Annotated in this window: 105 protein-coding genes and 1 pseudogene (1 of these 106 cut by a window edge); 41 read left to right on the forward strand and 65 right to left on the reverse strand. The window is 73.0% G+C overall.

Annotation, left to right across the window (positions count from 1 at the left end):
* Nucleotides 1–96: 96 nt before the first annotated feature.
* The 3 genes from DT076_RS03365 to rimP are packed head-to-tail and all read right to left on the reverse strand — an operon-like array spanning nt 97 to nt 1,999.
* The gene (locus DT076_RS03365) at nt 97–402 is read right to left on the reverse strand and encodes a YlxR family protein (protein ID WP_114125267.1); all 306 of its coding nucleotides are present in this window, start codon (nt 400–402) and stop codon (nt 97–99) included.
* Nucleotides 403–456: 54 nt separating this feature from the next.
* Entirely contained in the window at nt 457–1,431 is a 975-nt protein-coding gene (gene nusA / locus DT076_RS03370; RefSeq protein WP_114125268.1) for a transcription termination factor NusA, read from the reverse strand.
* 1 nt (nt 1,432) lies between these two features.
* Nucleotides 1,433–1,999, reverse strand: coding sequence for a ribosome maturation factor RimP (rimP, locus tag DT076_RS03375; RefSeq protein WP_114125269.1), 567 nt, complete (start codon nt 1,997–1,999; stop codon nt 1,433–1,435).
* Nucleotides 2,000–2,117: 118 nt separating this feature from the next.
* Between rimP and DT076_RS03380 the strand changes: the two genes are divergently transcribed.
* Entirely contained in the window at nt 2,118–3,050 is a 933-nt protein-coding gene (locus DT076_RS03380) for a DUF4439 domain-containing protein (RefSeq protein WP_114125270.1), read from the forward strand.
* Nucleotides 3,051–3,114: 64 nt separating this feature from the next.
* Here DT076_RS03380 and DT076_RS03385 read toward each other — a convergent pair whose 3' ends face one another.
* The 11 genes from DT076_RS03385 to DT076_RS03435 all read right to left on the reverse strand — a co-directional run bounded on the left by DT076_RS03385 (nt 3,115) and on the right by DT076_RS03435 (nt 15,571).
* Nucleotides 3,115–3,915: a sulfite exporter TauE/SafE family protein gene (locus DT076_RS03385; protein ID WP_199538936.1), complete on the reverse strand. Its 801-nt coding sequence runs from the start codon at nt 3,913–3,915 to the stop codon at nt 3,115–3,117.
* A gap of 42 nt (nt 3,916–3,957) precedes the next feature.
* A complete protein-coding gene (locus tag DT076_RS03390) occupies nt 3,958–5,703 on the reverse strand; it encodes a proline--tRNA ligase (RefSeq protein ID WP_114125272.1) in 1,746 nt (581 codons plus the stop codon).
* Between the two features lie 175 nt (nt 5,704–5,878).
* Nucleotides 5,879–7,054 (reverse strand): Gfo/Idh/MocA family protein, encoded by a 1,176-nt coding sequence (locus tag DT076_RS03395; RefSeq protein ID WP_199538937.1) that lies wholly within the window; start codon nt 7,052–7,054, stop codon nt 5,879–5,881.
* A gap of 28 nt (nt 7,055–7,082) precedes the next feature.
* Nucleotides 7,083–8,186, reverse strand: a complete 1,104-nt coding sequence (locus DT076_RS03400) for a Gfo/Idh/MocA family protein (protein ID WP_114125273.1) — start codon at nt 8,184–8,186, stop codon at nt 7,083–7,085.
* Complete coding sequence (locus DT076_RS03405; protein ID WP_114125274.1) at nt 8,171–8,911, reverse strand: ThuA domain-containing protein; 741 nt, start codon at nt 8,909–8,911, stop codon at nt 8,171–8,173. The genes DT076_RS03400 and DT076_RS03405 overlap by 16 nt, the downstream gene beginning before the upstream one ends.
* Nucleotides 8,912–9,031: 120 nt before the next feature.
* Complete coding sequence (locus DT076_RS03410) at nt 9,032–9,871, reverse strand: GNAT family N-acetyltransferase (RefSeq protein WP_114125619.1); 840 nt, start codon at nt 9,869–9,871, stop codon at nt 9,032–9,034.
* 43 nt (nt 9,872–9,914) lie between these two features.
* Nucleotides 9,915–11,066, reverse strand: a complete 1,152-nt coding sequence (ispG, locus tag DT076_RS03415) for a flavodoxin-dependent (E)-4-hydroxy-3-methylbut-2-enyl-diphosphate synthase (protein ID WP_114125275.1) — start codon at nt 11,064–11,066, stop codon at nt 9,915–9,917.
* Between the two features lie 42 nt (nt 11,067–11,108).
* Nucleotides 11,109–12,407, reverse strand: coding sequence for a M50 family metallopeptidase (locus DT076_RS03420; protein WP_114125276.1), 1,299 nt, complete (start codon nt 12,405–12,407; stop codon nt 11,109–11,111).
* Between the two features lie 4 nt (nt 12,408–12,411).
* On the reverse strand, nt 12,412–13,692 hold the full coding sequence (dxr, locus tag DT076_RS03425; RefSeq protein ID WP_199538938.1) for a 1-deoxy-D-xylulose-5-phosphate reductoisomerase: 1,281 nt from the start codon (nt 13,690–13,692) through the stop codon (nt 12,412–12,414).
* A 239-nt stretch (nt 13,693–13,931) separates the two neighbouring features.
* Nucleotides 13,932–14,912: a TerC/Alx family metal homeostasis membrane protein gene (locus DT076_RS03430; protein WP_114125278.1), complete on the reverse strand. Its 981-nt coding sequence runs from the start codon at nt 14,910–14,912 to the stop codon at nt 13,932–13,934.
* 221 nt (nt 14,913–15,133) lie between these two features.
* The gene (locus tag DT076_RS03435) at nt 15,134–15,571 is read right to left on the reverse strand and encodes an ester cyclase (RefSeq protein WP_114125279.1); all 438 of its coding nucleotides are present in this window, start codon (nt 15,569–15,571) and stop codon (nt 15,134–15,136) included.
* A gap of 69 nt (nt 15,572–15,640) precedes the next feature.
* On the opposite strand from DT076_RS03435, the gene DT076_RS03440 reads away from it, so the two are divergent.
* The gene (locus DT076_RS03440) at nt 15,641–16,279 is read left to right on the forward strand and encodes a TetR/AcrR family transcriptional regulator (RefSeq protein ID WP_114125280.1); all 639 of its coding nucleotides are present in this window, start codon (nt 15,641–15,643) and stop codon (nt 16,277–16,279) included.
* Between the two features lie 29 nt (nt 16,280–16,308).
* Here DT076_RS03440 and rlmN read toward each other — a convergent pair whose 3' ends face one another.
* The 6 genes from rlmN to rpsB form a co-directional block, all read right to left on the reverse strand.
* Nucleotides 16,309–17,478, reverse strand: a complete 1,170-nt coding sequence (gene rlmN / locus DT076_RS03445; protein WP_114125281.1) for a 23S rRNA (adenine(2503)-C(2))-methyltransferase RlmN — start codon at nt 17,476–17,478, stop codon at nt 16,309–16,311.
* Nucleotides 17,479–17,541: 63 nt separating this feature from the next.
* Nucleotides 17,542–18,357 (reverse strand): phosphatidate cytidylyltransferase, encoded by an 816-nt coding sequence (locus tag DT076_RS03450; protein WP_233493664.1) that lies wholly within the window; start codon nt 18,355–18,357, stop codon nt 17,542–17,544.
* A gap of 84 nt (nt 18,358–18,441) precedes the next feature.
* Complete coding sequence (frr, locus tag DT076_RS03455; protein ID WP_199538973.1) at nt 18,442–18,996, reverse strand: ribosome recycling factor; 555 nt, start codon at nt 18,994–18,996, stop codon at nt 18,442–18,444.
* An 85-nt stretch (nt 18,997–19,081) separates the two neighbouring features.
* On the reverse strand, nt 19,082–19,792 hold the full coding sequence (gene pyrH, locus DT076_RS03460) for a UMP kinase (RefSeq protein WP_114125284.1): 711 nt from the start codon (nt 19,790–19,792) through the stop codon (nt 19,082–19,084).
* Nucleotides 19,793–19,905: 113 nt separating this feature from the next.
* Entirely contained in the window at nt 19,906–20,724 is an 819-nt protein-coding gene (gene tsf / locus DT076_RS03465) for a translation elongation factor Ts (RefSeq protein ID WP_114125285.1), read from the reverse strand.
* A gap of 84 nt (nt 20,725–20,808) precedes the next feature.
* Nucleotides 20,809–21,825: a 30S ribosomal protein S2 gene (gene rpsB, locus DT076_RS03470; protein WP_114125286.1), complete on the reverse strand. Its 1,017-nt coding sequence runs from the start codon at nt 21,823–21,825 to the stop codon at nt 20,809–20,811.
* A gap of 340 nt (nt 21,826–22,165) precedes the next feature.
* On the opposite strand from rpsB, the gene DT076_RS19295 reads away from it, so the two are divergent.
* Nucleotides 22,166–23,164, forward strand: a complete 999-nt coding sequence (locus tag DT076_RS19295) for a M23 family metallopeptidase (RefSeq protein ID WP_158548029.1) — start codon at nt 22,166–22,168, stop codon at nt 23,162–23,164.
* Nucleotides 23,165–23,193: 29 nt separating this feature from the next.
* Here the strand turns inward: DT076_RS19295 and DT076_RS03480 are convergent, their stop codons facing one another.
* Nucleotides 23,194–23,718: an SRPBCC domain-containing protein gene (locus tag DT076_RS03480; RefSeq protein WP_199538939.1), complete on the reverse strand. Its 525-nt coding sequence runs from the start codon at nt 23,716–23,718 to the stop codon at nt 23,194–23,196.
* Nucleotides 23,719–23,808: 90 nt separating this feature from the next.
* Entirely contained in the window at nt 23,809–24,432 is a 624-nt protein-coding gene (locus DT076_RS03485; RefSeq protein ID WP_114125287.1) for a TetR/AcrR family transcriptional regulator, read from the reverse strand.
* A gap of 130 nt (nt 24,433–24,562) precedes the next feature.
* On the opposite strand from DT076_RS03485, the gene DT076_RS03490 reads away from it, so the two are divergent.
* Nucleotides 24,563–25,312, forward strand: a complete 750-nt coding sequence (locus tag DT076_RS03490) for a DUF899 domain-containing protein (protein WP_114125288.1) — start codon at nt 24,563–24,565, stop codon at nt 25,310–25,312.
* Between the two features lie 20 nt (nt 25,313–25,332).
* Here DT076_RS03490 and DT076_RS03495 read toward each other — a convergent pair whose 3' ends face one another.
* The gene (locus tag DT076_RS03495) at nt 25,333–26,277 is read right to left on the reverse strand and encodes a tyrosine recombinase XerC (RefSeq protein WP_114125289.1); all 945 of its coding nucleotides are present in this window, start codon (nt 26,275–26,277) and stop codon (nt 25,333–25,335) included.
* A 51-nt stretch (nt 26,278–26,328) separates the two neighbouring features.
* Between DT076_RS03495 and DT076_RS03500 the strand changes: the two genes are divergently transcribed.
* Both DT076_RS03500 and def read left to right on the forward strand, forming a co-directional pair.
* Nucleotides 26,329–27,411: a lactonase family protein gene (locus DT076_RS03500; RefSeq protein ID WP_114125290.1), complete on the forward strand. Its 1,083-nt coding sequence runs from the start codon at nt 26,329–26,331 to the stop codon at nt 27,409–27,411.
* A gap of 57 nt (nt 27,412–27,468) precedes the next feature.
* Nucleotides 27,469–28,074 (forward strand): peptide deformylase, encoded by a 606-nt coding sequence (def, locus tag DT076_RS03505; RefSeq protein ID WP_114125291.1) that lies wholly within the window; start codon nt 27,469–27,471, stop codon nt 28,072–28,074.
* 13 nt (nt 28,075–28,087) lie between these two features.
* Here def and DT076_RS03510 read toward each other — a convergent pair whose 3' ends face one another.
* The 8 genes from DT076_RS03510 to DT076_RS03545 form a co-directional block, all read right to left on the reverse strand.
* On the reverse strand, nt 28,088–29,005 hold the full coding sequence (locus tag DT076_RS03510) for a metallophosphoesterase (RefSeq protein ID WP_114125292.1): 918 nt from the start codon (nt 29,003–29,005) through the stop codon (nt 28,088–28,090).
* The gene (locus tag DT076_RS03515) at nt 29,002–30,006 is read right to left on the reverse strand and encodes a LacI family DNA-binding transcriptional regulator (RefSeq protein WP_114125293.1); all 1,005 of its coding nucleotides are present in this window, start codon (nt 30,004–30,006) and stop codon (nt 29,002–29,004) included. The genes DT076_RS03510 and DT076_RS03515 overlap by 4 nt, the downstream gene beginning before the upstream one ends.
* On the reverse strand, nt 29,999–31,768 hold the full coding sequence (locus tag DT076_RS03520) for an ABC transporter permease (RefSeq protein ID WP_199538940.1): 1,770 nt from the start codon (nt 31,766–31,768) through the stop codon (nt 29,999–30,001). The genes DT076_RS03515 and DT076_RS03520 overlap by 8 nt, the downstream gene beginning before the upstream one ends.
* Nucleotides 31,765–32,757 (reverse strand): ABC transporter ATP-binding protein, encoded by a 993-nt coding sequence (locus DT076_RS03525; protein WP_114125294.1) that lies wholly within the window; start codon nt 32,755–32,757, stop codon nt 31,765–31,767. Before DT076_RS03525 ends, DT076_RS03520 begins: the two co-directional genes overlap by 4 nt.
* 61 nt (nt 32,758–32,818) lie before the next feature.
* Complete coding sequence (locus DT076_RS03530) at nt 32,819–33,898, reverse strand: extracellular solute-binding protein (protein WP_114125295.1); 1,080 nt, start codon at nt 33,896–33,898, stop codon at nt 32,819–32,821.
* A 179-nt stretch (nt 33,899–34,077) separates the two neighbouring features.
* Nucleotides 34,078–34,899: a TrmH family RNA methyltransferase gene (locus DT076_RS03535; protein WP_114125296.1), complete on the reverse strand. Its 822-nt coding sequence runs from the start codon at nt 34,897–34,899 to the stop codon at nt 34,078–34,080.
* A 7-nt stretch (nt 34,900–34,906) separates the two neighbouring features.
* Nucleotides 34,907–35,152: a hypothetical protein gene (locus tag DT076_RS03540; protein ID WP_158548030.1), complete on the reverse strand. Its 246-nt coding sequence runs from the start codon at nt 35,150–35,152 to the stop codon at nt 34,907–34,909.
* Between the two features lie 5 nt (nt 35,153–35,157).
* Nucleotides 35,158–35,940, reverse strand: a complete 783-nt coding sequence (locus tag DT076_RS03545; protein ID WP_114125298.1) for an ABC transporter ATP-binding protein — start codon at nt 35,938–35,940, stop codon at nt 35,158–35,160.
* A gap of 62 nt (nt 35,941–36,002) precedes the next feature.
* On the opposite strand from DT076_RS03545, the gene DT076_RS03550 reads away from it, so the two are divergent.
* Entirely contained in the window at nt 36,003–36,722 is a 720-nt protein-coding gene (locus tag DT076_RS03550) for a hypothetical protein (protein WP_114125299.1), read from the forward strand.
* Between the two features lie 61 nt (nt 36,723–36,783).
* On the opposite strand, the gene DT076_RS03555 is transcribed toward DT076_RS03550, so the two are convergent.
* Genes DT076_RS03555 through fabG form a run of 3 tightly spaced genes read right to left on the reverse strand, consistent with a single transcriptional unit; the run spans nt 36,784 to nt 38,971 of the window.
* Nucleotides 36,784–37,422 carry a DNA-3-methyladenine glycosylase gene (locus DT076_RS03555; protein WP_114125300.1) on the reverse strand — a complete coding sequence of 213 codons (639 nt, stop codon included), beginning with the start codon at nt 37,420–37,422 and terminating at the stop codon, nt 36,784–36,786.
* The gene (gene fabI / locus DT076_RS03560; RefSeq protein WP_114125301.1) at nt 37,419–38,189 is read right to left on the reverse strand and encodes an enoyl-ACP reductase FabI; all 771 of its coding nucleotides are present in this window, start codon (nt 38,187–38,189) and stop codon (nt 37,419–37,421) included. Before fabI ends, DT076_RS03555 begins: the two co-directional genes overlap by 4 nt.
* A gap of 59 nt (nt 38,190–38,248) precedes the next feature.
* Nucleotides 38,249–38,971 (reverse strand): 3-oxoacyl-ACP reductase FabG, encoded by a 723-nt coding sequence (fabG, locus tag DT076_RS03565; protein ID WP_114125302.1) that lies wholly within the window; start codon nt 38,969–38,971, stop codon nt 38,249–38,251.
* Between the two features lie 22 nt (nt 38,972–38,993).
* Here fabG and DT076_RS03570 point away from each other — a divergent pair, with 22 nt between their 5' ends.
* The gene (locus DT076_RS03570; RefSeq protein ID WP_114125303.1) at nt 38,994–39,821 is read left to right on the forward strand and encodes a TerC family protein; all 828 of its coding nucleotides are present in this window, start codon (nt 38,994–38,996) and stop codon (nt 39,819–39,821) included.
* Between the two features lie 19 nt (nt 39,822–39,840).
* Here DT076_RS03570 and DT076_RS03575 read toward each other — a convergent pair whose 3' ends face one another.
* Complete coding sequence (locus DT076_RS03575; RefSeq protein ID WP_199538941.1) at nt 39,841–41,793, reverse strand: ABC transporter ATP-binding protein; 1,953 nt, start codon at nt 41,791–41,793, stop codon at nt 39,841–39,843.
* Between the two features lie 116 nt (nt 41,794–41,909).
* On the opposite strand from DT076_RS03575, the gene DT076_RS03580 reads away from it, so the two are divergent.
* Nucleotides 41,910–42,320, forward strand: coding sequence for a DUF3099 domain-containing protein (locus tag DT076_RS03580; protein ID WP_114125304.1), 411 nt, complete (start codon nt 41,910–41,912; stop codon nt 42,318–42,320).
* A complete protein-coding gene (locus DT076_RS03585) occupies nt 42,317–42,520 on the forward strand; it encodes a hypothetical protein (protein ID WP_114125305.1) in 204 nt (67 codons plus the stop codon). The genes DT076_RS03580 and DT076_RS03585 overlap by 4 nt, the downstream gene beginning before the upstream one ends.
* Before the next feature lie 4 nt (nt 42,521–42,524).
* Here the strand turns inward: DT076_RS03585 and DT076_RS03590 are convergent, their stop codons facing one another.
* Nucleotides 42,525–43,076: a hypothetical protein gene (locus DT076_RS03590; RefSeq protein WP_147264043.1), complete on the reverse strand. Its 552-nt coding sequence runs from the start codon at nt 43,074–43,076 to the stop codon at nt 42,525–42,527.
* A gap of 37 nt (nt 43,077–43,113) precedes the next feature.
* Nucleotides 43,114–44,133 (reverse strand): GTP 3',8-cyclase MoaA, encoded by a 1,020-nt coding sequence (moaA, locus tag DT076_RS03595; RefSeq protein ID WP_114125307.1) that lies wholly within the window; start codon nt 44,131–44,133, stop codon nt 43,114–43,116.
* A gap of 106 nt (nt 44,134–44,239) precedes the next feature.
* Here moaA and DT076_RS03600 point away from each other — a divergent pair, with 106 nt between their 5' ends.
* From DT076_RS03600 to DT076_RS03625, 6 genes are all read left to right on the forward strand, one after another.
* Nucleotides 44,240–44,503, forward strand: a complete 264-nt coding sequence (locus tag DT076_RS03600) for a DUF6457 domain-containing protein (RefSeq protein ID WP_233493617.1) — start codon at nt 44,240–44,242, stop codon at nt 44,501–44,503.
* Between the two features lie 63 nt (nt 44,504–44,566).
* The gene (locus DT076_RS03605; RefSeq protein WP_158548031.1) at nt 44,567–45,316 is read left to right on the forward strand and encodes an SURF1 family cytochrome oxidase biogenesis protein; all 750 of its coding nucleotides are present in this window, start codon (nt 44,567–44,569) and stop codon (nt 45,314–45,316) included.
* Nucleotides 45,317–45,320: 4 nt separating this feature from the next.
* A complete protein-coding gene (locus DT076_RS03610) occupies nt 45,321–46,082 on the forward strand; it encodes an SDR family oxidoreductase (protein WP_114125309.1) in 762 nt (253 codons plus the stop codon).
* A gap of 13 nt (nt 46,083–46,095) precedes the next feature.
* Nucleotides 46,096–46,953 (forward strand): putative RNA methyltransferase, encoded by an 858-nt coding sequence (locus tag DT076_RS03615; RefSeq protein ID WP_114125310.1) that lies wholly within the window; start codon nt 46,096–46,098, stop codon nt 46,951–46,953.
* A 223-nt stretch (nt 46,954–47,176) separates the two neighbouring features.
* Nucleotides 47,177–50,200 (forward strand): ribonucleoside-diphosphate reductase subunit alpha, encoded by a 3,024-nt coding sequence (locus tag DT076_RS03620; RefSeq protein ID WP_325048350.1) that lies wholly within the window; start codon nt 47,177–47,179, stop codon nt 50,198–50,200.
* 40 nt (nt 50,201–50,240) lie between these two features.
* Nucleotides 50,241–51,281 (forward strand): ribonucleotide-diphosphate reductase subunit beta, encoded by a 1,041-nt coding sequence (locus DT076_RS03625; RefSeq protein WP_114125311.1) that lies wholly within the window; start codon nt 50,241–50,243, stop codon nt 51,279–51,281.
* 63 nt (nt 51,282–51,344) lie between these two features.
* Here the strand turns inward: DT076_RS03625 and DT076_RS19810 are convergent, their stop codons facing one another.
* Both DT076_RS19810 and DT076_RS03635 read right to left on the reverse strand, forming a co-directional pair.
* Complete coding sequence (locus tag DT076_RS19810; protein WP_233493618.1) at nt 51,345–51,986, reverse strand: helix-turn-helix domain-containing protein; 642 nt, start codon at nt 51,984–51,986, stop codon at nt 51,345–51,347.
* A 70-nt stretch (nt 51,987–52,056) separates the two neighbouring features.
* A complete protein-coding gene (locus tag DT076_RS03635; protein ID WP_114125624.1) occupies nt 52,057–53,655 on the reverse strand; it encodes an ABC-F family ATP-binding cassette domain-containing protein in 1,599 nt (532 codons plus the stop codon).
* Between the two features lie 203 nt (nt 53,656–53,858).
* On the opposite strand from DT076_RS03635, the gene DT076_RS03640 reads away from it, so the two are divergent.
* Nucleotides 53,859–54,428 carry an SH3 domain-containing protein gene (locus DT076_RS03640; protein WP_114125312.1) on the forward strand — a complete coding sequence of 190 codons (570 nt, stop codon included), beginning with the start codon at nt 53,859–53,861 and terminating at the stop codon, nt 54,426–54,428.
* A 61-nt stretch (nt 54,429–54,489) separates the two neighbouring features.
* Here DT076_RS03640 and DT076_RS03645 read toward each other — a convergent pair whose 3' ends face one another.
* From DT076_RS03645 to DT076_RS03685, 9 genes are all read right to left on the reverse strand, one after another.
* Nucleotides 54,490–54,918: a metal-sulfur cluster assembly factor gene (locus DT076_RS03645; RefSeq protein WP_267896800.1), complete on the reverse strand. Its 429-nt coding sequence runs from the start codon at nt 54,916–54,918 to the stop codon at nt 54,490–54,492.
* 1 nt (nt 54,919) lies between these two features.
* A complete protein-coding gene (sufU, locus tag DT076_RS03650; RefSeq protein ID WP_114125313.1) occupies nt 54,920–55,384 on the reverse strand; it encodes a Fe-S cluster assembly sulfur transfer protein SufU in 465 nt (154 codons plus the stop codon).
* A complete protein-coding gene (locus tag DT076_RS03655) occupies nt 55,381–56,676 on the reverse strand; it encodes a cysteine desulfurase (protein WP_114125314.1) in 1,296 nt (431 codons plus the stop codon). The genes sufU and DT076_RS03655 overlap by 4 nt, the downstream gene beginning before the upstream one ends.
* Nucleotides 56,677–56,738: 62 nt before the next feature.
* The gene (sufC, locus tag DT076_RS03660; protein WP_114125315.1) at nt 56,739–57,503 is read right to left on the reverse strand and encodes a Fe-S cluster assembly ATPase SufC; all 765 of its coding nucleotides are present in this window, start codon (nt 57,501–57,503) and stop codon (nt 56,739–56,741) included.
* A 29-nt stretch (nt 57,504–57,532) separates the two neighbouring features.
* Nucleotides 57,533–58,822, reverse strand: coding sequence for a Fe-S cluster assembly protein SufD (gene sufD / locus DT076_RS03665; protein ID WP_325048351.1), 1,290 nt, complete (start codon nt 58,820–58,822; stop codon nt 57,533–57,535).
* A 120-nt stretch (nt 58,823–58,942) separates the two neighbouring features.
* Nucleotides 58,943–60,385 (reverse strand): Fe-S cluster assembly protein SufB, encoded by a 1,443-nt coding sequence (sufB, locus tag DT076_RS03670; RefSeq protein WP_114125316.1) that lies wholly within the window; start codon nt 60,383–60,385, stop codon nt 58,943–58,945.
* 2 nt (nt 60,386–60,387) lie between these two features.
* Nucleotides 60,388–61,155: a helix-turn-helix transcriptional regulator gene (locus DT076_RS03675; protein WP_114125317.1), complete on the reverse strand. Its 768-nt coding sequence runs from the start codon at nt 61,153–61,155 to the stop codon at nt 60,388–60,390.
* A 75-nt stretch (nt 61,156–61,230) separates the two neighbouring features.
* A complete protein-coding gene (locus tag DT076_RS03680) occupies nt 61,231–62,037 on the reverse strand; it encodes a glucosaminidase domain-containing protein (RefSeq protein WP_114125318.1) in 807 nt (268 codons plus the stop codon).
* A gap of 4 nt (nt 62,038–62,041) precedes the next feature.
* The gene (locus DT076_RS03685) at nt 62,042–62,845 is read right to left on the reverse strand and encodes a peptidoglycan-binding protein (RefSeq protein WP_114125319.1); all 804 of its coding nucleotides are present in this window, start codon (nt 62,843–62,845) and stop codon (nt 62,042–62,044) included.
* A 159-nt stretch (nt 62,846–63,004) separates the two neighbouring features.
* Here DT076_RS03685 and DT076_RS03690 point away from each other — a divergent pair, with 159 nt between their 5' ends.
* The 4 genes from DT076_RS03690 to DT076_RS03705 all read left to right on the forward strand — a co-directional run bounded on the left by DT076_RS03690 (nt 63,005) and on the right by DT076_RS03705 (nt 66,238).
* A complete protein-coding gene (locus DT076_RS03690; RefSeq protein WP_407642705.1) occupies nt 63,005–63,748 on the forward strand; it encodes an ABC transporter ATP-binding protein in 744 nt (247 codons plus the stop codon).
* Nucleotides 63,745–64,524 carry an ABC transporter permease gene (locus tag DT076_RS03695; protein WP_114125320.1) on the forward strand — a complete coding sequence of 260 codons (780 nt, stop codon included), beginning with the start codon at nt 63,745–63,747 and terminating at the stop codon, nt 64,522–64,524. Before DT076_RS03690 ends, DT076_RS03695 begins: the two co-directional genes overlap by 4 nt.
* On the forward strand, nt 64,512–65,447 hold the full coding sequence (locus DT076_RS03700) for a COX15/CtaA family protein (RefSeq protein WP_114125321.1): 936 nt from the start codon (nt 64,512–64,514) through the stop codon (nt 65,445–65,447). Before DT076_RS03695 ends, DT076_RS03700 begins: the two co-directional genes overlap by 13 nt.
* A gap of 98 nt (nt 65,448–65,545) precedes the next feature.
* On the forward strand, nt 65,546–66,238 hold the full coding sequence (locus DT076_RS03705; protein ID WP_114125322.1) for a hypothetical protein: 693 nt from the start codon (nt 65,546–65,548) through the stop codon (nt 66,236–66,238).
* A 7-nt stretch (nt 66,239–66,245) separates the two neighbouring features.
* Here DT076_RS03705 and DT076_RS03710 read toward each other — a convergent pair whose 3' ends face one another.
* On the reverse strand, nt 66,246–67,559 hold the full coding sequence (locus DT076_RS03710) for a right-handed parallel beta-helix repeat-containing protein (protein ID WP_199538942.1): 1,314 nt from the start codon (nt 67,557–67,559) through the stop codon (nt 66,246–66,248).
* A gap of 83 nt (nt 67,560–67,642) precedes the next feature.
* Between DT076_RS03710 and DT076_RS03715 the strand changes: the two genes are divergently transcribed.
* A complete protein-coding gene (locus DT076_RS03715) occupies nt 67,643–68,824 on the forward strand; it encodes a Dyp-type peroxidase (RefSeq protein ID WP_114125323.1) in 1,182 nt (393 codons plus the stop codon).
* 134 nt (nt 68,825–68,958) lie between these two features.
* Here the strand turns inward: DT076_RS03715 and DT076_RS03720 are convergent, their stop codons facing one another.
* The 3 genes from DT076_RS03720 to DT076_RS03730 form a co-directional block, all read right to left on the reverse strand.
* The gene (locus DT076_RS03720) at nt 68,959–75,345 is read right to left on the reverse strand and encodes an SdrD B-like domain-containing protein (RefSeq protein WP_158548032.1); all 6,387 of its coding nucleotides are present in this window, start codon (nt 75,343–75,345) and stop codon (nt 68,959–68,961) included.
* Between the two features lie 276 nt (nt 75,346–75,621).
* Nucleotides 75,622–76,509 (reverse strand): alpha/beta fold hydrolase, encoded by an 888-nt coding sequence (locus DT076_RS03725; protein WP_199538943.1) that lies wholly within the window; start codon nt 76,507–76,509, stop codon nt 75,622–75,624.
* Nucleotides 76,510–76,524: 15 nt separating this feature from the next.
* Entirely contained in the window at nt 76,525–77,463 is a 939-nt protein-coding gene (locus DT076_RS03730) for a heme o synthase (protein WP_114125325.1), read from the reverse strand.
* A 252-nt stretch (nt 77,464–77,715) separates the two neighbouring features.
* On the opposite strand from DT076_RS03730, the gene tkt reads away from it, so the two are divergent.
* From tkt to pgl, 5 genes are read left to right on the forward strand one after another with little or no spacing between them, the layout of a single operon-like run.
* Entirely contained in the window at nt 77,716–79,941 is a 2,226-nt protein-coding gene (tkt, locus tag DT076_RS03735) for a transketolase (protein WP_114125326.1), read from the forward strand.
* Nucleotides 79,942–79,968: 27 nt separating this feature from the next.
* A complete protein-coding gene (gene tal / locus DT076_RS03740; protein ID WP_114125327.1) occupies nt 79,969–81,078 on the forward strand; it encodes a transaldolase in 1,110 nt (369 codons plus the stop codon).
* A 34-nt stretch (nt 81,079–81,112) separates the two neighbouring features.
* On the forward strand, nt 81,113–82,648 hold the full coding sequence (zwf, locus tag DT076_RS03745; RefSeq protein ID WP_114125328.1) for a glucose-6-phosphate dehydrogenase: 1,536 nt from the start codon (nt 81,113–81,115) through the stop codon (nt 82,646–82,648).
* Between the two features lie 10 nt (nt 82,649–82,658).
* Entirely contained in the window at nt 82,659–83,789 is a 1,131-nt protein-coding gene (locus tag DT076_RS03750; protein ID WP_114125329.1) for a glucose-6-phosphate dehydrogenase assembly protein OpcA, read from the forward strand.
* A gap of 10 nt (nt 83,790–83,799) precedes the next feature.
* Nucleotides 83,800–84,507, forward strand: coding sequence for a 6-phosphogluconolactonase (gene pgl / locus DT076_RS03755; RefSeq protein WP_114125330.1), 708 nt, complete (start codon nt 83,800–83,802; stop codon nt 84,505–84,507).
* 386 nt (nt 84,508–84,893) lie between these two features.
* Here pgl and DT076_RS03760 read toward each other — a convergent pair whose 3' ends face one another.
* From DT076_RS03760 to DT076_RS03785, 6 genes are all read right to left on the reverse strand, one after another.
* Nucleotides 84,894–85,250 (reverse strand): RNA polymerase-binding protein RbpA, encoded by a 357-nt coding sequence (locus DT076_RS03760; RefSeq protein WP_114125331.1) that lies wholly within the window; start codon nt 85,248–85,250, stop codon nt 84,894–84,896.
* A 45-nt stretch (nt 85,251–85,295) separates the two neighbouring features.
* A complete protein-coding gene (secG, locus tag DT076_RS03765) occupies nt 85,296–85,541 on the reverse strand; it encodes a preprotein translocase subunit SecG (protein WP_114125332.1) in 246 nt (81 codons plus the stop codon).
* Nucleotides 85,542–85,595: 54 nt separating this feature from the next.
* The gene (gene tpiA, locus DT076_RS03770; protein ID WP_114125333.1) at nt 85,596–86,384 is read right to left on the reverse strand and encodes a triose-phosphate isomerase; all 789 of its coding nucleotides are present in this window, start codon (nt 86,382–86,384) and stop codon (nt 85,596–85,598) included.
* 52 nt (nt 86,385–86,436) lie between these two features.
* Entirely contained in the window at nt 86,437–87,627 is a 1,191-nt protein-coding gene (locus DT076_RS03775; protein WP_114125334.1) for a phosphoglycerate kinase, read from the reverse strand.
* Nucleotides 87,628–87,824: 197 nt separating this feature from the next.
* Nucleotides 87,825–88,829: a type I glyceraldehyde-3-phosphate dehydrogenase gene (gene gap / locus DT076_RS03780; protein ID WP_114125335.1), complete on the reverse strand. Its 1,005-nt coding sequence runs from the start codon at nt 88,827–88,829 to the stop codon at nt 87,825–87,827.
* 355 nt (nt 88,830–89,184) lie between these two features.
* Entirely contained in the window at nt 89,185–89,910 is a 726-nt protein-coding gene (locus DT076_RS03785; protein ID WP_233493671.1) for a metal-dependent hydrolase, read from the reverse strand.
* 163 nt (nt 89,911–90,073) lie between these two features.
* Between DT076_RS03785 and DT076_RS03790 the strand changes: the two are divergent.
* Nucleotides 90,074–90,252: pseudogene (locus tag DT076_RS03790) on the forward strand (DDE-type integrase/transposase/recombinase); the annotation flags it as partial.
* A 121-nt stretch (nt 90,253–90,373) separates the two neighbouring features.
* Nucleotides 90,374–91,360, forward strand: coding sequence for an IS481 family transposase (locus tag DT076_RS03795; protein ID WP_114125337.1), 987 nt, complete (start codon nt 90,374–90,376; stop codon nt 91,358–91,360).
* An 80-nt stretch (nt 91,361–91,440) separates the two neighbouring features.
* Here the strand turns inward: DT076_RS03795 and DT076_RS03800 are convergent, their stop codons facing one another.
* Nucleotides 91,441–91,995 (reverse strand): TetR/AcrR family transcriptional regulator, encoded by a 555-nt coding sequence (locus DT076_RS03800; RefSeq protein ID WP_114125338.1) that lies wholly within the window; start codon nt 91,993–91,995, stop codon nt 91,441–91,443.
* A gap of 122 nt (nt 91,996–92,117) precedes the next feature.
* Between DT076_RS03800 and DT076_RS03805 the strand changes: the two genes are divergently transcribed.
* Nucleotides 92,118–92,930, forward strand: a complete 813-nt coding sequence (locus DT076_RS03805) for an SDR family NAD(P)-dependent oxidoreductase (protein ID WP_158548033.1) — start codon at nt 92,118–92,120, stop codon at nt 92,928–92,930.
* A gap of 337 nt (nt 92,931–93,267) precedes the next feature.
* Here DT076_RS03805 and DT076_RS03810 read toward each other — a convergent pair whose 3' ends face one another.
* The 5 genes from DT076_RS03810 to rapZ all read right to left on the reverse strand — a co-directional run bounded on the left by DT076_RS03810 (nt 93,268) and on the right by rapZ (nt 97,461).
* Nucleotides 93,268–93,639 carry a DNA cytosine methyltransferase gene (locus tag DT076_RS03810; protein WP_158548034.1) on the reverse strand — a complete coding sequence of 124 codons (372 nt, stop codon included), beginning with the start codon at nt 93,637–93,639 and terminating at the stop codon, nt 93,268–93,270.
* A 327-nt stretch (nt 93,640–93,966) separates the two neighbouring features.
* Nucleotides 93,967–94,341, reverse strand: a complete 375-nt coding sequence (locus DT076_RS19300; RefSeq protein ID WP_158548035.1) for a hypothetical protein — start codon at nt 94,339–94,341, stop codon at nt 93,967–93,969.
* Between the two features lie 207 nt (nt 94,342–94,548).
* Nucleotides 94,549–95,535, reverse strand: coding sequence for a DNA-binding protein WhiA (gene whiA / locus DT076_RS03820; protein ID WP_114125340.1), 987 nt, complete (start codon nt 95,533–95,535; stop codon nt 94,549–94,551).
* A gap of 76 nt (nt 95,536–95,611) precedes the next feature.
* Nucleotides 95,612–96,568 carry a gluconeogenesis factor YvcK family protein gene (locus DT076_RS03825; RefSeq protein WP_267896802.1) on the reverse strand — a complete coding sequence of 319 codons (957 nt, stop codon included), beginning with the start codon at nt 96,566–96,568 and terminating at the stop codon, nt 95,612–95,614.
* Entirely contained in the window at nt 96,565–97,461 is an 897-nt protein-coding gene (gene rapZ, locus DT076_RS03830; RefSeq protein WP_267896805.1) for an RNase adapter RapZ, read from the reverse strand. The genes DT076_RS03825 and rapZ overlap by 4 nt, the downstream gene beginning before the upstream one ends.
* Before the next feature lie 184 nt (nt 97,462–97,645).
* Here rapZ and DT076_RS03835 point away from each other — a divergent pair, with 184 nt between their 5' ends.
* Genes DT076_RS03835 through DT076_RS03865 form a run of 7 tightly spaced genes read left to right on the forward strand, consistent with a single transcriptional unit; the run spans nt 97,646 to nt 107,967 of the window.
* Nucleotides 97,646–98,989 carry an MFS transporter gene (locus DT076_RS03835; protein ID WP_114125342.1) on the forward strand — a complete coding sequence of 448 codons (1,344 nt, stop codon included), beginning with the start codon at nt 97,646–97,648 and terminating at the stop codon, nt 98,987–98,989.
* Nucleotides 98,989–101,172, forward strand: a complete 2,184-nt coding sequence (locus tag DT076_RS03840) for a molybdopterin oxidoreductase family protein (protein WP_114125343.1) — start codon at nt 98,989–98,991, stop codon at nt 101,170–101,172. The genes DT076_RS03835 and DT076_RS03840 overlap by 1 nt, the downstream gene beginning before the upstream one ends.
* On the forward strand, nt 101,169–102,689 hold the full coding sequence (locus DT076_RS03845; protein WP_114125344.1) for an FAD-dependent oxidoreductase: 1,521 nt from the start codon (nt 101,169–101,171) through the stop codon (nt 102,687–102,689). The genes DT076_RS03840 and DT076_RS03845 overlap by 4 nt, the downstream gene beginning before the upstream one ends.
* Before the next feature lie 10 nt (nt 102,690–102,699).
* Nucleotides 102,700–105,372, forward strand: coding sequence for a nitrite reductase large subunit NirB (nirB, locus tag DT076_RS03850; RefSeq protein ID WP_114125345.1), 2,673 nt, complete (start codon nt 102,700–102,702; stop codon nt 105,370–105,372).
* Nucleotides 105,369–105,779, forward strand: a complete 411-nt coding sequence (nirD, locus tag DT076_RS03855) for a nitrite reductase small subunit NirD (RefSeq protein WP_114125346.1) — start codon at nt 105,369–105,371, stop codon at nt 105,777–105,779. Before nirB ends, nirD begins: the two co-directional genes overlap by 4 nt.
* 2 nt (nt 105,780–105,781) lie before the next feature.
* Nucleotides 105,782–106,858 carry a uroporphyrinogen-III C-methyltransferase gene (gene cobA / locus DT076_RS03860; RefSeq protein ID WP_199538944.1) on the forward strand — a complete coding sequence of 359 codons (1,077 nt, stop codon included), beginning with the start codon at nt 105,782–105,784 and terminating at the stop codon, nt 106,856–106,858.
* On the forward strand, nt 106,855–107,967 hold the full coding sequence (locus DT076_RS03865; protein WP_233493620.1) for a uroporphyrinogen-III synthase: 1,113 nt from the start codon (nt 106,855–106,857) through the stop codon (nt 107,965–107,967). Before cobA ends, DT076_RS03865 begins: the two co-directional genes overlap by 4 nt.
* A 24-nt stretch (nt 107,968–107,991) precedes the next feature.
* On the opposite strand, the gene uvrC is transcribed toward DT076_RS03865, so the two are convergent.
* Nucleotides 107,992–109,959: an excinuclease ABC subunit UvrC gene (gene uvrC / locus DT076_RS03870; protein ID WP_114125348.1), complete on the reverse strand. Its 1,968-nt coding sequence runs from the start codon at nt 109,957–109,959 to the stop codon at nt 107,992–107,994.
* Nucleotides 109,960–110,049: 90 nt separating this feature from the next.
* On the opposite strand from uvrC, the gene DT076_RS03875 reads away from it, so the two are divergent.
* From DT076_RS03875 to DT076_RS03890, 4 genes are all read left to right on the forward strand, one after another.
* Nucleotides 110,050–110,481, forward strand: coding sequence for a QcrA and Rieske domain-containing protein (locus tag DT076_RS03875; protein ID WP_114125349.1), 432 nt, complete (start codon nt 110,050–110,052; stop codon nt 110,479–110,481).
* An 87-nt stretch (nt 110,482–110,568) separates the two neighbouring features.
* Nucleotides 110,569–111,735 carry an L-rhamnose isomerase gene (gene rhaI, locus DT076_RS03880; RefSeq protein ID WP_199538945.1) on the forward strand — a complete coding sequence of 389 codons (1,167 nt, stop codon included), beginning with the start codon at nt 110,569–110,571 and terminating at the stop codon, nt 111,733–111,735.
* A 31-nt stretch (nt 111,736–111,766) separates the two neighbouring features.
* Entirely contained in the window at nt 111,767–113,809 is a 2,043-nt protein-coding gene (locus DT076_RS03885; protein WP_114125350.1) for a bifunctional aldolase/short-chain dehydrogenase, read from the forward strand.
* On the forward strand, nt 113,806–114,298 hold the 5' end (the start) of the coding sequence (locus tag DT076_RS03890; protein WP_233493621.1) for a rhamnulokinase. Its footprint extends 974 nt past the window's final position; the window shows 493 of its 1,467 coding nt (coding positions 1–493); the start codon lies at nt 113,806–113,808; its stop codon lies beyond the right edge, outside the window. The genes DT076_RS03885 and DT076_RS03890 overlap by 4 nt, the downstream gene beginning before the upstream one ends.

Below are 114,298 nucleotides of genomic sequence, written 5' to 3' on the forward strand. Positions count from 1 at the left end.
GAGCGTCAGCTCACTTCCTGGTCTGACCCCCACCGGGTGGTGCGGGTCGGTTCGGACGGTCCCCGTCCTCCGGGGACCGCGGAATGCGTCGCCACTCTACGCCGTGCCCCCCGACCCCGACCAAGTCGGGGACGCCTGCTGCGGGTCGGTCAGGGAGGCGAGCAGGTCGGAGACCTGGGTGGGGTCGACCCCCTCCAGGCGCAGCGCCCGCCCGATCGCCCTGCGTCGGACCGCGAGCTCGGTGCAGGCCGGGTCGGGGTGCACGTAGGCGCCCCGGCCCGGGAGCGACCGACGGCGGTCGACCAGCACCTCGACGGTGCCGGGCCGGGCCACCAGCCGGATCAGCTCGGACTGGCTGGACCGTCGCCGGCACCCCACGCACGTGCGTACCGGCTGATCCACCGCGACAGCCTACCCGATCGCCCCCGGCGGGTCAGCACCGTCCTGCGGGCGGGTTCAGGCCTGCGTCTCGGCGTCGGAGCGGATGTCGATCCGCCAGCCGGTGAGCCGGGCGGCCAGCCGGGCGTTCTGGCCCTCGCGGCCGATCGCCAGCGACAGCTGGTAGTCGGGCACGACCACCCGGGCGGCCTTGGCCGCGGAGTCCACCACGGTCACCGAGGAGACCTTGGCCGGCGAGAGCGCCTGGGCCACGAAGGTGGCCGGGTCCTCCGACCAGTCGACGATGTCGATCTTCTCCTCGTCGAGCTCGTGCATGACCGCGCGCACCCGCTGGCCCATCGGTCCGATGCAGGCGCCCTTGGCGCTGACGTCGGGGTTGTGGCTGACCACCGCGATCTTGGTGCGGTGCCCGGCCTCACGGGCCACCGCCTTGATCTCGACCAGCCCGCTGGCGATCTCGGGCACCTCGAGGCGGAAGAGGTTGCGCACGAGGTCGGGATGGGTGCGCGAGACCACGACCTGCGGCCCGCGCAGCTCCTTGCGGACCGCGACCACCTGCACCCGCAGGCGGCGCCCGTGGGTGTAGCGCTCCCCCGGCACCTGCTCGGCCAGCGGCATGATCGCCTCGATCTTGCCCAGGTCGACCAGCACCGTGCGCGACTTCGCGTCCTGCTGCACGACGCCGGAGAGGATGTCGCCCTCGACCCCGGAGAAGTGGCCGTACTTCTGCTCGTCCTCGGCCTCGCGGATCCGCTGCAGGATGACCTGGCGGGCGGTGGTGGCGGCCACCCGGCCGAAGCCGGCGGGGGTGTCGTCGTACTCCCCGATCCGCTCGCCGTCCTCGTCGAGCTCGGGCACCATCACCTGCACCTTGCCGCTCTTGCGGTCGAGGTTGACCCGGGCGCCGGAGTGGGCGCCCTCGGTCTTCTCGTACGCCTGGAGCATCGCCTCCTCCAGGGCCCGCACGAGGACGTCCAGGGGGATCTCGCGGTCACGCTCCAGCGACTTCAGCGCGGCCATGTCGATGTCCATCTCAGCGTCCTCCCTCGTCCTCGTCCTCGCCGGAGGCGTCCTCGTCGAGCTCGTCGTCGAGCCCCTCCTCGTCGTCCTCATCGGCCAGCGGCTCGTCGGCCAGCGGCTCCGCGGGCCGGTTGAACTCGACCTGCACCAGCGCCCGGCGCACCTCCGCGAGCTCCAGCGTGCGTCGCCCGCCGCCGACCTGGAGGGTGACCGTGGTGTCGTCGGAGGCCACCACGCGGCCGGTCAGCTGCTCCTCCCCGACCTCCAGCCGGACCAGGCGGCCGCGGTTGCGGCGCCAGTGCTGCGGCTTGGTGAGGGGACGGCTCAGCCCCCGCGAGGAGACCTCGATGGTGTAGGGCGACACCCCGCTGGGGTCGTGCTCGTCGACCAGGTCGTTGAGCTGCTTGGCGGCGGCGGCGATGTCGTCGAGCAGCGGTCCGCGTCCCTGCGGCCCGTCCCCGTCGACCACCACCTTGACCACGCGACGGCGCCCGGCGGCCTGCACCGAGAGGTGCTCCAGCTCGAGCCCGTGCGCGGTGAGGACGGGGGTGAACAGGTCGTCCAGGTCGGAGTCCTTCACGTGCCCGTCCCTCCATCCGGTTGTGCCTGGCAGTTGTCCCCGGCGCGAGGCCGGGACAGTCGAGCATATACGTCCGCCCCCGCCCTCGCGCCCGGCTCGCTGCGGTAGCGTCCCCGGGGTGTCCACGCTGAGCCGCCGTCGTCTGCTCGCGGCCGCCGCCCTGGGCACGCTGCCGCTCACCGGCTGCACCTGGTCGAGCCCGGTGGTCCGAGGCGGACCACCCACCCCGCCGCCGCAGCCTCCGCCGCCGCCGGAGGTGCAGGACGCGCTGCGCACCGAGCAGGCCCTGGCCGCGGTGGCCCGGGCGCTGGCCGACGGGCCGGACGGCGCGCGCTGGACCGCGCTCGCCGACGCGCACGCCGCCCACGTCGCCGGCCTGGCGCAGCCCGACCGCACCGGGCCGCTCCCCGCCGGGCCCGGGCCCACCCCGGAGGCCCCCGCCGACGCCCTGGCCGACGAGGAGGCCTGGCGGAGCACGCTCGGAGGCGCCCGGGGCCGCTACCGGGACGCCGCGCTGGCGGTCTCCGGCCCGCCGGCCCTGCTGTGGGCCTCGCTGTCGGCCTTCGCCGCCGCGGCACCGCAGGCCCGTGCGCTGCAGGCCGTCACCGACCGCCCGGGGCTGGGCACCGCGGTGACCGACGTCGAGGCCGCGACCGCGCTGCTGACCGCGCTGCACATGGTCGTGCACGGCTACCAGCTCGCCCTGGTGCCGCTGGCCCTCGGGTCGTCGGCCGACGAGGCCGCCCGGGCCCGGCTGGACCGGCTGCTGGGGCTGCGTGACGCGGTCACGGCGGTGCTGAGCGGGCGGGGGCTGGCCGTGCCGGCCGCCGCCGCCGACTACGACGTCGAGCTGGACCCCGGCGACCAGGCCGGCTCGGCCACGCTGCGCCGCGACCTCGAGCTGGCGCTGGTGCCGTGGGTCGGCCGGTGGGTCGCCGCCGCCCCCGACGGGGACCGCGCCGTGGCGGTCGACGCCCTGGTGGAGAGCACCACCGTCGCCGTCGGGCTGGGCGGGGCGCTCGCGGTCTGGCCGGGGTGGGAGGTCGGGTGAGGGTCCTGGTGACGGTGGCCGGTCTCGACCAGCCGGCCGCGTCCGGGCAGCGTGCCGGGGGTGCTCAGGCGAGGACGCGGAGGGCGATCTGGACGGTGTCCCAGCCGAGGCGGAGGATCATCGCGCCGACCACCACGAGGAAGACGCGGCGGACGAAGCCGCTGCCGTGGCGCAGGGCCATCCGGGCGCCGAGGTAGGCGCCGGTGAGGTTGGCCGCGGCCATCAGCACCCCGAGCAGCCAGAGCACCTGGCCGTGCCAGGCCAGCACGCCGATGGCGGCCACGTTGGTGGTGAGGTTGGCCAGCTTCGCCTTGGCGGTGGCCTGGAGGAACCCGTAGCCGAGGACGGCGACGACGAGGATGACGAAGAAGGAGCCGGTGCCGGGGCCGAGGAACCCGTCGTAGACGCCCACCCCGCCGCCGATCGCCGCGCTCCGCCAGACCGAGGCGAAGCCGGAGTGGCGGACGTCGTGCTCCAGACCCAGCTGGGGCCGTCGCACGGTGTAGGTGCCGACGGCGACCAGGGCCACCAGCACGATCGGGGTGAAGGCGTCGCGGGGCAGCAGCCGGACCAGCTGGGCGCCCAGCGCCGACCCGGCGAAGGCGGAGGCGACCAGCGGGACGACCACCGCCCAGTCCGGGCGGACCTTGCGCAGGTAGGTCAGCGTGGCCACCGCGGTCCCGGCCACCGAGCTCACCTTGTTGGTGCCCGAGATCTCCGGCACCGAGGTGTCGCTGGGCAGGGCCAGCAGCAGGGCAGGCAGCTGGATCAGCCCGCCACCCCCCACCACGGCGTCCACCCAGCCGGCCAGGAAGGCCACCCCGACCAGGAGCAGCACGACGTGCAGGGCGATGTCAGCCGGCACGGCCGCCTCCTGCACCGCGGAGCTGGCGCAGGCGGGTCCGGCTCACCCGAGCAGCTCGAGCAGGTGCGGCACCGCCTGGTCGACGGCCACCTCGGTGCTCTGCCCGCTGCGGCGGTCACGCACCTCGACCACCCCGTCGGCCAGCCCGCGGCCGACCACCACGACGGTCGGCATGCCGAGCAGCTCGGAGTCGGCGAACTTCACCCCCGGTGAGACCTTGCGGTCGTCCAGCAGCACCTCGACCCCGCGCTCGGCGAGCGCCCCGGCGATCTCGGCGGCCTTCGCGGCGACGTCCTCGCCCTTGCCGGTGGCGAGCACGGTGAGTGCGAACGGGGCCAGCTCGCGCGGCCAGCACAGCCCCTTCTCGTCGCACGTGTTCTCCGCGACCGTCGCCACCGCGCGCGTGATCCCGATGCCGTAGGAGCCCATGTGCACCGGCACCAGCTTGCCGTTGGGGTCGAGCACCTTGAGCCCCAGCGCCTCGGAGTACTTGGTGCCGAGGGCGAAGACGTGGCCCATCTCGATGCCACGCTCCAGCTCCAGCGGACCCGAGCCGTCCGGGGACGGGTCGCCGGCGCGGACGTCGGCCACCTGGATGGTGCCGTCGGCGTCGAAGTCGCGGCCCTTGACCAGGTCGAGGACGTGGGAGTCGGGCTGGTCGGCCCCGGTCACCCAGCGGGTGCCGTCGACCACCCGCGGGTCGAGCAGGTAGCGGATCCCGGTGGCCGACTCCTCTCCCAGCACGCCCGGGCCGATGTAGCCCTTGGCGAGCTGCGGGTGGCGGGCGAAGTCCTCGTCGGTGAACGGGGCGAAGGTCGCGCCCTCACCCAGCTCGGCCTCCATCCGCTTGCCGTCGACGTCGCGGTCACCCGGCAGCCCGACGGCCAGGTCCCAGCGGCGGCCGTCCGGCTCGGTGACGGTGAACAGCACGTTCTTCAGCGTGTCGGACGCCGTCCAGGCGCGGTCGGCGCGCGGGTGGTCGGCGTTGAGGGCGTCCACCAGTGTCTGGATGGTCGGCGTGCCCGGGGTCGGCTCGACGTGCGCGGGCGGGGCGTCGGTGGCGTCGGCCGCCTCCGGGACGGCGACGTCGACCGCCTCGACGTTCGCGGCGTAGCCGCTGGGCGCGCGGACGAAGGTGTCCTCCCCGATCGGGGAGCGGACCAGGAACTCCTCGCTCATCGAGCCGCCCATCGCCCCGGAGTGGGCCTTGACGATGACGTAGTCGAACCCGAGCCGGTCGAAGATGCGCTGGTAGGCCTCCCGCTGCCGGGCGTAGGAGCGCTCCAGCCCGGCCTCGTCCACGTCGAAGCTGTAGGCGTCCTTCATGACGAACTCACGCCCGCGCAGGATGCCGGCCCGGGGCCGGGCCTCGTCGCGGTACTTGGTCTGGATCTGGTAGATCGTCAGCGGCAGGTCCTTGTAGGAGGAGTACAGGTCCTTCACCGTCAGCGTGAACAGCTCCTCGTGGGTCGGGCCCAGCAGGTAGTCCCCGCCCTTGCGGTCCTTGAGCCGGAAGATGCCGTCGCCGTACTCGGTCCAGCGCCCGGTCGCCTCGTACGGCTCGCGCGGCAGCAGCGCCGGGAACCGCAGCTCCTGGGCGCCGGCCGCGGCCATCTCCTCGCGGACCACCTGCTCGATCCGGGCCATCACGCGCAGCCCCAGCGGCAGCCAGGAGTAGATGCCCGGGGCGACCCGGCGGATGTAGCCGGCACGGACCAGCCAGCGGTGGCTGTCGACCTCGGCGTCGGCCGGGTCCTCGCGCAGGGTGCGCACGAACAGCTCGGACATCCTCGTGATCACAGGGGGTTCCTTCCGGGTCGACAGGCGGGCCGAGCCTATCGGCGTGGTGTGATCGCAGCCCAACGAGAATGTGCGGCGGACGGCCCTTCGACAGGCTCAGGGCGCTGGGATCCGGCTCAGGGCGCTGGGATCCGGCTCAGGGCGCTGGGGTCGGGCGAGCGGGTCAGACCTGCTGCCAGGCCGCCTGCGCGCCCGCGCTCTCCTCCACCGCGGCCAGCAGCCGCTGGATCCGCAGGCCGTCGGCGAACGACGGGGTCGGGTCCTCCTCCGCGGCGATCGCGGCGAGGAAGTCGCGGGCCTGGTGGACGAAGGTGTGCTCGTAGCCCAGCCCGTGCCCGGCGGGCCACCACGCCTCCAGGTAGGGGTGCGTCGGCTCGGTCACCGAGATCTTGGTGAACCCGGCCCGGTCACCGGCGGCGAGGTCGTAGTGCTCGAGGCTGTTCATGTCCTCGAAGTTGAACGCCAGCGACCCCTTCGAGCCGTTGACCTCCAGCACGATCCGGTTCTTGCGGCCGGTGGCGAAGCGGGTGGCCTCGAAGGTGGCCAGCGCGCCGGCGTCGGTGCGGGCCAGCACCACCGCGGCGTCGTCCACGGTGACCGGGCCGGTGCCGGTACCGCCGGTCGCACTGAGCCCGCCGGTGCCGGACTCCCCCGGCAACGGGCGCTCCTTGACGAAGGTCTCGGTCTGCGCGGCCACCCCGGTGATCCGGTGGCCGGTGACGAACTCGGCGGCGTCGAGGATGTGGGCGCCGATGTCGCCCAGCGCGCCCGAACCGGCCTTGTCCTTCTGCAGCCGCCACACCAGCGGGAACTCCGGGTCGACGATCCAGTCCTGCAGGTACAGCCCGCGGATGTGGCGGATGTCGCCCACCACGCCCTCGGCCACCAGCTGGCGCATCAGCGCCAGCGCCGGCACCCGGCGGTAGCTGAACCCGACCATCGAGCGGACGCCGCGGGCCCGGGCCTGCTCGGCCGCAGCAGTCATCTCCTCCGCCTCGGCCACCGTGTTGGCCAGCGGCTTCTCGCACAGCACGTGCTTGCCAGCGGCCAGCGCGGCCAGCGCGATCTCGGCGTGGGTGTCGCCGGGGGTGCAGATGTCGACCACGTCGACGTCCTCGCGCTCCACCACCGCCCGCCAGTCGGTCGCGGTCTCGGCCCAGCCGAAGGTGGCGGCCGCCTGCTGCACGGCCTCGGCGTTCCGCCCCACCAGCACCGCCATCTCCGGGGTCAGCTCCAGCGGGAAGAACCGGTGCACGTTGCGCCAGGCCTGGGAGTGGGCCGCGCCCATGAAGGCGTAGCCGATCATGGCGACCCGCAGCGGGCGTCCGGTGGTGGTCATGCTCGTCCTCCTCGGTGTGGCTGGGTGGTCAGGCGACGTCGGGGGTGGCGTCCAGCGGCACCACGGCCGGGCGCTCGCAGCGGCTCACCACGGCGGTCTGGCGCTGCTCGCGGATCGACTCCAGCACCCGCTCCATCACCTCGTTGACGTGGTAGCCGAGCTCGGTGCTCTGCCGGTGCGGCCCGCCGTCGGCGATCGCGCGGGCCATGTCGGCCAGCCCGTAGCCGCGTCCGGCGTCGCGGTAGCCCGCGGTCGGCTCGACCTCGGTGAAGTCCCGGCCTCGCGGGGTGGCGCAGAACCGCACCGGGTCGTCGAAGCGGTTGGGGTCGGGGACGTCGAGGGTGGCCTCGCTGCCGTAGACCTCGATCCGCGGCAGCTGGCTGGCGACGGCGTCGAAGCTGACGACCAGGGTGCTGGTGACCCCGCTGGTGTGGCGCAGCACCGCGCTGACGTGGGTGTCGACCTCCACCGTCAGCACCTCCCCGGCCCGCGGCGCGCCGGCCGGCACCGGGCGCTCGGTGCGGATCCGCGAGCCCATCGCGGTGACCGCCTCGACCGGGCCGAGCAGGGTGACCAGCGCGGTCAGGTAGTAGACGCCCATGTCGAGCAGGGGCCCGCCGCCGTGCTGGTAGTAGAACGCCGGGTTGGGGTGCCAGGACTCGTGGCCGGGGTTCATCATGAACGCCGTGGCGGCCACCGCGGTGCCGATCCGGCCGGAGTCGACCAGCTGGCGGGCCGTCTGGATGCCGGTGCCGAGCGCGGTGTCGGGGGCCGAGCCGATCCGGCGTCCGGCCTTCTCGGCGGCGGCGACCATGGCGTCGGCGTCGGCCAGCGAGGTGGCGAACGGCTTCTCCAGGTAGACGTGCTTGCCGGCCTCGAGGGCGGCGATCGTCACCGGCGCGTGGGCGGCCGGGATGGTCAGGTTGAGCACGGCGTCGACCGCCGGGTCGGCGAGCACCTCCTCGACCGACCGGGCCGGGACGCCGGTCTCGGCCGAGACCCGCTCCGCGGCGGCGGGGACGGCGTCGCAGACCGCCACCAGCCGCAGTCCGGGCAGCCGCTCCAGGCTGGCCAGGTACTGCGCGGCGATGTTGCCGCAGCCGATCATGGCCAGGTTCATCGGCTCGCCCACAGCAGCCCCCGCTTGACGATGGTGTTGACCGACGGGTCGCGCAGCACGTCCACCTGGTGGCCGGGGGTGGCGACGAAGATGCGGCCCCGCCCCCACTGGCGGGTCCAGATCGCCGGCGAGGTGACCTCGCGGTGCCACGGGTCCCACTCGCGGACCTTCTGGGTGGTGGTGGCCAGCACGTCGCAGTACTCGTCGGCCAGCACCCAGTACTGCTCGGTGACGAGGTCGAAGTCGCCGATCCCGGCGGTGACCGGGTGCTCGGCGGCCTCGGGGAGCATGTTCACGGTGTAGGGCACGTAGTTGTCCGACATGTCACCGACCCGCTCGTCGGGGTGCTTGCCCGGGTGGCAGGCGAACTGCCCGCCGACCAGGTGCAGGTAGTCGGAGGTGTTGCGGTAGGAGTCGGCGATGCCGCCGTGCCAGCCGGCGAACCCGGTGCCGGCCTCGATCGCGGCCCGCAGCCCCCAGAACTGGTCCTTCTCGATCGACGACATCGTCATGCACTGCATGACCAGGTCGACCTCGGCCATCAGGTCGGCGTCGGCGTAGGGCGCCGGGGAGTCGTGCACGTCGACGGTGAAGCCGTGCTGCTCCAGGTGCGGGATGAACAGGTCGGTGGCCTCGACCGGCTGGTGGCCCTCCCAGCCGCCCCGGACGACCAGGGCCCTCCGGCGTCGGCTGGTGTCGAACCCGGGCAGCGTGGCCTCGGCCTGGTCCTGGGGCATCGTCGACCTCTCTGGTTGCGCGTGCGGCGCGACCGGTGCCGCGTCGCCGACCCGCATGCTAGTGAATTGTTGCGGGGGCCAACAAGAGCGGTCTCGCCGTGGGCGCGTCCGGGCTGCCGATCAGTACAGGACGGTCGCGAAGGTGCCCACCTGGCGGAAGCCGACCCGCTGGTAGGTGCGCCGGGCCCGCTCGTTGAAGTCGTTGACGTAGAGCGAGACGGTCGGCGTCTCCTCCCGGGCGAGCCGGACCGTCCGCGCCATCGCCGGCGCCGCCAGACCGCGTCCGCGCAGCTCGGGGTCGACCCACACGCCCTGCACCTGGCTGACCCCGCCGGCGACCGAGCCGAGGTCGGCCTTGTAGAGCACCCGGCCGTCCTCCACGATGCCGAAGGCGCGGCCGGCCTTGATCAGGCCGAGCACGTGCATCCGGTAGCTCAGCGGATTCTGCGGGGCGGGCGGAACCCCGACCTCCTCGGTGTACATCCGGGCCGAGGCGTCGCTGTAGGCCTCCCAGTGCTCCTCGGTGATCCGCTGGACCCGCTCGTCCTCCGCACCGGTCGGGTCGGTGTCCATCACCAGCAGCGGCTGGTCGGCCCGCAGCTCGCGCACCTGCGACCAGGCGTCGCCCCAGCGCTGGGAGAGGCCCTGCCACAGCGCGAGCACCACCTCGGCCGGGCCGACGATGGAGGAGCACCGCCGCGTCCGGCCCAGGTGCTCGACGAAGCCGTCGACGGCCTGCGGGTCGGCCTGCACCGGCACCAGGTTCGACCCGACGTGCAGCAGCGCGCGGAGCCGCTCGCCCACCTCCCAGCCCCACATCGGGCAGCCCAGGGTGAACTCGTCCACCCCGCCGCTGCGGACCCGGGCGGCGACGAAGACGTTGACCACCGGGTCCTCGGTGAGCAGCCGGATGACGTCGGGGACGTCGGAGTCGGTGAGCACCCGCACGTGCCCGGCCAGCCGGGTGGGGGCGGTCATGAGGCCGGCGTCCGCACGGGACCGCTCACCGGACCGAGACCTCCGGCGCACCCTCGCCGGCCGGCATCTCCTCGGCCAGCCGCATGGCCTCCTCGATCAGGGTCTCGACGATGTCGGACTCCTTCACCGTCTTGATCACCTCGCCCTTGACGAAGATCTGGCCCTTGCCGTTGCCCGAGGCGACCCCGAGGTCGGCCTCGCGGGCCTCGCCGGGCCCGTTGACGACGCAGCCCATCACCGCGACCCGCAGCGGCACCTCCAGCCCGTCCAGCCCGGCGGTGACCTCGTCGGCCAGCTTGTAGACGTCGACCTGGGCACGGCCGCAGGAGGGGCAGGAGACGATCTCGAGCCGGCGCGGCTTGAGGTTGAGCGACTCCAGGATCTGGATGCCGACCTTGACCTCCTCCACCGGCGGCGCGGACAGCGAGACCCGGATGGTGTCGCCGATGCCCTGGCTGAGCAGGGCGCCGAACGCGGTGGCGGACTTGATCGTGCCCTGGAACGCCGGCCCGGCCTCGGTGACCCCGAGGTGGAGCGGCCAGTCGCCCCGCTCGGCCAGCATCTCGTAGGCACGCACCATGACCACCGGGTCGTTGTGCTTGACCGAGATCTTGAAGTCGTGGAAGTCGTGCTCCTCGAACAGGGAGGCCTCCCAGACCGCCGACTCGACCAGCGCCTCCGGGGTGGCCTTGCCGTACTTCTGCAGCAGCCGCGGGTCGAGCGAGCCGGCGTTGACGCCGATCCGGATGGAGGTGCCGTGGTCCTTGGCGGCCTGGGCGATCTCCTTGACCTGGTCGTCGAACTTGCGGATGTTGCCCGGGTTGACCCGGACCGCCGCGCAGCCGGCCTCGATCGCGGCGAAGACGTACTTGGGCTGGAAGTGGATGTCGGCGATCACCGGGATCTGCGACTTCTGCGCGATCGCGGGCAGCGCCTCGGCGTCGTCGGAGCTCGGGCAGGCCACCCGGACGATGTCGCAGCCGGCGGCGGTGAGCTCGGCGATCTGCTGCAGGGTGGCGTTGATGTCGGTGGTCATCGTGGTGGTCATCGACTGCACCGACACCGGGTGGTCGCTGCCGACGCCCACCTTGCCCACCTTGATCTGGCGGGTCTTGCGCCGGGGCGCGAGCACGGGCGGCGCCTCGCGGACCTCCGGCAGGGGCAGGTCGATGGTCATGGTCTCACTCTCGCACTCGGGGACGGGGGTCGCTGACGCAGGTCAGCCGAACAGGCGGATGGGGTCGATGAGGTCGGCGATGATCAGCACCACGCCGGAGACGGCGATGAACCCGCCGACGACGTAGGCCACCGGGAGCAGCCGGGCCGTGTCGACGAAGCCGGGGTCGCCGCGGCCGCGCAGCCGGGCCAGCACGCGGCGCAGCCCCTCCCAGAGCGCGCCGGCGATGTGCCCGCCGTCCAGCGGCAGCAGGGGCACGAAGTTGAACAGCGCCACGAAGAGGTTGACCGAGCCCAGCAGCAGGAACCAGGTCGACACCTTGTCAGCGGTGACCAGCTGGTCGGTGACGGCGATGTCGCCGGCGGTCCGGCTGGCCCCGACGATGCTGATCGGGCCGTTGGGGTCGCGTTCGTTGCCCAGCACCAGGTCGGCGGCGGTGTGGTACACGTTCACCGGGAAGCGCGCGATGGCGTGCACGCTGCGCACCGTCATGTCGGCCATGTCGTGCAGCACGGTGACCGGTCCCCCGGTGACGCGCTGGTAGACCGGGCTGACGCCGAGGAAGCCGGCCTCCACCGTCTCCGACGGGTTCCACTCATCGGCCACCCCGGTGACCACCGTGGGTGTGGGGGGCAGGGAGAGCTCGGTGCCGTCGCGCCGGACCACCACGGTGGCGGGCTGGTCGCGGTTGGCCCGGATCAGCGCCGAGAGCTGCTCCCAGCTCTGCAGCGTGACGCCGTTGAACGAGACCAGGGTGTCGCCGGGGCGCAGGCCCATCGTGGCGGCCGGCGTCCGTGGGTCGGCCTCGGTGCAGGTGCGCGGCGGCTCCGCGGCGGCCACCACGCACTCCTCGACGGTGGCCACGATCAGCTGCGGGCGGACGATGCCGTGGAGCCCCGTCACGCCGAGCAGGATGAGGAAGGCCAGCAGCAGGTTCATCACCGGCCCGCCGGCCATGATGATCAGCTTCTGCCAGACCGGCTTCTGGTAGAACAGCCGTCCCTCGTCGGCCGGGGTGATGTGCTCGTGCTCGGCCGCGCGGGCGTCGTCGGCCAGCGACTGGAAGATGCCGCTGGAGCTGGCCCGCACCTGCCCGTCGCGGGCCGGCGGGAACATCCCGACCATCCGGACGAACCCCCCCAGCGGGACGGCCTTCACCCCGTACTCGGTCTCCCCCCGCCACCGCGACCACAGGGTGGGCCCGAAGCCGGTGAAGTACTGGGTGACCTTGACGTCGAAGAGCTTGGCCGGGACGAGGTGGCCGATCTCGTGCAGCGCGATCGAGACCATGATCAGGGCGAAGAACCCGACGGCGGCGACGACGAAGAGCACCACGTCCATCGGCTCAGCTCACTCCCCGACTCGTGCGGTCGACGTCCTCGACCAGGGTTGCGGTCCGGCGGCGGGCCCACCCGTCGGCGGCCAGCACGGCCTCGACGCCCAGCTCCGGGTCCGGCACCAGCGTGCATCCTACGTCCGCCGCCGAAGCGGCCGGGGCGTCCGCGCCGGCCCCGCCGTCGGCGTCCCCGAGATGCTCCCCGAGCACCCGCTCCACCAGCGCCCAGATGTCGGGGAAGGCGATCCGGCCGGCGTGGAAGGCCTCCACGCACTCCTCGTTGGTCGCGTTGAGCACCGCCGGCGCCGTGCCCGCCGCCCGGCCCGCCCGCCGGCACAGCTCCACGGCGGGGAAGGCGGCCTCGTCCAGCGGTTCGAAGGTCCAGGTGGCGGGCGTGCTCCAGTCGACCGGACGGGTCGCGCCGGGCAGCCGGTCGGGCCAGACCAGGCCGAGCGCGATCGGCAGCCGCATGTCCGGCGGGGAGCACTGGGCCAGGGTGGAGCCGTCGGTGAACTGGACCATCGAGTGCACCACCGACTGCGGGTGCACGACGACGTCGATGCGGTCCAGCCCGATGCCGAAGAGCAGGTGCGCCTCCAGCACCTCCAGGCCCTTGTTGAACAGGGTCGCGGAGTTGGTGGTGATGACCTTGCCCATGTCCCAGGTGGGGTGGGCCAGGGCCTGGGCCGGGGTGACGTCGCGCAGCCGCTGGGCGTCCCAGCCGCGGAACGGGCCACCGCTGGCGGTGACCAGCAGCCGGTCCACCTCGCCGGCGCGACCGCCGCGCAGGCACTGGGCCAGGGCGGAGTGCTCGGAGTCGACGGGGACGATCTGGCCCTCGGCCGCCGCGGCCGTCACCACCCGCCCGCCGACCACCAGCGACTCCTTGTTCGCCAGCGCCAGCCGGCTGCCGGCGTCCAGCGCGGCCAGGGTCGGACGCAGTCCGGCGGCCCCGGTGATCGCGTTGAGCACGACGTCGCAGGCCAGCCCGGCCACCTCGACCGCGGCGTCCGGCCCCGCCACGATCCGGGGCAGGGTGGCCTCCCCGGTGGCCCAGCCGCGCTCCTTGGCGGCGGCGTAGAGGGCCAGCTGCAGGTCCTGCACCACGGTGGGGCGCGCCACCGCCACCACCGCGGGCCGGTGGTCGAGGACCTGGGCGGCGAGCACGTCGACCGAGCCACCACCGGCGGCCAGCGCCACCACCCGGAACTCCCCGGGGTGCTCAGCCACCAGCTCCAGCGCCTGCCGACCCACCGACCCCGTGCTCCCCAGCACCACCACGTCCCGCACCGGGCCAGTCTGGCAGGCACGGCCCGTCCTCCCCAGCCGGCGCGGCGCCGGCCGGTGGTCGCCGCAGGGGCGAGGTCGGCTGCACCACGTCGTCCACGACCACGGCCGCCGGGTGCGGGGGCTTCAGTGCCGGTGCCGCCGTCGGGTGTGGACGGTCGTCAGCACCGCGCACGAGAGCACCAGCGCGAGCAGGACCAGCACGGTCAGCACCGCCTGCACCAGCAGCTCCACGAGCAGGATCACGTCGTCACCTCCTCCCGCTCCGCGGTCCGGCGCGAACGCAGGCTGGTGACGGTGACCGTCGTCAGCACCAGCACGATGGCGACCAGCGAGGCCCAGGTGGGCACCTCCGGGACGGCGGGCCAGATGCCGTGGGCCCAGTGCAGCACCAGCTTCACCCCGATCAGGGCGAGGATGATGGCCAGCCCGTGGTTGAGGTGGACGAGCTTGGCCAGCGCGGTCTGCAGGACGAAGTAGAGGGCCCGCAGCCCCATCAGCGCGAAGGCGTTGGTGGCGAACACCAGGTAGGGATCGGCGGTGATGCCGTAGATGGCCGGCACCGAGTCGACGGCGAAGACCACGTCGGTCGCGAGGACGGCGACCACGACGACGGCCAGCGGGGTCAGCGCCCGCAGACCGCCCTCGCGCGCGACCAGCTTGGTGCCCCGGTAGTCGTCGGTGACGGGCATCACCCGGCGCAGCAGCCGGACCACCCGCATCTGCGAGACGTCCCGCTCGGCGGGCTCGTCCGAGACCGCGTCACGCATGATCTTGACGGCGGTGGCGAAGAGGATGGCACCGAAGACGAGGAAGGCCCAGGTGCCGGCCTGCAGGAGCGCGGCCCCTGCGGCGATGAACACGCCGCGCAGCACCAGCGCGCCCACGATGCCGAACAGCAGCACCCGCTGCTGCAGGACCGCCGGCACGGCGAACCCGGTGAGGATGAGCATGAACACGAACAGGTTGTCGACCGAGAGCGACTTCTCGACCACGAACCCGGTGACGAACTCGAGCGCCTGGCCGCCGCCGTAGGCCCACCACAGGTACAGCGCGAAGACGAAGGGCAGCGAGAGGTAGAACACCGACCAGCCGACGGCCTCGCGCAGTGTCACCTCGTGCGGACGGCGGGTGACGGCGAAGTCGACCGCCAGCAGGGCGAGCAGCACAGCGATGCTGACCGCCCAGAGCAGGGGGGTACCGATGGATGTGTCGTCGGGCATGGGGCCTCCTCGGGCACGTCGTCGCGTCCGAGGTCTTCCTCACCTGCTGAGGTGGCAGCCCGAGGACGTCGTGGGACGTCCGGAATGACCGGGACCGGCCTGTCGAGGTACTCCCCTCGTACCGAAGCATACGCCGTCCGCCGGCGCCGGGTCGACAGCAGCGGGCGGTCGCGACCGCCCGCAGCGCACGCCCGCCCCGGCCCGGCCCGGCGGTGCCGCGTTCAGAGCCGCTGCGGCTCGGCGGCGCGCTGTGGCGGCGGCACCGTACCGACCTGGACCCTGGCGCCGAGCTCGTCGCGGACCCCCCAGTGCTCGGCCAGCCGACGCCCTTCGGTGCGGTAGACGTGGATGGTGGCCATGGCGTACGGCCGACCCGCCGCACCGGCGCCGTGCACGGCGTCCACCCCCGACCCGTACCCGGTGGCCCGCAGCACGATCCGGTCCGGTGTCTGGATGACGTCCTCCACCTCGTAGCGCAGCCGCAGCACCCGGGTGACGAAGCCCAGGACCTGACGGTAGCCCTCCGGTCCCGGCGGGATCGGGAACGGTGAGCCGTGGTCGACGAAGTCGGAGGTCACGCACTCGTCCAGGCGGCTCAGGTCACCGCTGTTGATCGCCTCGAAGACCGCCTCCGCGGCCGGCCACGCCTCGTTGTCCATATCGGCTCTCCCCCGGGTTTGATTGGATTAGCATTCCACTCAAACTGACGCTAGACCCCAGGAGGTCGGGTGGCAAGGGCCTACGACCGGACCCGGCGTGACGAGCAGGCGCAGCAGACCCGGCACCGGGTCCTGCAGGCGGCCGAACGGCTGCTGGTCGACCATGGGATGCCCGGCTTCACCGTGGCCGCGCTGGCCACCGCGGCAGGGGTGAGCCCGCAGACCGTCTACAACACCGTGGGTGGCAAGGCCGACGTGGTCAAGGCCCTCTACGACGTCCGGCTGGCCGGCGACGACGAGCCCGTGCCGATGAGTCGACGCCCCGCCTTCCGCGCGATGGAGCACAGCCCCGACACACGGGCGCTGCTCGAGGCCTACGTCGCGATCACCGCTGGCATCCACTCCCGGGTGGGGTCGTTGCTGGGACAGCTGTTCGCCGCCCGCGGTGACCCGGTCGTCACCGGGTTCGTCGCCACCATCGACCGCGAACGGCGGGTCGGCAACGGCCACGCGGTCGACCTGCTGCAGCGCCGGCACGGGCTGCCGGCCGGCCTGGACCGCGAGGTGGCAGTCGACGTGGTCTGGACGCTGACCTCCCCAGAGGTCGCCGACCGGCTGCTGCGCACCTGCGACTGGCCGCTCGAGCGCTACCGGCACTGGCTGCTGGAGAGCCTGCTCGCCAGCCTCGGTCCCCGGGCCCGCACCTGAGCGGACCGGCGGACGTCGCCCCCGGCCGCTCAGACCTCGGCGGCGGCCAGCTGCCCGCAGGCGCCGTCGATCTCGCGGCCGCGGGTGTCGCGGACGGTCACCGGGACGCCGTGGGCCTCGAGCCGGCGGACGAACTCGCGCTCGTCCTCCGGGCGCGAGGCCGTCCACTTCGACCCGGGGGTGGGGTTGAGCGGGATGAGGTTGACGTGCACCCAGCCCCAGTCGCCGCGCCGCTTGAGCACGCGGGCCAGCTCGTCGGCCCGCCAGGCGTGGTCGTTGATGTCCTTGATCAGGGCGTACTCGATCGAGACCCGCCGCTTGGTCACCCGGGCGTACTCCCAGGCGGCGTCGACCACCTCGTCCACCTTGTGCCGGGTGTTGATCGGCACCAGCGTGTCGCGCAGCTCGTCGTCGGGGGCGTGCAGGCTGACCGCGAGGGTGATCGGCAGCCCCTCCTCGGTGAGCTGCTGGATCCGCGGCACCAGCCCGACGGTGGACAGCGTGATCCCGCGGGCGCCGATCCCCAGCCCGTCGGGGGCGGGCGCGACCAGGGTGCGGATGGCGGCGATGACCGAGCGGTAGTTCGCCATCGGCTCGCCCATCCCCATGAAGACGACGTTGTTGATGCGGCCCGGGCCGCCGGTCACCTCGCCGCGGGCCAGCGCGCGGGCGCCGGCCACCACCTGCTCGACGATCTCGGCGGTGCTCATGTTGCGCTGCAGCCCGCCCTGGCCGGTGGCGCAGAACGGGCAGGCCATCCCGCAGCCGGCCTGGGAGGAGATGCAGATGGTGCTGCGGCTGCCCGGACGTCCGGCGCCGTAGCGCATCAGCACGCTCTCCACCAGGGCGCCGTCGTGCAGCCGCCACAGCGACTTGACGGTGGTGCCGCCGTCGCAGCCCAGGGTGCGCACCGGCGTCAGCAGGGTCGGGAAGAACTGGTCGGCCACCGCCTCGCGGACCGCGGCGGGCAGGTCGGTCCAGCCGGACGGCTCGTCGTCCAGCCGCTCGTACCAGTGCCGCGACAGCTGGGAGGCGCGGAAGGCCGGCAGCCCGGCCGCCCGGATCCGCTCGCGCCGGCCGTCGGCGTCGAGGTCGCTCCAGTGCTCGGGCGGCTTGCCGCGCCGGGGCGCCTGCATCACCAGCGGCAGCGCCGGCGCGTCGTCCGGCACCACCTTCTCGTGGTCGTAGATCTCGCTCATGTCCTCACTCCGTGCTGTGCGGTGCGGTCGCCGTGGTGCGGTTCGGTCCGCAGGTGCTCGTGCTCAGCCGCCGGGGATCAGCAGGTACATGGTGAACCAGGCCACCGGTGCAGCCACCAGCAGCGAGTCCAACCGGTCCATCACCCCGCCGTGCCCGGGCAGGATCGAGCTCATGTCCTTGATCCCGACGTCGCGCTTGACCAGCGACTCGATCAGGTCACCGCAGACGCCGACGGCGACCAGCAGGACGCCGAGGAGCACGCCGGCCCAGAGCGGACCGCCGAGCCCCCACACCACCAGGCCGACCGACGTCGCCGCGCCGAGCAGGAACGAGCCTGCCAGACCCTCCCAAGACTTCTTCGGGCTGATCTTCGGCGCCATCGGGTGGCGGCCCAGCAGGGCGCCCACCGCGTAGCCGCCGACGTCGCCGGCCACCACCACGCAGATGAAGGTGATGACCCGCAGCGAGCCGTTCTCCCCCGCCAGCATCAGCGAGACGAAGGCCCCCAGCAGCGGGACGTAGCCGATGATGAACAGGCTGGCGGCGGCGTCCTTGACGTAGCCCTCCTGACCCCCCGGCATCCGCCAGATCAGCGCCGCCAGCACGGTCGCCCCGAGGGCGCCGAGCAGGATGGTGTTGGCGGTGATCGGCGAGTCCTGCAGCGCGGCGAAGTAGGAGCCGATGACGATGCCCAGCGTGCCGACGACGATCGGCACGATGGCCGAGCGCAGCCCGATCCGGCGCAGCGCGTGGTGCAGCTCCACCGCACCCTGGGCCAGCGCCACCGCCACCAGCACCGCGAAACCGAGCTGGAACTTCCAGAGGCTGAAGACCAGGAACGCACCCAGCGCCACCCCGACGCCGATCGCGGCCGGCAGGTTGCGGCCGGCCCGCCCGTGCTCCCGCGCGACGGGTGGGTCGTCCGCACCCGCCTGTGCGGTGGTGGCGTCCTCGGAGCTCACTCAGACCTCGAGCAGTTCGGCTTCTTTGCCCTTGAGCACCTCGTCGATCTGGTCGGTGTGCTTCTTGGTGGCGGCGTCGAGCTGCTTCTCCGCGCGCACCACCTCGTCCTCACCGGCCTCCTTGTCCTTGACCAGCTTGTCGAGGGCGTCCTTGGCCGCGCGGCGGGCACCGCGGACCGAGACCCGGGCCTCCTCGGCCTTGGTCTTGGCCAGCTTGATGTACTCCTTGCGGCGGTCCTCGGTCAGCTGGGGCAGGGTGACGCGGATGGACTTGCCGTCGTTGGACGGGTTGACCCCGAGGTCGGAGTCGCGGATGGCCCTCTCGATCGCCGACATCGCCGAGGTGTCGTAGGGGGTGATCAGCACCATCCGTGCGTCCGGCACCTGGAAGCTGGCCAGCTGCTGCAGCGGCGTGGCGGTGCCGTAGTACTCGGCGGTGATCTTGTTGAACATCGCCGGGTGCGCCCGACCCGTCCGGATCGCGGCGAACTCCTCCTTGGCGTACTCGACGGCGGAGTCCATCTTCAGCTCGGCCTCGGTGATGATGTCGGCGATCACGGTGATCGTGTCCTTCCCTGGTCGTTCGTCTGGTGCGGTCGAGCCGGCCGGCTCGGGGCGTCGGGCCGCTCGGCCCGCTCGCTCAGGCGTGCACCGTGGTCCCGATCCTCTCACCCGCGACCACCCGGGCGATGTTGCCCTCGGTGTCGAGGTTGAAGAAGACCATCGGCAGCCGGTAGTCGCGCGCCATGCTGATCGCGGTGGCGTCGGCCACCTTGAGGTTCTGGGCGAGGAAGTCGTCGTAGCTGAGGTCGTGGTAGAAGACGGCCTGCGGATTGGTCCGCGGGTCGCTGTCGTAGACGCCGTCGGTGCCGTTCTTGCCCATCAGCAGCACCTCGGCACCGATCTCCAGCGCCCGCTGCGCGGCCACGGTGTCGGTGGAGAAGTAGGGCATCCCCGAACCGGCGCCGAAGATCACCACCCGGCCCTTCTCGAGGTGGCGCTCGGCCCGCCGCGGGATGTAGGGCTCGGCGACCTGGCCCATGGTGATGGCGGTCTGCACCCGCGTGTCGACGCCGACCTTCTCGCAGAAGTCCTGCAGTGCCAGGCAGTTCATCACCGTGCCGAGCATGCCCATGTAGTCGGCGCGGTCGCGCTCCATCCCGCGCTGCTGCAGCTCGGCCCCGCGGAAGAAGTTGCCGCCGCCGACCACGATCGCGACCTGGACGCCGTCGCTGACGACGTCGCCGATCTGGCGGGCGATGCTGGCCACGACGTCGGGGTCGACACCGATCCGGCCACCGCCGAAGGCCTCGCCGGACAGCTTCAGCAGGACGCGCTTGTAGGCGGGCAACTCACCACTCCTCGATCGGTGCCGGTCTCTGCCGGGCGGCCGCGTGCCGGACCCCGGATACGGACGTGCGCCGCCAGGTCACCCCGGCGGCGCACGTCACTCTAGTGCTCGGATCAGACCCCGGCCTCGAAGCGGACGAAGCGGCTGACGCTCACGCCGCCGGCCTCGAGCACCTGGCCGACCGACTTCTTGTCGTCGGAGACGTAGGGCTGGTCGAGCAACACGACGTCCTTGAAGAAGCCGTTCACCCGGCCCTCGATGATGCGCGGCAGCGCCTTCTCGGGCTTGCCCTCCTCGCGCGCGGTGGCCTCGGCGATGCGCTGCTCGTTGGCGACGACGTCGGCCGGCACCTCCTCGCGGCTGACGTAGCTGGGACGCATCGCGGCCACCTGCATGGCGACCGAGCGGACCAGCATCTCGTCCTCACCGGTGTACTCCACCAGCACGCCCACCTGCGGCGGCAGGTCGGAGGCGCGGCGGTGCAGGTAGACCGAGGCGGTGCCGTCGAAGTAGGCGGCGGCCGCGAGCTCGAGCTTCTCACCGATCTTGGCGGCCAGCGCGCTGATCGCCTCGGCGACCGTCTGGCCGCTGCCCAGGGTGAGCGCGTTGACCGCGTCCACGTCGCCGGCCTTGGCCTGGTCGGCGGCGGCGGCGATCTCGTCGGCCAGGGCGACGAACTCGTCGTTCTTGGCCACGAAGTCGGTCTCGGCGCCGAGCTGGACCAGGGCGTTGCCGGAGCTGGCGACGATCCCGTTGCTGGCCTCACGCTCCGAACCGCGCTTGGCGGCCTTGGCCTGGCCGGAGACGCGGAGCACCTCCACCGCCTTGTCGAAGTCGCCGTCGGCCTCGGTCAGCGCCTTCTTGGCGTCCATCATCCCGGCGCCGGTGGCGTCGCGGAGCTTCTTCACGTCCGATGCAGCGAACGATGCCATTGTTCCTCTTCTCGTGGGCCTGCCCGAGGCAGGCGTCGGGGACGGTCGGGCGTGCGGGAGCCGGGGCGCCCGCACGCCGGGTGGTCAGCTGTTCGAGATGGACCCGCTACCGGCCTCGCCGGTCTCGGCGCCGGTCGCCGCATCGGTGGCCGGGGCCTCCTCGGCGTCGGCGGCGGTCGCCTCGACATCGGTGGCCGGCACGTCGGCGGTCGGGTCGGACGCCTCGGCGGCGGCGGTCGCCTCGGCCGCGGGGGCCTCGGTGGCGGCCACGACCTCGGAGTCGGGGGTGGCGACGTCGGCGGCGTCGGCGGTCGGGGCCTCGGCCGCACCGGCCTCGGCGCCACCCAGCAGCTCGCGCTCCCAGTCCGGCATCGGCTCGGCCTCGGCCTCGGCGCCGGTCTGGCCGCCGGAGGAACGGGCCACCAGGCCCTCGGCGACGGCGTCGGCCAGCACCCGGGTCAGCAGCGCGACCGAGCGGATCGCGTCGTCGTTGCCGGGGATGGCGTAGTCGACCTCGTCGGGGTCGCAGTTGGTGTCGAGGATGCCGATCACGGGGATCTTCAGCTTGCGGGCCTCGTCGACGGCCAGGTGCTCCTTCTTGGTGTCGACGATCCACACCGCCTGCGGGGTGCGGGCCATGTCGCGGATGCCGCTGAGGGTCTTGGACAGCTTGTCCTTCTCCCGGCGCAGGATCAGCAGCTCCTTCTTGGTCAGCCCCGAGGCGGCGACGTCGTCGAAGTCGAGCTGCTCGAGCTCCTTGAGCCGCCCGATCCGCTTGCTGACCGTGCCGAAGTTGGTGAGCATGCCGCCCAGCCAGCGCTGGTTGACGTAGGGCATGCCGACCCGGCTGGCCTGCTCGGCGATGGCCTCCTGGGCCTGCTTCTTGGTGCCGACGAAGAGCACGGTGCCGCCCTTGGCGACGGTGTCCTTGACGAAGGCGAAGGCGCGGTCGATGTAGGTCAGCGACTGCTGCAGGTCGATGATGTAGATGCCGTTGCGCTCGGTGAAGATGAAGCGCTTCATCTTCGGGTTCCAGCGACGGGTCTGGTGCCCGAAGTGGACGCCGCTCTCGAGCAGCTGGCGGGTGGTGACGACGGCCATGGCCGATCCTCCTCGTTGGTGCGCGTGGCGCACCGTACGGTCTGTCCGGCGCCGAACCGTTCGGCACCGCCTGATGCAGACCCGTCCCGACCCTCGTGAGGGACCGTGGGGACTGGGGCCGCCCGCACCCTCAGGTCCGGAGCGGCGTCTCTGCATGCGAAGTCAACCCAGGTGGCTGGGTTGCTGCGGGAAGTCTACGTCGGCTCCCCCGTCCCCGCCACTCGGTCGTCGCCGCCCGCCGCCGCCCGCCGTCGTCCACAGGACGCCCGTCCTCCCGAGCACCGTCCACAGACGCCTCCGTCGGCCGACGGGTGGCGGCCGGACCGCCCATGGTCGGTCCATGCATCGAACCGTGTCCCGGCCCGGGCGGTGGTGGGCCGCCGCCCTGCTCCTCCTGCTGGCCGTCCTCTCCGCGGCCGCCCTCCCGGCCCGTGCCGAGCCGCGGTGGCCCGACCCGGCCGGCTGGCCGCTCGCCGGAGCACCCGTCGTGGTCCGGCCCTTCGACCCGCCGGCCGAGCGCTGGGGTGCGGGTCACCGTGGGGTCGACCTCGCCGGCACGGAGGGTGAGCCGGTGCGGGCCGCTGCCGCGGGGACGGTGGCGTTCGCGGGCATGGTGGCCGGGCGCCCGGTGCTCTCGATCGACCACGGCGGGCTGCGCACCACCTACGAGCCGGTCCGCGCCACCGTCGCCGTCGGTGCCCGGGTCCGGGCGGGCGACCCGGTCGGGGTGCTGCTCGCCGGGCACTGCCCTCCCGGCGCCTGCCTGCACTGGGGTCTGCGGCGGGGCGATGAGTACCTCGACCCCACGCTGCTGCCCACCGCGGTGGACGCCGACACCGCGTTGCGGCTGCTACCGGCGCGCAGCGTGGGCGAGGCCGAGCGGGCGGCCCGGGAGCGGCAGGCCGCGCCCTCCGCTCGGCCCGGACCACCCGGCACGCCCGGCCGGCACGGGTTCGTCGCCCCGTCCGACGGTCCGCTCACCTCACCCTTCGGGCCCCGGCTGCACCCGGTGCTCGGCGTCCGCAAGCTGCACGACGGCACCGACTACGGCGCGCCCTGCGGGGCCCCGATCCGCGCCGCGCAGGACGGCACGGTGGTGCAGCGCGACGTCAACGCCGGCTACGGCAACCGGCTGGTGGTCGACCACGGCGACCTCGGCGGGCACCGCTTCCGCACCTCCTACAACCACGCGATGGACTGGTCCGTCGCGGTGGGTGAGCGGGTGCGCCGGGGGCAGGTGGTCGGTCGGGTGGGCACCACCGGCTACTCCACCGGCTGCCACCTGCACCTGATGATGTGGGTGGACGGTGGGCTGGTCGACCCGGCGTCGTGGCTGTGAGCCGGTGCCGGCCGGCCGCCCGGGACGGGTCAGGCGGAGACGGCGGGCAGGTGCTGGTCGGCCCAGCGCCGACCGGGCTCGGGGTCGACGCCGAACCGCGCGGCGTAGGCCTCGTGGATCTCGCGCCAGTGCCGGTGGGCGTCCTCGTCGCTGAGGTGGCCGCCGGCGAGGTGCGGCTCGAGCCTCGACAGGTAGGTCTGCCAGCCGGTGGCGGTCTGGGCGGCCGGCAGGTCGTCGATGACGTGGACGAAGACCAGCCGGCAGCCGGCCCCGTCGGGGTGCAGCTCGAAGCTCTGCGGCTGCCCGGCCATCACCCAGGCCAGCCGGTGCGGCGGACGGATCTCGGTGATCTCGAGGGTGGCCCCGCCGAGGTCGATCGTCTCCCCCTCGGCCGGTCCCCAGTCAGCGGCACCGGGGAAGAAGCGGCGCAGCTCCTCGGGCGTGCTCACCGCCTGCCACACGCGCTCGACGGGGTGGGCCAGCGTCAGCTCGAAGCGCAGCGTCGGGCGTCCGTCGGTCGTCTCCAGCGTGCCGTAGGCCAGGTCGTGGGTCATCGCTCGTCCTCCCATGTCGTCGGTGCTCTCACCATAGGCAAGCGTTCACTTGCCTGTCAATGGTTCGCGGGACGCGGGGCATGAGGAGGGTCACTGCTGCAGCAGGCCGCGGACGACCGCGTCGACCGTGCGCGCGGCGGCCGCCCGCCGCTCCTCCGCCGGCACCTCGCGCAGCGGGCCCTGCAGCGCCAGCAGGGCGAAGCCGTGCACGGCCGACCAGCACGGCCACTCCGCACCCGGCCGGCGGTCCGGGTGCAGCAGGCCGGCGGCGACCAGGTCGTCGAGCGCCTCGACCAGCCTGCGCAGCGGCGGCGGCAGCGAGCCGGCGGGGCGCCCGAGGTCACCCGCACCCGCCAGCCGGGGGGTCGCGAAGGCCACCTCGAACCAGCCGGGCTCGCGCAGCGCGAACTCGATGTAGCCCAGCCCGACGGCCCGGAGGCCCGCCACCGCGGCATCGGGGTCGTCCGGAGCGGGTCGCGCCGGCGCGGCCATCTGCTCGGCCATCCGAGCCTGCACCTGCTCCACCACCGCGGCGAGCAGCGCGTCCCGGTCGGCGAAGTGGCGGTAGGCGGCGTTCGGGGACACCCCAGCCCGGGCGGTCATCTCGCGCACCACCAGCGCGGCCGGCCCGCCGGCCCGGGTCAGCTCGAGCGCGGCCTCGAGCAGGGCCTGGCGCAGGTTGCCGTGGTGGTAGGCCGTCCGGGAGCGCGGCACCGGTCCTCCGATCCGGGTCGTGGTCAGCGCGGGTCGACCCTTGACGGCGGCCGGAACCCGATGTGTACGCTGTCAACATATCCGGTCGGCGATCTGCGGACCGCGGCGCGTCTCGAGCGAAGGAGCAGAGATGACCACGTCAGCCACCCCTCCCGGCACGACCGCCCCGCCCGGCCCGACCGCACCGGCGCTGCCGCCCGTGGTCGCGGAGGAGCGGTGGCGTGAGCAGCTGGCCGAGCTGCGCCGCCGCGAGAAGGCCGCCACACGCGAGCTCGACGCGATCGCGGCCCAGCGGCGCCGGCTGCCGATGGTGCGGATGCCCGAGTACACGCTGGTGGGGGCGGAGGGACCGGTCCGGCTGGTCGACGTCTTCGCCGGCCGCTCCCAGCTCATCACCTACCACCACATGTGGTCGCCAGGCGCGCAGTGGCAGTGCGGGGGGTGCACCGGGTTCACCTCCCAGTACACCCGGCTGGACTTCCTCGACACCTACGACGCCCGCTTCGTCGTGGTCACCCAGGGCGAGATCGGCGAGGCGCTGGCCTACCGGGAGAAGGTCGGCAACCGGATGGAGTGGTACTCCACCGCCGGCAGCAGCTTCGGCGCCGACGTCGACGCCCCGCCCGGGGGCGGGTTCGCCGTCAACGTCTTCCTCCGCGACGGCGACACCGTCTACCGCACCTGGCACACCACCGGCCGGGGCACCGAGCAGCTCAGCCACACCTTCGCGCTCATCGACCTGCTGCCCTGGGGGCGGCAGGAGCCGTGGCAGGACTCGCCCGCGGGCTGGCCGCGCAACGAGACCTACGAGGGGTGGTTGGACTCCCCCGACATCGCCCGGCTCTACGGACCCGGGGACGGGGTCGCCGAGCAGCGCTGACGCACCACCCAGACGGGCGCTCACGCCCGGGGGTGGGCCTGCTCGAAGGCGGCGCGCAGCCGGTCGGTCGTGACGTGGGTGTAGATCTGCGTGGTCGCCAGCGAGGAGTGCCCGAGCAGCTCCTGCACGCTGCGCAGGTCGGCCCCGCCCTCCAGCAGGTGGGTGGCCATCGCGTGCCGCAGCCCGTGCGGTCCGAGGTCGGGTGCGCCCTCCACCCCGGCCAGGGCGCGGTGGACGATCCGGCGGACCACCCGCGGGTCGATCCGCGCACCCCGCTCGCCGACGAAGACCGCGGCCCCGGCGGCCGGGGTCGCGAGCCGGCCCCGGACGTCCAGCCAGGCCTGCAGCGCGGTCCAGGCCGGGCGGCCGACCGGGACCACCCGCTCCTTGTCGCCCTTGCCGAGCACCCGGACCAGGTGCCGCTCCCCGTCGAGCTGGTCGAGGTCGAGGCCGCACAGCTCCGAGACCCGGGTGCCGCAGGCGTAGAGCATCTCCAGCAAGGCCACGTCGCGGCGGGCGACCGGGGTGTCGTCGGCGCCGACGGCCTCGATCGCCCGGCTCAGCATCCGCTCGGCGTCGCGCTGGTCCAGCGTCGGCGGCAGCCGCCGTCCGCGCCGGGGCGAGCGCAGCGCCTGGGCCGGGTCGTGCGGGATCCGGCCGGTGCGGTGCAGCCAGCCGAAGAACCCCCGGACCGCGGCCGCGCGGCGCTGCAGGGTGCTGCGCTGCATCCCGCGGCTCTGCTGGTTGGCCAGCCAGCTGCGCAGGTCGGGCAGCCCGACCTGCTCGAAGCCGGTGCGGCCCAGCCGGTCCAGGTGCTGCACCAGGCCGTCCAGGTCGCCGGCGTAGGCGCGCAGGCTGTGCGCGGACAGGTGCTGGTCGAGCTCGAGCGAGCACAGCCAGTCCGCGCGGGCGGCCCGGGCCCACCCCGGCCCGGCGGCGTCGTCGCTGCTCGACGGCTCGTTCACGCGGCGATCGTAGGCCGCCCGGTGGCGGTGCGCCGGTATAGCCTCGCCGGCATGGCTGACGACCCCGCGACCTCCGGCGACCCCTCGATCCTCGTCGGCTCGGCCGTCTACGTCGGTGGGTACACCGGCGAGGACGTGCAGCGTCGCGGCGTCGAGGCCTACCGGTTCGACACCGACCAGGCCGACCGGCTCGCCCTCACCGAGCTGGCGCCGGTGCCGCTGAGCACCCCCAGCTTCCTCGTCGCCCACCCCGACCGACCACTGCTCTACGCCGTCGGCGAGACCACGCCCACCACGGTGAGCGCGCTGCGCATCGCTGAGGACGGCTCGCTGGAGCTGCTCAACACCGTGGTCTCCGCCGGTGCGGGCGGGTGCCACCTCGCGGTGGACGAGACCGGGCAGTACGTGCTGGTCGCCCACTACACCAGCGGGTCGGTCTCCACCTTCGGCATCGCCGCCGACGGGCGGCTGTCGGAGGAGCTGGACCACCACGCCTTCTCCGGCAGCGGGCCGCACGCCGACCGCCAGGACGGACCGCACGCCCACCAGGTGGTGCCGCACGAGGGACGGGTCCTGGTCTGCGACCTCGGCACCGACCAGGTGCACCAGCTGCGGCTCGACGTCGAGGGTCACCTCCGGCTGGCCGCCGACCCGATCGCCCTGCCGGCCGGCTCCGGGCCCCGCCACCTGGTGGTCAGCGGCGACCACCTCGTGGTCGCCTGCGAGCTCACCGCCCGGCTCTGGCTGGCCCGGCGGGTGGACCACCGGTGGCAGGAGCTGGGCTCCTGGCCCAGCACCAGCGCCACCGCTGCGGAGTGCTTCCCCTCCGCCCTCCGGCTGCAGGACGGCCAGGTGCTGGTCGGCAACCGCGGGCCCGACACGGTCGCCGTCTTCGACCTCGACACCGAGCAGGGCCGGCTGGTCGAGGTGGCCGAGCTGAGCACCGGAGGACGCTGGCCGCGCGACCTGTGGTGCAGCCCCAGCCACCTGTGGGTGGCCAACCAGAACTCCGACGCGGTGGTGGCCTTCCGCCGCCCGCGGGACCCGGACACCGGCTACGTGCTCGACTTCGAGATCCCGACCGCCGCCCCGGCCGTCGTCCTCGTCCGCGACGTCGCCGCGGCCGCCGGGTAGCATCGCGGGTCGGCCCCGTCGCCGAGACGACCCACGCACCACGGAGGAACGACCCGCATGACCAGCCTGGACCTGACCACCGGCGGCACCGTGCTGCCGATCACCCGGTGGGGCACCCCGGTGATGCACGCGGCGACCCGGCCCGTCACCGCGTTCGACGACGACCTGCGTGCCCTGGTCCGGGACATGTTCGCCACCATGGCCGCGGCCGAGGGCGTCGGGCTGGCGGCCACCCAGGTCGGCATCGACCTCGCCGTCTTCGTCTACGACTGCCCCGACGCCGACGACCGCCGCCACACCGGGGTCTTCTGCAACCCGCGCGTGACGCTGCCCTCGGGCCGGGACCGGCGGCTGGAGTCGGCCGACGAGGGCTGCCTGTCCTACCCCGGCGCCTGGGCCCCGCTGTCGCGTCCGGACCAGGCGCTGTGCCAGGGCCAGGACCTCGACGGCCGCGACGTCGAGCTGGTCGGCACCGGCCTGCTGGCTCGCTGCCTGCAGCACGAGACCGACCACCTCAACGGCACGGTCTTCGGCGACCGCCTGCCGGGCCGGATCCGCAAGAAGCTCACCGCCCAGCACGAGTCGATGGCCGACCGCTACCCGGCCGACTGGCCGGTCTCGCCCAGGCGTCCGGTCGAGACCACGCCGACCAGCGCCGGCTGACCGGCGCCGGCCCTCAGCAGGTGGCGTCGTCGGGTCGCACGAAGCCCGCCGCCGCGAGCCGCCGGGCGACCTCGTCGCGCTCCACCCGCTCCCCCACCGTCGGGTGCGCGGCCACCGGGGCGACCGCGTGCACCACGGTGTCCGGCAGCACGTGCACCACCGCGAGCGCCTGCTCCCCGTCCTGACCGCGGGTGCCACCACCGGCGGCCAGCAGGTCCTGGGTGTAGGCCAGGCTGCTGGCGGCGTGCACCGGCACCCCGGCGAGGGTCGCCGACAGCGGATGGTGCACGTGCCCGGACAGCACGGCGCGGACGTCGGTGCCGTGCAGCACCTCGGCCAGCCGCTGCTGCCCGCGCAGCTCGACGGTCAGCGCCAGGTCGAGCACCGTCGGCGCCGGCGGGTGGTGCACCACCAGCACGGTGCCGTGCTCGGCCGGCTCGGCCAGCAGCCCGGCCAGCCAGGCCAGCTGCGCCTCGGCCAGCTCACCCCAGTGGGCGCCCGGCACGCTGGAGTCGAGCACCACCAGCCGCAGGCCGCCCAGGTCGTGCACGCCGTGCACCGGCGCGTCGGCCCCGTCCGCCGCGCCGGGGTCGGTGCCCGCGGCGGCGTCGTGCAGCAGCTCCCGGCGCAGCGCGGCCCGGTCGTCGTGGTTGCCGCAGCCCACCACCACCCGTGCGCCGAGCCGCTCGGCCACCGGCCAGACCATCGCGCGCAGCCGGCGGTAGGCCTCCGGCTCCCCGCGGTCAGCCAGGTCGCCCGACAGCACCAGCGCGTCGGGTCGTACGCCGGAGGCCTCGAGCCGCTCCAGTGCACGGGCCAGTGCCCGGTCGGCGTCGACCACCCCGTAGAGCAGTGCCCCGTCACCGGTGAGGTGCAGGTCGCTCAGATGGGCCAGCACGGCCAGCGGCCGCGGGTGCTCGGTCACGGTCATGCCGTTCCCCTCTCCGTCAGTGTGCGGCCCACGACCAGCTCCCCGCGCCAGCCGCGGTGGGTCGGCAGGGTCAGCTCCTCCCCGCCCAGCAGGGCGGCCAGCCGGTCCACCGCACCGGTAGCAGCCTCCTCGACCGGCATCCGCACCGTGGTCAGGCCCAGCAGGTCGATCCCGGGCATCCGGCCGTCCCAGCCGGTGGTCGAGGCGCTCAGCCCCCGGGCGGCCAGCCCCCGCAGCACCGCCAGCTGGCGGACGTCGGAGGTGCACAGCACGGCGCTCGCGCCAGCGGCCACCGCGTCCAGGGCGGCGGGGACGCCGTCGGCCGGGTCGGGCCCGGTGCGCAGCCGCCGCACCGCCACCCCGGCCAGGGCGCGCTCCAGGTCGTCGCCCCGCCGGTGCTCGCCGTAGGAGGTCTCGGCGGAGGCGCCCAGCAGCACCACGTCGCGGTGGCCCAGCGCCACCACCCGCTCGGCCAGCAGGCGGCCGTGCCACTCCTCGTCGTAGGACTCGGCGTGGATCCGCGGGCTCGCCTCCGGACGTCCGACCCGCACCATCGGCACCTCGGCGGCGAACGGTTCGAGCCGGGCCGAGTCGACCCCGCCGGTGGCGACCAGCAGGCCGGCCACCCGCATGCCGAGCAGCCGGCGCAGCGCGAGCACCTGCCGCTCGCCGCCAGGGTCGGCGCCGATGGTGACGGTGACCAGCTCGAGCCCGGCCGCGGCGGCGGCCACCTCGAGGGCGGAGAAGAGCTGGCCGTAGACGGGGTTGGCGGCGTCGCGCAGCATCAGCCCGATCGCTCCTCCACGGGCGCCGGAGGCCAGCTCGGTGGCCATCAGGTTGGGCACGTAGCCCAGCTGCTCGGCGGCCCGCTGCACCCGTTCGCGGGTGCTGGCCGCGATCCGACCCTGCCCACGCAGCGCGCGGGTGGCGGTGGCGCGGGAGACGCCGACCGCCCGGGCGACGTCCTCGATCCGCACCCCGAGGGCGCCCTGGTCAGCCACGGGCGGTCCCCGTCGGCCGGCGGCGGTAGACCGCCCACAGCACCAGCCCCTGCACCACCATCAGCAGCACCGTGTAGACGAAGGTGGTCCCCATCGACTGCACCGCCGACTCGCCCTCGGTGGACTGCTTGATCGCGATCCCCAGCGGCTCGAAGAGCGGGTGGTAGAGGAACACGGCGGCATCGTAGTCATCGAGCAGGCTGGTGAAGTTGAGCGCGGCGACGGCCGCCATGGTGGGGGCGATGACCGGCACCACGACCCGCCGGACGGTGGTCAGCTGGCCGGCGCCGAGGATGCGGGCGGCGTCCTCGACCTCGTCCGGGACGGCGGCGAAGGCGGCCTTGAGCAGCCGCAGCGTGAAGGGGATCTTCACCACCACGTAGGCCACCCCGAGCAGCACCACGGTCCCGGTGAGCACCTGCTGGGCGGCCAGCAGCCGCGGCCGGTCGAAGGTCATCACCAGGCCGAGGGCGATGAGGATGGTGGGCAGGATCCACGGCAGGTGCAGCACGTACTCCAGGGCCGAGGCCATCCAGCTGCGCCACCGGCTGAGCAGCCGGGCGACGAGCACCATGGCGAGCACGACCACCACCGAGGCCAGCCCCGAGTAGACCACCGAGACCACGAACGGGGCGAGGGCGCCGGCGTCGGTCAGCACGGTCACCCAGTGCTCGACGGTCAGGTCACCCAGACCGATCGACCCCGCCATCACCGCGCGCGGGTCGACGAAGGAGAAGACGACCGCGCACAGCACCGGCACCACGTAGACCACCCACAGCGCCCAGGCCAGCACCTGCACGAGCACCGAGCCCCAGCGGGTGCGGAACGGTTGCGGGGCGATCGGGGTGGCGACCTTGGCCACCGCGAAGTAGGTGCCGCCGCGCTCGACCCGGTTCATCAGCGCGAGCAGGACGATGGTGGCCAGGCCCAGCAGGATCGCCAGCAGCGCGGCCACGTCGCGCGAGCTCTCCGAGCGGGCGAAGGTGAGGATCATCGGGGCGACGGTCTGGAAGTCGCGTCCACCCAGCACCAGCGGCGCGGTCAGCGCGCCGAGCCCGGTGAGGAAGGTCAGCACCGTGACGGCGAAGATCATCGGCCGCAGGCTGGGCAGCACCACCCGGCGCAGCACCGTCGTCGGCGAAGCGCCCATCAGGCGGGCGGCCTCGACCGACTGCGCGTCGATGCCCGCGAGCGCGGCGGAGAGGAAGAGCATGTGGTTGGTGGTGGTGGCGAAGGTCATCACCAGCACCACCGCGACGAACCCGGAGAACCAGTCGCGGTCGAGGTCGGGGTACCACCGCGCCAGCGCGTTGGTGACGAACCCGTAGCGGCCGTAGATGAAGCTGTAGCCGGCGGCCAGCACGATGCCGCCGTAGACGAAGGTGGTGGCGTAGCCCAGCCACAGCACCCGGCGGGCGCGGACCCGGAACCAGCCGGTGACCAGCACGATGAACACCCCGACGACGTTGACCGTCACGGCCAGGGTGGCCGCCAGCAGCACGCTGTGACCCAGCGAGCGCAGCGCCCGCTCGCTGGAGAGCAGCCGCTCGAAGGCGCTCAGGCTGAGCCGGCCGTCGGGGGCGAAGGTGGCCTGCAGCAGCGTGACGTTGGGCAGCACGAGGAAGGCCGCGGCGAACCACAGCGTGGCCACCAGCACGACCACGCCGAGCGGGCTGCTGAGCACGCGCCGGGTGCTGCCGCGGCCCCGGCGGCCCCGCCGCGGGCCGCCGGGTCGCACCGGGGTGAGGGTGTCGGCGCTCACCGCGCCGCCCCGAACCGGTGCACGCGGTCGGCGTCCAGGCCGACGGCTACCGGGTCGCCGAGGGAGAGGCCGGCCGCCGACGCGCTGGGCACCGCGGCCAGCAGCGGGTCACCGGCCAGCTCGAGCCCGACGAGGGTGGACGGGCCCCGGTAGGCCAGGGTGCGCACCACCGCGGCGGCGCCGCCGTCGACGGCGAGCCGGACGTGCTCGGGCCGCACCCAGACGTCCTCCTCGCCGTCCAGCCCGGCCAGCACCGAGCGCTGGGCGTCGGTGAGCCGGGTGGCCTCGCCGACGAAGTCGCACACCTGCGCGCTCGCCGGCTGCTCGTAGACCTCCCGCGGGGTGCCGACCTGGGCCAGCCGTCCCTCCGACAGCACCGCGATCCGGTCGCTGAGGGCCAGCGCCTCCTCCTGGTCGTGGGTGACGTAGACGGTGGTGATGCCGACCTCGCGCTGCAGCCGCTGCAGCTCCCCGCGCAGCTGCACCCGCAGCTTGGCGTCCAGGTTGGACAGCGGCTCGTCCAGCAGCAGGATCCGGGGCCGCAGCACGAGCGCGCGGGCGATCGCCACCCGCTGCTGCTGCCCACCCGACAGCTCGGCGACCCCACGCCGCAGCTGCTCGGGACGCAGCCCGACCTGGTCGGCGACCCGGTCGACCCGTTCGCGCTGCTCGGCCTTGGCGACCCGCTGCACCGACAGCCCGAAGGCGATGTTCTCGGCCACGGTCATGCTGGGGAACAGCGCGTAGCTCTGGAAGACCATGCCGACGCCGCGCCGCTCGCTGGGCACGTCGGTGACGTCGCGGCCGTCCACGTGCACCCGGCCGCTGGTGGGCTGGACGAAGCCGGCCAGCGCCCGCAGCGCGGTGGTCTTGCCGCAGCCGGACGGGCCGAGCAGGGTGAAGAACTCGCCCTCGGCCACCTCCAGGTCGAGCCCGTGCAGGGCGACGGAGTCGTCGTAGGCGACACGCAGCGCGTCGAAGCGGATCATCGGTCCTCCTGGGGACGGGGACGGCGGCCGGACCGCGGGGTCCGGCCGCCGTCGGGGCGGGTCAGGGCAGGTACTCCAGCTCGATCCGCTCGACCCACTCGCCGATGTGCTCGCGCACCACGGCGTAGTCGATGTCGGCCCGCTGGACCGAGCCGACCAGCTCGACCACCTCGGGGTTGGCCTGCTCGGCGGCGACCTCGTTGACCGGCATCGCGTCGAACTCCGCGGCGAAGGCGCCCTGCACCTCCGCGCTGCCGAACCAGTCGATGAACTCCGCCGCGCGCTGCTCCTGGTCGGTGCCGGCGATGATGCCGATCTGCTCGGTGACGTAGGGCACGCCGGAGGCCGACGGGACCACGGCGGTCTGGGTGCCGTACTCCTCGTCGCGGGAGAACACGCTGCCGCTGGGGATCACGCCGTAGTCGACCTCGCCCCGGTCGAAGCGGGCGTAGAGGTCGGTGCCCTCCACGGCGGGGTCGCCGTTGGCGAAGTAGGCCTCGACCGCCGCCCAGCCCTCGTCGGAGACCTGGCCCTGCTCGTCGGTGTAGGGCGCCAGGATGCCGGCGACCACCAGCTGCGGGGTGGCCTGGCCGAGGGAGGTGTTCACCTCGTACCGGCCCTGGAAGCGGGGGTCGATCCACAGCTGGCTGACGTCGGTCGGCACGTCGGTGACCCGCGAGCTGTCGTAGGCCATGAGGATGGCCTGGTCGACCAGCGGCCAGTAGGCGCCGTCGACCGGGTCGCCGGCCTCCGGCGGCACCTCCCCGGACCAGGTGGGCTCGTGGGCGGTGATCGCCTGCTCGGCCTTGAGCTGCTCGAAGTACATGGTGTTGAGGCCGTAGACCACGTCACCGACCGGGTTGTTGACCTCGGCGATGATGCGGTTGGTCAGATCGGCCCCGCCCAGCCCGACGATCTCGATGTCGAACCCGGCCTCGGCCGCCTGCTCGGTCACCCACTCGCCGCGGCCGTCGGAGTTGGAGTTCGTGTAGACCACCAGCGGCCCGCCGCCGGCCGGCGCCTCCTCTCCCTCCGGCGCGGCCGCTCCACCGCCACCGCACGCCGTCAGCGCGGCCAGCACCGTGCCGGCCAGCAGCAGGGCCGCCGGCCGACGCAGCCCGAGCCCGATCCGTCGTTCCATCGCTGTCTCTCTCCCTGCGACCCGGGGGTCGCCTCGCCCACTCGGAGGCCGCGTCACCACTGGTGCGGTCGCGCGACCGCACGCACTGTAGACCGGTGTCCGTGAACGTCAGGACCGACCCTGGTGAACGACAGGTGCCGGCCCGGAACAGCCTTCGTGACGGCGCCGGACGACGACGCTCAGGAGGCAGGGCCGAAGGCGTAGCAGGCCACCGCCGCTGCGGCCGCCACATTGAGCGAGTCGATGCCGCGGGCCATCGGGATCCGGGCCACCACGTCGGCCTGCTCGACCCACCGCCGCGACAGCCCGTCGCCCTCGGTGCCGAGCAGCAGCGCCACCCGCCGCCCCGGGTCGGCGGCGGCCTCGGCGGCCACCTCGGACAGGTCGCGGGCGTCGTCGGAGAGCGCGAGCGCCACCGTCCAGAACCCGGCCGACCGCAGGGTCGGCACCGCCTCGGCCCAGTCCTCCAGCCGCGCCCACGGCAGCGAGAACACCGCGCCCATGCTCACCTTGACCGAGCGCCGGTACAGCGGGTCGGCGGCCCGGGGCGCCAGCAGGCAGCCGTCGAAGCCGAGCCCCGCCGCGCTGCGCAGGATGGCGCCGACGTTGGTGTGGTCGACGACGTCCTCGCAGACCACCAGGCGTCGCAGGGTCAGCAGGTCGGCGACGGTGTGGCGCTGCTGGCGGTGCAGCGAGGCCAGCGCCCCGCGGTGCACGTGGAAACCGGTCACCTCCTCGGCCAGGGCCTCGCTGACGACGTACACCTCGACGTCGGGGTGCGCGGCCAGCAGGTCGGCCAGCCCCGCCAGCCAGCGCTCGGCGAGCAGGAACGACCGTGGCCGGTAGCCGGCCTCCAGCGCCCGCCGGATGACCTTCTCCCCCTCGGCGATGAACAGCCCCTGCTCGGTCTCCAGGTGCCGGCGCAGCGACACGTCGCGGAGCCGGACGTAGTCGGCCAGCCGCTCGTCCGCGGGGTCGTCGACCAGGACCAGTCGGGCCATCGGCGGCTCAGGCGGGACGACCGACGCGCGGACGGGCCCACCACACGGCCGCGCCCGCCAGCACCAGCGCGACCAGCAGCTGCAGCCACCAGCCGGCCGGCCAGAGCGCGGCGACGACGGCGGTCAGCGCGACCGCGCCGGCCACCGGCAGCAGCCGCCGGTCCGCCACCACCAGCCGGGCGGCGGCGAGCAGCGCGGCCAGCGCCAACCACAGCAACCAGGGGTGGTCGCCGAGGAAGTCGTTGAGGTTCACCGCCATCAGCGGGCCGTCGCCGACCAGCGGCCGCGCTCGTGGCGCAGCACGAGGTCGATCTCGAAGGTCTCGCTCATCGCCTGCTCGGTCAGGGTCTCGGCCAGCGGGCCGGCCGCCACCACCCGTCCGTGCTTGAGCAGCAGGGCGTGCGTGATCCCGGCCGGGATCTCCTCGACGTGGTGGGTGACCATCACGGTGGCCGGCGCCGTCGGGCTCGAGGTCAGCTCGCTCAGCGTGCGCACCAGGGACTCGCGGCCGGTGAGGTCGAGACCGGCGGCCGGCTCGTCCAGCAGCAGCAGCTCGGGATCGGTCATCAGCGCCCGGGCGATCTGCACCCGCTTGCGCTCGCCCTCGCTCAGCGTGCCGAAGGTGCGCTCGGCCAGGTGGTCGACCCGCAGCTGGGCCAGCAGCTCGTCGGCGCGCTCGTGGTCGAGGGCGTCGTACTCCTCCCGCCAGCGCCCGAGCACGGCGTAGGAGGCCGAGACCACCACGTCGTGCACGCTCTCCGAGCGCGGCACCCGCTCGGCCAGCACGGCCGAGGTGACGCCGATCCGCGGCCGCAGCTCGAAGACGTCCACCATGCCGAGCAGCTCACCGAGGATCTCGGCCACCCCCGTGGTGGGGTGCAGCTGAGCGGCCAGCACCTGCAGCAGGGTGGTCTTGCCGGCGCCGTTGGGGCCGATCACCACCCACCGGTCGGCCTCGTCCACGGTCCAGGTGATGTCGTCGACCAGGGTGGCCGTGCCACGCCGGATGGTCACGCCTGCCAGGTCCGCCACTGCCGCCATGGGCACGAACCTACAAGATCGGCACCGGCTCCCGGGCCGGGTCGTTCGCCTACAGTGGCCGGATGCCGCGTCTCGCCGCGATCGCCCTGGCGACCCACCTCAACACCCTCCAGCACACCCCGCTCAGCGCCGAGGTCGCGGCCTCCCAGATCGCCCACGGCGACGTCGCCCACCATGTGGTCGACGCCGACGGCCTGCTCGGGCTCGACCCCCTCCGGGCGACCGACCTGCTCGACGCGCTGCGCGCCGTCCAGCTGCTGGCGCCGGGCTCCTGGCTGCTGGCGCTGCCCCGACCGGGGGCGCTCGGGGTGCTGCGCGGCCCGGTCGAGCTCAACTCGGCCGCGCTGGAGGCGGGGGCCGCGGTGGTCCACGAGGGCGGGGTGTGCGCCTTCGTGCCGCACCGCGTCGGCCCCGCGGTGCAGTGGCGGGTGCTGCGGGCGCACCGGCCCTTCCCGGTGCCGTCCTCGGCCGAGACCGAGCGGGCCCTGTCGACCGAGCTGCTGCGCGCCGCCGACGCGCTGGCCGAGCTGCAGGCCGCCTCCGGGCAGCGTCCGCAGCTGCTGGACGGGCCGGTGCTGGCCCCGGGCTACCCGGCCCGCCAGGAGCGGGCGGCCGAGCGCGCGCTGCGGCTGGTGCAGGTGACCGAGGCCGGACTGTCCGACGACCGGGAGGTGCTGCACTCCTTCGCGCTGCAGCGGCGCACCGAGCTGCTGCGCCGGCTGCACACCGTGGCCAGCGACGCGCTCTGCGCGGCCTGCGCCTGGCCGGCCGCCGAGCGGTGAGCGGCACGGACCGGCTGCTGGGGGCCACCGCACCGCAGGCTGGGGGCCTGGGTGCGCGCGGTCACCGGCGGCTGACCGGGTCGGACGCCGACCCGGGGGCGGCCGCCCGCGGCGAGCGGCGGTAGGCCGAGACGGTCGGCTCCCCGGCCAGCCAGAACCGCCAGGGTCGGTCGGCGGCCAGGCTGACCCCCACCCGCGGCCCGCTGAGCACCCGGGCGGGGTCGACCGGCGTCCCGGGCTCCAGCCGGGGCGGCGGGTCCTGCTCGAGGTCGGCGCCCAGGTCGGCCGGCACCAGGCCGAGCGCGGAGCAGAGGTTGCCCGGCCCGCGCGCCAGCCGGACGTCGTCGACGCCGCCCCGGCGCGCCCGGGCCAGGTCGTGCCCGGCCACCACCTCCCCGGCGCGCAGCAGCACCGCCTGGCCCTCCTCCGGCTCGCCGGTGACGACGTTGGCGCACAGGTGGATGCCGTAGGAGCGGTAGAGGTAGAGCCGTCCCGCCGGGCCGAACATGGTCTCCGAGCGCGGGGTGCGCCGGTACGCGTGCGAGGCGGGGTCGTCCGGTCCGGCGTAGGCCTCCACCTCGGTCAGCCGGACGCTGACGCCGTGGCCGTGCAGCACCGCCCCGAGCAGACCGCGGGCGGCGGCCAGCACGTCCGGCTCGTCCCCGGGCGCAGGTCGCTCCGCCGGCCGGGACGCGGTCATGCGCCGACCGCGTGCACCCCGCCGTCGACGTGCACGATCTCGCCGGTGGTGGCGGGGAACCAGTCGCTCAGCAGCGCGACCACCGCCTTGGCGGTGGGCTCGAAGTCGGTGGCGTCCCAGCCGAGCGGGGCGCGCTCGCTCCACACCTCGTTGTACTTCTCCGTGCCCGGGATGGCCTTCTTGGCCAGGCTCTCCAGCGGCCCGGCGGCGACCAGGTTGCTGCGGATGCCCTCGGGGCCGAGGTACTTGGCCAGGTAGCGGCTGGTGCTCTCCAGGGCGGCCTTGGCCACCCCCATCCAGTCGTAGCCGGGCCAGGCGATGGTGGCGTCGAAGGTCAGCCCGACCACCGAGCTGCCGCGGGTCAGCAGCGGCCGGCAGGCCATCGTCAGCGACTTCAGCGAGTAGGCCGAGACCTGCACCGCGGTGCCGACGTCCTCCCAGGGGGTGTCGAGGAACTTCCCGCCGAGGGCGGTCTCGGGGTTGCCGAAGGCGATCGAGTGCACGATCCCGTCGAGGCGGTCGACGTGCTCGCCCAGCGCCTCGGGCAGCGCCGCCAGGTGGTCGGCGTCGGAGACGTTGAGCTCGAGCAGCGCGGGCTCGGTGGGCAGCTTCTTGATCACCCGCCGGGTGATGCCCATCGCGCGTCCGAAGTTGGACACCACCACGGTGGCGCCCTGCTCCTGGGCCACCTTGGCCGCGGCGAAGCCGATCGAGGTGTTGAGGGTGACTCCCGCCACCAGGACGTTCTTGCCCTCGAGGATGCCCATCAGTTCCTTCCCTGCCGTGCTGGATCGAGGTGGCGGCGCCGTCGGCGCCGCCGGAGGTGTCAGTGGCCCATGCCGAGGCCGCCGTCGACGGGGATGATCGCCCCGGAGACGTAGCCGGCGCCGTCGCCGGCGAGGAACTCCACGGTGGCCGCGACGTCCTCGACCGCGCCCAGCCGGCCGGCCGGGATGCGCGCCTGGTAGTCGGCCACCTGCTGCTCGCTCAGCCGGGCGGTCATGTCGGTGTCGATGAAGCCGGGGGCGACCACGTTCGCGGTGATCCCGCGCGAGCCCAGCTCGCGGGTGATCGAGCGGGCCAGGCCCACCAGCCCGGACTTGGAGGCGGCGTAGTTGACCTGCCCGGCCGAGCCGAGCTGGCCGACCACCGAGGACAGGAAGACCATCCGCCCGAAGCGGGCCCGCATCATCGCCTTCGAGGCCCGCTTGGCCAGCCGGAAGGAGGCGGTGAGGTTGGTCTCGACGACGTCGGCGAAGTCCTGCTCGCTCATCCGCAGCAGCAGGGTGTCGCGGGTGATGCCGGCGTTGGCGACCAGCACCTCCACCGGACCCAGCTCGGCCTCCACCGTGGCGAAGGCGGCCTCCACCTGCTCGGGGTCGGTGATCTCGCAACGCACCGGCAGCGCGCCCGCCGGGACGTCCCCGCTACGGTGGGTCGCGGCCACCCGGTGCCCGGCGGCGACGAAGCGTTCGGTGATCGCCCGCCCGATCCCCCGGCTGCCACCGGTGACCAGGACGGTCCGTGTCGTGTGTTCAGGCTGCGGCACCCGGTAACGCTATCGTCTGCGCGTGGAAATCCTCACCAGCCCAGAGATCTGGATCGCCTTCCTCACCCTGCTGGCCCTCGAGCTGGTGCTCGGGGTCGACAACGTCGTCTTCATCTCGATCCTCGCCAACCGGCTGCCGGAGTCGCAGCGCAAGCGGGCGCGCCTGGTCGGTCTGACCCTGGCGCTGGTGATGCGGATCATCCTGCTGTTCTTCGCCTCCTGGATCGTCGGGCTGACCGACACCCTGTTCGGGATCGGGCCGTGGGAGGCGCTGCAGATCAGCGGCCGCGACCTGATCCTCATCCTCGGTGGCGCCTTCCTCATCTACAAGGCCGTCACCGAGATCCACGCCAAGCTCGAGGGCGAGGACGGCCACGGCGACGGTGGCGGGAAGGCCGGCACCACCTTCGGCCGGGTGATCCTGCAGATCGTGCTGATCGACATCGTCTTCTCCCTCGACTCGGTGATCACCGCGGTCGGCATGGTGGACGAGCTGGCGGTGATGATCGCCGCGGTGGTGATCGCGATCGGCGTGATGATGGTGCTGGCCGAGCGGATCGGCGGCTTCGTCGACCGCCACCCGACGGTGAAGATGCTCTGCCTGGCCTTCCTCGTGCTGATCGGGGCGACCCTGCTGGCCGAGGGCTTCAACTACCACGTCAGCAAGGGCATGATCTACGGCCCGATCGCGTTCGCGATCGTCGTCGAGGCGCTCAACCTCGTCTACCGCGGCCGTGCCGCCCGCCGCAAGGGCGCCCAGCAGGAGCCGGTGCACCTGCGCTCGAAGTACGCCGAGCAGCAGGAGGGCTCCACCCTCACCCCGCCGGCCGAGGCGCTGGACGAGCGCTGAGCCGTCCGGGCCGGCGTCCTCACACGCTGACGTCGGCCCGCGGCCCGTCGGCCGGGCCCTCCTCCAGGGTGGCCCGGCCGAGCTGCTCGGCATGCAGCCGGGCGTACAGCCCACCGGCGGCGAGCAGCTCGGCGTGGGTGCCGCGCTCCACCACCCGGCCCCGTTCCATCCCGTAGATGACGTCGGCGGCGCGGATCGTGGAGAGCCGGTGCGCGATGGCGATGGTGGTGCGGTCGCGGGTCGCGCGCTCCAGGGCGTCCTGGACCAGCCGCTCGGTCTCGCTGTCCAGGGCGGAGGTGGCCTCGTCCAGGATGAGGATGCGCGGGTCCTTCAGCAGCACCCGGGCGATCGCCAGCCGCTGCTTCTCCCCACCCGAGAGCCGGTAGCCGCGTTCGCCGGTGACCGTCTCGTAGCCCTCGGCGAAGGTCATGATCCGGTCGTGGATGTTCGCCCCGCGGGCGGCGGCCTCGATCTCCTCCGCGCTCGCCCCCGGCTTGGCGTAGGCGATGTTGTCGCGGATGGTGCCGTGGAACAGGTAGGGCTCCTGGGTGACCATGCCGACCGCGTCGGCCAGCGAGGACGCGGTGAGGTCACGGACGTCGATCCCGTCGATCCGCACCGCCCCCTCGGTCACCTCGTGGAAGCGCGGCACCAGGTAGGTGGCGGTGGTCTTGCCCGACCCCGACGGACCCACCAGCGCGGCCAGCTGCCCCGGCTCGACGGTGAGCGAGACGTCCCGCAGCGCCCAGCCGTCGCCGGGGTCGGTCGGCCCGGCCATCCGCACCCCCGGCCCACCGAAGCGGTCGCCCTGCTCGGTGCCGCTCAGGGGTCGCGGTTCGGGGTAGCGGAAGCTCACCGCGTCGAACTCGACCCGCCCGGCCATGGTCTCGGGGTCGAGTCGGCGGGCGCCGGGGCGCTCGGTGATCGCCGGACGCAGGTCGAGGTACTCGAAGATCCGCCGGAACAGCGCCAGCGAGGTCTGCACGTCCAGGCTGACCCGCATCAGCGAGCCCAGCGGCTGCTGCAGCCGGGCCTGCACCGTGGTGAAGGCGATCAGGGTGCCCGCGGTCAGCCCGCCGCCCCCGGGCACGGTGCCGGTGACCATCAGCCCGGCGGCCAGGTAGATCAGGGCCGGGGTGATGGCGAAGAAGGTCTGCACCACCGCCATGAAGGTGCGCCCGGTCATCGCCTGCTCGACCTGCAGCCGCGTCTGGCGCCGGTTCGCCTCGCGGTAGCGCTCGGTCTCGGCCGCGGCCCGGTTGAACACCTTGGACAGCAGGATGCCGGAGACGCTGAGCGCCTCCTCGGTGATCGCGGTCATCTCCGCCAGCGACTCCTGGGTGCGCCGGGCCAGCCGCTGGCGCCGGCGTCCCACCCGCACCTGGATCCAGACGAACAGCGGGATCAGCGCGCAGGTGAGGACGGTCAGCTGCCATGACAGCAGCAGCATCGAGACGAAGGCGGCGACCACGGTCACCGTGTTGGAGAGGATGGCGGTCGCGACGTCGGTGAGGACCGTGCGCACGCCGCTGACGTCGTTGGACAGCCGGGACTGGATGGAGCCGGTCCTGGTGGCGGTGAAGAAGGCCAGCTCCATCCGCTGCAGGTGGGCGAACAGGTCGCCGCGCAGGTCGGCCATCGCGGAGTTGCCGATGATGCTGGTGAGGTAGTTCTGCCCGATCCCGACCAGTGCGGTGAGCACCGGGATGGCCACCAGACCGCCGACCAGCCAGGCGAGCAGGTCCAGCCGCGCCGGTCCGCCGTCGGTCGGGAAGAGCGCGGCGTCGAACACCTCGCGGGTGAGGAAGGGGCTGACCGCCGTGAGCCCGGCCGCGGTCAGCACGGCCAGCAGCACCAGCGCCATCCGAGCCCGGTAGGGACGCAGCAGGGAGGCGATCCGGCGCAGCACGCCCCGCTGCGGGGCGGCGATCTCCTCCTCGCTCAGGTGGGTGACGGTGATGCCGCGCGGCACAGCCAGCCCTCCTCCCGGGTCACGCCGGACCGGACGCCCGGCACCGACCCCGCGGGCACCCTACTCCCGGTCGGCCGGCCCGGAAGGCCTGCCGGAGAGCCACGTACGCTGACCGGGTGGCGCACCGCGACGACGACACACCCGTCATCACCCAGGCCTCCCGGGGCCGCTCGGTCGACGCCTCGCGCCGTCAGCGCAACTACCTGATCATGATGGGCATCCGGGTGCTCTGCTTCGTCGGGCTGTGGCCGGCCCGCAGCAACCCGGTGCTGGTCGTGGTGCTGCTGCTGGGTGCGGTGCTGCTGCCCTACCTGGCGGTGCTGCTGGTCAACGCCAAGGACCAGCGCTCGGTCGAGAGCACCCCACCGCCGGAGCGGACGGCGCCGGCCGACGCCGAGCCCCGGCCGGCCGTGGAGCAGGGCCCGGTGACCATCGAGGGCGAGGTGGTCGAGGACGACCCGTCCCGGCCGGCGCTGGAACCCCGGCGGCCCGGGACGCCGCCACCGCGACCCGGAGGAGGACCGTGAGCGACGTCGAGGAGCTCCCCACCACCTGCTCGGCCCGGGGCTGCCAGGCGCCGGCCGTGCACGACCTGCGGTGGAACAACCCGAAGATCCACACCCCCGAGCGGCGCAAGCACTGGCTGGCCTGCGAGGAGCACCGGGTCTCGCTGTCGGAGTTCCTGCAGGCGCGGGGGTTCCTCCGCGAGGTCGAGCCGCTCGGCTGAGGGGTCAGTCCGTGGTGTCCCGCTGGGCCGCGTGCTCGGCGTCCACCCGCTTCTTGATGCCCTTGAGCCCTGGGATGGAGCCGAGCATCTCGTTGATCTCGGTGACCACCCGCAGCACGTCGTGCAGGTCGGGGGCGACGTCACCGAGGGTGCTCATCACCGGCAGGACGTCCCGGCGCAGGTCACCCACCAGCCGCGGCAGCAGGTCGAGAGCCTCCACCACCGCCTGCACCTCGTGCGGGTCGGTGGAGTCGGCCAGCCGCGCCATGACGGGCTGCAGCCGGGTCAGCGACTCGGTGTAGGACCCCAACAGCTCCTCGGCCCGGACGCTGACCCCCTCGGCCCGCTCGACCACCGCCTGGGTGCGCTGCACGGCCAGCTCGGCCCCGGTGACCACCGCGTCGGAGCGGTCGAGCAGCCCCTCGGCGCGCTCGGCCGCCCGCTCGGCCCGCTCCAGCAGCGCGACCGTGCGCGGCAGCAGGGAGGTCAGCTGCTCGAGCGCCTCCGCACCACGACCGAGCAGCTCTGCGGGGTTGGGCGGCAGCGGCACTCGCATGGGCCCACGGTAGACCCGTCCCCGCCGGGCCCGGCGGTCAGCCGCCGATGGCCGACATCGGACGGTCGGGCTGGAGGAAGCTCGGGTCGTCGATGCCGTGACCGGGTCGCTTGGCCGCCAGCACGTCCAGCCAGCGGCAGGCGATCTCCTCGTCGTCCGCGCCGCCGCGCAGCAGCGGTCGCAGGTCGGACTCGGTGCGAGCGAACAGGCAGTTGCGCAGCTGCCCGTCCGCGGTCAGTCGGACCCGGTCGCAGGCGCCGCAGAAGGGGCGGGTCACCGAGGCGATGATGCCGACCTTGTGCGCGGTGCCGGCCACCCGGAACAGCTCGGCCGGCGCGCTCCCCCGCTCGGCGCGGTCGTCGACCAGGCGCCAGCGCCGCGACAGCGCGGTGTGGATCTCCTCGGCGGTGACCATCTCGCTGCGCTGCCAGCCGTGCTGGGCGTCCAGCGGCATCTGCTCGATGAACCGCAGCTGGGCGCCGACGTCCATCGCCCAGGCGAGCAGGTCGGCGGCCTCGGAGTCGTTGACGCCGCGCATGAGGACGGTGTTGACCTTGACCGGGGTGAGCCCGGCCGCGACCGCCGCCTCCACCCCGGCGAGCACGTCGGGCAGCCGGCGCCGGCGGGTCAGCCGGGTGAAGGTGTCGGGGTCGAGGGTGTCGAGGGAGACGTTGATCCGGTCCAGCCCGGCGGCGGCCAGCTCCTCGGCCCGGCGCGCCAGCCCGATCCCGTTGGTGGTGAGCGCGATCCGCGGCCGCGGCCGCAGCGCGGCGACGTCGCGGACCACCTCCAGCAGGTCGGGCCGCAGCAGCGGCTCCCCGCCGGTCAGCCGGATCGAGGTGATGCCGAGCATCCGGACGGCCACGTCGAGCAGCCGGCGCAGCTCCTCGGCGGTCAGCAGCTCGTCCTTGCCCAGCCAGTCCAACCCCTCGGCCGGCATGCAGTAGGTGCAGCGCAGGTTGCAGCGGTCGGTCAGGGAGACCCGCAGGTCGGTGGCGACCCGGCCGTGCCGGTCGCGCAGCGGGCGCGGCCAGGAGGCGGTCGGGGTCGAGGTCATGCGCCCGAGTCTAGGGAGCACCCCCAGGCGCCCCACCCCCCGGTGGCCGGGCGGCGGACCGGTGGCAGGATCGTCGCAGCCCCACTGCCGAGCGACGAGGAGCAGCGTGACCGAAGAGACCCGCACCCTCTTTCTGTGGATGGCCGAGCTCAGCGACACCCTCGGACTCGACATGGACCTCGACGAGGACTCGGTGCACGCGGTGCTCGACCTCGCCCGTGACGCCGCCCACCACGTCACCCGCCCGGCCGCGCCGCTGACCACCTTCCTGGCCGGGGTGGCCGTCGGCCGGGGCGCCAGCATCGGATCCGCGACGGCCAGCGCCACCCAGCTGGCGCTGACCAAGGGCGAGCACCCCTCGACCTCCTGAGCCCCGCCGTCGGGCGGCCCGCTCCGGCTGGGGTGGCGCCGGGAGCGCCACTACCCTGTCGGGGTGCAGCGGCTGTGGTTGCGCTGGCTTGTGCTGGCGCTGTTCTGTGTGGTGGTCGTCGTCGCCTTCGTCACCCTCGGCCGCTGGCAGCTGAGCCGGCTGGAGGAGCGCCGGGCCGAGAACGCCCAGGTCGAGGCGCAGCGGCAGGCGCCGCCGGTCGGCGTGGACGAGGCCCTCGGCGACGAGGTGGCCGACGCCGAGCAGTGGCGCCGGGTCGAGCTGACCGGGGAGTTCGACGCCGGCCAGCAGGTGCACGTCCGCAACCGGCGCAACGGGGAGGTGCGCGGGTTCGAGGTGCTCACGCCGCTGCGACTGGCCGACGGCCGCTCCGTCTGGGTGAGCCGCGGCTTCGTCGCCGAGACCCGAGGCATCCCCGAGACGCTGCCCGCACCGCCCGCCGGCGAGGTCGACGTGCTCGGCTGGCTACGGCGCAACGAGCAGGGCCGGGAGGCGCTGATCACCCCCGCGCAGGGCTCGGTCCGGCTGGTCAACACGCCGGCGCTGGCGTCCACCGTGCCCTACCCGGTGCTGACCACCGGCTGGGTGGCGGCCTTCGAGATCACACCGGTCGACCCGCAGCCCGGCTACGCCGCGCTCGACCCGGTGCAGCCGCCGGCGCCGACCGAGGGCAACCACCTCTCCTACGCCCTGCAGTGGTTCGCCTTCACCGCGATCGCGGTCGGCGGGGTGGTGGTGCTGGTGCGTGGCGACCTGAGGGAGCGCCGTCGCGAGCGGGCCGGTGCGCCAGACTGACCCCATGGACCTGCACCTCGCCGACCGCACCTTCGTCGTGACCGCCGCCTCCGCCGGGCTGGGCCGCGCCACCGCCAGCGCCCTCGTCGCCGAGGGCGCCCGGGTGGTGCTGGTGGCCCGCCGGGCCGACGTGCTGGCCGAGGTGGTCGCCGAGCTGGGCGAGGACGCCGCGGTGGCGCTGCCGGCCGACCTCTCCGACCCCGCCACCCCCGGCCGGGCCTGCGAGCTGGCGCTGAGCCGGTTCGGCTCCCTGGACGGGGCCCTGGTGAGCGTCGGCGGCCCGCCGCGCGGGGCCGCCCTGGCCAACAGTGAGCAGGAGTGGCGCGACGCCTTCGACTCGGTCTTCCTGGCCGCGCTGCGGGTCAGCCGGGCGGTGCTCGAGCACGCGACCCGCGACGACGTCGCGCTGGCCTGGGTGCTCTCCAGCACCGCCCGCGAACCGCTGCCCGAGATGGCCATCAGCAACGGGCTGCGTCCCGGGCTGGGGCTGCTGGTCAAGCAGCTGGCCGACGAGGTCGGGCCCCGCGGCGCCCGGGTGGTCGGGCTGATGCCGGGCACCGTGCGCACCGAGCGGATCACGGCCCTGCACGCCCACAGCGACGACCCGGAGCAGGCGATGGCCGACGCCGCCGCCACCATCCCGCTGCGCCGGTTGGGTGAGCCGGAGGAGTTCGGACGGGTGGCCGCCTTCGTGCTCTCCCCCGCCGCCAGCTACCTGTCGGGCTGCCTGCTCCCGGTCGACGGCGGCAAGATGCGCACCCTGTGAGGGCCCGCTGAGCGTGTCCGGGGGCGCCCTGGCGCTGGTGCAGCCGCTGCTGCGCTGCCCGGTGGCCGGTCACCGCGAGCCGCGCGGGCTGGACCTCCTCGACGGAGGCCGGCGGCTGCGCTGCGCGGACGGGCACTCCTTCGACATCGCCCGGCAGGGCCACGTCAACCTCATGGGTGGGGTGGCGGCCGGGGCCAACGCCGACACCGCCGCGATGGTGGCCGCCCGCGAGCGGGTGCACGACGCCGGGCTGCTCGACCTGGTCGGCGGGGCGCTGGTGGAGGCCTGCGCCGACCTCGGCGAGGCCGCCCGGCTGGTGGAGACCGGCGGCGGCACCGGACAGCACCTGGCCCGGGTGGTCGCGGCCGGGTCGCAGCGGGTCGGGCTGAGCACCGACGTCTCCACCGCGGCCGCCCGGCGCGCCGCCCGGGTGCACCCCCGGGTGGCCTCGGTGGTCGCCGACAGCTGGCGGCCCTGGCCGCTGCTCGACGGCCGGGTCGACGCGGTGCTGGTGGTCTTCGCGCCCCGCAACGCCGCCGAGGCCCAGCGGGTGCTCCGCCCGGGCGGCACCCTGGTCGTGGTCACCCCCGAACCGGATCACCTCGACGGGCTGCGCGGACGGGCCGGGCTGATGACCGTCCAGGCCGACAAGGCCGAGCGCCTCGACGAGCAGCTGGGTGGGCGCTTCGAGCCGGTGTCGCGACACGCCGAGCGGCGCCGGGTGGAGCTCTCCGACGAGGCCGCCGCCGACCTCGCGCTGATGGGTCCGAACGGGCACCACACCGACCGCGAGAGCCTGCTGCGACGGCGTCCGGGCGGGCCGGTGACGCTGTCTGTCAGGGTCGCGCGGTACCGTCGCAGCGGAGCGTGAGCGCTCGCCGCCCGACCCGCGGAAAACCCAGATATGGGGTACTTGCACGCGTGTGATTTCCAGATATAGTGGTTCTCACCGGCGGCCGATGCCCGCGCTCCGTGCCCCAGGCACCCTACGCGGACCGCACCTGACCCCGGGGGACAACCCAGTCGAGCGCGCGGAGCAGTGGTCCACCACCGCTGCCGTGGCACCCACACCTGCGACCACAGAGGGATGAGTCATGCACGCAGCCGAGCAGCAGATCACCGTCCAGAAGCGCGACGGCAGCCTGGTCCCCTACGACGGCTACGAGATCGCCCGCTCGATCGAGGACGCCAGCCGCGGGCTCGACGACCAGGTCACCCGGGCGACCCAGATCCAGTCCGAGCTCGAGATCACGCTGTTCGACAAGATCACCACCGAGCAGCTGGACGAGGCCGTCATCGGGGTCGCCCTGCAGAACGTCAAGGACGACCCGGCCTTCGACACCATCGCGGCCCGGCTGCTGGTGAAGACCCTGTACAAGCGGGTGCTCGGCGAGGGCGTCACGCTGACCAACGTCGCCCGCCGCCACCACGAGCAGTTCGCCGGCTACATCCACAAGGCGGTCTCCGACGGCCTGCTCGACCCGCGCCTGGGCGAGGACTTCGACCTGCTCCGGCTGGCCGGTGCGCTCGACCCGGCCCGCGACGACCTGCTGCGCTACATCGGCGTGCAGACCATGCGCACCCGCTACCTCATCAACGACTCCCGGCGCCAGCCGATGGAGACCCCGCAGTTCTTCTGGATGCGGGTGGCGATGGGGCTCTCGCTGAACGAGCAGGACCCGACGGCGGCCGCGCTGCAGATCTACGACGCGATGTCCTCCCTCACCTACCTGGCCGCGGGCTCCACGCTGGTCAACGCCGGCACCTCCTACGCCCAGCTCTCCAACTGCTTCGTCATGCAGATGGACGACGACATGGAGCACATCGCCACCTCGCTGCGCAACGTCATGTGGCTGACCAAGGGCACCGGCGGGATCGGGCTCTCGGTCACGAAGCTGCGCTCGGAGGGCTCGCCCATCCGCAGCAACAACACCACCTCGACCGGTCCGATCCCCTTCATGCACACCATCGACTCGAGCCTGCGCGCGGTCTCCCGCGGCGGCAAGAAGTTCGGTGCGCTGTGCTTCTACATGGAGAACTGGCACCTCGACTTCCCGCAGTTCCTCGACCTGAAGCAGAACTCCGGCGACCCCTACCGCCGGCTGCGCACCGCCAACACCGCGGTCTGGATCTCCGACGAGTTCATGAAGCGGGTCCGCGACGACGAGGTGTGGTACCTGTTCGACCCGCTCGAGGTGCCCGACCTGCCCGAGCTCTACGGCGCCGCCTTCTCCCGCCGCTACGCCGAGTACATCCAGAAGGCCGAGAACGGTGAGATGCGCCGCTTCAAGCGGGTCCGCGCCCGCGAGCAGTTCAAGGCGATCCTCATCACCCTGCAGAGCACCTCGCACCCGTGGCTGACGTGGAAGGACACCATCAACACCCGGGCGCTGAACAACAACACCGGGACGATCCACCTGTCCAACCTCTGCACCGAGATCTGCCTGCCGCAGGACCGCGACCAGATCGCGGTCTGCAACCTGGCCTCGGTCAACCTCTCGGCCCACCTCGGCGACGACCTGGTGGTCGACTGGGAGCGGCTGCGCCACACCGTGCGCACCGCGGTCCGCCAGCTCGACAACCTCATCGACATCACCATCAGCCAGGTGCCGGAGTCCGAGCGCTCCAACTCCGACCACCGTGCGGTCGGCCTGGGCGTGATGGGCTTCACCGACCTGACGGAGCGGCTGGGCATGGCCTACGACTCCGAGCAGGCGGCCGAGCTGATCGACGAGCTGATGGAGTTCGTCAGCTACCACGCGATCGACGCCAGCGCCGACCTGGCCCGCGAGCGCGGCAGCTACCGCACCTTCGAGGGCTCGCGCTGGAGCCAGGGCTGGGTGCCCTTCGACTCCCTCGCCGCGCTGGAGGCCGACCGCGAGGTGCCGGTGGCCGTCGACCGCACCATCCGGATGGACTGGGACGCGCTGCGCGAGAAGGTCCGTGGCGGCATGCGCAACTCGACCGTGCTGGCGATCGCCCCGACCGCCTCGATCGGTCTGGTCGCGGGCACCACCCCGGGTCTGGACCCGCAGTTCAGCCAGATCTTCAGCCGGGCCACCTCCTCGGGCAAGTTCCTCGAGGTCAACCGCAACCTGGTCGCCGACCTGAAGTCGCGCGGGCTGTGGGAGCAGGTGCGCGACGAGCTGCTGCAGGCCCAGGGCGACGTCACCCGGATCGCCTCGGTGCCCGACGACCTCAAGCAGATCTACCGGACGTCCTTCCAGCTGGCGCCCACGGCCTTCATCGAGATCGCCGCCCGGGCCCAGAAGTGGATCGACCAGGCGATCAGCCGCAACATCTACCTGGCCAGCCGCGACGTCAACGAGATGGTCGAGCTGTACTCGGCGGCCTGGGAGCGGGGGGTCAAGACCACCTACTACCTGCACATGATGCCGCGGCACACCGCCGAGCAGAGCACCGTCAAGATCAACAAGGCGGCCGAGCTCCGCGGTGGCAGCACCGGGTCGGCCGGTGGCGGTCGTCGGGGGTTCGGCGCCCGTACCGGCTCCCCGGCCACGCCGTCGGAGCGTCCGGCCTCCGGGCCCGGCGCAGCGCCGACCAGCGCCACCGGCGACGCCCCGCAGGCCCGGCAGGCGCCGTCCAGCGCGACGCCGGCCGGTCCCGCATCCTCCGCCCCGGCCCCGGCCCCGGCCGCGCCGGCCACGGGTGGTCCGGTCACCGGCGGCGTGCCGGGTGCGGCGGCGGGTCGTGGCTTCGGCTTCGGCCGTCGTCCCGGCCAGGCGCCCAGCGCGCAGGGCGGCGCCCCGGCGCGCCAGCCGCAGGCCCCCAGCGGGCCGTCGGCGGCGGCTCCGCAGGACACGGGCAGCCAGCCCGAGCCGCGTCGGGGCTTCGGCTTCGCCCGGGCCACCGGGTCTGCGGTAGCGTCGCCGGTCCCGCCCGCGGCACCGCCGTCGGCCACGCCCGCGCCCGAGGCCGTCGAGCGCACCGTCCAGGTCGAGCACACCGTCTCGGTCGAGCACAGCGAGCAGACCGTGCAGGTCGTGACGCCCGCCGTCAGCGCCGTCCAGCTGGACGGGTTCGAGCTGGACGTGGTCGACGGCACCGCCTGCCCGGTCGACCCGATGGAGCGCCTGCAGTGCGACTCCTGCCAGTGACCGCCGAGACCCCCTCCTCCGAGACGACTGGAGCATCCCGATGAGCATCAGCGACCAGACCGCCAGCACCGCCCCGGTCTCCGACGGCGGCTCGGCCTCGCGCGGCATCCTCGGAGCCGGCATCAGCGAGGGCCTGCTGCTCAAGCCGGTCCGCTACCAGTGGGCCCAGGACCTCTACGACCAGGCGGTGGCCAACACCTGGTTCCCCAACGAGATCCAGCTCGGGGAGGACCTGGCCGACTTCAACCGGATGACGGCCGAGGAGCGGCACGCCCTCACCTTCCTGATGAGCTACTTCAACCCCAGCGAGCTGCTGGTCAACAAGGCGCTGGCGTTCGGGGTGTACCCCTACGTCAACACCGCCGAGTGCCACCTCTACCTGGCCAAGCAGATGTGGGAGGAGGCCAACCACTGCATGTCGTTCGAGTACGTCCTCGAGACGTTCCCGATCGACCGCGAGGCGGCCTACAGCTCCCACGTCGACGTGCCGTCGATGGCGGCCAAGGAGGAGTTCGAGGTCCACTTCATCCGCCGGATGACCGAGCAGACCCTGGACATCACCACCGTCCACGGCAAGCAGGAGTTCATCCGCAACCTGGTGGCCTACAACGTCATCCTCGAGGGGATCTGGTTCTACAGCGGCTTCATGGTCGCGCTGTCGTTCCGGCAGCGGAACCTGCTGCGCAACTTCGGCTCGCTGATCGACTGGATCGTCCGCGACGAGAGCCTGCACCTGAAGTTCGGGATCAACCTGATCCTCACCGTGCTGGACGAGAACCCCGAGATCGCCACGGAGGAGTTCGCCGAGGAGATCCGCCAGATGATCATCGACGCGGTGGCCATGGAGGAGCGCTACAACCGCGACCTGCTGCCCAACGGCATCCTCGGGATGAACGCGGAGTACATCAACAGCTACGTCCGCTACCTGGCCGACCGCCGGCTGGAGGAGCTCGGCTTCGGGGCGCACTTCGGTGACGCCAACCCGGCGAAGTGGATGGCCACGGCCAACGACACGCTGCAGCTGGTCAACTTCTTCGAGGCGACCAACACCTCCTACGAGGTCAACGCACGCCAGTCCTGATCCTCGACCGACCCGGCCGCCGTCAGCACCTGCTGGCGGCGGCCGCGTCGTCCCTGGAGCGGGTCACTTGCCCTTCTTGGGCTTCTTGTCGCCCTTCTTCTTGCCCTTGTCCTTCTTGGCGTCGTCCTTGCCGCCGTCCTTCTTCTTGCCCTTGTCCTTGCCCTTGCCGTCCTTCTTGCCGCTCTTGGCCTTGGCGTCCTTCGACCGCCCCCGGCGCTCCTCGGCGGCGCTGTCCGGGCGGGCGGGCGTGGCGTCGGCCGGCTTCTCCGAGCCGCGGGCGTCGCTGTAGGCGGGGGCGACCGGCCCGGTGTCCTCGGACGTGGCGGGCGGGGTGATCCGGGTGGGCACCTCGGCGTCGCCGGAGTCGGTGACCACCTCGCGGGTGCTGGTGCGGGCCGGCGTCCGCTCGGCCGCGGTGTTCGGGGTGCGGCCCGCTCCGCGGCGGCCGCCCGCGCGGCCGGTGCCCGATCCGGTGGAGCGGGCCGGCGAGCGCCGGGTCGAGCCGGCCGGGCGCGCCACGGCCCCACCGCGGGAGCGGACGCTCACCCCGCTCTCCCGGATCAGCGCCTGCACGAACCCGTAGCTGCGCCCGGTGCTGTCGGCGAGAGCGCGGATGCTCTCACCGGCGGCATAGCGCTCACCGAGCTCGCGGGCCATGGTGGCGCGCTGGTCCCCGGTGATCCGTGCTCCTCGCGGGATGGCCATGCCTACCTCCTGGTGTCGATCACGTGATCGGCACCACTATGACGCAGCAGACCGGCGCCAGGAAGGGCGGTCAGGCCAGCGCGACGAGGTCGGCGTACTCGGGGCTCCAGAGGTCCTCGGTGCCGTCGGGCAGCACCAGCACCCGGTCGGGGTCGAGCGCCTCGACCGCGCCCTCGTCGTGGGTGACCAGCACCACCGCGCCGGCGTAGCTGCGGATGGCCTCCAGCACCTCGGTCCGCGAGGCCGGGTCGAGGTTGTTGGTGGGCTCGTCCAGCAGCAGCACGTTGGCGGCCGAGACCACCAGCATGGCGAGGCTGAGCCGGGTCTTCTCCCCACCCGACAGCACCCCGGCCGGCTTGTCGACGTCGTCGCCGGTGAAGAGGAACGAGCCGAGCACCTTGCGCACCTCGGTGTCGTTGAGGTCGGGCGAGGCCGAGACCATGTTCTCCAGCACGCTGCGGCTGGTGTCGAGGGTCTCGTGCTCCTGGGCGTAGTAGCCCAGCCGCAGCCCGTGGCCCGGCCGCACCTCACCGGTGTCGGTGGTCTCCAGCCCGGCGAGGATCCGCAGCAGGGTGGTCTTGCCGGCGCCGTTGAGCCCCAGCACGACGACCTGGGAGCCGCGGTCGATGGCCAGGTCGACCCCGGTGAAGATCTCGGTCGAGCCGTAGGTCTTGGACAGGTCGACCGCGGTGAGCGGGGTGCGCCCGCACGGTGCGGGCTCGGGGAAGCGGATCTTGGCCACCTTGTCCTGCACCCGCTCGCCCTCGATCCCGGCGAGCAGCCGCTCGGCGCGGCGCGCCATGTTCTGCGCGGCGACGGCCTTGGTGGCCTTGGCTCCCATCTTGGCGGCCTGGGTGAGCAGCTGGTCGGCCTTGCGCTCGGCGTTCTGCCGCTCCCGCTTGCGTCGCTTCTCGTCGGTCTCGCGCTGCTGCAGGTAGCGCTTCCAGCCCATCGCGTAGATGTCGAGCGCGGCCCGGTTGGCGTCGAGGTGGAACACCTTGGTGACACAGGCCTCCAGCAGCCCGGTGTCGTGGCTGATCACCACCAGCCCGCCCGGGTAGGTCTGCAGGAACCCGCGCAGCCACAGCACCGAGTCGGCGTCGAGGTGGTTGGTCGGCTCGTCCAGCAGCAGCGTGTCGGAGCCGGAGAAGAGGATCCTCGCCAGCTCGATCCGTCGGCGCTGGCCACCGGACAGGGTGCGCAGCTGCTGGTCGAGCACCCGCTCGGGCAGGCCCAGGTTGCTCGCGATCCGGGACGCCTCAGCCTCCGCGGCGTAGCCGCCGCCGGCCTGCAGCTCGGCCTCGGCCCGGGCGTAGCGGGCCATCGCCTGCTCGCGCACGTCCTCCTCGAGTGAGCCCATCTGCTCCTCGGCGGCGCGCATCCGGCGCAGTGCGGCGTCCAGCCCGCGGGCGGACAGGATGCGGTCGCGGGCCAGCACCTCGAGGTCGCCGGTGCGCGGGTCCTGCGGCAGGTAGCCGACCTGGCCGCCCGGGGTGACGGTGCCCGCCACCGGCTGACCCTCCCCGGCGAGGATCTTGGTCAGCGTGGTCTTGCCGGCGCCGTTGCGCCCGACCAGGCCGATCTTGTCCCCCGCGGCGACCTGGAAGGACGCCCCCTCCAGCAGGAGGCGGGCACCAGCGCGGACCTCGAGGTCACGGGCGACGAGCATGACGGGGAAGACCTTCTTCAGCAGGGTGGCAGGCAAACACGCCCATGATCCTCGCTCCTCCGGACGCGTTCAACTCCGTTCCGCGGGCGTGGGCCCGCCGGAAGATCTTGGCGAGCTCTCAGCCGGGGCGCGCAACGCGTGCACGCCGGCCCGGCGTAGTGCGGTCACGAGGCCCGAGAGGCGGGCCCCGGAAGGGAGACGACATGTCCACCGCACACCGCGTCCTCGCCGCCGTCGGGGCGCTCGCCACCGCGCTCGCGGCCAGCACCGTGCCGCTGGCCGCCACGGCCGCCCCGCTCGCCGACGAGGGACGGGTGACGGCCAACGGCGGCGTCGTGGTACGCCACGCCCCCGCCGTGTCCAGCCCGGTCGAGGGCCACCAGCCGCAGGGCCGCCGGATCCCGATCAGCTGCTGGGTGGACGGCACCGCCGTCGACGGGAACACCCGGTGGTACGCGCTGCCGCCCACGCTCAACGAGTGGGTCTCGGCCCGCTGGGTCGCCGTGGACGGCACCGTCCCCCGGTGCGCCGGCAACCAGGCCGCCCGCTCCGGGCGGACCAGCACCGCGCTGACCGTCCGGCGTGGACCGCACACCGGCGAGCAGTCGCTGGGGGTGCTGCGGGCCGGGCAGCGGGTCTCGCTGCAGTGCCGGCTGCCGAGCCAGCCGGTCGCCGGGAACGACCGCTGGTACAAGCTCGCCGGGGCGCAGGGCTGGGTCGCGGCGCGCTACGTCGCCAACGAGGGCCCCGCGCCCGCCTGGTGCACGGTCTGAGCCCGCCCGGTCGCACGACGCCCCACCCGGGAGCCGGGTGGGGCGTCGCGCGCGTCGGACCTCAGACGTTGTAGCCGAAGGCGCGCAGCTGCTCGCGGCCGTCCTCGGTGATCTTGTCCATGCTCCACGGCGGCATCCACACCCAGTTGATCGCCGCCCGGGTGACCAGGCCCTCCAGCGCGGTCTGGGTCTGGTCCTCGATCACGTCGGTGAGCGGGCAGGCCGCGCTGGTCAGCGTCATGTCGATCGAGGCCGAGCCGTCGTCGTCGAGGTGGATCCCGTAGACCAGCCCGAGGTCGACCACGTTGATGCCGAGCTCGGGGTCGACGACGTCCTTCATCGCCTCGGTCAGGTCCTCCAGGCTGGCCCGCGTGCTCGGGGCCGACCCGGCGGCCGGGTCGACCGTGTCGGGCAGGGTGTCGCGGACCAGGTCCGAGGGACGGGTCTCCTCGGCGGTGGTGTCCTGCTGGCTCATCTGCGTCTCACTCATCTCAGCCCTCCTCTGGGCGTCGGTCTCCGGCTCCGGCTTGCAGCACCGCGTCCTTGAACGCCGACCACCCCAGCAGAGCACACTTCACCCGGGCCGGGAACCGGGCGACGCCGGCGAAGGCGATGCCGTCCTCGAGGCGCTCCTCGTCCGGCTCCACCTGGCCCTTGCCCTGCATCAGGGTGAGGAACTCCTCGTGCAGCGCGAGCCCGGAGTCCACGTCCTTGCCGATGACCAGGTCGGTCATCACCGAGGTCGAGGCCTGGGAGATCGAGCAGCCGACGCCGTCGTAGGAGACGTCGGTGACGGTGTCGCCGTCGAGGTGGACGCGCAGGGTCACCTCGTCGCCGCAGCTGGGGTTGACGTGGTGCACCTCGGCGGCGAACGGCTCGCGCAGCCCGCTGTGGTGCTTGGCCCGGTAGTGGTCCAGGATGATCTCCTGGTACATCTCCTCCACGGCGCTGGTCATGGCGTGCCTCCGAAGAACCGGACGGTGTGGGCCACGCCCTCGACGAGGGCGTCGACCTCCTCCTGGGTGGTGTAGAGGTAGAAGGAGGCCCTGGTGCTGGACTGCACGCCGAGCCGCTCGTGCAGCGGTCGCGCGCAGTGGTGCCCGCCGCGGACCGCGATCCCCCGGCTGTCCAGCAGCTGGGCCATGTCGTGGGGGTGGACGTCGCCGACGGTGAAGCTGATCGCCCCGCCGCGGTCGACGGCCTCGGTCGGGCCGAGGACGCGCAGGCCGTTGATGCTCTGCAGCCCCTCCAGCGCGTAGCGGGTGATCGCCTGCTCGTGCGCGGCGACCTGCTCCATCCCCAGCTCGTCCAGCCAGTCCGCGGCCACCCCGAGCACCGCGGCCTCGGCGATCGGCGGCGTCCCGGCCTCGAAGCGGGCCGGCGGCGGCGCGTAGGTCGAGCCGGTCATCCGGACCACCTCGATCATCTCCCCGCCACCCAGGAACGGCGGCAGCGAGGCGAGCAGGTCGTAGCGGCCCCAGAGCACCCCGACCCCGGTGGGGCCCACCATCTTGTGGCCGGTGAAGGCCAGCAGGTCGGCCCCGAGGTCGGCGACCCGGGTGGGCAGCTGCGGGACGCCCTGGCAGCCGTCGACCACCATCACCGCCCCCACGCTGTGCGCCCAGTCCGCGATCTTGCGGACCGGGTGCACCGTGCCCAGCACGTTGGACACCCAGGCCACCGAGACGACCTTGGTGCGCTCGTTGATCAGCCCGTCGCGCTCGGCTGCCGCCAGGTCGAGCCGGCCGTCCTCGGTGATGTCGAACCAGCGCAGGGTGGCGCCGGTGCGCTCGCAGGCCAGCTGCCAGGGCACGATGTTGGAGTGGTGCTCGGCGACCGAGACCACCACCTCGTCCCCCTCGCGCAGACCGGCCCCGAGCGTGTGCGCAGCGAGGTTGAGCGCCTCGGAGGCGTTCTTGGTGAAGACGACCTCCTCCGCGCGCGTCGCCCCGATGAACCGGGCGATCCGGGAACGTCCGCCCTCGTAGGCCTCGGTGGCCTCCGCGCCCAGCTGGTGCATGGCCCGGGCCACGTTGGCGTTGTGCTCGCGGTAGTGCGTTGCGACCGCCTCGATCACCCGCTCGGGCTTCTGCGAGGTGTTGGCCGAGTCCAGGTAGCGCAGCGGGTGACCGGCCACCGTGCGGGCCAGGATCGGGAACTGCTGGCGGACCGCCGCCACGTCGTAGCCCGCCTCCGCCGTGGTGTCCTGCGTCGGCGCTTCGGCCGGCCGGGTCGGTGTCGTCGTCATGTCCTGCTCCTCTCCTCGCTCGTGGTGGCCGAGCCCGCCGACGGGCTCGCTCCGTGGTGCGCTCAGGCGCCGGCGGACTCGCGCAGGTAGCGGTCGTAGCCCTCGGCCTCCAGCCGCTCGGCCAGCTCCGGGCCACCCTGCTCGGCGACCTTGCCGCGCACGAACACGTGCACGAAGTCGGGCTTGATGTAGCGCAGGATCCGCGTGTAGTGGGTGATCAGCAGCACGCCGCGGTCGCCCTGGCCGGTGAACCGGTTGACGCCGTCGGAGACCACCCGGAGGGCGTCGATGTCGAGGCCGGAGTCGGTCTCGTCCAGGACGGCGAACTTCGGGTTGAGCAGCTCCAGCTGGGCGATCTCGGCCCGCTTCTTCTCACCGCCGGAGAAGCCCTCGTTCACCGAGCGCTGCACGAAGGAGGAGTCCAGCTGCATCTTCTCCATCGCGGTGGTGACGTCCTTGACCCAGGTGCGGATCTTCGGCGCCTCGCCGTCGATCGCGGTCTTGGCGGTGCGCAGGAAGTTCGCCACCGAGACGCCGGGCACCTCGACCGGGTACTGCATGGCCAGGAACAGCCCGGCGCGGGCGCGCTCGTCGACGGTCATCTCGAGCAGGTCCTCCCCGTCGAGGCTGACCGAGCCGGAGGTGACCTGGTACTTGGGGTGGCCGGCGATCGAGTAGGCCAGGGTGGACTTGCCCGAGCCGTTGGGGCCCATGATGGCGTGGGTCTCGCCGCTGCGGATGGTGAGGTCGACGCCGTTGAGGATCGGCTTGGGGCCTGACTCGGTCTCGACCTGGACGTGCAGGTCCTTGATCTCCAGGGTTGCCATGGTTGCGTGCTCCTAGGTTCGCGGGTGGTTCAGGCGGTGGGGGCGGCGGGGACGCCGACGGTGATCTCGAGCTCGCGCTCGACGGCCGCCAGCAGCAGCTCCTCCACCTCGTCGACGCCGATCCGGCGGATGATGTCGGCGAAGAAGCCGTGCACCACGAGCCGGCGGGCCTCGGTCTCGTCGATGCCGCGGCTGCGTAGGTAGAACAGCTGCTCGTCGTCGAAACGTCCCGTGGTGGAGGCGTGCCCGGCACCGGCGATCTCACCGGTCTCGATCTCGAGGTTGGGCACCGAGTCGGCCCGGCAGCCGTCGGTGAGCACCAGGTTCCGGTTCGACTCGTAGGTGTCGATGCCCTCGGCGGCCTTGCGGATCAGCACGTCGCCGATCCAGACCGCGTGCGCGCCGGCGCCCTGCAGGGCGCCGCGGTAGTCCACGTTGGACTCCGACTTCGGGGTGTTGTGGTCGACGAACAGCCGGTGCTCGATGTGCTGCCCGCCGTCGACGAAGTACAGCCCGAGCAGCTCCGCGCGCCCACCGGGGCCGGCGTAGCTGACGTTGGACTGCAGCCGGACCACGTCCCCGCCGAAGGAGACCGCGATGTGCTGGTAGCTGGCGTCGCGGCCGACCCGGGCCTCGTGCTGGCCGGTGTGCAGGGCGTCGGCGTCCCAGTCCTGGACGCTGATCACCGTGAGCCGCGCGCCGTCGCCGACGACGACCTCGAGGTTGGCGTTGTGCTGGGCGCTGCCCTGGTGGTGCAGCACCACGGTGGCCTCGGAGTGCGCCCCGGCCTCCACCACGTAGTGGGCGTTGGACCGGCGGTCCGCACCGCGGCCGGTGACGGTGATCCGGATCGGCTCGGTGGCGACGTGCTCGGCCGGCACCTGCAGGTGCAGCGCCTCCCCCGCCTGGGCGGAGGCGATCGCGGCGGGCCGGTCGGCCGGCACCAGAACGGTGCCGCGCGGTGCCTGGCCCGGGGCGAGGACGCCCTGGACGACGCCGTGGGGGACGCTCACCTCGTGCTCGACGGCGAGGTCGTCGGTCGGCACCGGCTCGAACATCGGACGCAGCCGCTTCACCGGGGTGAACCGCCACACCTCCTCCCGCCCGGTGGGCACCGGGTGGTCGTCCACCTCGAAGGAGCCGCCGGGGTGCAGGTGGCTGGCCACCGTGGTGGAGGTCTCGATCGCGCCGGCCACCGCGCCGCCGGGCTCACCGGCGGGCGGGCTGTCGGCGGTCGCGCCGGGACCGATGTCGGCGACGCCCCGCTCGGGGTCCGTGCCGTCGGGGCGGCGGTCGGTGCTGGTGTCGGTCGTGGTCACACTCGTCCTTCGTACGGTGGCGGGTTCGTCGCCCTTCGACAGGCTCCGGGCGCTGTGGTCGGGTTCGGGCGCTGTGGTCGGGGGTCGGCGGGTCCGGGTGGACCCGCCGACCGGGGCGGGTCAGCCGACCGCGCCCTCCATCTGCAGCTCGATCAGCCGGTTGAGCTCCAGCGCGTACTCCATCGGGAGCTCCTTGGCGATGGGCTCGACGAAGCCGCGGACGATCATCGCCATCGCCTCGTCCTCCTCCATGCCCCGGCTCATCAGGTAGAAGAGCTGGTCGTCGCTCACCTTCGACACGGTGGCCTCGTGGGCCATCGAGACGTCGTCCTCGCGGACGTCGACGTAGGGGTAGGTGTCGGAGCGGGAGATCTGGTCCACCAGCAGGGCGTCGCACTTGACCACGGAGGCCGAGTGGGACGCGCCCTCCTGCACCTGCACCAGGCCCCGGTAGGAGGCCCGGCCGCCGCCGCGGGCCACCGACTTGGAGATGATCGAGGAGCTGGTGTACGGCGCGCAGTGGACCATCTTGGAGCCGGCGTCCTGGTGCTGACCCTCGCCGGCGAAGGCGACGGACAGCGTCTCGCCCTTGGCGTGCGGACCCATCAGGTAGACGGCCGGGTACTTCATGGTCACCTTCGAGCCGATGTTGCCGTCGACCCACTCCATGGTGGCGCCCTCCTCGCAGGTGGCGCGCTTGGTGACCAGGTTGTACACGTTGTTCGACCAGTTCTGGATGGTCGTGTAGCGGCAGCGCCCGCCCTTCTTCACCACGATCTCGACCACGGCCGAGTGCAGCGAGTCCGAGCTGTAGATCGGCGCGGTGCAGCCCTCGACGTAGTGCACGTAGGCGCCCTCGTCGACGATGATCAGCGTGCGCTCGAACTGGCCCATGTTCTCGGTGTTGATCCGGAAGTAGGCCTGCAGCGGGATCTCCACGTGCACGCCCTTCGGCACGTAGATGAACGAGCCGCCGGACCAGACCGCGGAGTTGAGGGCGGAGAACTTGTTGTCCCCGACCGGGATCACGGTGCCGAAGTACTCCTGGAACAGCTCGGGGTGCTCGCGCAGCGCGGTGTCGGTGTCGAGGAAGAGCACGCCCTGGCGCTCGAGCTCCTCGTTGATCTGGTGGTAGACCACCTCCGACTCGTACTGGGCGGCGACGCCGGCGACCAGCCGGGCCTTCTCCGCCTCGGGGATGCCGAGCTTGTCGTAGGTGTTGCGGATCTCCTCGGGCAGGTCCTCCCAGCTCTGGGCCTGCTTCTCGGTGGAGCGCACGAAGTACTTGATGTTGTCGAAGTCGATGTCGTCGAGCTCGGCGCCCCAGGTGGGCATCGGCTTGCGGTCGAACATCTTCAACGCCTTGAGCCGCAGGTCGAGCATCCACTGCGGCTCGGCCTTGGCCCCCGAGATGTGGCGCACCACGTCGGGGTTCAGGCCGCGCTGGGCGCTCGCGCCGGCGGTGTCGCTGTCGTGCCACCCCCACTGGTAGCGCGAGAGGGCGTCGATGTGCTCCTCCTGCGTCGGAGCGGTGGCTCCGGTCTGGGCACTGGTCTGGGTCATCCTCACGCCTCTCTGTTCGCGTCGTTCTCGGTCCGGTCGGGCCCGCCGGGACGAGCCGGGCCGGTCAGCTGGCTGACGTCGGGGACGTGCGTTGTGCACACCCCGTCGCCGTGGGCGATGGTGGCCAGCCGTTGCACGTGCACCCCGAGCACCCGGGCGAAGGCCTCGGTCTCCACCTCGCAGAGCTCGGGGAACCGCTCGGCGACGTGGGCCACCGGGCAGTGGTGCTGGCACAGCTGCTCCCCCGCCATCGCCGGGCGGGTGGAGGCCACGTACCCCTCGGTGCTGAGCGCCTCGGCCAGCGCCACGGTGGGCGTCTCGGCCTCGGTCTCGGCCACGGCGGTGCGGAAGCGCTCCTCGGCCTGGGCCATCCGGCGTTCGGCGAATCTCCGTACAGCATCGGAACCACCGGTATCGGACAGGTATTCCAGGACCTCGATGGCCAGGTCGTCGTAGGCGGTGTAGAAGTCGGCGCGCCCGGTGTCGGTGAGCGCGAAGACCCGGGCGGGGCGTCCCCGCCCGCGCGAGCCGTACACCCGCTGCTCACGCGACTCCACCAGGGCGTGCTCTCCGAGCACGTCGAGGTGGCGCCGGATCGCCGCCGGGGTCAGGCCCAGCCGGTCGGCCAGGGCCGCCGCGGTCGACGGGCCGTGCTCCAGGATGGAGCTCAGCACCCGCTGGCGGGTGGAGGCGTCGGAGTCCGCAGTGCCCAGCACCTGGGTCGTGCGGTTCCCTCGGACGCCGGTGGTGGCGCTCTGGGAACTTTTCACAACGCCAGCATGCTCTTAATGGCGGGCGCACTCAAATAAGGGGTCCCTCAGTTCCCACCGAGACCCCGGCAGCGATCAGCCGGCGAGCACCGACCAGGTGTTCGGACCGATGATGCCGTCCACCTGCAGCCCGTGCCGGGTCTGCAGGTCGCGGACGGCCGCGGTGGTGGCCGGGCCGAAGATGCCGTCCACGACCAGACCGTAGCCGCCCTTCGCGTTGAGCAGCGTCTGGGCCTCGCTCACCGCAGCGCCCCGGTCGCCCTCGGAGATCGTCGGGCGGGCCGGCGTCCCCTCCCCGCCGCCGAGGTCGTAGCGGTACAGGTCGTGGCGCTGCATCAGCCCGATGATCTTGTCGGAGTAGTCGGGGTCGGTGGCGTAGCCGGCGGCGTGGATCTCGCGCACGAACTGGTCCGGGTCGTCGGTGTGCGCGAACGCCGGCGCGTAGCGGGCCCGGCTGCGCAGGAAGTCGCCGTGGTCGCGGAAGGAGTCGGCGTGGCTGGCGTAGGCGCGGAACTGCGCGGTCACCGGGTGGCAGCCGCTGGCGTCGCACTCGGTGGTCTCCTTGGTCACGCAGCCGGTGGCGTAGGGACCGTTGTCGGCGCCGCACTTGATGCCGAAGAAGGCGTTGCCGTCCCGGGTCAGGGAGGACTCGCCCCAGCCCGACTCGAGCGCGGCCTGGGCCAACGCCACCGAGGTGGGCACGCCGTGCTCGCGCTCCCCCGCCTGGGCGTCGTCGGCGTAGGCGGCCAGGAAGTCCGCCGGCGGGATCGCCGAGGCCTCAGGGGCGGGGGCGAGCAGCAGCCCGGTGGCCACCGCGGCGGACGCGCTGGCGGCGAGCAGGAGACGGACGGCGCGTACGGCCGGCGGTACGCGGGTCGGCATCGGCTCAGGCCTCCAGCGCGGCCCAGGTGGCCGGGCCGACGATGCCGTCGACCGCCAGCCCCGAGGCGGCCTGGAAGTCCCGCACCGCGGCGGTGGTGGCCGGCCCGAAGATGCCGTCCACCACCAGGCCGTAGCCGCCCTTGGCGTTGAGCAGGGTCTGCGCGTCGCGCACCGCGGCGCCCTGGCTGCCCTCGCGGATGGTCGGGCGCGGCGGCGTGCCGCCGGCGAGCTTGGCCGCGACGGCGTCCACCGCCGCGCCCGGGGGCCGGTTGAGCTCGAAGTGCATCTCGTCCTTGCGGCCGCTGTAGTCGCCGCCCCACCGGACCACGCCGTCGCAGGAGGCCACGATGGCGTGGATCTCGGCGACCTGGGCGGTGGTGAAGGTGCCGGAGGCGCCGATCGGGTGCTGCGGGGCGTTGTAGTCGATGGCGGTGCCCGAGGCGTGGTTGGACAGCGCGGTGCCGCCGGTCACCGGGCGGTAGGAGAAGCCCCAGCACCCGGGGTCGACCGGCGCCTCGACCCGCTCGGCGAGCTGGCGGGCGACCCAGCCGAGGATGACGTGCGGGGCGCCCCGGGCGATGCCGGGCGGGAAGCCGACGCCGTCGACGGTGAGGGTGCTCAACGGCAGGTCCGGCGCGGCCGGCCAGCCGTTCTGCGACACCTCGGCCGCGGCGGCGCGGGTGGCCGTCACCTGGGCCAGCCCGCCGGCGGTGGCGAGGCCGAGGCCGGTCAGGCCGAGACCCCGCAGCACGGCGCGGCGGCCGAGCCGGGGGGTGCTCGCGGGCAGGGTGGGGTGGTGCTCGCACATGCTGTCGTCTCCTGGGGGTGGGGGTGCGACATGGGGGTGGTCGGTCCCGGGATCGCGGCCGCTGCCGTGCAGGACCGCGGAGGGGACGTCTCCACCACAGCGGAGGACGCCGCCGAGGTCAAGGGGGAGGCCCGCTCGCGTCCCGCTGGGTGGGGCGTCCTGGACTACACTCCTGCGGTGCCCTCTGCGTCCTCCCCGACCGCCCTGGAGGCGGTCGACCTCCGGCTCGCGCTGGGTGGACGGACGGTGCTGGACGGGCTGACGCTCGCGGCCGAGCGGGGCCGGACCACCGCGCTGCTGGGCCCCAACGGCGCGGGCAAGACCACCTTCATCCGCTGCTGCACCGGGGTGCTCGAGCCGGACGCCGGCACGGTGCGGATCGGCGGGCAGGCGGTCGGCCGGGCGCTGGCCGGCGGCCGGGTCGGGGTGATGCCGCAGGACAGCGGCGCGTGGTCGGGGATCCGGCCGCTGGAGATGCTGCGCCACCTCGCCGGGCTGCACGCCTCGCCGCTGCCGGTGGACGCCTTGGCCGAGCGGCTCGGGCTGCACGAGCTGGCCCGCACCCCGTACCGGCGGCTGAGCGGGGGGCAGAAGCAGGCGGTCAACCTCGCCGGGGCCCTGGTCGGACGTCCCGAGCTGGTCTTCCTGGACGAGCCCACCGCCGGCATGGACCCGCACACCCGCCGTGCGGTGTGGGCGCTGCTGCGCGAGCTGCGCGCGGCCGGCACCACGGTGCTCATCACCACCCACGCCATGGACGAGGCCGCCGAGCTGGCCGACCGGGTGCACATCATCGACGCCGGACGGGTGCGGGTCAGCGGCACCGTCGAGGAGCTGGCCGCCGACGGCCGCAGCCTCGAGCAGGTCTTCCTCGACCACACCACCTCCAGGATCCGCCCGTGAGCGCCCCGACCCTCGACCTCTCCCCCGCCCCCGGCGCGGCCGCCGCTCCCAGCCGGGTGCTGCGTCAGGCCCGCACCGAGTTCCTGCTGCTGGTCCGCAACGGCGAGCAGCTGCTGCTCGCCCTGGTGGTGCCGCTGGGGGTGCTGCTGCTGGCCCGGGTCGCCCCGGCCGACCTGACGGCCCGGTTCGGCGGGCTGCAGGGGCTGGCGCCGTCGGTGCTCGCCCTGGCGGTGTGGTCGAGCGCGTTCACGTCCACCGCGATCGCCACCGGGTTCGAACGGCGCTACGGCGTCCTGGAGCGGTTGGCGAGCACGCCGCTCGGCCGCTCCGGGCTGGTGCTCGGCAAGGCGGTCGCCCTGCTGTGGGTGGTGCTGGCCCAGCTGCTGGTGCTGGGCGTCGCTGCCCTCGCCCTGGGCTGGCGTCCCGCCGGGGAGCCGCTGCCCTGGCTGGCGGGGGTGGCCGCGGTCGCGCTGGCGGTGGTCTGCTTCGCCGCCTGGGGGCTGGCGCTGGCCGGTGCCCTGCGGGCGGAGGTGACGCTGGCCGTGGCGAACCTGGTGTACCTGCTGCTGGCCGCCACCGGTGCGCTGGTGCTGGGCCCGGAGAACTACCCGGGCGTCTGGGGTGCGGTGGTCCCGGCGCTGCCGACCGCGGCGCTCGGGGAGTCGCTGCGCAACGCCTCGGCCGGTGTCGTCGACGCCAGCCACCTGGTCGTGCTGCTGGTGTGGACGCTGCTCGGCCTGCTGATCGCGAGGAGGAGCTTCCGATGGACCGCCTGATCGCCGCGCTGGGCTCGGAGCGCTCGCTGCGGGGCTGGTCGACGGCCCTGCTGGTGGCCAACGTCGTCATCGTGCTGACCGGGGCGCTGGTCCGGCTGACCGGTTCCGGTCTGGGCTGCCCGACCTGGCCGCGGTGCACCGAGGACTCCTACGTCACCACGCCGGAGATGGGCCACCACGGGGTCATCGAGTTCGGCAACCGGCTGCTGACCTTCGTGCTCATCCTCATCGCCCTCGGCACGGTGGCCGCCGCACTGGCGCACGCGTGGGCCGACGACCGGCGTCCGGACGGCCCCCGCGGGCACCGGGTGCGGCTGCTCGCGGTCGGGATCGCGTTCGGCATCCCCTTCCAGGGCGTGATCGGCGGGCTGACCGTGCTCAGCGGGCTCAACCCGTTCGTGGTGGCCCTGCACCTGCTGCTGTCGGTGCTGCTGATCTGCCTGTCCACCTGGCTGGTGCGCATCGTCTGGCGGGCGCCGCGGCGCCCGGTGCCGGCGCTCGGCGTCTGGCTGGGCCGGGCGACCTTCGTACTGGCCTGGGTGGCGAGCTGGGTGGGCACCGTGGTGACCGGCAGCGGCCCGCACGCCGGCGACGCGGACGCCCCCCGCACCGGCTTCGACATCGAGCTGGTCACCAAGCTGCACGCCGGGAGCGTCTGGGTGCTGGTGGCGACCACGGTCGCCACGCTGGTCGTCACGCGTTCGCGGGCGGTGCTGCTGCTGGTCCTCGTCGAGCTCGGCCAGGGCGTGGTCGGCTACGTGCAGTACTTCACCGGGGTGCCGGTACCGCTGGTGATGGTCCACATGCTCGGGCTCTGCCTGACCATGGTGGCCGCCACGAACCTCATGCTCTCGCTGCGGCGTCCTACCGCGGCCGACTCCGACCGGGCGCCCAGCGCGGCGATCGGCGTCGCCGCCGGCTGAGCCGTCCGGGCCCTCGTCGACGGGGGCATCGGAGCCGTTCCTCGGCTAGGGTGAGGCGTCGTGCCGGCACCCCACCCCATCCGCCGAGGCGGCGACTCATGATCTCCCGGCGGGCCCTGCTGCTGGCCGCTGCGACGGGTGCGCTGGCCGGGCTGACCGCCTGCGGGCAGGACGACGACCCGCGTCCGCTGACCACCGCGGAGGCGGAGCGGTTCGCCGTCATCCGATTCAACGCCTACGACGAGGGCACCCGACGGCTCGACCTGCACCTGGTCGGGACGCCCGAGCCGCTCCGGCTCTCTGGGTGGGTCGACTACCGCGCCTTCGTGGCCTACGCCTCCGTGCTCAGCGCCGACGGCGCCGAGGAGCTCGGCCTGGTGCACTGGGACCGCACCGCCAAGGCGAGCCGGCCCGCGCCGGTGCCGGAGCCCGTGCTGCCGCGGCCGGAGGACGGCTGGACGCGGTCGGCGGTGGTGCCGGAGCAGGCGGTCTTCGACACGGCGCTGGCCATGGTGCTGCAGCTCGGGGCCGACCGTCCGGACAACCCGCTGCTGCTGGCGCAGAGCGACGCACGCTGGCTGCGGGCCGACCGGGTCGGCGACGCCGCGGTGGACGTGATGACCGGGCCCACGCCGGAGGGCGCACCCGACCAGGCCGGTTCGCGGCTGCGGTACTGGGTGGACCAGCGGGGTCACCTGCTGCGGCTGGAGGCTGCGCTGGGGCAGAGCGAGCTGTGGAGCACCTTCGACTTCGCCGCGGCCGACGGTGCGGAGGTGCCGGCGTTGGGCTGAGCGGTGCTCAGCCGGTGCCGTGGGCCAGCTCGGCGTAGAGGTCCGCCGGCGGCAGCGCGGTCTCGGCGTTGGTGACCGGCGGGGCCTCCGGTGCGGCGTCGAGGTAGCTCTCCGGCATCTGCGGCTGCTCCAGCGGTGCGCGGACGTCGCGGAAGGAGATGCCCTCCGGTGCCGTCTCGGCGCTCAGCGGGGCGCCGACCGTCCGCGTCCCGCCCTCGGGGCAGCTCCAGCTGTCCTGCAGCCCCTCGGGCAGGGTGGAGCTGAACTCGTTGTCGGCCAGGCAGTTGCCCTCGCCCGGTGCGCGGTCGGTGGCGGTGTAGGCCACGTCGACCTCGTTGCGCTCGCCGACGTTGCCGACCAGCTGGTTGCCCAGCGGGGGGATGTCCTCGGCGGAGGTGACCAGCACCCCGGCGGTCGGGTGCCCGCTGATGAGGTTGCTGCGGATGGTGTTGTCCTGCGCGCCCGTCAGGCCGATGCCGATCCCGAAACCGCCCTCGGCGTGCGCCGGCGTCGCCACCGCCGCGTTGTCGACGACCACGTTGCCGGCCACCAGGCCCTCGCGCTGGGGGACGAAGGCCTCCTGGTAGTCCGACATCACCGCCATGCCCACCCGGTTGGCGGCGAACCGGTTGCGGACCACCGACACGGTGCTGCTGGCGTTGGCCTGCTCGTAGCCGACGGCGTTGTACTCGCTGACGTTGTCGCGGACCACCACGTCGCACTGCTGGCACTGGCCCACGTAGAAGCCGGAGTCGGCGTGGCCGGAGGCGTAGCTGCGCTCGACCACCCCGCCCTGGGCGTCGAAGGCGTAGACCCCGTACAGGCCGTTGTTGGCGGCGGTGACGTAGCGGACCGCGAAACCCTGCACCGGCGGGAACTGCTCGGGGTCGAGGCGGTGGTAGCCGTCGCTGCCCCGCGCCAGGCCGCCGTTCTCGTCGGAGAACCCGGTGACCAGCACGCCGTTGAGGTTGTGGTCGCGGACGGTGAGGTTGGCGACCGTGACGCGGTCGGCGGTGACCACCACCCCGTTGCTCCGCACGCCCTCACCGTCCAGGACCACGGCGTTGCGGTCGGTGCCGCGCAGGGTGAGGTCGTCGGTTCGGATCTGCACGCTCTCGCGGTAGGTGCCGGCGGCGACCTCGACGGTGTCACCGGGTCGGGCGGCGTCGACGGCGGCCTGGATGGTGGCGGCGTGCTCGGGCACCCGGATGGTCACCGGCCCCTCGCCCTCGGGGCGGACGTCGTCCCCGCCATCGCCGGTGCACCCGCTGAGCAGGAGCAGGCAGACCACAGCCACGATGAGCGTCAGGGGGGTGCGCACCCACACAACCTACCGGTGCGGGCGGGCCACGACCGGCGTCCGCGCCGAGGCCGGACACCGCCCGGCCCACTATCCTGCCGGGCATGGGATCCCCTGACACCCCGACTCCGTCGACACACGTCGGCCGGCGGGCGCTGCTGGGTGGCGGCGTGGCCGCCGGAGCGGCCGGGGCCTTCCTGCTGGGCCGCGCCAGCCGGTCGACCGAAACCGCCGAGCAGCCGCCGGCTCAGCCCGCACCGGCGCCGTCGGAGCCGGTGTCGCCGTACGGCGAGCACCAGCCGGGGGTGACCGTGCCGCTGGTGCGGCAGGCCCACATCGGGCTCACCGTAGCCGACCTGGTGGCCGGGTCGGACGTCGCGGCGGTGCTGGCACGGCTGGGCCGGCGCATCGCCGGGCTGACCCTGGGCACCGACCCGCAGCTGGCGGGGGTGGATCCGGCCGACCTCACCGTCACCGTCGGGGTCGGTCCGGACGTCGTCCGCTTGGCGCGGGGGACGGGCTCCCCCGGCGCCAGCGACCTGCCGCGGTTCGCCCGTGAGGACGTCCCCGACCGCCAGCGGGGCGGCGACCTGCTGCTGCAGGTGTGCTCCGACGACCCGACGGTGATCGTGCTGGCCGAGCAGGCGCTGACCGCCGAGCTGAGGGACGCGGTCGAGCTGCGCTGGCAGGTGGCCGGGTTCCGCGGGGCGCTCGACGGGATCGGCGCGCGGAACCTGCTGGGCTTCCACGACGGCATCAGCGTGCCCAAGACCGCGGCCGAGCAGGACGAGCTGGTCTGGCTGGACGGCCCGGACGACCTGGCCGGCGGCTGCATCGCGGTGGTCCGGCTGATGCCGATCCGGGTGGAGGACTTCGTGGCCCTGCCGGTGCCGGAGCAGCAGGCCAAGATCGGGCGGCGCCGGGACACCGGGGTGCCGCTGTCCGGCGGCACCATCGACGACGACCCGGACCTGCAGTCCAAGAGCGAGGCCGGGGTCTACGACATCGCCGTCGACGCCCACGTCCGCCGGGCCCACCCGCTGCCGGCGGGACTGCCCGGGCTGATGCTGCGCCGCAGCTACTCCTACGCCCGCAGCGCGGAGGACAAGGGGTTGGTCTTCATCTCCTTCCAGCGCGAGCTGGAGACCTTCACCCGCACGCTGGCCCGGATGGACGAGCAGGACGCGCTGCTGGAGTACACCACCACGACGGCCTCCGGCACCTTCCTGGTGCTGCCCGGGTTCAGCGAGGACCGCCCGCTGGGCGCGGGCCTGCTGCCTCGCTGACACCTCTCCCGCTGTCGGGCACCGCGGTGTTCCGGTGCGGGCTGCCGTGCTCGTCCTGGAACGGCGGCAGGGGTGCCGTCCGCGCACTTTCGCGCGGTCGGCACCCCTGCTGCAGGAGCCCTACCGAGTCAGGGTCAGAGGCCCGTTCCCCGGCGGCGGCGGATCACCAGCGTGGTGCCGGCACCGGCCAGGGCCAGTCCGGCCAGCAGCGGCAGCAGGACTGCCGGTGCACCGGTCTGGGGCAGCTGACCACCCGGCGCCGACCCACCATCCTGCGGGCCCTCGTCGCTGTCGGGCAGCTCCTCACCGCCGAGGTCGCCCACGGTGATGTCGACCGCGTCCCAGCCGTCGCTCGGGTCGGTGTTGCGGCCGTCGCGCTCACCGTCGTCGGCCACCTCCTCACCGTTGGCCGACAGCTGGGCCACGTTGGTGACGATCTCCCCCGCCGCGACATCGTCGACCGTCACATCGATCACCAGCGTGACCACCTCACCAGCAGCCAGATCACCGATGGTCCAGGTGCTGCCGTCGTACTCACCACGGCTCGCCTCGTAGTCACCGGCGTAGGCGACTCCGGCGGGCAGCACGTCCTCGACCGCGACCTCGACCGCAGGGTCGGTGTCGTGACCCTTGACCACGATCCCGTACTGGATCTCATCACCGACCTGCACCTGACGCGGCTGCGGGTTACCCTCACTGTCGTAGAGGGTGTCGGTGACCTCACCGGCGTTGTCCAGGGTCTCTCCCGGGAGCAGCACCTTCTTGTCCAGCGTCGGGTTCCCGGCGCGGACGGTGATGTCGACCTCGTCATAGCCGTCATCGGGGCTGGTGTTGCGGCCACCGTCCTTGCCGGGGTTCTTCGGGTCGTCCTCGATCTCCCGACCGTTACCCGACAGCTGGGCCACGTTGGTGATGACCGTGCCGTGCTCGGCCGGCTCGACCGTCACATCGATCACCAGGGTGACCACCTCACCCGCAGCGAGGTCACCGATGGTCCAGTTGGTGCCGTCGTAGTCACCCCGGCTGGCGACATAGTCACCGGCGTAGCTGATCCCAGCCGGCAGGGCGTCGGCCACCGACACGTCGGTGGCGGGGAACCGGTCGTGACCCTCCACGACGATGCCGTACTGGATCACCTGCCCAGCCGACACCTCACGAGGCTGCGGGTTCCCGTCCTCGTCATACAGGGTGTCGGTGACCTCACCGGCGCCGTCGAGGGTCTCCCCGGGCAGCAGCACCTTCTTGTCCAGCGTCGGGTCCCCGGAGCGGACGGTGATGTCGACCTCGTCATACCCATCATCGGGGCTGGTGTTGCGGCCACCGTCCTTGCCCGGGTTCTTCGGGTCGTCCTCGATCTCCCGCCCGTTGCCCGACAGCTGGGCCACGTTGGTGATGATCGTGCCGTCTTCGGCCGGCTCGACCGTCACATCGATCACCAGGGTGACCACCTCACCAGCAGCGAGGTCGCCGATGGTCCAGGTGGTGCCGTCGTACTCGCCCCGGCTGGCCTGGTAGTCACCGGCGTAGGTGATCCCGGCCGGGAGGGCGTCGGCGACGGACACGTCGCTGGCGGGGTAGGTGTCGTGGCCCTGCACGACGATGCCGTACTGGATCACATCCCCGGGGGCGACCTCACGCGGCTGGGGGGTGCCGTCCTCATAGAGGGTGTCGGTCACCTCACCAGCCTCATCGAGGGTCTCCCCGGGCAGCAGCACCTTCTTGTCCAGCACCGGATCACCGGAGCGGACGGTGATGTCCACCTCGTCATAGCCATCATCCGGAGTGGTGTTACGCCCACCGTCCTTGCCCGGGTTCTTCGGGTCATCGGCGATCTCACGACCGTTCCCCGACAGCTGGGCCACGTTGGTGACGATGGTCCCATCGGCCGCGGGCTCGACGGTCACGTCGATCACCAGGGTGACGACCTCATCGGCAGCGAGGTCGCCGATGGTCCAGGTGGTGCCGTCATAGGAGCCACGACTGGCGACATAGTCGCCGGCATAAGCCACCCCGGCCGGGAGGGCGTCCTCGACGAACACGTCGGTGGAGGGGAACCGGTCGTGACCCTGCACGACGATGCCGTACTGGATCACATCACCCGCCGACACCTCACGCGGCTGCGGATCACCGTCCTCGTAGAGGGTGTCGGTGACCTCACCAGCGTTGTCCAGGGTCTCCCCCGGCAGCAGCACCTTCTTGTCCAGGACGGGGTCACCCATCGGCTCCAGCGGGGTGCAGACCTCGGCCTGGAGCTCCAGGTCGTTGTGATCAGCCACCGCGCCGTTGACCAGACCACCCGGACCATCCGCACCCGGTGCCACCTCGCAGGTGAACTGCGCCGGATCGATCGCCTCAGAATCGACATCGACCACGAACGACACCCGCACCCGATAGGTGTGCGAGGCACCCGCAGCCAGCTCGGTGTCATCGACCAGCTGGTTCTCCACCGACTGCTCCTGCTCACCCTGACCGGTGAAGCCCTCGAGCACCGGCAGATCAGCCGGCACCGTCTCCGACACCGCCACGTCGGTGATCTCCACACCTTCGGGGTAGTCGAGCTGGTCGAACAGGTCGTACTCACCCGCCGCCGCACCGGTGTTGGTCATCACCACGTCATAGTCGATCGTGAACACACCATCCGCATCCGCGACCGGGGCCGAGGCCACCGTCTTGGACAGCTCGAACGACGGCAGCGGCGGACACGCGATGTCGGACTTGGACCGCTCATCCTCCAACCCGATCGACGCCTCGTTGTTCAACGCCCCCGGCTCAGCACTGCCCGCACCGCCGACACAAGCCGCGATCCCGCCCGCACCGACCAGATCCACCGGCACCTCAGCCACCACGGTCAACTCGTAGCTGTGCGGGGCATACCCCTCATCATCGTTGCCCAGCAGAGCCACATCGTCTGCCACCCGCGGCTGCGCGGCACCATCCCAGGCCGGATCGACCAGCGTGACACCGTCAGGGGCCTGGGTGACCTCGGCCGACTCCACCGTCACGGCCTCATCGAAGCGCAGCTCATCATCCAGGTCATAGATGGTCTCCTCCACCCCCAGGTTGGACACCTCGACGCCGTAGACCACCTCCCACCGGCCCTCACCGATCGGCTCAGCCGACACCACCGACTTCTCGATCTCCGGCTCACCGGTCTCCGCACACGCGTCATCGACGTTCTCATAACCGTTGAACGACACCCCAGCCTCGTTCCGCAGCCCGGTCCCGTCCTCACCCGCACCCAGCTCACAATCACTGCTCACCGGCTCAGCAGGCACCGACGCCAGATCGAGGGCGAACCGCGCCGTCACCGAGTAGGTGTGCTCACCACCCGCAGCGATCGGCTCGTCCTCCACGACCACCGTGTCCTCGACACCGTCCCAGGACTCCGAGACCTCGATCCCAGCCGGGTCCGTGCTCGCGACCGTCGCCGAACCCTCGACCAGGGTCATGCCCGCACCGAAGCGGAACTCATCGGTCAGGTCGTAGTCGGTGTCCACCTCCGACGGGTTCGACACCGTCAACAGGTAACGGACCTCCCAGATCCCCGGCTCACCCGCCACCGGAGCCGGCTCACCATCCAGCACCTTCTCGATGTCGACATACGGCAGCGACGGGCAGGCATCATCGACCAGATCATCCAGACCATCCGGCGACAGCGTCGCGGCGTTGTAGGCACCACTGCCCGGGGCCGAACCCCCACCAGCAGCCGGCTGACACGTCAGGTTCTCCACCGGCGGGACCACCACACCGGCCTCGTCGGTCTCCAACGAGACGGTCGCGGTCACCGTGTACTCGTGCGTGACCGGCTCACCCATCACCCACGAGTCCGTGTCCTCGACATAGGTCATCCCGGCGCCCTCGATCGGCACGTCGGCGATCACCAGCTGGTCGTCGGAGCCGTCGAAGCCCTCGTTCAGCGCGACCCCACCGGGCAGGTCGACACCGTCCGGACCGGAGGTGGTGGCCGACTCCAGCACGATCCCCTCACCCATCTGGGTCAGATCATCCGACAGGTCGTACTCACCGGCCGAGGGGCCCTCGTTCGTCACCGACAGCCCGTAGACGACCTCCCAGGTGCCGTCGTCCTCCGGGTTCTCCGTCACCGACACCAGGCTCTTGTCGAACGCCGGCGTCCAGTACCAGAAACCGAAGTCGAAGGTGTGGTCGTTGTCGCCCAGATCACCGGTGGTCACCGCGGCATACGGGAAACCGTTCGCCTCGTCCACGATCCCGTCCGAATCGTTGCGATCCGGATCGGTGCTGTTCTCATCACCCGTGTCCGGGCTGGTCGGCACCCAGTTCTCCAGCACCCCACCGGCCTCGTAGTCGGCCGGGTTGTCCACCCCAATCACATACCGCGTCTGCGCCTGCACACCGTGCTCGGCGGAGGTGAAGTAGTACTGCCCCTCCGCGTCAGTCAGCACCGTCGCGATCGGATCACCGGTGCGGTTGCCGTCCTCATCAGCCGCGTACAGGTTCACCGTCGCACCCTCCACCGGAGGCTCATCCGCGTCCTGCACACCGTCCTTATCGATGTCCAACCACACGTAGTTGCCGATCTCGATCGGCGCCGCCGAGGACAGCGCGGTCATCGAGCCCAGACCGTTGCCCTTCGCGGTCACCATGGGTGCGCCGGTGTTCTCCAGCTGCACGGTGGTCGCACCACGCGGGTCGTAGTGGGCACCCGTGGCCTGGTAGAAGCGGCGGACGCCGACCTGGATGGAGCCGCCGGCCGCGTGGACCGCGGTGGAGAGCACGCCGTCGTCCCGGCTGGGCAGCACGAGCAGCGAGCCGAGCGCCTGCCGGTCGTGGATCGTCGGCCCACCGCCGGCCGGCCAGGAGTCGTCGAAGTACTTCCAGCCCCCGGGACCCCACTCCTCGGCCGGGTTGCCCGCTCCGGTGACGCCGCCGGCGACGCCGTTGTTCTCGATCTCCCAGCCGGTGCCCTCGGCGTTCGGTGCGGCCATCAGGATCTCACCGCCGGCGCGGATGCTGGTCATCCGGTCGTCGATCGGGTTGCCCGGGGTCGGGCCGTAGTAGGTGTTCGCACCCAGGGTGTCGCCCCAGAGATCACGGATGCCGATGACGAGGTTGCCGTGCAGGTACTTCGCGTCGGCCATCACCGGCGTCGGCCGTGCGTTGGTCGAGTTCGGGATGCTGGCGCTGGCCAGGGCCTTCGCGGGATCGGTCGTCCAGAACCGGTACTTGTAGTCGGTGGACGCGGTCACGTTGCCCTCGGGGTTCTCGACGTCGTAGTACCGCTCCCACGTCAGCGGGAAGTCGAGCACCAGGTCGAGGTCGTCGGGCTGCTCGGCGGCGAACCGGTACACGTAGCCGTGCAGCTGCTCGCTGTCCTCACTCAGCTCGGCGGTCCGGGTCACCGTCAGGTACAGCTCGTTCGTGAGCGGGTTGGCCGAGACGCCGTAGGGGCGCAGCTCACCGTCGTCGGGGAAGTACTCGTCCAGGTCGAACTCCTCCACCGACAGCACCTGGGTCGCCGGCTTGTCCACCTCGATCCGCACGATCGAGCGGTTGTAGAGGTTGACCGCGAACAGGTAGCGCTCGTCGGAGGAGAAGGCGATGGTGCCCAGCCCCGTCCGGCCGACCTTGTCCCAGGCCTGGGAGTCGCGGATCCAGTCGTAGCTGGGGTTGGTGTACTCGCTGCCGGGCTCCAGCGAGGGCCGCGGGCGGATGCCGGTGGCGGTCTGACCGGCGCCCGCGTCGTACTCCGGGCCGAGGTCGATGCCGTAGTCGGTCAGATCGACGAACAGCTGGGCGGTCCCGGTGGGCGCGGTGGCGTCCGCACCGTTCGGCTCCACCTGGTAGATCGCGCCGATACCACCCGGGCCGAGGCCGGAGTGCCGGCGGACGTAGGCGGCGACGAAGAGCGAGCCGAAGTCGTCAGGGCTGGTGGCGCGCTGCCAGGCCGAGCCGTTGGTCGCGCCCACCTGACCGAAGGGGACATCCATCGTGGTGGGGACGGTGTCCCAGGCGCCCGGGCTCTCGGCCTCGTAGCGCAGCACGCCGCCAGCGCGCGCGCCGGCGTTCGGGCCGTCGGCGGCACCGGAGTGGTACTCCGGCAGGTAGATCAGCGGGTTGTTCTCGCTGTAGGTGCCCGGCACCTGGAAGGCGAAGTCGACATCCGCGGCGGGCACCGTGGTGACGAACTGCACCGTGGAGCGGTGGTCGGCCCCGTTGGCCCCGTCACGCCACGCGTCCCACTCCGGGGCATCCGGGACATCGGCCTCGATGCGCCACTGCTCCGCGTCGGAGGTCGTGGCGATGCTGTAGGTGCCGTCCGCGCCGGTGGTCACCGGGCCGACGACGTTGCCCTCGGAGTCGTAGGCATACACCTCGATCCCGGCCAGCGGCTGCTCGTAGCTGTCGAACACCCCGTTGGCGTCGTAGTCCTGCCAGGCGGAGCCGGTGATCGTCTCACCCACCGCCGCCGTGGCCGGCAGCACGGCGAGCGAGGTGCCGCTCAGGGCACCGGCGACCAGACCCACCAGAGCCGACCGCACCCACCTCCGCGCCGGCGGGACGGACTCGACTGCGCGGCCACTCCTGGCCCGAGATCGACTGCTCACTTCGCTCCTCATGACGGGACCTGCTCCGAGGTGCCCGCGCACGACGCAGCAGGCACCCGCAGCGAACCTAGGGCTACCCTCTGCCCGCCCTCCAGACGTGGACTGCTCTTTAGCCCCCCTGGGGCGCGGATTTAGCCCCTTCGTAGCCCCCCTCTGGCCCCCCTCGTAGCCCCCTCTGGGCCGCGGTGCCGCAGCCGGCGGTCGGTCCGGTCAGCCCAGGCCGACGAGGAACGCGCGCACCTCGGCGAGGAAACGGTCGGAAGCCTCCAGCTGGGCCCAGTGGCCCACCCCCGACAGCACCACCAGCCGGGCGCCCGGCATCGCGGCAGCCGCCGCGCGCGAGCCCGCCAGCGGCACCAACGGGTCGCGGTCGCCGTGCAGGAGCAGCGCCGGCGAGCCGATCCGATGCACCGAGCCGAGCAGCGAGTTCGTCATCGCCGTGCGGCCGACGGTGGCCTGGTTGTAGCGGGCGTAGCCGAGGCTCCCGCCGGGCGCGCGGGCCTCTCGGACGAACTCCTCGACCACCTCCGGTGGCAGCGTGGCCGGATCGTGCACCATCGCCCGCAGCGCGGTCCGGGTGAACCGGTTCGCCAGCCGCACCAGCGGCAGCAGCACCGGGTCGGGCAGCCGGGTGGCCAGCCAGGCGGCGCGCTGCGCCAGCGGCGACCCGAGACGGTCCACCAGACCGCCGGGGGCGACGAGCACGAGCCCGCGCACCAGGTCGGGGTGGCGCAGAGCCAGGTTGAGCACCACGTCACCGCCCATCGACACCCCGCAGACGACGGCACTGGGCACCCCGAGGGCCGCCATCCAGCGGGCCACGAGGTCCGCCATGGCCTCAGGACGTCCGAGCGGGGCGATCCCCTCGGTGCCGCCGAACCCGGGCAGGTCGAGGGCCAGCACCTCCCGGTCGGCGGCCAGCGCCGGCAGGGCGCGATACCAGGAGATCGCGGCGTTGTCGGAGCCGCCGCCGTGCACCAGCACGACCGGCGGCCCAGCGCCGGCACGTCCGGCGCGCAGTGTGCGCACCCGGCCGCCGTCCAGGGCGATGAGCTCGGCGAGCGCGCCGGGCGGCACCAGACGGTCGCCCGCGGCCACCGCTCGCCTCCGGGCTCAGCGCAGCAGCGGGTCGACCGCGGCGGCGATGAAGAGCAGGGCCAGGTAGCTGTTGGACCAGTGGAAGAGCCGCATCGGCCGGAGCGAGGCGTCGAGCAGCCCGGACCGCGCCCGCAGGTGCAGCCGCACCGCCTCCACCGTGAACGCCGCACCGAGCACCGCGGCCGCCAGCGGGTACACCCAGCCGGTCTGGGCGATCGGCCACAGCGCGAGGCTCACCGCCACCGTCACCACGGTGTAGACGAGGATGCGGATCGTCACCTGCGGGGCCGGGCGCACCACCGGCAGCATCGGCACCCCGGCGGCGGCGTAGTCGGCGCGGTAGCGGATCGCCAGCGCCCAGGTGTGCGGCGGCGTCCAGAAGAAGACGACCGCGAAGAGCACCCACGGCGCCCAGGCGAGCTCGCCGGTCACCGCCGTCCAGCCGATCACCGGCGGGAAGCAGCCGGCGATGCCGCCCCAGACGATGTTCTGGGAGTACCGGCGCTTGAGCCACATCGTGTAGACGAACACGTAGAACGCGTTCGCCCCCAGCGCCAGCACCGCCGACAGCCAGTTCACCGCGCCGAGGAAGACCGCGGTGGAGGCCACCGCCAGCAGCACCCCGAAGACCACGGCCTGCGGCGTCTGCACCTGGTGGCGCGGCAGCGGGCGGCGGCGGGTGCGCCGCATCAGCTCGTCGATGTCGCGGTCGAGCACGCAGTTGAAGACGTTGGCGCTGGCGGCGGCCAGGCCACCCGCGAGCAGGGTGATGAGCACCAGCCGCAGGTCGGGCACACCACCGGCGGCCAGGAACATCGGCGGCACCGTGGTGACCAGCAGCAGCTCGATGATCCGCGGCTTGGTCAGCGCCAGGTAGGCGGCGAGCACGTCCCGGACGCGGGCAGGGGCGAGCGTCCGCTCGACGTCGTGCGTCGTCTGCTGGAGGCTCGTCACGTGCTCCCTCTCGTCTCGCTCGAGGCCGGGAGCAGTCTAGGGCGTGGCTCCCGTGGACGACGATTCGCGAGCGGCCTCGCAGGCCGTGGTCTCGGTCACGCGGACCCGTTCCGGGCCCGCCCGACGACCACGCCCGAGGGCCCCGGACGCCGGCCCCCGCTCCCGCACTAGGCTGGCTGACGACCACCCGCCACACGAGCGCCTCGGCTGTCCTGAGTGCCGGCCGGCTGCAGGGAAAGGAACTCGCCAGCGATGACCACCACGACAGGTAGCGCCATCCACCCCGCCGACTGGACCGAGCTGGACGCCCGCGCGGTCGACACCGTCCGGGTGCTGGCCGCCGACGCCGTGCAGAAGGTCGGCAACGGCCACCCCGGCACCGCGATGAGCCTGGCCCCGGCCGCCTACCTGCTGTTCCAGAAGGTGATGCGGCACAACCCGGGCAACACCAAGTGGGCCGGGCGCGACCGGTTCGTACTCTCCTGCGGCCACACCGCGCTCACCCTCTACATCCAGCTCTACCTGGGTGGGTTCGGCCTCGAGCTGGACGACCTGAAGTCGCTGCGCACCTGGGACTCCAAGACGCCCGGCCACCCCGAGTACGGCCACACCGACGGCGTCGAGGTGACCACCGGCCCGCTCGGCCAGGGGATCGGCAACGCGGTCGGGATGGCGATGGCCGCCCGTCGCGAGCGCGGGCTGTTCGATCCCGAGGCCGCGCCCGGGCAGTCGCTGTTCGACCACCAGGTGTACTGCCTGGCCTCCGACGGCGACATCCAGGAGGGCGTCTCCTCCGAGGCGTCCTCGCTGGCCGGCACCCAGCGGCTGGGCAACCTGACGGTGATCTACGACCAGAACCAGATCTCCATCGAGGACGACACCAACATCGCGCTCAGCGAGGACACCGCCGCCCGCTACGAGGCCTACGGCTGGCACGTCCAGACCGTGGACTGGGTCAACCCCTCCGACCGCGACGGCGCGGAGCGGTACGTGGAGAACGTGGAGGCGCTGCGGGTCGCCCTGGAGGAGGCCCGCCAGGTCACCGACCGGCCGTCCTTCATCGCGCTGCGCACCATCATCGCCTGGCCGGCCCCCAACGCGCAGAACACCGGCAAGTCGCACGGCTCGGCCCTGGGTGCGGACGAGGTGGCCGCCACCAAGGAGGTGCTCGGCTTCGACCCCGAGCAGACCTTCCAGGTCGACGAGGACGTCCTCGCCCACACCCGTGCGCTGCAGCAGCGCGGCCGCGAGCTCGAGGAGGCCTGGGACGCCGAGTTCGCCCGCTGGCAGGAGGCCAACCCCGAGCGCGCCGCGCTGTACGCCCGGATGGCCGAGCGCGCGCTGCCCGAGGGCTGGGACGCCGACCTGCCCACCTTCGAGGCCGACGAGAAGGGCGTGGCCACCCGCAAGGCGTCGGGCAAGGTGCTCGGCGAGCTGGCCTCCCGGCTGCCCGAGCTGTGGGGCGGTTCGGCCGACCTGGCCGAGTCCAACAACACCACCATGGAGGGTGAGCCCAGCTTCCTGCCCACCGACCGGCAGACGAAGATGTGGGCGGGCGACCCCTACGGCCGCACCCTGCACTTCGGCGTCCGCGAGCACGCGATGGGCGCCATCATGAACGGCATCGCCGTGCACGGCGGCACCCGCCCCTACGGCGGCACCTTCCTCACCTTCTCCGACTACATGCGCCCCTCGGTGCGGCTGGCCGCGCTGATGAAGCTGCCCGTCACCTTCGTCTGGACCCACGACTCGATCGGGCTGGGCGAGGACGGGCCGACCCACCAGCCGATCGAGCACCTGGCCGCGCTGCGCGCCATCCCCGGGCTGGACGTCGTCCGCCCGGCCGACGCCAACGAGACGGTGGCGGCCTGGCAGGCCGTGCTCTCCCACACCGACCGCCCGGCCGGGATCGCGCTCAGCCGGCAGAACCTGCCGACCTTCCCGCGCGGCACCAACGGCTTCGCCACCACCGAGGACGTCCGCCGCGGCGCCTACGTCCTCAAGGACTTCGGCGACGGCCAGGGCGAGCACGTGGTGCTCATCGGCACCGGCTCGGAGGTGCAGCTCGCGGTCGCCGCGGCCGAGCAGCTGGCCGCGGACGGCATCAGCGCCCGGGTGGTCTCGATGCCGTGCCGGGAGTGGTTCGACGCCCAGGACGACGCCTACCGCGAGTCGGTGATCCCGGCCGCGGTCCGCGCGCGGGTCAGCGTCGAGGCCGGGGTGCCGCAGGGCTGGCGCGAGATCGTGGGCGACGCGGGCCGGATCGTGGCCATCGACCACTACGGCGCGAGCGCGGACTACCAGCGCGTGTTCGCCGAGTTCGGCTTCACCGCCGAGGCCGTGGCCGCCGCGGCCCGTGACAGCCTGGCCGCCGCCCGCGACCTGGCCGGCGCGCCGCTGCACCGGGGCCCGTCCGGCCCGCAGGGTCCGGCCGACGAGTCGGCCGCCTCCGGCGCGGACACCAACGTCAACGACTGACCCACCACCAAGGAAGAGGTCTGAGGAATGAGTGAACGGCTGAAGAAGCTCGCCGCCGCGGGCGTCTCGATCTGGCTCGACGACCTGTCCCGGCAGCGGATCGCCTCGGGCGAGCTGGCCCGGCTGACCGAGGAGCGCTCGGTGGTGGGTGTCACCACCAACCCGACGATCTTCGCGACCGCGCTGTCGGACCAGAAGACCTACGGCCCGCAGCTCGACGAGCTCAAGGGCCGCAGCGTCGAGGAGGCGATCACCGCCATCACCACCGACGACGTGCGCGCCGCCTGCGACGTGCTGGCCCCGGTCAGCGCCGACACCGACGGCGTCGACGGCCGGGTCTCGATCGAGGTCGAGCCCGGTCTGGCGATGGACACCGACGGCACCGTCGAGCAGGCCCGCCAGCTGCGGGAGAAGGTCGGCCGGCCCAACGTGTTCATCAAGATCCCGGCCACCAAGCCGGGGCTGGCCGCGATCCGCCAGACCATCGCCGCGGGGATCAGCGTCAACGTCACGCTGATCTTCTCCCTCGAGCGCTACCGCGAGGTCATCGACGCCTACCTGTCGGGCCTGGAGGACGCGCTGGAGGCCGGTCGGGACATCAGCACCATCCACTCCGTCGCCTCGTTCTTCGTCTCCCGGGTCGACTCCGAGGTGGACAAGCGGCTGGACGCCATCGGCAGCGAGGAGGCGACCGCGCTCAAGGGCAAGGCCGCCATCGCCAACGCCCGGCTCGCCCACCGCCTCTTCCGTGCCGTCGAGGCCGGGGAGGAGCTGGACGGCCGGATGCCCGCGCTGGCCGCCAAGGGCGGACGTCCGCAGCGCCCGCTGTGGGCCTCCACCGGCGTGAAGGACCCGGCCTACCCCGACACCATGTACGTCACCGAGCTCGTCACCGCCGGGGTGGTCAACACCATGCCGGAGAAGACGATGGACGCCTTCGCCGACCACGGCGAGGTCGACGGCGACCGGGTGGTCGCGCAGGCCGAGGACGCCGAGCAGGTGCTGGGCGCCCTCGGCGGGCTCGGCATCGACCTCGACGAGGTCACCCAGCAGCTCGAGGACGAGGGCGTGCAGAAGTTCGCCGATTCGTGGAACGAGCTCGTCGAGACCGTCCAGCAGGCCGTCGAGGCGGCCTGAACCGCACCGTCGGCCCGGGAGAACAGAGGCGAAGTTGATCGACCCCGACCGTCCCAACCCGCTGCGCGACCCGCAGGACCGGCGGCTGCCCCGGATCGCTGGACCCTGCGTCCTGGTGATCTTCGGCGTCACCGGCGACCTGTCGCGCAAGAAGCTGATGCCGGCCGTCTACGACCTGGCGAACCGGGGGCTGCTGCCGCCGGGGTTCGCGCTGGTGGGCTTCGCCCGCCGGGACTGGGAGAACGAGGACTTCGCCCAGATCGTGCACGACTCGGTGAAGGAGCACGCGCGCACGCCGTTCCGCGAGGAGGTGTGGCGCCAGCTCCTCGAGGGCATCCGGTTCGTCCCGGGCGACCTCAACAGCGACGCCTCCTTCGAGCAGCTCAAGCGCACCATCCTCGAGCTGGACGAGGCCCGGGGCACCGGGGGCAACCACGCCTTCTACCTGTCGATCCCGCCGGGGCTCTTCGACGAGGTGGTCGGACAGCTGCGCCGGCACGGGCTGGCCGAGCAGCGCGCCGGGCAGTGGAACCGGGTGGTGATCGAGAAGCCGTTCGGCCACGACCTCAGCAGCGCCCAGGAGCTCAACCGGATCGTCTCCAGCGTCTTCCCCAGCCAGTCGGTCTTCCGGATCGACCACTACCTGGGCAAGGAGACGGTGCAGAACATGCTGGCGCTGCGCTTCGCCAACCAGCTGTTCGAGCCGGTGTGGAACCGCAACTACATCGACCACGTGCAGATCACCATGGCCGAGGACATCGGCATCGAAGGCCGCGCCGGCTACTACGACGGCATCGGCGCGGCCCGCGACGTGATCCAGAACCACCTGCTGCAGCTGCTGGCGCTGACCGCCATGGAGGAGCCCACCTCCTTCGACGCCCGCCAGCTGCGGACGGAGAAGCAGAAGGTGCTGGCCGCCGCGCGTCCGCCGGCCGACATCGACGCCCACACCGCCCGCGGCCGCTACGACGGCGGCTGGTCCGGCGGGGTGAAGGTGCGCGGCTACGCCGAGGAGGACGGCGTCCCGCCGGAGTCGATCACCGAGACCTTCGCCGCGCTGCGGGTCGACATCGACAACCGTCGGTGGGCCGGGGTGCCGTTCTACCTGCGCGCCGGCAAGCGGCTGGCCCGCCGGGTCACGGAGGTGGCGCTGAGCTTCCGCAAGGCCCCCCACCTGCCGTTCACCAACTCCGACACCGAGAGCCTGGGCACCAACGCGCTGGTGATGCGGATCCAGCCCGACGAGGGCATCACCTTGCGGTTCGGGGCCAAGGTGCCCAGCACCCAGATGGAGATCCGCGAGGTCAACATGGACTTCGCCTACGGCGGTGCGTTCACCGAGTCCTCCCCGGAGGCCTACGAGCGGCTCATCCTCGACGTGCTGCTCGGCGACCCGCCACTGTTCCCCCAGCACGAGGAGGTCGAGCTGTCGTGGCAGATCCTCGACCCGGTGCTCGACCACTGGGCCGAGCGGGGCGACCAGCCGGAGAAGTACCACCCCGGTTCGTGGGGACCGCAGAGCGCCTACGACATGCTGGCCCGCGACGGCTTCGCCTGGCGCCGGCCCTGAGAGGACACCGATGAAGATCGAGCTGAAGTCGACGAACTCCTCCAAGGTGGCCAGCGCGCTGATCAAGGCGCGTCGCAACGCGGGCAGCCCCACCATGGGCATGGTGATGACGCTCATCGTCGTCACCGACAGCCAGGGCTACCAGCGCGCCGAGAAGGCCGCGCTGGCGGCCAGCTTCGAGCACCCCTGCCGGCTGCTGCTCGTGGTCACCAACAGCCGCACCAAGACCTCCGGCCTGGACGCCGAGATCCGGGTCGGCGAGCGGGTGCCCGGGGAGACGGTGGTGCTGCGGATGCGCGGTGAGGTGGCCGAGCACCCCGCCTCGGTGCTGCTGCCGCTGCTGCTGCCGGACTCCCCCGTGGTCGCGTGGTGGCCGACCCAGGCGCCGGAGAACCTCAGCACCGACCCGATCGGCCGACTGGCCAACCGCCGGATCACCGACGCCGACGGCACCCGTCAGCCGATGGCCAGCCTGGAGCACCGGGCCCGCCACCACGGTCCGGGTGAGACCGACCTGACCTGGGCCCGGCTCACCCCGTGGCGCGCGCTGCTCGCGGCCGCGGTGGACCAGTACCCCGCCACCTTCACCGCCGCCGTGGTGGAGGCCCAGCGCGGACACGCCTCGGCCCAGCTGATGGCCGCCTGGCTGGAGAACCGGCTCGGGTTGCAGGTGGAGGTCAAGAACACCCGCGGCCCCGGCATCACCGGCGTCCGGCTCACCACCGCGGCCGGCGACATCGCCATCACCCGCGACGACGGCCTGCTCGCCGAGTACTCGGTCCCCGGCCAGCCGAAGCGGCTGGTGGCGCTCAAGCGACGCGACACCGAGGACCTCATCGCCGAAGAGCTGCGCCGCCTAGACGACGACGACATCTTCGAGGCCGCAGTGACCACGCTGGTGCGCCGGATGCGACGCGAGCAGACCCGCAAGAGCGGCGCCGCCAAGGCGGCCGGGACGAAGACCGGCGCGGCGAAGAAGACGGCTGCCCGGTCGAGCTCTCGCAAGAGCACGACGGCGAAGCGGACCACCGCGCGCAGCAGCAGCAGCAGCAGCGGTACCGCCGCACCGGACGCCGCCCCGAGCCCGGAGGAGGCGGTCGGTACCGTGGATCCCGCGGTCACCGCTCCCGACGCCGGCTAGGAGGCCCCCGGTGCCCATCCACACCATCGTCCACGACGACCCCGAGGCTCTGGTCACGGGCGCCTCGACGCGTCTGGTCGAGCGGCTGACCACCCTGCAGCAGACCCAGCCGGTCCCCCAGCTCTGCCTGACCGGCGGCCGGATCGCGAACCGGATCTACCGCGGCCTGGCCGCCCGGCTCGCCGGCTCCGAGCTGGACGGCACCCGGGTCGAGCTGTGGTGGGGCGACGAGCGCTTCGTCCCGGTCGACCACGAGGACCGCAACGCCGGTGAGGCCCTGGCCATCCTCGCTCCCGCCCTGCAGATGGACCCCTCGCGCGTCCACCCGATGCCGGCTGCCGACGGCAACGTCTCGATCGAGGACTCCGCCGACGGCTACGCCGCCGAGCTCGGTGAGACCAGCTTCGACATCTGCCTGCTGGGGGTGGGCCCGGACGGCCACGTCGCCTCGCTCTTCCCCGGCCATCCCAGCCTGGGCGCGACCAACGCCCGGGTGGTCGCGGTGCACGAGGCCCCCAAACCGCCGGCGGAGCGGCTCAGCCTCACCCTGAGCACGCTGAACCGGTCGCGGGAGGTCTGGTTCGTGGTCAGCGGGGCCGACAAGGCGGAGGCGGTGCGGCGCGCGCACGCCGGCGAGGAGGGTCTGCCGGCCGCGATGGTGCGCGGCACCGAGTCCACCGTGTGGCTCATCGACTCCGACGCGGCGTCCCAGCTGTAGACCCTTGGGCTGGGACGGCGGGAGGTCCTGGGAGGGGTGTTCCGCCCGGGGCCGAGCCTCGTCCTCGTTCCTCGGACGAGTTCGTCCTTGACGCCCGCCACACCCGAACACCCCTCCCAGGACCTCCCACCTCGGTGCCGCGGTCCTGGTGGGTTGCCGGGTGGCGTCCTCGCCGACCGGCACCCGCGGGCACGGGAGGCACCATCGCGGCCGGCAGACCCTCCTCACCGACGGGCGGCGCCTCTCTGGTGAGGGCTCGAGTGGTGCACGACCGCACCTGGGCGCGGAACCACCATCGACCGTGCTGAGCCTGTCGGAGCACGATCCCCAGCCGCAGGGACGACGAAGGCCCCGGACCTGTGGTCCGGGGCCTCGTCAGCGGCGGATCAGTAGATGACCTCGCCGGCGGCGCGGCGGGCCTGCAGGGCCTCGAGCGCCTCGGTGAGGATCGCCTCGGCCTCCTTGTCGGAGCGGCGCTCCTTCACGTAGGCCAGGTGGGTCTTGTAGGGGGTGATCTTCGGCGGCGGCGGCGGGTTCTCCTGGTCCAGGTTGGCCGGGAGGCCGCAGCGCGGGCAGTCCCAGGTCTCGGGGGCCTGCACGTCGGCGGAGAACGCCGGACGGGTCTCGTGCTGGTTGGAGCAGAAGTAGGAGACGTAGAGCCGGGGGGCGGTGTCACCCCGCTCCGCCTCCCCCATCGGTCCTGCTCCGACTCGGCTGCCACGGATGGCGCTACCACCGGCCACGGTTCGTCACTCCTTGATTCGTCTGTTCTCGATCGGGACGGTCGGTCAGATGCTCCAGCGGTACAGCACCAGCAGCACGAGGATGCTGAGGAACCACACCAGGCCCAGCACGATGGTGATCCGGTCCAGGTTGCGCTCCGCCACGGAGGCGCCGCCCATCGAGGTGGACATGCCACCACCGAACAGGTCGGACATGCCGCCACCCCGGCCCTTGTGCAGCAGCACCGACAGCGCGAGCAGGACGCTCGTCACCACCAGGAAGATGGAGACGATCAACTGGGGCGTAGTCACCGGGTCACCCTACTTCACCTGACCGACCGGCAGAAACCGTTGGAAGCGACCGGTTCAGAGGGTCGGCAGGTCGTAGAAACGGGCAATGGCAGCGAACTCGTCGACCACCAGGCTGGCGCCGCCGACCAGGCAGCCGTCGACGTCGGCCTGGGCCATGATGTCGACGACGTTGCCCGACTTCACCGAGCCGCCGTAGAGCACCCGCACCTGCTCGGCGACCTCGGGCCCGTGCAGCTCGGCGACCCGGGCACGGATCGCCCCGCACACCTCCTGGGCGTCCTCGGGGGTGGCGACCTCACCGGTGCCGATGGCCCACACCGGCTCGTAGGCGATCACCACCGAAGCCACCTGCTCGGCGTCCAGACCGGCCAGCGCGCCGTCGACCTGGGCCAGCGTGTGGGCCACCTGGTCCCCGGCCTGGCGGACCTCCAGACCCTCCCCGACACAGACGATCGGGGTGATCCCGGCGGCCAGCGCCTTGGTCGTCTTGGCGTTGACCAGCTCGTCGGACTCGGCGTGGTACTGGCGGCGCTCGGAGTGGCCCACCGCGACGTAGCGGCAGCCGAGCTTGGCCAGCATCGCAGCCGAGACCTCGCCGGTGTAGGCGCCGGCGTCGTGGGCGGACAGGTCCTGCGCGCCGTAGCCGATGGGCAGGCGGTCGCCCTCGACCAACGTCTGGACGGTGCGGATGTCGGTGAACGGCACCAGCACCACCACCTCGCTGCGGGCGGGGTCGTGCTTCTTGTCGCTGAGGGTCCAGGCCAGCTTCTGCACCAGACCGGTCGCCTCGACGTGGTTGAGGTTCATCTTCCAGTTGCCGGCCATCAGGGGCGTGCGGGTCATCGGGGTCCTTTGTGTCGTCGCGTTCGGTCGGGCGGTCGGTGGGGTCGGGCGGTCAGCCGAGGGCGTCCAGGCCGGGGAGCTGCTTGCCCTCCAGGTACTCCAGCGAGGCGCCGCCGCCGGTCGAGATGTGGCCGAAGGCGTCGTCGGCGAAGCCGAGGGCGCGCACGGCAGCCGCGGAGTCGCCGCCGCCCACCACGCTCAGCCCGTCCACCTCGGTCAGCGCCTGGGCCACCGCCCGGGTGCCGCCGGCGAAGGCCTCCCACTCGGCCACGCCCATCGGGCCGTTCCAGAACACCGTCGCCGACGAGCGGATGGCCGCGGAAAAGGCCTCGGCCGACTCCGGGCCGATGTCGAGGCCGAGCTGGTCGGACGGGATGGCGTCGGCGGCCACCACGCTCGCCGGCGCGTCGGCCTTGAACTCCGGTGCCACCACGATGTCGGTGGGCAGCACGATCTGCTTGCCGGTGCGCTCGGCCTCGGCGAGGTAGCCGCGGACGGTCTCCACCTGGTCCTCCTCGAGCAGGCTCTTGCCCACGGCGTGGCCCTGGGCGGCGAGGAAGGTGAAGACCATGCCGCCGCCGACCAGCAGGGTGTCGGCGGTCTTCAGCAGGTTGTCGATCACGGCCAGCTTGTCCGAGACCTTGGCCCCGCCGAGCACCACCGCGTAGGGGCGGGCGGGATCGCTGGTGAGCCGCTGCAGCACCTCGACCTCGGCCTGCACCAGGGAGCCCGCGGCGGTCGGCAGCAGCTGGGCCACGTCGTAGACCGAGGCCTGCTTGCGGTGCACCACGCCGAACCCGTCGGAGACGAAGACGTCGCCGAAGGCGGCGTAGGCCTTCGCCAGCGCGGCCCGCTCGTCGGCGTCCTTGGACTCCTCGGCGGGCTCGAAGCGGACGTTCTCGAGCATCGCCACCTCGCCGTCGGCCAGGCCGTCGACGACCTGGCGGGCGGACTCGCCGACGACGTCGGTGGCGAGCCGGACCTCGGTGCCGAGCCGCTCCGAGAGCCGGGCGGCGGCCGGGGCGAGGGAGAACTCGGGCTTGACCTGGCCCTTGGGCCGGCCGAGGTGGGCCATCACGACCACGCGGGCGCCGGCCTCGCGCAGCTGCTGCAGGGTCGGCACCGAGGCGCGGATGCGGCCGTCGTCGGTGATCTGACGGTCGTCGTCGAGGGGGACGTTGAGGTCGCAGCGGATCAGGACCCGCTTGCCGGAGAGGTCTCCGAGGTCGGCGACGGTCTTCACCTGGGTCTCCTTGGGTGGCGGTGTGCTCGGGCGCTGGGGGACGGTGGATCGGTGATCAGATGGGTCGCCCTTCGACAGGCTCAGGGCGTTGGGGGCGGTTCGGGGGCTAAGGGCGTTGGGGACGGGTGGGCCCGGCGTGGCGGGGGCCGTGGCGTGACCGGTCCGGTCACGCCACGGCCCTCACCGGCGGTGCTCGCTCAGAGCGAGGAGCCCACCAGCACAGCGAGGTCGACGCACCGGTTGGAGTAGCCCCACTCGTTGTCGTACCAGCCGACGACCTTGACCTGGTTGCCGATGACCTTGGTCAGGCCGGCGTCGAAGATGCAGGAGGCCGGGTCGGTCTCGATGTCCTTGCTGACGATCTCGTCCTCGGTGTAGGTGAGGAAGCCCTTCATCGCACCCTCGGCGGCGGCCTTGATGATGCCGTTGACCTCCTCGACCGTGGTCTCGCGGGAGGCCTCGAAGGTGAGGTCGGTGGCGGAGCCGGTGGGGACCGGCACGCGGAGGGCGTAGCCGTCCAGCTTGCCCTTCAGCTCCGGCAGCACCAGGGCCACGGCCTTGGCCGCTCCGGTGGTGGTCGGGACGATGTTGAGGGCCGCGGCGCGCGAGCGGCGCAGGTCCTTGTGCGGGCCGTCCTGCAGGTTCTGGTCCTGGGTGTAGGCGTGGATCGTGGTCATCAGACCCTTCTCGATGCCCAGCCCGTCGTTGAGCGCCTTGGCCATCGGGGCCAGGCAGTTCGTGGTGCAGGAGGCGTTGGAGATGATGTGGTGGCTGGCCGGGTCGTAGGCGGAGTCGTTGACCCCCATCACCACGGTGAGGTCCTCGTTCTTGGCCGGCGCGGAGATGATGACCTTCTTCGCCCCGCCGTCGATGTGGGCCTTCGCCTTGGTCGCGTCGGTGAAGATGCCGGTGGACTCGATGACGACGTCCGCGCCCAGCTCGCCCCACGGGATGTTGGCGGGGTCGCGCTCCTCGAAGATGCGGATCTTCTTGCCGTCGACGGTGATCGACTCGGCGTCGGCGCTGACCTGGCCGGGGAAGCGGCCCAGGATCGAGTCGTACTTGAGCAGGTGGGCGATGGTCTCGTTGGGCATCAGGTCGTTGGCGCCCACCACCTCGATGTCGGCGCCGGAGGCGACGATGGCGCGGAAGACGTTGCGACCGATGCGGCCGAAGCCGTTGATACCAACCTTGACGGTCATGTGCGTTCGATCTCCTTCGAACTAGGGGCTCGGTGGCGGGAGCCGCGACGCTGCGCGCGGCGCCCCACACCCTCACCCTAACGGCCGGTCCGGACGCCATCGCCACCGCCCGCCCACTGGTACATACCAGTTGCCCGGTGGTCCTGACCAGCGATCAACTGGGCGCGTGGGCCGGCCCGGCCGCGGGTACCCGACGGGCCCCTGCCCGACCACCTCAGGGGTCAGGCCGTGCCTGCCGCGACCGCCGCCAACCGGAGCCGGAGCCGGAGCCGGTGAGCTCGCGAGCCGCTGCGGGCCAGGATCCTGCACAGGGCCCGCAGCACCGTGGTGGTCACTGGCTGGATGGCTGTGGTCATCACGACAGCGTCCCAATCAGCACCGACAGCTCGCCGGCGGCGCCCGTAATCGGGCGCACGAGCTCCGGCATCACGAGCCAGGAGAGCCAGAGGATCGCAACCGCGAGGACCGGCGCGACGATCCACTGCTCGACCAGCCCTCCAGTGCTGAGGCCGGCCAGCCGCTGGCGGTGCCGCCACGGCCACAGCAACGGCACACCCTCCCGCGTCAGCATGTCCCCCACGATGTGGGCCGAGGTTCCGACACCCACGGCCACCACTGCGGTCATCGCCGCCGGCGGTGAGAGGAACGCCAGCGCGACCAGGGCGATCCCACCGGCGACAAACCCGACCACCGCGGCGCTGCGGGTCGCTCGGCCCTCACCACCGATGGCTGAGATGGCGATCGCGAGGAGGAACGCCGCCCATCCAGCGCCTGCGACAGGGTGCTGCGCCAGCAAGAACGTCACCATCGAGGCGATCAGCACGCCAAGCAGCGAGTGCGTCCCCTGCCGATGCCCACCGGAAAGTGCCGCCACGGTGCGGGCCGCGACTCCTGTGAGCGGGCCCAGGGACCTGGAGATGGAAGCTTGCGGGTGGTCAAGGTCGGGCAGCATCGCTGCTCCGCCGGCCATCACCGCACCGAACAACAGCCCGCTGCCCGGCGCCGCCAGCAGCGGCGAGCCGGGGACCGTTGCGACCGCCAGGTATGCCGCCACACCGGAGAGGGCGTGGGTGCGCCCCATCACGCCGGCACCACCGCCCCGGCCAGCTGCTCAGCGACGCCGTCCGCTTCTGCCTGCAGCTGCTCATGCACCTGGGTGTGGCCGGCCCCCCCTCCCGCGAGTTTCGTCGCGGTCGGGGGGCGCGCTGCACATCACCGTGTGCTCCGCATCACCGTGGCGGGGGTCGATTCAGCGGGTCCTGTCCGACAACGGCAGCTGCTACCGCTCACACGCCTGGCAGCAGGCATGCGCCGCCCTCGCGATCACGCCCAAGCACACCCGGCCCTACCGCCCCAGACCAACGGCAAGATCGAACGCTTCCACCGCACCCTCGCCGACGGCTGGGCATACGCCCGCCGCTACCTGTACTGACCGGACAGGTTGGTCGAAGCACTGCGATCCGCGTGTCTAGGTGAGGGCGGGAGGGCCTCCCGCGGTGGAGTGGAACTGCTGAAGGATCCGCTCACCTGGCCAGGAGGCCCTCGTGTCCCACGTTAACGCTGCGCTGACCCCACGTGCTCGACTCACCGTCGCCCGACTCGTCGTCGACCAACAGGTGCCGATCAGCGAGGTCGCTGCCCGCTTCCAGTGCTCCTGGCCCACGATCAAACGGTGGGCCGAGCGTTATCGGGCCGGGGAACCCATGACTGACCGCTCCTCCCGGCCTCACAGCAGCCCGGCCCGGACCAGCCATGCCGTCACGAAGCGGATCGTGTCGCTGCGGCTGCGCAAACGCCTCGGCCCCGTCCAGCTCGCCGCCCTCACAGGTGTCGCGCCATCGACCGCCCACCAGGTCCTGACCCGCTGCCGGCTCAACCGGCTCTCCCACGTCGACCGGGCCACCGGTGAACCGGTGCGCCGCTACGAGCACCCCCGCCCCGGGGATCTGGTCCACGTCGACGTGAAGAAGCTGGGCAACATCCCCGACGGCGGCGGCTGGCGCTACGTCGGGCGCCGACAAGGCGACCGCAACCGGGCCGCGACCCCCGACAAGGCCAGGAACCGCCACCACAACCCGAAGATGGGCCACGCCTTCGTCCACACCGTCATCGACGACCACTCCCGCACCGCCTACAGCGAGATCCACGACGACGAGACCGCGGCCACCGCCACCACGGTGCTGCGCAACGCCGTCGCCTGGTTCGGCGCCCGCGGCATCACCATCACCCGGGTGCTGTCTGACAACGGCCCGGCCTACCGCTCACACCTGTGGCGCGACACCTGTGCGGAACTCAACATCAAGCACTCCCGCACCCGGCCCTACCGACCCCAGACCAACGGCAAGATCGAACGCTTCCACCGCACCCTGGCCGACGGCTGGGCCTACGCCCACTGCTACCCCAACGAGACCGCCCGCCGAGCAGCCCTCCCAGCCTGGCTCCACTCCTACAATCACCACCGTCCCCACACCCCCTGCGGGAATCAGCCACCCATCACCCGGTTGACCAACGTCCCCGGTCAGTACAACTAGACGTCAGGACGTCCGCGTGTGTTGGTGTTGATTTCAGTGAAGCAGCGTGCGGAGGGGTCATCCAGGCACCAGCAGTGCTCCTATCGCGCGTGTAACCCGTGCAGGGCGATCTCGGTGTGGACGGTTCGCGCGGTCTTGGGGTCAGAGGCGAGGCGTGCGGCGTAGTCCACTGCGCACACCAGGTGTTGCAGGACCTCGACGGTGACGTCTGGCCTCAGGCGACCCGCTAGCACTGCGTCATCGATGAGTCGGTCCAGCACGGTGGTGATCGTCGCGAGCGACGCCGACGCCTCGTGCTGGGCCGTCTCGCCGCTGGACACGACCACGAGCGCCTCAGGTCGCTCGGCGAAGACTCTGACGGCGGCCTTAAAGGCTTCTTCGACGGCGTCTGGTCGGCCCTGCTCCGCCAGCTCCTCCATGGTCGTCTGCAGCTCGACCAGGGACGGGTGGACCATGGCGGCGAGCAGCTCGAGCTGGGTCGGGAAGTGGCGGTAGACGGTCCCCACTCCGACGCCGGCTTCGGCAGCGATGACGTTGAGAGGCACGTCGCCCTCGCCCGCGTCGACGCGCCGTTGCGCCGCGGCGAGGATGCGCTCTCGGTTGCGTCGTGCGTCACGACGGAGGTTGTCACTCACACAGCCATCCTACCACCGAACCGGAGCATTCATCCGCTTCTGCTACAGTGTCGATCGAAACGGATCAGCTATCAACTTTGAGGAGAGAGCTAGTGAGTGCGACGAGGTCGAAGGTTGCCGTCGTGACGGGAGCCAGTTCAGGGATCGGCGCGGAGGCGGCGCGCCAGCTCCGGGCCGAAGGTTTTCACGTGGCGGTGGTCGGGCGCTCGGAGGAGCGCACCTGCAAGGTGGCCGATGAGGTGGCTGGTGAGGCGTTCCTGGCTGACTTCGAGTCAGTGAGGAGTGTGGAGCAGCTGGCTGCGAGTCTCACCTCGCGCTACGCGACGATCGATGTCCTGGCCAGCAACGCCGGGGCGGCCTTCGCCGAGCGCCGGCACACTGCCGACGGTCATGAGCGGACCTGGCAGGTCAACGTCTTGTCCCCGGCGCTGCTGGCCGACCTGCTACTGCCGGCCCTGTTGGGCGCGGGGCAGTCACGCGTCATCTTCACGGCCAGTAATGCCCACAAGCACGCACGACTCAACGTGGACGACCTCGCCTCGGACCGGCGCCGGTACTCCATGATGGCGGCCTACTCCCGATCCAAGCTGGGCACCTTGGTGATCGCCCAGCGTCTCGCCGACAAGGTTCCGCCCAGCTCCGTCGCCGTCAGCACCTTCCACCCCGGCCTGACCAGGAGTGACGCGTTCAGGGACAAGCCTGTCCTGAAGCGACTGACCCACGCCCGACTGCTGTCACGGTTCACCGTGTCCTCGAGCGAGGCAGCCAAGCCACTCGTGCACCTGGCCACCATGTCAAGTCCCTCCGACAGACACGGCCAGTTCTACGACCGTGTCCGCTTCCAGCCCCAGAACCACCCCCAGCTCCACGACGACCGCGTCCGCGACGCGGTCGACCGCAGCATCGGCGACTACGCAGCGCTACTGGCCCGCTGACCGGCGGTTGCCGAGCAAGGCGTCCGCCGGTGACGGGACGGCGGTCGGGGTTCTGGGGCGGCTGGCACCACATCGACATTGACGACTCGGTCGGTATCGTCCGTGTCGGGATATGACACGTGCGAGCCCCCGGCATCTTCAGGCGAGAGCGTCGACGTCCTTGAGGACGATCCGGAAAGCGGCTGGCCCTGGTGCCGGAACGCTGATGGTCGCGAGGGATTCCTCACCGCGTGCTCACCGCTGCTTGACCGTCAGTCACACGCGTACCCAGGCGAGGATAGTGCCGTGATGGCCGGCGTCCTGTGCTTCGCGTGATTCGTGTGCAGCACCAAGCGAGCTAGGGGGTGCAACTGGGGGTCCCTCTGGCGGTGGAAGGGCTGCAGTCCGTCGATTCGCCGAACAGGTCGTCCTGCCGGGCGTAGTCGGCCGGCCTGCCCTTCGCCGGGGACCAGTTCGTGCACTCTGGCGAGCTCCAGAAGATCTCGGCGTAGGGGTGCTTGGCGACGTCAAGATCCTTGATGTCGCCGCGAAAGTGCTCGACCTCGGCGAAATTGGTGGAGTGGGTGTCGATGGCGAGCTGGTCATGGTTGGCGGCCAGGATCGGCCGGATCCCGGGCACAGCGGGGGCACCCTGTGTGGCGCCGCCGGCGCCACAGAACCAGTCGTTGAGGCGGAGGCCCTGCTCGCCGGCGCGCCCGGTGCTCGCCATCAGCCCTCCACCCCGCGGTGGCTGTACCGGCCGCACGAGGGGCAGGACATCTGACCTGAGGGCTGGCACTCGAAAACGAGCGGCACCTGGGGGAAGCAGTCGGCACACACAACGTCGACAGTGACGGCGGGCCCATCGGCGGCTGGTGGCTGGTGCACGTAGGTGCGGCCGGTGAGCCATGCTCGGCTCGAGTCCCAGCCGATGACAACTGGGACGTCGCAGCAGGTGACGACCAACTGGCGGGTGAGAGTGGGGGTGCCTAGCTGGCTTGGTCTCATGCCCTACCTAGGTGCGCCGACTACGCCCGGCTGTGACGGCCGCCCGCCCTCACTCCCGCGAGCCTCCGTCGACAGCGACCTCTCCGTCGGCACCACCTGCCGAGTGCGCCAGAAAGGGCGCGCCTCGTAGCATCGCGGGGTGACGGACCCCACCCACCAATGGCTGCCTGATCGTCATCTCGGCGTTGCTGCCACGCTTGCGCATGCCGACGAGCTCATCGGCCAGGTGGGCGATCTGCTCTTTGCCTACCAGACGCAGGCCGAAGGGGTGATCGGCCTCCGCGAAGTGCCCGCGGGAGCTGTGAAACAGGTCGTGGTGGGACGTCTTGCTCCGATCCCTCGCAAGGTGCCGTTGCTCGTGGCCGATGCCCTCGTGGCGTTGCGGGCCGCGCTCGAGCACACCTTGTTCGCCGAGGTTGAGCACTTGGAAGGCACGCCGCTTGACGAGAGGTCGGCCAAGCTCGTCGAGATGCCCGCCTTGGACACCTACGAGAAGTTCGTGGAGTGGCAGAGGAAGCAGCTTCGCAACCGTCCGCCGTCGCTGCAAGCCGGTAGCGGGAAGAACTCACGTCTCGGTCTCCCCCTGCGAGGACACCATCACGAGCGAACGGGTGACGCTGCGGATCGGGAGCTACTCGGCGTCCTCGAGCAGCTCGGGGTTGACGCTGGCCTCGGTGTCGGGGATGCCGAGCTCGGCCGCCCGCTTGTCGGCGGTGGCCAGCAGCCGACGGATCCGGCCGGCGACGGCGTCCTTGGTCAGCGGCGGGTCGTGCAGCTGGCCGAGCTCCTCCAGGCTCACCTGCTTGTGCTCCAGGCGCAGCAGCCCGGCCTGGCGCAGGTGGTCGGGGACCTCGTCGCCGAGGATCTCCAGCGCCCGCTGCACCCGGGCGCCGGCGGCCACCGCGGCCCGGGCGGAGCGGCGCAGGTTGGCGTCGTCGAAGTTGGCCAGCCGGTTCGCCGAGGCACGCACCTCCCGGCGCATCCGGCGTTCCTCCCAGGCCAGCAGGGTGTCGTGGGCGCCCAGCCGGGTGAGCATGGCCGCGATCGCGTCGCCGTCGCGGACCACCACCCGGTCGACCCCGCGGACCTCGCGCGCCTTGGCCGGGATGTCGAGCCGGCGGGCCGCGCCCACCAGCGCCAGCGCCACCTCCGGCCCGGGGCAGGTGATCTCCAGCGACATCGAGCGTCCTGGCTCGGTCAACGAGCCGTGGGCCAGGAACGCCCCGCGCCAGGCGGCCACGCAGTCGCACAGCCCGCCGCCGACCACCTGCGGCGGGAGCCCGCGCACCGGGCGCCCGTGGTTGTCGACCAGACCGGTCTGGCGGGCCAGCGCCTGGCCGTCCTTGGCCACCCGGACGATGTAGCGGGTGCCGCGACGCAGCCCCGAGGCGCTGACCACCGCCATCTCGCTCTGGTGGCCGAAGACGTCGAGGATCGCGGTGCGCAGCCGCCGGGCCGCGGCACCGGTGTCGACCTCGGCCTCGATGACGATCCGACCCGCCGCCAGGTGCAGCCCGCCGGCCAGCCGGAGCATGGTGGCGACCTCGGAGCGGCGGCAGCACGGCTTGGAGACAGCGATCGTCGCCAGTTCCGCCTTCACCTGCTGAGTCATCGCCATTCGCGCATCCTGCCACACCGGACCACCCGCTCCACCGGTCGAAGTGGGCCCTCCGCGGGGCCCCGTCGGCGGGTGTTCACAGGCTCATCACCTCGGCGTAGGCCGAGGCCAGCCGCAGCGCGTCGTGGCGTGGGCTGCCGTCGCGGGCGGCGATGTCGGCCAGCACCAGCCGGGCTCCCAGCGAGGCCACGTAGGACTCCAGGTGGCGGTCGCCCGCGCAGGCCCGGGCGTCGGCCAGCACCACGTCCAGCCGCAGCTCCGGGGCGTGCTCGGCCAGCATCTCCACGTGCCGCGACGGGCTCAGCCCGCGGGTCTCCCCCTCCGGGCTGAGGTTGAGGGTGAGCAGCCGCCGGCACGAGGACCGGGTCAGCGCCGCGGCCAGCTCCGGCACCAGCAGGTGCGGGATGACGGAGGTGAACCACGACCCCGGTCCGAGCACGGCCCAGTCGGCCGCGTCGACGGCCGCCAGGCACTCCAGCCGGGTGGGTGGGTCCTGCGGGATCAGCCGGACCGCGCAGACCTCGCCGCTGGTGGAGGCCACCGTGGCCTGGCCGCGCAGCACGGTCGGCTCGTCGGGGGCGTCGGGGTCGACGCCGAGCACGTCGGCTTCGATCTGCAGCGGCACCGCGGCCATCGGCAGCACCCGGCCGCGGGCCCCGAGCAGCTGGCCGACCATGTCCAGCCCGGCCACCGGGTCACCCAGCTGCTGCCACAGCCCGGCGATCAGCAGGTTGCCGATGGCGTGCCCGGCGAGCGGGCCGTCGCCGCCGAAGCGGGACTGCAGCACGTCGGCCCAGGCCCGTCCGGTCGGGTCGTCGTCGCACAGCGCGGCCAGCGCCATCCGCAGGTCGCCCGGCGGGATGATCCCGAACTCCTGGCGCAACCGGCCCGAGGAGCCGCCGTCGTCGGCCACCGTGACGATCGCGGTCAGGTCGTTGGTGAGGTGGCGCAGCGCGCGCAGGTTGACCGACATGCCGTGGCCGCCGCCGAAGACCACCACCGCCTTGCCGGGGGCGCCGCGGAGCGCGCTCACTCCAGCCCCAGGTCGCGGTGCATCACCTCGACCAGCAGGTCGGCCGTGCGGAGCCGACGACCCAGCTCGGTGGCGACCGCGGTGCTGCGGTGCTTGCCGCCGGTGCACCCGACCCCGATGGTCAGGTGGTGCTTGCCCTCGCGCAGGTAGCCCGGCTCCATCAGCAGCACCAGCCCGTGCACCTGGTCGATGAACTCCTCGATCCCCTCCTGGGCCAGCACGTAGTCGCGGACCGGCTGCTCCAGCCCGGTCTGCGGACGCAGCTCGGGCACCCAGTGCGGGTTGGGCAGGAAGCGGACGTCGACCACCAGGTCGGCATCGGTCGGCAGCCCGTTCTTGAACCCGAACGACAGCACCAGCACCCGCAGCTCGTCGGCGCGCTCGGCGGCGAAGACGTGGGCCACCCGGGACGCCGTCTGGTGCGGGTTGGCCCGCGAGGTGTCGATCACCACGTCGGCGGTGGCGCGCAGGTCGGCCAGCAGCCGTCGCTCGGTGGCGATGCCGTCGGCGAGGCGTCCGGCCCCCTGCAGCGGGTGCGGGCGCCGGGCCGAGGACTGGCGACGCACGATCACCTCGTCGGCGGCGTCGAGGAAGAGCACCTCCGGCCGCAGCCCGCGCTCGCGGACGGCGGCGAACATGCTCGGCAGCTGCTCGAACATGGTGGCCCAGCGGACGTCCAGCACCACCGCGAGGCGGCGCACCCCGGCCTCCTCCACCTGCCGGCACAGCTCGTCGACCATGTTGGGCGGCAGGTTGTCCACCACGTACCAGCCGAGGTCCTCCAGCGCGTGGGCCGCGGTGCTGCGTCCCGCCCCGCTCATCCCGGTGACCACGAGCAGCCGCAGGCGTGTCTCCGGGGTCGCGTTCTCGGGGTGGAGGGCCTCCGCCGGGATCGTCACGGGGCCAGTGTGCCACCGGGTGCCGGTCGGCGTTCTCACAACGCGACCGGCGTCGCTGTGCGGCGATGGTCACGCCAGTTTCACCTGCGCCGTCGGGAGCCGAAACACGGGTCGGCCAGCGTGGGGGCGTCGTCCGGGGAACCGTCGTCCCCGCCGTCCGAGCCCCGAGGAGCGCACCGTGCCCGCACCGTCACGCGAGAACGCCCGCACCGCCACCACCACCGGCGCCGTCCCGGCCCGCCGCGGTCGCTGGCTGACCGACTGGGACCCCGAGGACCCGGTGTTCTGGAAGCAGCGCGGCCGCGCCGTCGCCCGGCGCAACCTCGTCGTCTCGATCCTGTGCGAGTTCCTCGGCTTCTGCGTGTGGGCGCTGTGGAGCGTGGTGGTGCCCTCGCTCAACAGCGTCGGCTTCGCCCTCACCGTCGACCAGCAGTTCTGGCTGATCGCGCTGCCCAGCCTGGTCGGCGCGACGCTGCGGATCCCGTACACCTTCGCGGTGCCGGTGCTGGGCGGACGCACCTGGACGGTGGTCTCCGCGCTGCTGCTGCTCGTCCCCGCGCTCGCCCTGGCCTGGGTGGTGCAGCGCCCCGAGACGCCGTTCGGGGTACTGCTGGCGGTGGCCGCCCTGGCTGGTCTGGGCGGGGGCAACTTCGCCTCCTCGATGACCAACATCAGCTTCTTCTTCCCCGAGCACGAGAAGGGCCGGGCGCTGGGGCTGAACGCCGCGGGCGGCAACCTCGGCACCGGCATCGTGCAGCTGGCGGTGCCGGCGGTGGTCGTCACCGGCGCCGGTCTGCAGCTGGAGCGGGCCGGGCTGGTCTTCGTCCCGCTGGTGCTGGTGGCCGCGCTGCTGGCCTGGCGGCTGATGGACAACGTCAGCACCGCCAGGGCCGACGTCAGGGACTTCGCCCTGGCCGCCACCCGCAAGCACACCTGGATCATCTCCTTCCTCTACATCGGTACCTTCGGCTCCTTCATCGGCTACTCCGGCGCCTTCCCCACCCTGCTGAAGACCCAGTTCGTCGGCGCCAGCCCCTCGCTGGCCTTCCTCGGTGCGCTGATCGGCGCGCTCAGCCGCCCGCTCGGCGGGATGCTGGCCGACCGGTTCGGCGGCGCCCGGATCACCATCGGCTCGTTCGCGGTGCTCGCGCTGGGCGCGGTCGGGGCCATCACGGCTCTGCAGCAGAGCTCGTTCACCCTCTTCTTCGCCTCGTTCCTCGTGCTCTTCGTCGGCACCGGGCTGGGCAACGGGTCGACCTACCGGATGATCCCGGCCGTCTTCCGGGCCGAGATGGCGCTGCCGGTGGCCCGCAAGGCCGCGGCCGGCTGCCTCGGCATCGCCGGTGCCGTCGGCGCCTTCGGCGGGTTCCTCATCCCCCGTGGGTTCGCGATGTCGACCACGGCGACCGGCTCGATCGTCGCCGCGCTGGTCTGCTTCCTCGTCGCCTACCTGGGGATGGCCGTGCTGACCTGGGCGGTCTACCAGCGTCGCGGAGCCCGGCTGTCCGGGGTCTCGATCTGATGCCGACCGACCCCGGGCGGCCGAGCGTCCCGGCCGCGACGAGCACCCACTGCCCCTACTGCGCCCTGCAGTGCGCCCAGACCCTCACCCGCACCGACGCCGGGGTCGCGGTCGCCCCCCGGGACTTCCCCACCAACCGGGGTGGGATGTGCCAGAAGGGGTGGACCTCACCCACCCTGCTGGACGTCCCCGACCGGATCACCAGCCCGCTGCTGCGCCGCGGGGGCGAGCTGGTCGAGGTGGGCTGGGACGAGGCCCTCGACGTCGTCGCCGACCGGCTGCGCACCATCCGGGCCGAGTCGGGCCCCGACGCGGTGGCGGTCTTCGGCGGCGGCGGGCTGACCAACGAGAAGGCCTACCAGCTGGGCAAGTTCGCCCGGATCGCGCTGGGCACGGCCAACATCGACTACAACGGCCGGTTCTGCATGTCGAGCGCCGCCGCCGCGGCGAACCGCTCCCTCGGCATGGACCGCGGCCTGCCGTTCCCGCTGGAGGACCTGCGCGGCGCCCAGGCGGTGCTGCTGCTGGGCAGCAACCTGGCCGAGACGATGCCGCCCAGCCTCGGCCACCTCGCCGACGTCCGGGCCGGCGGCGGCCTGGTCGTGGTCGACCCGCGGCGCAGCCCCACCGCCGCGCTGGCCGCCGACGGCGGCGGGCTGCACCTGCAGCCGGTGCCGGGGACGGACCTGGCGGTGCTGCTCGGGCTCGCCCACCTGGTGCTGCGCGACCGGCGCACCGACACGGGCTACCTCGCCGACCGCACCACCGGGCTGGACGCGGTGCGCGACTGCGTCGGCGCCTGGTGGCCCGAACGGGTGGAGCAGGTCAGCGGGGTGCCGGTGCGGACGCTCGAGCGGGCCGCGGCGCTGCTGGCCGACGCCTCCCCGATCGCCGGCGGCCGCGGCGCCTACGTGCTCACCGGCCGCGGGGTCGAGCAGTCCAGCCAGGGCACCGACACGGTGACGGCCGCGATCAACCTGGCGCTGCTGCTCGGTCTGGTCGGACGCCGCGGCAGCGGGTTCGGCGCCCTCACCGGGCAGGGCAACGGCCAGGGCGGACGCGAGCACGGCCAGAAGGCCGACCAGCTGCCCGGCTACCGGATGGTCGACGACCCGGCGGCCCGCGCGCACGTCGCCGCCGTCTGGGGTGTCGACCCCGACGACCTGCCGGGCAAGGGGCTGCCCGCGGTCCAGCTGCTCCGCTCCCTCGGCACCCCGGGTGGACCGCGGGCGCTGCTGGTGCACGGCTCCAACCTGCGGATCAGCGCCCCCGACGCCGACTCGGTCACCCGGCGGCTGCGCTCGCTCGACCTGCTGGTGGTGTGCGACTTCGTCCCGTCGGAGACCACCCGGCTGGCCGACGTGGTGCTGCCGGTGACGCAGTGGGCCGAGGAGGAGGGCACCATGACCTCGCTGGAGGGACGGGTGCTGCGCCGCCGCCGCGCGGTCGACCCGCCGCCCGGCGTGCGCAGCGAGCTGGAGGTGCTGCGCGGGCTGGCGCTCCGGCTGGACGCCCCGGGCACCTGGTCCACCGAGCCCGCCGAGGTGTTCGCCGAGCTGGCCCGGGCGAGCGCCGGCGGGAAGGCCGACTACTCCGGGATCAGCCACCGCCGCCTCGACACCGGGGAGGCGCTGTTCTGGCCGTGCCCGGCCACCGCCGACGACCAGCCCGCCCACCCGGGCACCCCGCGGCTCTTCCTCGACCGGTTCCCCACCGCCGACGGACGGGCCCGGCTGCTGCCGGTCGAGCACCGCGGGCCGGCCGAGCGGCCCGGCCCGGGGCGTCCGCTGCACCTGGTCACCGGCCGGGTGCTGCAGCACTACCAGTCCGGGGCGCAGACCCGCCGGGTGCCCGAGCTGGCCGCCGCCTCCCCGGAGGCGTTCGTCGAGCTGCACCCGGTGACGGCCGACCGGCTCGGCCTGGTCGAGGGCGCCTGGGTGCGGCTGCGCAACGACCGCGGTGAGGTGCGGGCGAGGGCCCGGCTGAGCACGGACGTCCGCACCGACACCGTCTTCGTCCCGTTCCACTTCCCCGGTGCGGGCAGGATCAACCGGATCACCAACGACGCAGTCGACCCGGTCTCGCAGATGCCGGAGTTCAAGAACTGCTCGGTCGACGTCGTCGCCGAGCCCGCGGAGCCGCTGGCGGCCACCGGGCCCGCCGCGGGGAGGAGGACGCGATGACCCGCGTGGTGGTGGTCGGCAACGGGATGGTCGGCTCGCGCTTCGCCGACGAGCTCACCGACGGCGACGGCGGCCGGTTCGCCGTCACCGTGCTCGGCGCCGAGTCCGCCCAGCCCTACAACCGGGTGCTGCTCAGCCAGGTGGTGGCCGGACGCTACGAGCTGGCCGGGATCACGCTCTCCCGGCCCCGCTCGGAGCGGGTCGCCGTGCACGCCGGCGCCGTGGTGACCGCCGTCGACCGGGACGACCGCTCGGTGCGCACCGCCGACGGCGCCCGGCACCGCTACGACTTCCTGGTGCTGGCCACCGGCGCAGCCGCCCGGGTGCCCGACCTGGCGGGGCTGTCGCCCTGGCCGGGCGGCGTGCACGCGCTGCGCACCGTCGACGACGCCCGCGAGATCGTCGCCGCCACCCTCAACGCACGCCGGGCCGTGGTGCTCGGCGCCGGCGTCCTCGGCGTGGAGACCGCGGTCGCGCTGTCCCGGCGCGGGCTGGCGGTCACCGTCGTCCACCCCTCCGCCGCCCTGATGGACCGCCAGCTCGACCAGCCCGCCGGCGGCGTGCTGGCCCGGGCGCTGACGGGGCTCGGCGTCGGGCACCGGGTGGGGGCGCGGGCCTCGCGGGTGGAGACCGTCGACGGGCGGGTCCGCGGGCTCCGTCTCGACGACGGCGAGCTGCTGCCGGCCGACCTGCTGGTGCTGTGCACCGGCACCGTCCCCGAGACCGGGCTGGCCCGGGCCTGCGGGCTGCCGGTGCGCCGCGGCGTCGTGGTGGACGAGCAGCTGCAGAGCCCGGCCGACCGCCGGGTGATGGCGCTCGGCGACTGCGCCGAGCCACCCGAGGGCGCCACCGGACTGGTCGCCCAGGGCTGGGAGCAGGCGGCCCGGCTGGCCGCCCGGCTGCGGGCCACCGGCACCGGCCCCGGCGCCCTCCCCCGCCGGCGCGACCGCACCGCCGACGACGTGGTCCGGGTCAAGGCCGACGGGCTGGACGTCGTCACCATGGGCACCCGTGGCGACGACTCTGCGCGGGTGCTGCAGCTCAGCGACCCCGACCGCGGCCGGCACGTCCAGGTGGTGGTCGAGGGCGATCGGCTGGTCGGCGCGACCTGCCTGGGCGACCCGGAGGTGGCCGCGGAGCTGCTCGCCTGCTACACCCGCGGCGCCCCGGTGCCGGCCGACCCGGCGCGGCTGCTCCTCAGCCCGCTGGCGGCCACCTCCAGCGCCGCCGTCCCGGTCACCGCGCTGCCCGACGACACCGTGGTGTGCCGGTGCAACGGCGTCACCAAGCACACCATCGCCGAGGCCTGCCGGTCCGGCGCCGGCACCGCCGAGGAGGTGGCCGCGCGGACCCGGGCGAGCACCGGCTGCGGCGGCTGCCGGGCCGACGTCTGCGCCCTGGTCGAGGCGCTCGGTCCGGCCGGTGCGTCCACCTCACCGTCGGCCGACGGGAGCTGTGAGGACCTCGTCACGCAGGCGTCACCGCCGGCGCCGGCCGCTGTGACGTCGGCTGGTTAGCGTCTCGACCATGCTCGAAGCCGCAGCTCACACCCCGTCCTCCGACGCCACCCGCGTGGTGGTCGTCGGCGCCGGCATGGTCGCCTCCCGCTTCGTCGAGGCGCTGCTCCAGCGCGACACCACGGGCGCCTTCGCCGTCACCGTGCTCGGTGAGGAGGCGCACCCGCCCTACGACCGGGTCGCCCTCACCTCCTTCTTCTCCGGCCGCGGTGCCGACGAGCTGGCGCTCGGCGACCCGGCGCTGTGGCAGGACCCGCGGGTCCGTCTGCTCACCGGCCGGCGGGTGGTCGGCCTCGACCGGGCCGCCCGCGCCGTCACCACCGACACCGGTGAGGTGCACGGCTACGACGAGCTGGTGCTGGCCACCGGGTCCAGCGCCTTCGTCCCGCCGATCCCCGGCGCCGACCTGCCCGGCGTCTTCGTCTACCGCACCCTCGACGACGTCGCCGCGCTGCAGCGGTGGGTCGAGGAGGCCGGACGGCGCTGCGGACGCCAGGTGCGGGCTGCGGTGATCGGGGGCGGGCTGCTCGGGCTCGAGGCCGCCGGCGCCTGCCAGTCGATGGGCGCCCACAGCACCGTGGTCGAGTTCGCGCCGCGGATGATGGCGGTCCAGCTCGACGAGGGCGGCGGCCAGGCGCTCGGGCGGATCGTCACCGGCATGGGCATCGACGTGCGCACGAGCACCGGCACCACCGCGATCCTCCCCGACGCCGAGGGCCGGGTGGGCGCGATGACCTTCACCGACGAGACCGGCATCGACGTCGACGTCGTCGTGGTGGCCGCGGGCATCCGGGCCCGCGACGAGCTGGCCCGCGCGGCCGGGCTGCCCGTCGGCCCCCGCGGCGGTCTGGTGGTCGACGACCGCTGCCGCAGCGAGGACCCGCACGTCTCGGCGATCGGCGAGGTGGCCTGCATCCAGGGCTCCACCCTGGGGCTGGTCGCGCCGGGCTACACCATGGCCGAGATCCTGGCCGACCGGCTGCTCGGCGGGGAGGCCAGCTTCGGCGGGGCCGACCTGTCCACCAAGCTCAAGCTGCTCGGCGTCGACGTCGCCTCCTTCGGCGACGCCTTCGCCACCACCCCCGGCGCGCTGGAGGTGGTCTACGCCGACCCCAGCGCCGCGGTGTACAAGAAGCTGGTGCTGTCCGACGACGCCGAGGTGCTGCTCGGCGGCATCCTCGTCGGCGACGCCAGCGCCTACGCCTCGCTGCGCCCGCTGGTCGGACGCCGGCTCGGCGTCGACCCGGCCGCGCTGCTGGTGCCCGAGGGCGCCGCCGGCGCGGGGGCGCTGGAGCTGCCCGACGAGGCGGTGGTCTGCTCGTGCAACAACGTCACCGCCGGCACCATCCGCTGCGCGGTGGCCGACGGCGCCTGCGACCTCGCCGCGCTCAAGGGCTGCACGAAGGCGGGCACCAGCTGCGGCTCCTGCCTGCCGGTGGCCAAGAAGCTGATGACGACCGAGCTGGAGAAGTCCGGCGTCACGGTCAGCAAGGCGCTCTGCGAGCACTTCGAGCTCTCCCGCGCCGAGCTGTTCGAGGTGGTCCGGCTGACCCGGCTCACCACCTTCAGCGAGGTCATCGCCCGGCACGGCCGCGGCCGCGGCTGCGACATCTGCAAGCCGGTGGTGGCCTCCGTGCTGGCCTCCCTCGGCAACGGCCACATCCTGGCCGGGGAGCAGGCGGCGCTGCAGGACACCAACGACCACGTGCTGGCCAACCTGCAGAAGGACGGCTCCTACTCCGTGGTGCCGCGGATCCCCGGCGGCGAGGTGACCCCGGAGGGGCTGATCGCCATCGGCGAGGTCGCCCGCGACTTCGGGCTCTACACCAAGATCACCGGCGGGCAGCGGATCGACCTGTTCGGCGTCCGGCTGGAGCAGCTGCCGGCGGTCTGGCGGCGGCTGGTCGACGCCGGCTTCGAGTCCGGGCACGCCTACGGCAAGTCGCTGCGCACGGTGAAGTCCTGCGTCGGCTCCACCTGGTGCCGCTACGGGGTGCAGGACTCGGTCGGCCTGGCGGTGATGCTGGAGCTGCGCTACCGCGGGCTGCGCTCCCCGCACAAGCTGAAGATGGGCGTCTCGGGCTGCGCCCGGGAGTGCGCGGAGGCCCGCGGCAAGGACGTCGGCGTGATCGCCACCGATCAGGGCTGGGGCCTCTACGTGTGCGGCAACGGCGGGGCCACGCCCCGGCACGCCCAGCTACTGGCCACCGACCTCGACACCGAGACCCTGGTCCGCTACATCGACCGGTTCCTCATGTACTACGTGCGCACCGCCGACCGGCTGCAGCGCACCGCGCCCTGGCTGGACGACCTCGAGGGCGGGCTGGACACCGTCCGCGCGGTGGTCTGCGAGGACTCGCTGGGGATCGGTGCCGACCTGGAGCAGGCGATGGCCGCCCACGTGGACGGCTACGCCGACGAGTGGGCGGCGGTGCTCGCCGACCCCGACCAGCTCCGGCGCTTCACCTCCTTCATCAACGCCCCCGAGGAGGTGGACGACTCGCTGCAGTACGTGGCCGAGCGCGGCCAGATCCGTCCCGCCGCCCCGGGCGAGCGGGCCTCGGGCGCCGTCCTCATCGCCGGGCCCGACCTGCCCCGGCGCTCCGACCCCGGCCTCGTCGCGGCCGGTCTGGCCGCCCCGGCGGCATCCCGCAGCACCGACGTCGAGGAGGTCTCCCGATGAGCACCGGCACCGCACCCGAGGTCCTCAGCGCGCGTTCGCAGCAGGGAGCGGCTGCGCCGCACGGCACCGCGCTGGTGCAGGTCTGCCGGCTGGCCGACCTGCAGCCCGAGCGGGGGGTGGCCGCGCTGGTCGCCGGCCAGCAGGTGGCCCTGTTCCGCACCGTCGACGACCGGGTCCACGTCGTCCAGCAGCGCGACCCCTACTCGGGGGCCAACGTGATGTCGCGCGGGCTGGTCGGCACCCGCGGCGAGCGGCTGACGCTGGCCAGCCCGATGTACAAGCAGGTGTTCGACCTCGTCACCGGGGAATGCCTGGACGCCCAGGGCGCGGAGCCCCGGCACCTGCGGACCTGGCCGGTGGAGGTCCGCGAGGGGGTCGTCCTCGTCGGGCTCGACCCGAGGCCCTGACCGTGGAGCTGCAGCTGGCCGGACGTCCGGTGCTGGTGGCCGGCGGCGGGCCGCGGGCGGCCGCGCTGGCCCTCGACCTGCTCGACCGTGGCGCCGAGGTGACCGTGCTGGCCCGCGAGGCCTGCGAGGACGTCACCGAGCCGGCCGCGGAGGGACGCCTGCGCTGGGTGCCCCGCGACGCCGCGGAGGACGACCTCGACGCCTGCTGGCTGCTGGCCGTCGCCACCGGCAGCGCCGTCGAGGACAGCCGGCTGACCGCCGCCGCGGAGCGCCGCCGGCTGCTGACGGTGCGCCCGCCCGTGCCGGCCGAGCGCCCGCCGGCCCGCCGCTGCCGCGGCCGGGTGGTGCTGGTCGGCGGCGGACCGGGCGCGGAGGACCTCATCACCGTCCGCGGGATGCGCTGGCTGGAACGGGCCGATGTGGTGGTCGCCGACCGGCTCGGCCCGAGCACGCTGCTGCGCCGGCTGCCCGCCGGGGTGGAGGTGGTCGACGTCGGCAAGACCCCGGGGCACCACCCGGTCAGCCAGGGCGAGATCAACCGGGTGCTGGTCGACCAGGCCGCGCTCGGCCGGACGGTGGTGCGGCTCAAGGGCGGCGACCCGTTCCTCTTCGGCCGCGGCGGGGAGGAGTGGCTGGCCTGCGTGGAGGCCGGTGTGGACGTCGAGGTGGTGCCCGGGGTGAGCAGCGCGCTGGCGGTGCCGGCCCTCGCCGGGGTGCCGGTCACCCACCGCGGGTTGAGCCGCGGCGTCTGGGTGGAGCACGGCCACGGCCGGCTCAGCGAGGCGGCGGTGGCGGCGGTGCGGGACGGCGCGGCCACCCTGGTGGTGCTGATGGGCATGGCGAACCTCGACCAGCACGTCGCCGACCTGCTGGCCGGCGGGGCCGACCCGGGCACGCCGGCGGCGGTGGTCGAACGCGGCACCACCCCGCAGGAACGCGCGGTCCGCGCCCCCCTGAGCGGGCTGGTGCGCGCCGTCCGGGAACAGGGGCTGCGGCCCCCCGCCGTGGTGGTGGTCGGCGCCGTGGTGGCGGCCCTGACCGGCGGGGAGCCCGTCGCGTGCGGAGAGAATGAGGTATGAGCCCAGGACTGGACCAGGTGATGGCCGGGTGCGTGGTGCTGGTGACCGCCGACCGCCGCTCCGGTGAGCTGGCCGGCGCGCTGACCCGCCGCGGCGCGGTGGTGCGGCACGCGCCGGCGCTCACCATCGTCCCGCACCAGGAGGACGAGCAGCTGGTCGCCGACACCCGCGCGCTGCTGGCCGACCCGCCCGAGGTGCTGGTGGTGACCACCGGCATCGGCCTGCGCGGCTGGATCGAGGCCGCCGACGCCGTCGGGCTCGCCGACGAGCTGGTGCAGACGCTCGGCTCGGCGCGGATCATCGCCCGCGGCCCGAAGGCCCGCGGCGCGATCCAGGCCGCCGGCCTGCAGGCGGACTGGGTGGCCGAGTCGGAGACGTCGGCGGAGATCCTCGAGCTGCTGCTGGACGAGGGCGTGGCCGGCACCACGATCGCGGTGCAGCACCACGGCGCCGGCGCGGACGGGCTGGATCTCGAGCTGGCCGCCGCCGGCGCGCAGGTGCGCAGCCTGGTCGTCTACCGCTGGGGGCCGCCGCCGGACCCGCAGAAGGTCGAGCAGTCGGTGCGCGCCGCCGCGGCCGGTGAGCTGGACGCCGTCGTCTTCACCTCCGCCCCCGGTGCGGCTGCCTGGCTCGAGGCGGCCGAGCGGGTCGGTGTGCTGGACGAGGTGGTCGCCGAGTGCGTCGCCGGCCGGCTGGCCGCCGCCGCCGTCGGCCCGGTGACCGCCCGCCCGCTGCAGGACCGCGGCATCGACCCGCTGGTGCCCGAGCGCGGCCGGCTCGGCGCTCTCGTGCGCACCCTCGTCCACCACTTCGAGGAGGCGGCCAGCACCGCCGTCGTCACCCGGGCCGGCGCGTTGCAGGTGCGTCGCACCGTGGCCCTGCTGGACGGTCACGTGCTGCCCGTCTCCCCCACCGGGCTGGCGGTGCTGCGCGAGCTGGCCGACGCCTCCGGCGGGGTGGTCTCCCGTGAGCAGCTGCTGCGGGTGCTGCCCGGGGACTCCAGCGACCCGCACACCGCCGAGGTGGCCGTGGCGAGGGTGCGGGAGGTGGCCGGGCGCGACCTCATCCAGACCGTGGTCCGGCGCGGGTACCGGCTGGCCCTGGCCTAGCCGCGGTCCCGGCGTCCGACGGCGCTAGTCGAGCACCTCGCCGGTGGCGGTGTTGACGGCCTCGGCCGGCGGCCGGTCGGCCAGCGCGGTGGCGATGCTCTCCGCCAGCCGCGGCCCGATGCCCGGCACCTGGGAGATCTCCTCCGGGGTGGCGGCGCGCAGCTTCTTCATCGACCCGAAGTGCCCGACCAGCGCCTTGCGCCGGATCTCACCCAGCCCCGACACCTGGTCCAGCGCCGACTCGAGCATCGTCCTGCTCCGCCGGCCGCGGTGGTGGGTGATGGCGAAGCGGTGCGCCTCGTCGCGGATCCGCTGCAGCAGGTACAGCCCCTCGCTGGTGCGGGGCAGGATGACGGGGAAGTCCTCCCCCGGCAGCCAGACCTCCTCCAGCCGCTTGGCCAGCCCGCACAGCGCGATGTCGGTGATCCCCAGCTCGGCCAGCGCCTGCTCGGCCGCGGCCACCTGCGGCGGCCCGCCGTCGACCACCACCAGGCCGGGGGTGTAGGCGAACTTGCGCGGCGCCCCGGTGGTCGGGTCGACCAGCAGCGGCCCGTCCGGGTCGTCGGGGTCGGTGAGCTCGGCCCGCTCCTCCAGCAGCCGGCGGAACCGGCGGGTGATGACCTCGTGCATGGAGGCGACGTCGTTCTGGCCCTCGACGCCGCGGATGACGAAGCGGCGGTACTCGCTCTTGCGGGCCAGCCCGTCCTCGAAGACCACCATCGAGGCGACCACCTCGCTGCCCTGCAGGTTGGAGACGTCGAAGCACTCGATCCGCAGCGGCACCTCGGGCAGGTCGAGCGCGGCCTGGATCTCCTCCAGGGCCCGGTTGCGGGTGGACAGGTCGCTGGCCCGCCTGGTCTTGTGCCGGACCAGGGCCTCCTCGGCGTTCTTGGTGACCGTCTCCATCAGGGTGCGCTTGTCACCGCGCTGCGGCACCCGCAGGCTGACCCCGCTGCCCCGGCGCTGCCGCAGCCACTCCGTCACCGTCGGGTCGCTGGGCAGCTCGGGCACCAGCACCTCCCGGGGCACCGGCGAGCCCTCGTCGACGCGGGTCTCGTCGCCGGCGTAGAGCTGGACGAGGAAGGTCTGGATCAGCTCGCCGGTGCTGGAGTCGTCCATCCGGTCCGCGACCCAGCCGCGCTCGCCGCGGACCCGGCCGCCGCGGACGTGGAAGACCTGGATCGCGACCTCCAGCGGGTCCTCCGCGAGGGCGATGACGTCGGCGTCGGTGCCGTCGGCGAAGACGATGGCGTTCTTCTCCATCGCCCGGCGCAGCGCCCCGATGTCGTCGCGCAACCGGGCCGCCCGCTCGTACTCCATCGCCTCCGAGGCCTTCTTCATCTCCCGCTCCAGCCGGCGCAGCAGCGGACCGGACTGCCCGGAGACGAAGGTGCAGAAGTCGGCGACGATCTCGCGGTGCTCCTCGGCGTCCACCCGGCCGACGCAGGGGGCGGAGCACTTGTCGATGTAGCCGAGCAGGCAGGGCCGCCCGCTCTGCTGGGCGCGCTTGAACACCCCGCTGGTGCAGGAGCGCATCGGGAACGCCCGCAGCAGCAGGTCGACGGTCTCGCGGATCGCCCAGGCGTGGGAGTACGGGCCGAAGTAGCGGGTGCCCTTGCGCTTGGGGCCGCGGCCGACGAAGACCCGCGGGAACTCCTCCGACCAGGTGACCGCCAGCCACGGGTAGGACTTGTCGTCGCGGTACTTGACGTTGAACCGCGGGTCGAACTCCTGGATCCAGGCGTACTCCAGCTGCAGCGCCTCGACCTCGGTCTGCACCACCGTCCAGTCCACCCGGGCAGCGGTGCGCACCATGGTCTGGGTGCGCGAGTGCAGGGAGGCCGGGTCGGCGAAGTAGGAGTTCAGCCGGGAGCGCAGGCTCTTGGCCTTGCCGACGTAGATGACCCGGCCGGTGGCGTCGCTGAACCGGTACACCCCGGGGTCGAGGGGGATGGACCCCGGTGCGGGGCGGTAGGTCGCCGGATCTGCCACGTCTGCCACTCTATGAGGGCGCACCGACACCCCCGCCGTCCCAGGGTTGACCACCCTCGGCCCGTCCGGACGGCCGACCCGAGGAGGACCATGCCGAGCGTCGAGACCCCCGGGCTGCGGACCGACCGCCGGGGACTGCTCCGCGGTGGTGGCCTCGCCGCACTGGCCCTCGGCGGCGGCGCGCTGGCCGGCTGCTCCGGGCAGGAGCAGCCGTCGCCGACCACCTCCACCGGCGGCCCGCCGGGGATCGACGCGGCCAGCGTCCCGGTCGGCGGCGGGGTGGTGCTGGAGGACGCGGACTACGTCGTCACCCAGCCCACCGAGGGCGAGTTCCGGGCGTTCTCCAAGGTGTGCACCCACCAGGGCTGCGCGGTCAGCGAGGTGGCCGACGACCAGATCACCTGCTTCTGCCACGGCTCGGTGTTCTCCGGCACCGACGGCTCGGTGCTCCAGGGCCCGGCGGAGCAGCCGCTGCCCGAGACGCCGGTGACCGTCGAGGGCACCCGGGTGGTCATCGGCTGACCTCCTCAGCGGAACGTCTGACCCTGGTGACCTTGAATCGTTTCATGCTACCGTCGGCCCGTTCGTACCACCTGTGAGGAGCCACCGTTGCCGTCCTTCCACCAGATCGAACCCGCCCTCGCCAGCCAGGCGATCGAGCTGCCCTCCTGGGCGTTCGGGAACTCGGGCACCCGCTTCAAGGTCTTCGGCACTCCCGGCACGCCGCGCACGGTGCAGGAGAAGATCGCCGACGCCGCCACCGTGCACCGCTTCACCGGGCTGGCCCCGACCGTCGCGCTGCACATCCCGTGGGACCACGTCGACGACTACACCGCCCTGCGCCGCCACGCCGAGGACCACGGCGTCGCGCTGGGCACCATCAACTCCAACACCTTCCAGGACGACGTCTACAAGTTCGGCAGCCTGACCCACGTCGACCCGGCCGTCCGGCAGCAGGCGGTCGACCACCACCTGGCCTGCATCGACGTGATGGACGCCACCGGCTCGCGCGACCTCAAGATCTGGCTCGCCGACGGCACGAACTACCCCGGCCAGGGCGACCTGCGCGGCCGCCAGGACCGGCTGGCCGAGAGCCTGGCCACGATCTACGACCGGCTCGGCCCGGAGCAGCGGCTGGTGCTGGAGTACAAGTTCTTCGAGCCGGCCTTCTACCACACCGACGTGCCGGACTGGGGCACCTCGCTGGTGCAGGTGACCGCGCTCGGCGAGCGCGCGATGGTCTGCCTGGACACCGGCCACCACGCCCCCGGCACCAACATCGAGTTCATCGTCATGCAGCTGCTGCGGGTCGGCCGGCTGGGCTCGTTCGACTTCAACTCCCGCTTCTACGCCGACGACGACCTCATCGTCGGTGCGGCCGACCCGTTCCAGCTGTTCCGGATCCTCGTCGAGGTGATTCGCGGCGGCGCGATGGACCCGGCCTCCGGGGTGGCGTTCATGCTCGACCAGTGCCACAACGTCGAGCTCAAGATCCCCGGTCAGATCCGCTCGGTGCTCAACGTCCAGGAGATGACCGCCAAGGCCCTGCTGGTCGACACCGACGCGCTCGCCGAGGCCCAGGCCGCCGGTGACGTGCTGGGCGCCAACGGCATCCTGATGGACGCCTTCTGGACCGACGTCCGGCCCGAGCTGGCCCGGTGGCGGGAGTCCCGCGGGCTGCCCGCCGACCCGATGCGCGCCTACGCCGAGTCGGGCTACCAGCAGCAGATCGAGGCCGAGCGCGTCGGCGGCCAGCAGGCCGGCTGGGGCGCCTGACCACACCGACCCACCACCTGACGAGGACACCATGACCAACCCCGTGAGCAGCCTGATCGAGCGGTCGAACCGGCTCGGGTCCGACCCGCGCAACACCAACTACGCCGGCGGAAACACCTCGGCCAAGGGCACCGCCCCCGACCCGGTGACCGGCGCCGACGTCGAGCTGCTCTGGGTCAAGGGCTCCGGCGGCGACCTCGGCACGCTGACCGAGCCGGGCCTTGCGGTGCTCCGGCTGGACCGGCTGCGTGCCCTGGCCGACGTCTACCCCGGTGTGGAGCGCGAGGACGAGATGGTCGCTGCCTTCGACTACTGCCTGCACGGCAAGGGCGGGGCGGCACCGTCCATCGACACCGCGATGCACGGCCTGGTCGACGCCGCCCACGTCGACCACCTGCACCCCGACGCCGGGATCGCGATCGCCACCGCCGCCGACGGCGAGCAGCTCACCGAGCGCATCTTCGGCGGCCGGGTGGTGTGGGTGCCGTGGCGACGTCCGGGCTTCCAGCTCGGTCTCGACATCGCCGAGATCAAGCGGGCCAACCCCGAGGCGATCGGCTGCATCCTCGGCGGGCACGGCATCACCGCCTGGGGCGACACCTCGGAGGAGGCCGAGGCGCACTCGCTGGAGATCATCGCCACCGCCACCGGGTACATCGAGCAGCACTCGAAGGCCGAGCCGTTCGGCCCGGAGCTGGACGGCTACGGCGCGCTGCCCGAGGCCGAGCGGCACGCCCGCGCCGCCGCGACCGCCCCGCTGATCCGCGGGCTCGCCTCCACCGACCGCCCGATGGTCGGCCACTACACCGACTCCGACGTCGTGCTGGAGTTCCTGGCCCGGGCCGAGCACCCGCGGCTGGCCGCCCTGGGGACGTCCTGCCCCGACCACTTCCTGCGCACCAAGGTCAAGCCGATGGTGCTCGACCTGCCCGCCGACGCCCCGCTGGAGCAGGTGCGCGAGCGGCTGCGGCAGCTGCACACCGAGTACCGCGCCGACTACCAGGCCTACTACGACCGGCACGCCGACGCCGACTCCCCCGCCATCCGCGGCGCCGACCCGCTGATCGTGCTGGTGCCCGGCGTGGGCATGTTCAGCTACGGCAAGGACAAGCAGACCGCGCGGGTGGCCGGTGAGTTCTACGTCAACGCCATCAACGTCATGCGCGGCGCGGAGGGGCTGTCGACCTACACCCCGATCGAGGAGTCGGAGAAGTTCCGGATCGAGTACTGGGCGCTGGAGGAGGCCAAGCTGCAGCGGATGCCGAAGCCGAAGCCGCTGGCCACCCGGGTCGCCCTCGTCACCGGCGCCGCCTCCGGCATCGGCAAGGCCATCGCCACCCGGATGGCCGCCGAGGGCGCCTGCGTCGTCGTCGCCGACCTCTCCCTGGAGAAGGCCGAGGCGGCCGCCGCGGAGATCGCCGGCACCAAGGGTGCCGACGTCGCGGTCGGGGTGGCCGTCGACGTCTCGGACGAGGACGCCGTCCAGGCGGCGGTGGACGCGGCGGTGCTGGCCTTCGGCGGTGTCGACCTGGTGGTCAACAACGCGGGGCTGTCGCTGTCCAAGCCGCTGCTGGAGACCACCGCCGCCGACTGGGACCTCCAGCACGACGTGATGGCCAAGGGCTCCTTCCTGGTCTCCAAGGCCACCGCCCGGGTGCTCATCGACCAGCAGATGGGCGGCGACATCCTCTACATCTCCTCCAAGAACTCCGTCTTCGCGGGCCCGAACAACATCGCCTACTCCGCGACCAAGGCCGACCAGGCCCACCAGGTGCGGCTGCTGGCCGCCGAGCTCGGCGAGCACGGGGTGCGGGTCAACGGGATCAACCCCGACGGCGTGGTCCGCGGTTCGGGCATCTTCGCCTCCGGCTGGGGTGCCAACCGGGCCAAGACCTACGGCATCGAGGAGCAGGACCTGGGCAAGTTCTACGCCCAGCGCACCATCCTCAAGCGCGAGGTGCTGCCCGAGCACGTGGCCAACGCCGCGTTCGCGCTGTGCACCTCCGACTTCTCCCACACCACCGGTCTGCACGTGCCCGTCGACGCCGGGGTGGCCGCGGCGTTTCTCCGATGATGCCGGCTGCCGCCGACGGGCCTCCGCTGGTGCACGGCAGCGGGACGGTTCTCGCGGTCGACCTGGGCGCCACCAGCGGACGGGTCGTCGCCTCCACCGTCGGGCCGGACCGGCTCGACCTGGAGGTGCTGCACCGCTTCCCCAACGAGGCGGTGCCGACCCCCGAGGGGCTGCGCACCGACCTGCTCGCGCTCTACCGCGGCGTGCTCACCGGGCTGGAGGTCGCCGGCCGCCGCGGGCTGGAGCCGCTGAGCATCGGCGTGGACTCCTGGGCCGTCGACTACGGGCTGCTGCGCCGCGGGCGGCTGCTCGCCCAGCCGGTGCACTACCGCGACGGGCGCACCGCCGCCGCGGTGGACGCGGTGCACGAGCGGGTGCCGTTCGCCGAGCTGTACCGGCAGAACGGGCTGCAGTTCCTGCCCTTCACCACCCTCTACCAGCTGGTCGCCGAGCAGCGCGACGGTCTGCTCGACGTCGCCGACCAGGTGC

Origin of the sequence: Desertihabitans brevis (genome assembly GCF_003327535.1) — a bacterium.
Lineage (GTDB): Bacteria > Actinomycetota > Actinomycetes > Propionibacteriales > Propionibacteriaceae > Desertihabitans > Desertihabitans brevis.

Excerpts from the sequence above, each read along its gene's own strand:
- nusA (WP_114125268.1), bottom strand. The coding sequence starts at position 1,431 with ATGGACATCGACATGGCCGCGCTGAAGTCGCTGGAGCGTGACCGCGAG.
- DT076_RS03390 (WP_114125272.1), bottom strand. The coding sequence starts at position 5,703 with ATGTCCGAGCTGTTCGTGCGCACCCTGCGCGAGGACCCGGCCGACGCC.
- DT076_RS03395 (WP_199538937.1), bottom strand. The coding sequence starts at position 7,054 with ATGACCACCACCGGACGCCCGCTGCGGGTCGCCATGATCGGCTACGCC.
- DT076_RS03405 (WP_114125274.1), bottom strand. The coding sequence starts at position 8,911 with ATGCCCCAGGACCAGGCCGAGGCCACGCTGCCCGGGTTCGACACCAGC.
- ispG (WP_114125275.1), bottom strand. The coding sequence starts at position 11,066 with ATGACCATCGACCTGCCCCTGCCGGAGGTCCGCGAGGCGCCGCCCGTG.
- DT076_RS03420 (WP_114125276.1), bottom strand. The coding sequence starts at position 12,407 with ATGGACGTGGTGCTCTTCGTCGTCGCCGCCGTCGGGTTCTTCGCCCTG.
- DT076_RS03430 (WP_114125278.1), bottom strand. The coding sequence starts at position 14,912 with ATGCCCGACGACACATCCATCGGTACCCCCCTGCTCTGGGCGGTCAGC.
- DT076_RS03435 (WP_114125279.1), bottom strand. The coding sequence starts at position 15,571 with ATGGACAACGAGGCGTGGCCGGCCGCGGAGGCGGTCTTCGAGGCGATC.
- rlmN (WP_114125281.1), bottom strand. The coding sequence starts at position 17,478 with ATGAGCGAGATCTACGACCACGAGAAGGTGGTGCCGGACGACGCGCCG.
- tsf (WP_114125285.1), bottom strand. The coding sequence starts at position 20,724 with ATGGCATCGTTCGCTGCATCGGACGTGAAGAAGCTCCGCGACGCCACC.
- rpsB (WP_114125286.1), bottom strand. The coding sequence starts at position 21,825 with ATGGCCGTCGTCACCACCCGCCAGCTGCTCGAGAGCGGCGTCCACTTC.
- DT076_RS19295 (WP_158548029.1), top strand. The coding sequence starts at position 22,166 with ATGCATCGAACCGTGTCCCGGCCCGGGCGGTGGTGGGCCGCCGCCCTG.
- DT076_RS03480 (WP_199538939.1), bottom strand. The coding sequence starts at position 23,718 with ATGACCCACGACCTGGCCTACGGCACGCTGGAGACGACCGACGGACGC.
- DT076_RS03490 (WP_114125288.1), top strand. The coding sequence starts at position 24,563 with ATGACCACGTCAGCCACCCCTCCCGGCACGACCGCCCCGCCCGGCCCG.
- DT076_RS03500 (WP_114125290.1), top strand. The coding sequence starts at position 26,329 with ATGGCTGACGACCCCGCGACCTCCGGCGACCCCTCGATCCTCGTCGGC.
- def (WP_114125291.1), top strand. The coding sequence starts at position 27,469 with ATGACCAGCCTGGACCTGACCACCGGCGGCACCGTGCTGCCGATCACC.
- DT076_RS03510 (WP_114125292.1), bottom strand. The coding sequence starts at position 29,005 with ATGACCGTGACCGAGCACCCGCGGCCGCTGGCCGTGCTGGCCCATCTG.
- DT076_RS03525 (WP_114125294.1), bottom strand. The coding sequence starts at position 32,757 with ATGATCCGCTTCGACGCGCTGCGTGTCGCCTACGACGACTCCGTCGCC.
- DT076_RS03530 (WP_114125295.1), bottom strand. The coding sequence starts at position 33,898 with ATGGAACGACGGATCGGGCTCGGGCTGCGTCGGCCGGCGGCCCTGCTG.
- DT076_RS03535 (WP_114125296.1), bottom strand. The coding sequence starts at position 34,899 with ATGGCCCGACTGGTCCTGGTCGACGACCCCGCGGACGAGCGGCTGGCC.
- DT076_RS03545 (WP_114125298.1), bottom strand. The coding sequence starts at position 35,940 with ATGGCGGCAGTGGCGGACCTGGCAGGCGTGACCATCCGGCGTGGCACG.
- DT076_RS03550 (WP_114125299.1), top strand. The coding sequence starts at position 36,003 with ATGCCGCGTCTCGCCGCGATCGCCCTGGCGACCCACCTCAACACCCTC.
- DT076_RS03555 (WP_114125300.1), bottom strand. The coding sequence starts at position 37,422 with ATGACCGCGTCCCGGCCGGCGGAGCGACCTGCGCCCGGGGACGAGCCG.
- fabI (WP_114125301.1), bottom strand. The coding sequence starts at position 38,189 with ATGGGCATCCTCGAGGGCAAGAACGTCCTGGTGGCGGGAGTCACCCTC.
- DT076_RS03590 (WP_147264043.1), bottom strand. The coding sequence starts at position 43,076 with ATGCGAGTGCCGCTGCCGCCCAACCCCGCAGAGCTGCTCGGTCGTGGT.
- moaA (WP_114125307.1), bottom strand. The coding sequence starts at position 44,133 with ATGACCTCGACCCCGACCGCCTCCTGGCCGCGCCCGCTGCGCGACCGG.
- DT076_RS03610 (WP_114125309.1), top strand. The coding sequence starts at position 45,321 with ATGGACCTGCACCTCGCCGACCGCACCTTCGTCGTGACCGCCGCCTCC.
- DT076_RS03620 (WP_325048350.1), top strand. The coding sequence starts at position 47,177 with ATGCACGCAGCCGAGCAGCAGATCACCGTCCAGAAGCGCGACGGCAGC.
- DT076_RS03625 (WP_114125311.1), top strand. The coding sequence starts at position 50,241 with ATGAGCATCAGCGACCAGACCGCCAGCACCGCCCCGGTCTCCGACGGC.
- DT076_RS19810 (WP_233493618.1), bottom strand. The coding sequence starts at position 51,986 with ATGGCCATCCCGCGAGGAGCACGGATCACCGGGGACCAGCGCGCCACC.
- DT076_RS03635 (WP_114125624.1), bottom strand. The coding sequence starts at position 53,655 with ATGCTCGTCGCCCGTGACCTCGAGGTCCGCGCTGGTGCCCGCCTCCTG.
- DT076_RS03640 (WP_114125312.1), top strand. The coding sequence starts at position 53,859 with ATGTCCACCGCACACCGCGTCCTCGCCGCCGTCGGGGCGCTCGCCACC.
- DT076_RS03645 (WP_267896800.1), bottom strand. The coding sequence starts at position 54,918 with ATGAGTGAGACGCAGATGAGCCAGCAGGACACCACCGCCGAGGAGACC.
- sufU (WP_114125313.1), bottom strand. The coding sequence starts at position 55,384 with ATGACCAGCGCCGTGGAGGAGATGTACCAGGAGATCATCCTGGACCAC.
- DT076_RS03655 (WP_114125314.1), bottom strand. The coding sequence starts at position 56,676 with ATGACGACGACACCGACCCGGCCGGCCGAAGCGCCGACGCAGGACACC.
- sufC (WP_114125315.1), bottom strand. The coding sequence starts at position 57,503 with ATGGCAACCCTGGAGATCAAGGACCTGCACGTCCAGGTCGAGACCGAG.
- sufB (WP_114125316.1), bottom strand. The coding sequence starts at position 60,385 with ATGACCCAGACCAGTGCCCAGACCGGAGCCACCGCTCCGACGCAGGAG.
- DT076_RS03680 (WP_114125318.1), bottom strand. The coding sequence starts at position 62,037 with ATGCCGACCCGCGTACCGCCGGCCGTACGCGCCGTCCGTCTCCTGCTC.
- DT076_RS03685 (WP_114125319.1), bottom strand. The coding sequence starts at position 62,845 with ATGTGCGAGCACCACCCCACCCTGCCCGCGAGCACCCCCCGGCTCGGC.
- DT076_RS03700 (WP_114125321.1), top strand. The coding sequence starts at position 64,512 with ATGGACCGCCTGATCGCCGCGCTGGGCTCGGAGCGCTCGCTGCGGGGC.
- DT076_RS03705 (WP_114125322.1), top strand. The coding sequence starts at position 65,546 with ATGATCTCCCGGCGGGCCCTGCTGCTGGCCGCTGCGACGGGTGCGCTG.
- DT076_RS03715 (WP_114125323.1), top strand. The coding sequence starts at position 67,643 with ATGGGATCCCCTGACACCCCGACTCCGTCGACACACGTCGGCCGGCGG.
- tkt (WP_114125326.1), top strand. The coding sequence starts at position 77,716 with ATGACCACCACGACAGGTAGCGCCATCCACCCCGCCGACTGGACCGAG.
- tal (WP_114125327.1), top strand. The coding sequence starts at position 79,969 with ATGAGTGAACGGCTGAAGAAGCTCGCCGCCGCGGGCGTCTCGATCTGG.
- DT076_RS03750 (WP_114125329.1), top strand. The coding sequence starts at position 82,659 with ATGAAGATCGAGCTGAAGTCGACGAACTCCTCCAAGGTGGCCAGCGCG.
- tpiA (WP_114125333.1), bottom strand. The coding sequence starts at position 86,384 with ATGACCCGCACGCCCCTGATGGCCGGCAACTGGAAGATGAACCTCAAC.
- gap (WP_114125335.1), bottom strand. The coding sequence starts at position 88,829 with ATGACCGTCAAGGTTGGTATCAACGGCTTCGGCCGCATCGGTCGCAAC.
- DT076_RS03785 (WP_233493671.1), bottom strand. The coding sequence starts at position 89,910 with ATGGGGCGCACCCACGCCCTCTCCGGTGTGGCGGCATACCTGGCGGTC.
- DT076_RS03810 (WP_158548034.1), bottom strand. The coding sequence starts at position 93,639 with ATGGCGAGCACCGGGCGCGCCGGCGAGCAGGGCCTCCGCCTCAACGAC.
- whiA (WP_114125340.1), bottom strand. The coding sequence starts at position 95,535 with ATGGCGATGACTCAGCAGGTGAAGGCGGAACTGGCGACGATCGCTGTC.
- DT076_RS03840 (WP_114125343.1), top strand. The coding sequence starts at position 98,989 with ATGCCGACCGACCCCGGGCGGCCGAGCGTCCCGGCCGCGACGAGCACC.
- DT076_RS03845 (WP_114125344.1), top strand. The coding sequence starts at position 101,169 with ATGACCCGCGTGGTGGTGGTCGGCAACGGGATGGTCGGCTCGCGCTTC.
- nirB (WP_114125345.1), top strand. The coding sequence starts at position 102,700 with ATGCTCGAAGCCGCAGCTCACACCCCGTCCTCCGACGCCACCCGCGTG.
- nirD (WP_114125346.1), top strand. The coding sequence starts at position 105,369 with ATGAGCACCGGCACCGCACCCGAGGTCCTCAGCGCGCGTTCGCAGCAG.
- DT076_RS03865 (WP_233493620.1), top strand. The coding sequence starts at position 106,855 with ATGAGCCCAGGACTGGACCAGGTGATGGCCGGGTGCGTGGTGCTGGTG.
- DT076_RS03875 (WP_114125349.1), top strand. The coding sequence starts at position 110,050 with ATGCCGAGCGTCGAGACCCCCGGGCTGCGGACCGACCGCCGGGGACTG.
- DT076_RS03885 (WP_114125350.1), top strand. The coding sequence starts at position 111,767 with ATGACCAACCCCGTGAGCAGCCTGATCGAGCGGTCGAACCGGCTCGGG.